Below are 113,109 nucleotides of genomic sequence, written 5' to 3'. Positions count from 1 at the left end.
CTGTCGGACGGCATCAATGGCGCCGCCGCGAGCGACCAGGTGCTGCACACGGCGCGCCTGGTGTTCGACGAGTTCAAGCCTGCCGACACGGCCAACCCGGAGCGCCTGGCCCAGCTGCTGCGCGACATCGTCGCCGAAACGCATACCGTGATCAAGATGAACGCCGTCACCACCGGCGAAGAATCGCATGCCAGCTTCGTCGGCCTGGTGCTGTCGCCGCATGGCGAAGCCGCGTGGGCGCACGTGGGCGACTCGCGCCTGTACCGTTTCGTCGATGGCCAGCCCGTCATGCGCACCGGCGACGAAGCGTATATCGAGCACCTGGTATCGCTCGACAAGCTGCCGCTCGACGCCGCGCGCAATCACCGGCGCTCGAAGCTTCTGATCAACGTATTGGGAAACAGCCGCAAGGAACCCTTCGTCACGGTCGGCTGCCAGACGGGATTGACGCCGGGCGACAGCTTCCTGCTCTGCTCGGACGGGCTCTGGCATTTCTTCACCGATGCCGAACTGGCCTCGGCGCTGGGCCGTTCGACCCCGCGCCAGGCCGCCGAAATGCTGATCGAGAAAGCCGCCGAACGCTCGCAGGGCAAAGGCGGCAATTGTTCGATGGCGATCGTGAAACTGTCCGCATCCTTGCAGGCCGGCGCCAGCTTCGCGTCCGCCACCCACCCGGCGGCTGCCGACTAGGCAGGCTTAACGGGCGTCCGCGGCCGCCTTTGCGGCGGCAGCCTTTTGCGCGGCGGCGCGCTCCTGTTTTTCCCGTTCGGTCTTGGCCGCTGCCGCGGCGCGCTTGGCTTCGCGCTCGGCCTTTCTTACGGCCACTTCGCGCTGCCGCTGTTCCGATTTGAGGCGCCGCTCTTCGAAAGCGGCGGCGCTTTCGGCGCGCTTGGCGGCATCGGCTGGCGCCGCGGCCGCCTCTTTCTGCAGGCGCGCATTGCGCTCGGCCAGGCGCTTGGCGGCCGCGCCCGGACGCGGCGGCGGCACCGGCGCGACCGTCTTGGGCGGCGCGGCCGGAGCGGCGCCTGCGGCCAGCTCTTCGGCCTTGAATTTGGCTTCGGCCTGCGCCATGGCGCGGTCGCGTTCCTCGACCTTGGTCTTGCGCTGGAAGTATTCCGCCTCGACCTCGACTGCGCGCTGCACGGCCAGGCTGCTGCGGCGGCGCTCCCTGGCTTCATCCAGGCAGTTATTTACGAAAAACTTCTCGTAGCACAGCGCTTCGCGCGCGGCATAACGGGTCTCGATCGCGGCGCGCTCGGCGGCCACGTTGGCCAGCCGTTCGGCGGCCTGGGCCTTGGAGGTGGTCGGCGCGACCGCGTCATTCGGGGGCGCCGCCCGATTCGAGGCGCACGCGGCCAGCAGGCCGCAAGCGACGAGCGTGAAAGCCTTGCGCAACATGCACTGTGCTCTTGTTGACATCTTCTTCCTTTGTCTCGTTACTGGTCAGGCAATCGCGGCGGCGGCGCCGCGGCGTTCGGCCAGCATGTACTCGCGCGATTGCATCTCAATGATACGCGAGACGGTACGGTGGAATTCGTTCGACAGCACGCCCTTGGTATACAGCGCTTCCGGTTCGACCGCTGCCGACATCAGGAGCTTGACCTTGTGGTCATAGAAGACGTCGATCAGCCAGGTGAAGCGGCGCGCTTCCGACGATTGTCCCGCCGACATCGCCGGGATGCCCGACAGGACCACCGTGTGGAAGCGCGTCGCCAGTTCCAGGTAATCGTTCTGCGAACGTGGGCCGCCGCAGAGGGTGGCGAAATCGAACCAGATCACGCCGCCGGCCCGGCGCAGCGCCCGGATTTCGCGGTTTTCGATGTGCACGATCGGGTTTTCGTCCGCGGTGTCGGCCACCTTGGCATAGGATTCGCGCAGGGCGTGGTCCGAGGCCGCGTTCAGTGGCGTGTAATACGCCTGCACCTGCTCCATGGCGCGCTTGCGGTAGTCGTTGCCGGCGTCGACGTTCAGGATATCGAGCTTGTCCTGCAACAGGGCGATCGTCGGCAGCATGCGGTCGCGGTGCAGGCCGTCCGGATACAGGGTCGACGGCTCGTAGTTCGAGGTCATGACGAAACTGACGCCGTTGTTGAACAGGGCGGTCAGCAGGTTGTACAGGATCATGGCGTCGGCGATGTCCGAGACGTGGAATTCGTCGAAGCAGATCAGACGGTATTTCCTGGCGATGCGCTTGGCCACCTCGTCGAGCGGGTCGGCGACGCCTTTCAGTTCGTCGAGCTGGCCGTGCACGGCGCGCATGAATTCGTGGAAGTGCAGGCGCGTCTTGCGCACCACCGGGACGACCGAGTAAAAACTGTCCATCAGGAAGGACTTGCCGCGCCCTACCCCGCCCCACATGTAGACGCCGCGCGGCACGTCGGGACGGTTGATGAGGCGCTTGAAAGCGGACGACCGCTGGGCCTTGTACTGGACCCAGTCGTCGTACGCCTGCTGGAGGCGGTCGACCGCCGCTTGCTGCGCAGGGTCGGAAGTGAAGCCGCGCTCGGTGAGGGCGTGCTGGTAGAACTCTTGGACGTTCATATGTGCTTGATTCGAACCGCAGATAAACGTAGGGTGGGCGGGTCCCCCGCTCACGCGTTCAACCAGCCGATGCAAGCCATGGAGCAGGCCTGCTAAAGTGGTTTGAACGCGTGAGCAGGAAACCTGCCCACCCTACCGTACGGAGAACGCTGGTTTAGAAATTCAGCGAACGCTTGTCGACCGCCAGCGCGGCTTCCTTCATCGCTTCCGACAGCGACGGGTGCGCGTGGCAGATGCGGGCGATGTCTTCCGACGAGGCCTTGAACTCCATCGCGACGACGGCTTCCGAAATCAGCTCGGAAGCAACCGGGCCGACGATGTGCACGCCGAGGATTTCATCGGTCGTGGCATCGGCCAGGAATTTCACCATGCCCGAGGTGTCGCCCAGTGCGCGCGCACGGCCGTTGGCCATGAACGGGAAGGTGCCGGCCTTGTAGGCGACGCCATCGGCTTTCAGCTGCTGCTCGGTCTTGCCGACCCAGGCGATTTCCGGCGAGGTGTAGATCACCCATGGAATCGTGTTGAAATTGACGTGACCGTGCTGGCCGGCGATACGCTCGGCCACGGCAACGCCCTCTTCCTCGGCCTTGTGCGCCAGCATCGGGCCACGGACCACGTCGCCGACCGCCCACACGCCCGGCAGGCTGGTACGGCATTCGTCGTCGACGACCACGAAGCCGCGCTCGTCGAGCTGCAGGCCGACCGTCTCGCCGCCCAGGCCGATCGTGTTCGGCACGCGGCCGATCGAGATGATCAGGCGGTCGAAGGTGGCGAGCTGCTCGCCGCCATTGCCGTCGACATAGGCGACGCTGACATTGTTCTCGCCCTTGGTGATGGCGCCGATCTTGCAGCCCAGGTTGATTTTCAGGCCCTGCTTGGTGAACAGCTTGTAGGCTTCCTTGGCGATCTGCTCGTCGACCGCGCCGAGGAAAGTCGGCAGGCCTTCGAGTACGGTCACGTCGGCGCCGACACGGCGCCAGACGCTGCCCATCTCCAGGCCGATGACGCCGGCGCCGATCACGCCGAGCTTGCCCGGCACCGCATCGATGGCCAGCGCGCCGGCGTTCGACAGGATCAGGCGCTCGTCGAATTCCGCGCCAGGCAGCTGGCGTGCATTCGAGCCGGTGGCCACGACCACGTTTTTCGCGCTAAGGGTGTCCGTCGTCGGGCCGGAGACGTTGATGGTGTAGCCACCTTCGGCGGCGCCGGCGAAGGAGCCGCGGCCGTGGAAGAAGGACACCTTGTTTTTCTTGAACAGGAACAGGATGCCGTCGTTGTTCTGCTTGACGATCACGTCCTTGCGCTTGAGCATTTGCGGCAGGTTCAGCTCCAGGCCCGACACATTGATGCCGTGCTCGGCGAATGCATGGCCGGCGTGCTCGAAGTGTTCCGACGACTGCAGCAGTGCTTTCGACGGGATGCAGCCGACGTTGGTGCAGGTGCCGCCAGGCGCAGGCTTGCCGGCGGCAGTGCTCCACTCGTCGATGCAGGCGACCTTGAAGCCCAGCTGGGCCGCGCGGATGGCCGCGATATAGCCGCCAGGGCCACCGCCGATGACGACGACGTCGAATTGTTTCTCGTTACTCATGAATTAATCCTTATTTATTCTTCTGGGACAAAAATCCACATCAGCAGATAGGCCAGCGCTCCGAAACCGGAGGTCAAGATGGTAAATACGGTGAAGATCAGGCGCCAGACCCAGGACTCGATGCCGTAGGTGCCGGCGAGCCCGCCGCACACCCCGCCCAGCCAGCGGTCGGCGCGCGAACGGCGCAAGCGTTTCATGTGGCTGTTCAGGTCCTCGCCGGCCGTGGTCCGGTAGGCGTGGCTGGTTGCGTTGCCATTCTTGTCCAGGTTGATACGCTCGGAAGCGCTCGCGCCGGCCAGGATTTTCGCCTTGGCCTGTTCGAACTCGACGTCGCTCAAGGCGCCCGCCTGGTGCAATTCGTGCAGGCGACGGATTTCATCGGAGATCATGGTATTCCTCCAAAAAGTTCACGAACAAGGCTTCCAGCACCGTATTTACTACCGTTTTCCCCGATTACAAGTCCAACAGCAGGCGCGACGGATCTTCCAGCGTTTCCTTCATGGCCACCAGGCCCAGCACGGCTTCGCGGCCGTCGATGATGCGGTGGTCATAGGACATGGCCAGGTAGTTCATCGGACGGATGACGATCTGGCCGTCTTCGACGACAGCGCGTTCCTTGGTGGCGTGGATGCCCAGGATCGCCGACTGCGGCGGGTTGATGATCGGGGTCGACAGCATCGAACCGAACACGCCGCCGTTCGAGATCGAGAAGGTACCGCCCGACAAGTCTTCCAGGGTCAGCTTGCCGTCCTTGGCTTTCTGGCCGAATTCGCCGATCTTCTTCTCGATCTCGGCAATCGACAGCTGGTCGGCATTGCGCAGGATCGGCACCACCAGGCCGCGCGGCGAACCGACCGCGATACCGATGTCGAAATAGCCGTGGTAGACGATGTCGTTGCCGTCGACCGAGGCGTTCAGGACCGGGTACTTTTTCAGGGCGGCGACGGCGGCCTTGACGAAGAAGGACATGAAGCCCAGCTTGACGCCGTGTTCCTTCTCGAAGCGGTCCTTGAACTTGTTACGCAGCTCCATGACCGGGGCCATGTTGACTTCGTTGAAGGTGGTCAGGATGGCGTTGGTCTGTTGCGACTGCAGCAGGCGCTCGGCGATACGGGCGCGCAGGCGGCTCATCGGCACGCGCTCTTCCGGACGGTCGCCCAGGTTGATGCTTGGCGCGGACACCTGCTGGAGTGCAGGCTTGGCAGCCGGCGCAGGCGCGGCGGCGGCTGGCGCAGCGGCAGGCTTGTTGGCGACAGCGGCCAGGGCGTCGCCCTTGGTCACGCGGCCGTCGCGGCCCGAGCCGTCCATGCCGGCGGCGCTCATGTCATTGTCGGCCAGGATCTTGGCCGCCGCAGGCATCGCCACGCCGGACATCGCGCCGCCGGCCGCTGGTGCGGCAGCAGCCTGGATCGGTGCGTTCGGGGCGGCCGAAGGAATCGCCTTGACTGCCAGCGGGCTGGTTTGGGCCGACGCTTCGGTATCGATGACGGCAATGACTTCACCGGCGACGACGGTGGCGCCGTCGGCCTTCAGCAGTTGCACGATCACGCCGGCGCTTGGCGCCGGCAGTTCAAGGACCACCTTGTCGGTTTCGATGTCGATCATGTTTTCGTCGCGCGAGACCGGCTCGCCGACTTTCTTGTGCCAGGACAGCAGGGTTGCTTCAGCAACCGATTCCGACAATTGGGGGACCTTGACTTCGATTTGTGCCATGTAAAACTCCGTAAAAATTTTTGTATTCTTGAAAAACGCCCGGCCGGCCTGGGAGGCTGGTCGGGCGCGGACGATAGTTCTTATTTAGTCAGGATGAAGCCCTTGAGCTTCGAGAACGCCGTATCGAGCAGTTCCTTCTGCTGCGCCACGTGCTTGTCGGAGTAACCGACAGCCGGCGCGGCCGATGCCGGGCGTCCGGCGTAAGCCAGGCGCTGACCTTCGTCCATGTTCTCAAAAATGTTGTGCTGGATCTGGAACCACGGACCCTGGTTTTGCGGCTCGTCCTGCGCCCACACGATCTCGGTGGCGTTGCTGAATTTCTTCAGCTCGGCCGAGAAGGACTTGTGCGGGAACGGGTACATCTGCTCGACGCGGATGATCGCCACGTCCGACACGCCGCGCGTCTTGCGGGCGCCGACCAGGTCGAAATAGACCTTGCCCGAGCAGGCGATGATGCGCTTGACCTTCGAGGCTTCGATTTTGTCGTCGCATTCGCCGATGACGGTCTGGAAGGCGCCCTTGGCCAGGTCGGTCAGCGGCGAACCGGCGTCCTTGTTACGCAGCAGCGACTTCGGCGTGAAGATCACCAGCGGCTTCCTGAACTGGCGCACCATCTGGCGGCGCAGCAGGTGGAAGATCTGGGCGGCCGTGGTCGGCTGCACCACTTGCATGTTGTTGTCCGCGCACAGCTGCAGGAAGCGCTCGATGCGGCCCGACGAGTGCTCCGGACCCTGGCCTTCGTAACCGTGCGGCAGCATCATGACCAGGCCCGAGGCGCGGCCCCATTTCACTTCGCCCGATGCGATGAACTGGTCGATCACGACCTGCGCGCCGTTGACGAAGTCGCCGAACTGGGCTTCCCAGATGGTCAGGGTATTCGGCTCCGCGGTCGAATAGCCGTACTCGAAACCGAGCACCGCTTCTTCCGACAGCACCGAGTCGATCACCGTGAACTGCGCCTGGGTTTCCGACACGTTGGCCAGCGGCAGGTAGATGCCCTGGTCCCAGCGCTCGCGGTTCTGGTCGTGCAGCACGGCGTGGCGGTGGACAAACGTGCCGCGGCCGGCGTCCTGGCCCGACAGGCGGATCGCATAGCCCGAGGCCAGCAGCGACGCGTAGGCCAGGTGCTCGCCCATGCCCCAGTCGAGGTTCATCTCGCCGCGGCCCATGGAAGCGCGGTCGTTCAGCACCTTGTCGACCAGCGAGTGCGGCTTGAAGTTTTCCGGCACCGAGGTGATGCGCTCGGCCAGGCGCTTGAGTTCCGTCAGCGGCACGGCGGTATCGCAGGCGTCGGTCCACTTCTTGTTCAGGAAGGGCGCCCAGTCGACGGCGTACTTGTTCTTGAAGTCGGTCAGCACCGGGTCGACCGTGTGCTTGCCGGCGTCCATCGCATCGCGATAGGCGGCGACCAGCTTGTCGCCTTCGTCGGCCGAAATGGTGCCCTGGGTGGCCAGCTTTTCCGCGTACAGCTTGCGCGTGCCCGGATGCTTGGCGATCTTCTTGTACATCAGCGGCTGGGTCAGCGCCGGCGTGTCCTGCTCGTTGTGGCCCAGTTTGCGGTAGCAGATGATGTCGACCACCACGTCCTTGTGGAACTCGGTGCGGTAGTCCATCGCGATCTGCGTCGCAAGCACGACCGCTTCCGGGTCGTCGGCGTTGACGTGGAAGACCGGTGCTTCGATCATTTTCACGACGTCCGAGCAGTACAGCGTCGAACGGGCGTCGCGCGGGTCGGAGGTGGTGAAGCCGATCTGGTTGTTGATGACGATGTGGACCGTGCCGCCGGTGCCGTAGCCGCGGGTCTGGGCCAGGTTCAGGGTTTCCATGACCACGCCCTGGCCGGCGAAGGCGGCGTCGCCGTGGACCAGGATCGGCAGCACTTCGCGGCCCTTGCGGTCGCCGCGGCGCTCCATGCGCGCCTTGACCGAACCCTCGACCACCGGATTGACGATCTCGAGGTGCGACGGGTTGAAGGCCAGCGACAGGTGGACCGCGCCGCCCGGGGTCGAGATATCGCTCGAGAAGCCCTGGTGGTATTTGACGTCGCCCGACGGCAGGTCGTCGGCATGCTTGCCTTCGAACTCTTCGAACAGTTCCGAAGGCGCCTTGCCGAGGGTGTTGACCAGCACGTTCAGGCGGCCGCGGTGGGCCATGCCGATGACGATTTCCTGCACGCCGTGCTCGCCGGCGCGCTGGATGGTTTCGTCCATCGAGGCGATGAAGGACTCGCCGCCTTCGAGCGAGAAGCGCTTGGCGCCGACATACTTGGTGTGCAGGTAGCGCTCCAGGCCTTCAGCCGCCGTCAGGCGCTCGAGGATGTGGCGCTTCTTCTCGGCCGAGAAGGTCGGGGTCGAACGGATCGACTCCAGGCGCTCCTGGATCCAGCGCTTTTCGGTCGGATCGCTGACGTACATGAATTCAGCGCCCAGCGAGCGGCAGTAGGTGTCGCGCAGCATCTGCAGCAGGTCGCGCAGCGAGGTGCTCTCGCCGCCGAAATACGTGTTCGAGATGTTGAATTTGGTGTCGAGATCGGCGTCGGTGAAGCCGTAGAAAGCCGGGTCCAGTTCCGGGATCGACGGGCGCTCCTGGCGCTGCAGCGGATCGAGGTTGGCCCAGCGCGAGCCGAGGTAACGGTAAGCGGCGACCAGCTGGGTCACGGCGACGCGCTTGCGGCCCATTTCCGGGTCGGCTTCCTGGGCGGCGCTGACGGTACGGATCGGGCCCTGCTTGGCGCGCTCGGCAAACGAGGCGATGACCGACGAGTGGATCACGTCAGGACGGGAGCTGCCGTCGACCGCAGGCACATGCTGCATGTTGTCGAAATAGGCGCGCCAGTTGTCCGGCACCGAGCCAGGATTGTTCAGGTAGGCTTCGTACAACTCTTCCACGTACGGCGCATTACCGCCGAACAGGTACGAGTTCGCGTTCTGTTGCTGCATCATCTTGCTCACCTTTCTTCGCGCTTCGCGAGTTTGGCGGGTTGGTTAACCTTCCGCGACACGGCCTGACCGGTTAGCGGATCGCACTACTTTTCAAGTTGTGGGGAAGGACTGTTATTACGAGTCAAGACTGTCCTGATTCTCCGCAATAGCGGCTGGTATTGTAACGCAACATACGGCAGGCATAAGCCGTGCCCTGAATTTTGTTGACCGGCTAAATGATAATCGTTATCATTTGGGTCGAATACTCAACAGGAAGCTTGCATGTCTGTCCAGAACCCGCCGGGTCCGTCAATTGCCTCCGCGAACACCAGCGCCACAGCCCTCCCCGGCGCGCGGCGTTCGCTATGGCTCAAGACCCTGCACCAGTGGCATTGGATCAGCTCGGCAATCTGCCTGATGGCGATGTTGCTTTTTAGCATCACCGGCTTCACGCTGAATCATGCGGCGCAGATCGAATCGACGCCGCAGGTCACGCGGCTCAAGGCGCAAGTACCGGCAAACCTGTTGCCGGCCTTGAAAACCTATGCCGAACAGCATGTCGATGGCGAAGCACCGGTCCCGCCGGCACTCAGCGCCTGGGCCGGCGCAGCCTTCCCGGTCGACCTGCGCGGGCGCAGCGCCGAGTGGAGCGAGGAAGACGCCTATATCGCCCTGCCCCGTCCCGGCGGCGACGCCTGGCTGCGGGTCGGCGTCGACGGCAAAGCCGAATACGAAGTCACCTCGCGCGGCGCCATTTCCTGGCTCAACGATCTGCACAAGGGCCGCAATACCGGTCCGGTCTGGAGCTGGTTCATCGACATCTTCGCGCTCGCCTCGCTGGTGTTCTGCATCACCGGTTTCCTCATCATGAAGATCCACGCGGCCAACCGGCCATCGACCTGGCCCGTCATCGGCTTCGGCATCGTGCTGCCGGCCGTCCTCGCGCTCTTGTTTGTTCACTAAACCATATATAGATAGGCATTGCATGAAATTGTCTTCCTCGCTCGCAGTGACCCTGCCCCTGGCCCTGCTGTCCACCGGCGCCGTGGCCGCCGAGCTGTCGGTGAAGTTTGAACTGCCGCAGCTGAACGTGGCCGAATACCACAAGCCTTACGTGGCGATGTGGATCGAAAAAGCCGACGGCGCCGTCGCCTCCACCTTGTCCGTGCTGTACGACGTCAAGAAGAAGGACAATGCCGGCGAAAAGTGGGTGAAGGACATGCGCACCTGGTGGAGAAAGGCCGGCCGCGAAGCCAAGCTGCCGATCGACGGCGTTTCCGGCGCCACCCGCGCCGCCGGCACCCATACGCTCTCCTTCGGCCCCGAGCGCAACGGCATCGACAAGCTGCCGGCCGGCGACTACAAGCTGGTCGTCGAGGCGGCGCGCGAAGCGGGTGGACGCGAACTGGTGCGGGTGCCGTTCACGCTGCCGGCCAAGGGAAAAGTCGCGGCGAAAGCGACCGGCAAGGAAGAACTGGGCGCCGTTTCCCTCCAAATTCAATAAGCGAAGGTGACATCAATGCATACGTCCTGTATCAAGCGTGACTTATTCAAGCATGGCGTCCTCGCCCTGCTCATCGCCAGCGCAGCCGGCGCCGCCAGCGCCCACCGTCCGTGGATCCTGCCGACGGCCACCATTATCGAGCACCAGGACGCCTGGGTCACGATCGACGGCGCCGTCTCGGAAGGCCTGTTCGACTTCGACCACATGCCCTTGCGGATGGATGGCTTGACCGTCACCGGCCCGGACGGCGTGGTGTCGGCGGGACCCGCCACCACCATGGCCAAGCGCCGCGCCAGCGTCGACCTGCCACTGCCGAAAGAAGGCACTTACCGCATCGCCCTGATCAGCAATAACGTGATGGGCAGCTACAAGGCCGGCAATGAGGTCAAACGCTTCCGCGGCAGCGAAGCCGATTTCGCCAGGCAGCTCCCGGCAAACGCCCAGGACGTGCGCAGGACCATCACCCACCAGCGCATCGAAACCTTCGTCACCGCCCACAAGACGAGCGAAGGCGCCTTGCAGCCGAGCGGCACCGGCCTGGAAATGGTGCCGCTGACGCACCCGAACGACCTGCGCGCCAACGAAACCGTGCGCGTGCGCTTCCTGCTCGACGGCAAACCGCTGGCCAAGCTGCCTTTCAGCCTGGTGCCAGGCGGCGTGCGCTACCGCGGCGTGGCCAACGAAATCCGTTTGACGACCGATGCCAAGGGCGAGGCCAGCTTCAAGCTGCCGGCTGCCAACATGTACTGGATGAACGCGGCCTATCCGCCGAACCCGGGCAAGGGCCCGGCGCCGGACGACGGTCCTGCCGAAGTGCGCCGCTACGCCTACACCGCCACGCTCGAAGCGCTGCCGGAATAAGGGTCCTCATTGCGCCAGGTCCTGGTCCCCGCCGCCATCGATCCCACGCTGCCGCCTCCGGGTAGCGTGCTGCTTGACGCGGCCGGGCCGACCATGGGCACGACCTGGTCGGCGCGCATGATGGTGCCGCCCGGGGTGCGCAGCAAGCTCGATGACCAGCTGCAGCGCGAGCTCGACGGCATCAATGCCGAAATGAGCCACTGGGATCCCGAGTCCAACCTCGGACGCTACAACCGGGCGCCGGCCGGAAGCTGGCATGCGCTGCCGCCGCGCTTCCTGGAAGTGCTGGCGTATGCGCTCGAGGTTCATGAACTCAGCGGCGGCGCCTACGATCCCTTTGCCGGCGCGCTGGTGAACCTGTGGGGCTTCGGCCCGAGCGGGCGCCACGATCAGGCCGGCTTTTCTGCACCGACTTCCGATGCGGTCGCGGCGACGCTGGCGCAGCGTGCCGCCGCGCAGCCCCGGCTCGACCCTGCCGGCGGGCGGCTGCTGCAGCCGGGCGGCGTCCAGCTCGACCTGTCGTCGGTGGCGAAAGGCTATGCGGTCGACCGCCTGGCCTGGTGCCTGGAGCAGCACGGCCTGCGCCATTACCTGGTCGAAGTCGGCGGCGAGCTGCGCGGCGCCGGCATGAAACCGGACGGCCAGCCCTGGTGGGTCGAGCTCGAAAGCGTGCCCGGCCTCGATTCCGCCGAGACCGTGGCCGCGCTGCACGGCCTGGCGATTGCCACTTCCGGCGACTACCTGCGTCGCTATGCGCTCGGCGAACAGCAGCTCTCGCACACGATCGATCCGCGCAGCGGCGCCCCGATCGCCAACGATGTCGCCTCGGTCACCGTCCTGCACCCGAGCGCCATGGCGGCCGACGCCTTCTCCACCGCCATTACCGTGCTGGGCGGCGAGGCGGGCCTCGCCTTTGCCGAAGAAAAGCAGCTGGCCGCGCGCCTGCTGCTGCGCCGCGCAGGCGGGCTCCAGGAAGTCACTACGGGCGCTTACCGCGCCCTGCTGCAATGATGAGCATCGACCCCGCGCGCTGGGCCGGCGCCTTCGTCCTCGTCCTCGCCTGGATCGGCCTGTGCGCGGCGTTCCTGCGCAAACCCAAAGCGGCGACCATCTCCGCCGAGGCCGACTGGCTGGTGGTCTACGCCAGCCAGACCGGCAATGCCGAATACCTGGCGCAGCAAACCGCCGCCACGCTCGGCACCGGCGGCCTGGCCGCGCGCGCGCTGTGCATCTCCGCCTTCGACGCCGCCGCGCTGGCCGGGGCGACGCGCGTCCTCTTCATCGCCAGCACCTATGGCGAGGGCGATTCGCCCGACACCGCGGCGCGCTTTGCCGGCGTCACCATGCCTGCAAACGCTGACCTGTCGTCGCTGCACTATGGCGTGCTGGCCCTCGGCGACAGCAGCTACAGGAATTACTGCGGCTTCGGCCGATCGCTCGACGCCTGGCTGCGCGCGCGTGGCGCCACGCCGCTCTTCGAACGCATCGACGTCGACCGTGGCGATCCAGGGGCCATCTCCGCCTGGCAGCACCAGCTGAGCCACCTGGCCGGCACCAGCGACGCGCCCGACTGGGAAGCGCCGGCCTACGACGACTGGCGCATCGTCGAGCGCACCCAGCTCAATCCCGGCAGCGCCGGCGGCCCGCTGTTCCGGGTCGTCCTGCAACCCGTCGACGCCGCCCTGCCCGACTGGGAGGCGGGCGACCTGGTGCAGGTGAGCGCGCCGCTGGATCCCGCCCTGCCGCGCGAGTATTCGATCGCCTCGGTGCCGGCCGAGGGCGGCATCGTGCTCTTTGTGCGCCTGCAGCGGCATGCCGACGGCAGCCTCGGGGCGGCGTCCGGCTGGCTGTGCGAGGGTGCGGGTGACAAGGATCCGGTTGCCCTGCGCGTGCGCCCCCATGCCCGCTTCCGCCTGGGAGAGAACGCCCGCCGCCCCCTGATCCTGATCGGCAACGGCAGCGGCCTGGCCGGCCTGCGCGCCCACCTGAAGGCACGCATCGACGCCGGCGTGCCGGACAACTGGCTGGTGTTCGGCGAACGCAATGCCAGCTGCGATTTCCTGTGCCGCGACGAGCTTCAGGCCTGGGTTGATGCCGGCAAGCTGGCGCGCCTGGACCTCGCCTTTTCGCGCGATGGCGGTGAGGTCCGCTATGTGCAGCATGTGCTGGCCCAGCAGGCCGCCGGGTTGCGCGCCTGGGTCGCGCGCGGCGCGGCGATTTATGTCTGCGGCAGCCTGCAAGGCATGGCCACGGGCGTGCACGGGGCGCTGGCGTCGGCGCTCGGCGCCGCGGGCCTCGACGAGCTCAGCGCGCAAGGACGCTACCGGCGCGACGTGTATTGATCCCGCTCAGCTCGTCTGTGGCTTACTTCCTGTCAAGCCTCTGGCCTCAACATCCCGCGTCTCAGGTGATGCCTGCAACAGCTTCCTTGCGGCGCCACACCACCTGCCCGCTGTCGTAAAAATAAGATGTCCTTTTTAAGAAAGGACATGCCATGCAGCTTGTCGCAAAAACCCTTGTCATCCTGCTCGGCCTGATCAGCCAAGCCGCTCTTGCTGCCAAAACCCAGGCGCCGCCCGCGTCCGGGCTCGCCGGACATTATTACCTGCAGGGCGAACGGGAGCTGGGCTCGAAAATGATGCTCAACAAGTCCGGCAATTTTCACTGGATGCTGTCCTATGGCGACGTCGACCTGGCCGCCCAGGGCACCTGGCAGCAGAAAGGCAAGCGCGTCGTGTTGAAACCCGCGCCGCGCCAGCCGGGCAAGTTCCGGCTGTTCGACGGCCCTGAACTGGGCCTGCGCAAAGCTCCCGTCCCCGGCACCTGGGTCGCCGTGGTCGGCAATCCGATGGAAGGACCGGCCGCCGACGTCGAGGTACGCTTCGAGAGCCGTGCCGGCAAGACGGCCACCGCGGTCAGCAAGGCCAATGGCGATGCGGTCGTTTCCATGCCCGCCGGCGAAGAATGGGTGCGCAGCGGACTGCGCCGCGCGGGAACCCGCGACAAGTGGGTCTGGATCGAGGTCCCGAACGAGCGCGCCAGGGCGCGCATCGCGGGCTTCGCGGTCACCAACCAGCGCGACATCCAGCCGCCGCCGTTCAAATCGCTCACCTTGATCCAGCAAAAAGGCAAGCTGGTCATCGACGACAAGTCCTTCGGCATTCGTGGAAGGTATGCAAAGCATTATTGAGAGAGCCCTGCAGAAAGCGCGGCAAGGCGTTGTACCACGCCGGTCTGTCGTTACCTGCGCCGGCCGACATGCGCGAGCGACCAGCTTGTGACTTGAACGTCGATATGCTGTTTATCGCCGTGCTCATCGAGAAACGGTTATCGGTCCAACCTCCGTCTCTTCGGGCTCGGGATGGCTCCCGTTGCTTCATGATGCGATGCTGAGGCAACCTTTACACCATGTCGACGATCCGGGTATCTGCAATCGAAACAGCAAACCCGGCGCCAAACACGGCTGCTGGTGTCTGGAATCCAGGCTTGAATTGCCCAGCCACCAGCAGACGAAGCGCTTCGGCCGCAGCGAGAGGCGTGTATGAATATCCGTTGACGGTATCAATGCGCGCACGCACGATGGTGCCATCGATGCCGGTTACTTCAGCCACGGCGCTGGCGCGATTGGCAATGCGCTCTTCGAGTGATGGACCTTCAGGCACGGCCGCGACACCATCCGGCAAGACGTTCTCCTTGATGTTGACGAACATGGCGATATTCGGAATTCCGGTCGACTTCCATGCAGTGATCAGGTCGCCGAATGACAGGGGCACACTGTCGACCGCGCCGTCGCCGAAGTCGAAGCACGCTGGTGCCGCATCGGGCTTGGCCACGATGGCGCCATCGGCCCGCACCAGCAATCCAACGCCCAGGATCTCGCCCACGCTGGAGGTCGATCCGCGCGACATTGAATTAGCGACCTGCAGCGCGATGCGCAGGCTCTGGGGGCGGTCGACTTTTGCGGCGACGTACATCGCCAGGCAATCGCTCGGTACCACGTCCCAGCCGACGCCCGGCAGCAGCATGATCCCGGCGGCGGCTGCGCGCCCTGACCATAATTCAGCCAGTGCATACACCTTGTATTCAGCGGTAATGTCGAGGTAGTGGACGCCGCACGCGATACAGGCCTCCATCAGCGGGCGCGCGGTGCTGGCAAACGGACCGGCGCAGTTCAGGACGGCCGTGACGCCAGCCAGGCTGGCCCGGATGACGGCTTGATCGTCGAGCGCAAAGACGCGGAACGGCACGCCGAGTTGGTCGGCCAGAGCGGCCACTTGCGCTGCGCTGCGCCCGCCGATTTCGAAGGCAAGTTGGGTGTCGCGTGCTCGCATGGCGACGAGTTTGCCGGTGTAACCGGTGGCGCCATAAATTAGGATGGTCGGGGTCATGGAGTAACTTTCTAAACGGATGCTGGCTGCGCGTGCTGCCAGCTTTTGTAGACGACTTCGATGCTGTAGCCATCCAGGTCAAAGATATTGGCCGCGTAGTAGCGCGGGTCATAGTGAAGACGGGCACCGGGCGCGCCGTTGTCGGCCGCGCCGGCCTGCAGGGCGGCGGCATAAAAGGCATCGACGGCGGCGGCGCTGTCTGCGACGAAGCCGATGTGGACAGCGCGCGCGTCGGCGGCGCCTGCACGCAGCCAGAAGTAGATGCGATTTTTGCTACCAAAGCCTTTCAGGTCGGGGTGGCCGGGTGGCCCATCGGCGCCGTTGTAGTCATGAACGTGAACGATACCGATGGGTGCCAGGGCGCGTTCGTAGAAGGCAATCGCGACCGGGACATCGGCAACGGAGAGAAACAAATGGTCCAGCATGGTGGCTCCTTGGCAGATGGTGGATAGTCCTGAGTCGCATCTTCTGGTAAAAATGGCCGGGCTTTGCCAGTGCGTTTAAGTCAACCCAAACAAAGGCATGTGTGTACTTTGTTTGGTTAAATGATGTAGCCGCCGCCGACTTCGACGGTTTGGGCGTTTACCCAACCAGTGTCCGGAGAGAGCAAGGTGGCGATGACACGTCCAACGTCTTCCGGTTCGCCGACGCGTCCGAGCGCTGTTTGCCCGGCCAGCATGGTTTCGAATTCATCGTTCAAGCCGCCTCCAAGTTCCGTGCGGATTGCGCCTGGCGAGACCGCGTTGACGCGGATGCCACGTGCACCGAACTCCTTTGCCATGTAGCGCGAGAGTACTTCCAGTCCGCCCTTGAAGGCAGCATATGGCGCCACACCGGCAGTGGCCACGCGGGTCGTCGCACTGGTCAGGTTGACGATGGCCGCGCCAGGTGCAAGCAGCGGCAGCAGTGCTTGGGTCAGAAAGAAAGGTCCCTTTAAATGCACGTTCATCAGGCCGTCGAACTGCGCTGCGGTCACGGTTTCGATCGGGTTGAACAGGCCATAGCCAGCGTTGTTGACGAGGCCGTGCAGGGTTGTTTTGTCCCAAGTGGTTTCCAGCGTGCGGATGACGGCTTCCTTGAAGGAGCCAAAGCTGTCAACGTTGCCCACATCAAGTGGCAGCGCCACGGCTTTGCCGCCAGTTGCGTCGATGGTCGCGACAACCCTGTCTGCTGCAGCGCCATTTGTGTTGTAAGTGAGGATGACGCCCATGCCGCGTTTGGCAATTTCGATGGCGGCCGCTGCGCCGATGCCACGGCTGCCGCCGGTGATGACGATGACATTCATATGAAACCCAGTGATTGAAAAGTAAGGAGTTCACTGTAACGGCGTCATGGTTTGTGGACACATCCGATCCTGCCTGAAACCTGCCTGATCCTGCTTTGACCTTGTGCGATGTGCAAGCTTAGGGTCCAATGCGTCATGGACAATCGAATCAATGAACAGATGGACCGTTTGCGCATACTCGCTGCGCAAGACAAGAGTGGGCGTCTGGAGACAGGCATTCCCCGTGTGGCGATGGTGCAGGGTGCCATTCCCGAGCATGAGCTGGCAACCGTATACGAGCCCATGATTAACCTGATCCTGCAGGGCAGCAAATCGATGACGGTTGGAGATCAGACCTTCGACTACGATCCGGCGACCTATTTCGTCATGTCGGTCGAACTGCCGGCGGTGGGCGTCATCAGGTCTGATGCAGTCGGCAAACCCTACATGGCAGTTGCCCTGACACTTGCGCCGTCCATCCTGGCCGAATTGATCGCGGACCTGCCGCCCGGCTGTGCCGAAAACGGAGGCAAGGCCTTTTCGGTCGCAGCCGTAACGCCAGAACTGCTCGATGCCTGGACGCGCATGCTGGGCTTGATAGCCCGTCCGGACGATATCGCCGCGCTGGCACCCGCCTACGAGCGCGAAATCCTGTACCGCGTGCTGCAAGGGCCGCATGGCGCCATGCTGCGTGCAATCGCGGCGCCGGACAGCGCCATGGTGCGCCTGGCAGCTGCAATCTCATGGATTCGGCGCGATTTCAATTTGCCCCTGCGCGTCGAGATGCTGGCGGGCAAGGCGGCGATGAGCGTCTCGGCGTTTCACCGCCACTTCAAGGCTGCGACGTCATTGAGTCCGGTGCAGTACCAGAAGCGCATCCGCCTGATGCACGCGCGCACGCTGATGGTGGCCAAGGGCAGCAGCGTCGCGGCGGCCGCGTACGATGTCGGCTATGAGAGCGCGACCCAGTTCAGCCGTGAATATTCACGCCTGTTCGGCATGGCGCCGCTACGCGACTCAGCGCGGCTGCTGGCGCACACGCGCAATGCCTGAGAGGCTGAGCGTTGACCTGGCGCGGCTGAGGGTCGACTTCACGGGCGATTTTGGACACGAAACCGGTTTGTTGGAAATGTTCAACGATGCAGCAGGTCTAGTCGTCCGCATCGACGCGAGTCTCGAGCAAGCGCGTGGCATTTGTTAGCAATGGATGGCGCGTAGTGGTACTGCGCGCGGACTTGAATCACGCTCGGGACGGCCTGCCCAGCATCGGCTTCGCTTCCAACCCTCGTGATCGGGAGACGGTACGAGGAATGTCCGGCGTTTTGAAACGAGCCACATCGCGGACCGGCGGCATGCCGAACATGCGCGCATATTCCCGGCTGAACTGTGACGCGCTTTCATACCCGACGGAGAAGGCGACCGAGGCGGCATCGTGCGGCTCGAACAGCAATTGCCGGCGTGCCTTCAGGAGGCGAAGCCGCTTTTGATACTGGATCGGCGTCATCGCCGTCACCGCGCGGAAGTGCCGGTAGAACGCCGCAACACTCATCCCCGCCATCGCCGCCAGCGGTTCAACACGGAATGGTTCCACGAAATGCAGGCGGATCCAGTCAATCGCGCGGCGCACCTGCGACAGCCTGCTGTCGGGCCGCGCAATCTGGCGAAGTATGTCGCCCTGCGGTCCCTGCAGGACACGGAATAAGATCTCCCGCTCGATCATCGGCGCCAGCAATGCCGCTTCTTGCGGCCGGTCGAGCAGCCGCATCATGCGCAGCCAGGCGTCGATCAGTTCAGGACTAGCCGCACTCACCGCGAACGCTTCGCCCTCGGCTTTACCATCTGCTTCGCACAGGTCGGCCAGCATTGCCGCGATAACTGCGGGGTCCAATGTCAGGCTGAGCGCAAGGTAGCTTTCGCCTGGCGTTTCACCGGATACCTGACCGAGCGCAGGCAGGTCAACCGGCACGACGAAATACGTGGCCGGGACGAACCGCAGGATCTGGTCGCCGATCGACAGACTTTTGGTCCCTTGCAGTACCAGGTGCAACATCGGTTCGTAGACTTGGTCCGAACACGCTTCAGACCGCACCATCGCCACGCGCGGCAAGGTAGTGGCGGTCCATTTATCGCCCGCACGCATCGCAATAGTGCGAAGCTCGTTCATTGAATTTTCCATACGGTCAATATAGCACCTAGTCTTGCGCCGGAATCGCCGTAGAGAAGAATAGGCAAACATGTGCGACTAACCGGCACCTAAGTTGGGGCTCATGCGCGTACGCTGAGGCCCTGTCAACGAGCCCATGCGGCCTCGGACATACATCGCCAAGCGAGGGGAAATACCATGACCATCCAATTGAAACTGCAAGGAAAAATTGCCATTGTCACAGGCGCGTCGAGCGGCATCGGCGCAGGAATTGCCAAAGCAATGGGCGCAGAGGGCGCGACCGTGATCGTCAACTATGCAAGCAGCCAAAGCGGTGCCGATGCGGTCGTCGCATCAATTGCTGCGGCAGGTGGGCGCGCCGTTGCGATCCAGGCCGACATGAGCAAAGCTGCCGACGTTGCGCGCATGTTCGACCAGGTCAAAGCTGACCACGGCAAGGTGGACGTGTTGGTCAACAATGCGGGAGTCGCCGTCTTCGAAATGATTGATGCCCTAACTGAAGATGCGTTCCACAAGCAATTTAATGTCAACGTGCTGGGCTACTTTCTTGCCATTCGCGAGGCCGTGAAACACTTTCCGGAAGCAGGCGGAAGCATCATCAACATCAGCTCCATCCTCAGTACCGATCCCTACTTGGCGTCGAGCGTCTATGCAGCCACTAAAGGCGCCGTCGACACGATGACCTTCGCTTTGGCGCGTGAACTGGGAGCACGAAAGATCCGCGTCAATTCAATTCTGCCGGGCCACACGAATACACCTGCTACCGATGGCAACTTTACCGGCGAACTAGGTCAAAAGCTCTTGGCCGGCACTCCATTGGGACGCTTCGGTGAACCCGAAGATATCGCACCAGTCGCCGTCTTCCTGGCTTCGGAAGACGCGCATTGGGTTACTGGCGAATCGCTACGCGCAGCCGGTGGCGTACGTGGCGTTGGCTATTAACTGTTTTAATACCTTCAACCTCGTCATTAGTCCACCTGACAATTGAAGAGCTGGATAATACAGTTTACAAGGCGTTGCACCGGGCAACCATGCCACACGAGCGAATAGCTTGCCACTCACGACTCCGCCAGTATTTAATAAATTAAGCAAAGGAAATAATATGAAAAAGCTTTCTATAATTTTTACAGCCCTATTGTTCACCAGCTCCGTACATGCGGCCGATAAATCAACCGAAAACGGGACACAATTGCTTGAATCAAAAGGGACTTCGGCTCAAGCAAATTATAAATCAACCCAAAGTCGAACCCAATACCTCGAGTCAAAAGGTAGAAAAATTGCGTATCGTTCGATCGGACAAGGGACACCTATCATTCTTGCGCTCAGATTCAGAGGAGTGCTTGATTCCTGGGACCCGGCATTTCTCGATGCGCTGTCAAAGAATTACCGGGTCATCACATTCGACTACAGCGGAATTGGAAACTCAACTGGCAAGCGAGCCACAACCATGCCACAAATGGTCGATGATATCCTTGACCTGGCGGATGGACTCAAGCTAGACGAATTTGTACTGGGAGGGTGGTCTATGGGGGGCTTCGCCACTCAACAAGCGCTGGTGCGGGCTCCCGGCAGAATTACTCACGCCCTGCTCATCGGTACAGCACCTGCAAAAAAGGAGTTCCTCAATCCTCCTAAAGCATTTCTTGAGGCTAGTGCAAAGCCAGTGATGAACTTAAGGGATGAAACTGTTCTACTGTTTGATCCATCGTCGCCAATCAGCATCCAAGCCGCTAAAGAGTCTTATTCAAGAATGAACTCGAGAAAAATTGACAGGAGTCCAGTTGCCTCTTCTGAGTTGTTTGACAATCATCGCCTGGCAGTTGGCGATTATATGGAGGATAAGATTGGATCAGTCAAAATGCTGACCACAACAAAAACACCGATATTATTCATTGCGGGAGATAAAGATCCAGGCTCGCCTCCAATCACTTGGTTCAATGAAAGTGGAAATCTTCCTACAACCCAGATAATTGTGCTGCCTCAAGCTGGTCACGGACCCCAGCAACAGTACCCGGAACTGAGCGCCTCATACGTTCATAGTTTCTTAAGTAAAAAATAATATGCCATGGAAGAGCCTCTGGTAGGGAGGTTCTTTTCGGCTATTGGCCGACTCCTCCACTTCCTTCGATACAATTCCAGTTTATTCAAGTCCATATCCGCAACTACGTTGCAACTTACGGATCAACCAGAAAATATTATGGCCATAAACCGGCGAAGAAAAGATGGCAATAAAGCCTCATCGTTCAGTTCAAGTAGCAATGATTTTAAATTTAATTCTGACACCATTGAACAAGTTGCCATGCAATTAGCGGAGATGGACAAGGCACATTCAATTCTGCTCTCGAAGGGTTACGGAAAGTCGTGGATGACAATCTATGAATTGGTAAATCTGGTCACGGATAAGACTAGCGGCACTGGCGGCGCTGTTCGAAATTAATGCGATCCAGGGTCATCCGGTGGACCGGCCTGCATGCTACGCCAGAGCTTCTTGATGACCTGCGTGTCCCATTCGCCTAGAATGATGTGCTTCCACTCCTTCCAGGCAAGCCTTGAAAATATCGATCGGCCTTCGCCTCTTCGCCTCCGTCCTGCTCGCCATCCTGGCAGTGACGGCGGGCGCGGTATTCCTGCTGCGCCAGAATGTGCTGGAAAGTTTCGGCGACTACGCGGTGGAAATCGAACTCGACCGGCTGGAAGAACTCAAGGCCGACCTGGCCCGGCGTCATGCCTTTCACGGTGGCTGGGGTTTCATTCCCGGCACGGATCGCCGCGCATGGCTTGCGGCGCAACTCGACAGGCTGCAGGGCGAACGCGAAGCGCGTGCATTGGCGCCACCACCACCGTCCGCCGTGCCGGAGCAGGTCCTTGCGCCAGCGCCGGTGGTGGTGCCTGCCCCGCCAATTGCCGCCCCGGCCCCGCCTGCGCCACCAGCCGTGGCAGCTCCGCCGGCACCGCCGGCGCCACCCCTGCCGCCCTTGCCGCCGCCTGCGATGGCGGCAGCCGGCCTCCTGCAGCAACGTGTCACCCTGTTCGATGCAGCCGGCGCCTGGCTTGCCGGCCCCCAGCCGGGTACCCTGCCGCTGGCCCGCCGCGCCATTGTGGCGAACGGCCGCACCGTCGGCTACCTGGCGGTGGCACGCACCGCGCGCCCGACCGATGCGCTGGCGTACGCCTTCCTCGAGCAACTGAAGGCAAGCCTGTGGCCGATCGCCGCCGCCGGCGTCCTGCTCAGCGCTCTTGCCGCGACCCTGCTCGCGGTGCACTTCCGGCGTCCGATCGGGCGCCTGGCCGAGGGCGCCCGCGCGCTGGCGGAAGGCCGTTTCGACACGCGCCTGCCTGAGAACCGCAGCGACGAGCTGGGCGAACTGGCGGGCCACTTCAACCTGCTGGCCGAGCGCCTCGCCAGTCTCGAATCGGCGCGGCGCCAGTGGGTGGCTGATACCTCGCACGAGCTGCGCACGCCGCTGGCGGTGCTGCGCGCCCAGCTGGAAGCGGTGCAGGATGGCGTGCGCAAGCCTGACACCGCCCATGTCGAAGCAATGCTGCGCCAGGTGCTGGCGCTGAACAAACTGATCGATGAACTGTATGCGCTGGCGCGCGCCGACATCGGCGCCCTCGACCTGCACCCCGAACCGGTCGATGCCTGGCTGCTCGCCACCCAGGAAGCGCAAGGCTTCGCCGAGCGCATGGCGGCGAGCGGGCTGGCGCTGGAACTTGCGCCGGGGCCGGCCAGCGCCACCGTCAGCGCCGACCCCGACCGCCTGCGCCAGGTGCTGCGCAACCTGATGGAAAACAGCCTGCGCTACACCGCTGCCGGGGGCCGGGTCCAGCTGTCGGCCCGCACGGAAGCAGGCTGGCTGCACTTGAGCATCGACGACAGCGCGCCCGGCGTGCCGCAAGACGCCCTGGCGCGCCTGGGCGAGCGCTTCTACCGGGTCGAGGCCTCGCGCAGCCGGGCCGGTGGCGGCGCCGGGCTGGGGCTGGCCCTGTGCCTGCGGCTGGTCGAGGCCCAGGGCGGGCAGTTGCGCTTCAGCGCCTCACAGCTGGGCGGCCTGCGCGCCACGGTCTCGTTTGCGCTGGAACAGCCATGAGCGGCGCCATCTTCATCGTCGAAGACGAGCCGGAACTGGCGGCGCTGGTGGCCGACTACGTCCGCGCCGCGGGTTTCGAGCCGACCGTCTTCGGCGACGGCGCGCAGGCGCTGGCCGCGATTCGCGCCGCCGTACCGGCGCTGGTCGTACTCGACCTGATGCTGCCGGGGCTCGACGGCCTGGCGCTGTGCCGCGCCGTGCGCGCTTTTTCCGAGGTGCCGATTGTGATGGTGACGGCCCGCGTCGAGGAAATCGACCGTCTGCTGGGCCTGGACACGGGCGCCGACGATTACCTGTGCAAGCCCTTCAGCCCGCGCGAACTGATGGCCCGCATCCGCGCCATCCTGCGCCGCACGGGCGCGACCGCATCGCCGGTCGCCATCGACGCCGCCGCGCGTCGCATCACCGTCCACGGGCACCCGCTCGACCTGACGGCCACCGAGTTCGACCTGTTCGCCGTGCTGGCGCGGCGGCCGGGCCAGGTGTTTTCGCGCGCCCAGCTGCTGGAACTGGCACTTCACGACAAGCTGGACGCGACCGACCGCGCCATCGACAGCCACATCAAGAACCTGCGCCGCAAGATCGGGGCCGCCGCGCCGGGGTTGGACCCGATCGGGTCGGTCTATGGCGTCGGCTATCGCTTCGAGCTCTGATCTCCATCTTTCCTCCACAGTTGGCGTGCACGATGGCTTTACTGGCGCCATCCCGAGCGCCGAACCAGACGGAGAACAAACATGCACCCACGATTCCTCATCCTCCTTGCCCTTGTCGTGGCCGCCAGCGCCGGGGCCGGCGAAACGGTCCGCATCGACTGCAAACCGGGCAGCAATGGAATTTGCCCGCCCCCACCGGCGCCACCGGCCCCGCCGCTGCCGCCAGTGCCTCCCGTGCCGGCAATCGCGGCTGCACCCGCACCACCCGCACCGCCTCCCCCGCCGCCGGCGCTGCCCGGCGTGCCGAGCGGGGCCCACGCCGCTTGCGCTTCCAAATCGCCGGGCAGCAAGCTCACCCTCAGGCTCGGCCCCAGCGAGACCATGGGTGGCATCTGCGAGCGCGTCGGCGGCAAGATGGTCTTCCATTTGCGCAGCTACCGGCTGAACGACTGAAGCGGGCGTCACCAAGTTGCCAACATGATTAGAATCAGCTCATCAGCTTGCAAGCGGGGTGGCGATGTTCGACATGGATATGGCGTGGTGGGAGTTCGTGGTGCGCGGCGCGGTGGTCTATCTGACCCTGCTGGTGATGGTGCGCCTGTCGGGCCGGCGCACCGTCGGCCAGTTCACGCCCTTCGACCTGCTGGTCGTCCTGCTGCTGTCCGAGGCGGTGTCGAATTCGCTGACCGGCGGCGACAATTCGCTGACCGGCGGCCTGATCATTGCAGTCACCCTGATCGCCCTGAACACCGTCGTCGCCTTGCTGTCCACCCATAGCAAGCGCATGTCGGTCCTCCTCGACGGCACGGCGGTGCTGATCGGGCGCAACGGCGAATTTTTCGACAAGGTCGTCAAACGCTGCCGCATCACCGAGTCCGACCTGGAGCAAGCCCTGCGCGCCGCCGACTGCAAGCGCGAAGACATGCAATGCGCTTTTCTGGAAGCGGACGGCGAAATCACGATCCAGCAAAAGAAGTAATTACCTGGCGTATCGATCTCGCAGGCTGATTCTCAGCGGCTCCTGCCCATCCGTATCGTGTGTAGAGCTGTCCCCTGATGTGCTAAGTTTTTCAGCAGCGTCACACCGTGGCGCGCTGGATTCTTTCCTAATCAGGAGGTATGCCATGAAACACAGCTTGTCCATCCTGGCGCTCGCAGCAAGCCTGGCGCTTGCCCCCGCCGCCGCCCAGGCCCAGGCCGGAGGCGATCAAAGTTTCGTGCGGGCCGTGGCCAGCGGCCAGCTTGAAGTTCCGCCGAATGCGTCTCCCGGCTCGAGCATTGCGACCTTCGAGTTCGACGGCAACATCATGCGCGCCGAAGTGCCCTTCCGCGACCTGCTTGCCGGCACCACCGTCGCACACATCCATTGCTGCACGAGCGCCGCGTTCGCGGGCGTGGCGCCGCCGGCGATCACCCTGGTCGACTTTCCCCTCGGCGTGCGTGGCGGCACCTACAGCCGCGCCTTCGACCTCTCCGATGCGTCCGTGTGGGAGCCCGCCTTCCTGGCCGCATTCGGCGGAACACCGGCCTCGGCCACCGCGGCAATGTTCGATGCAATCGATGACAACACCGCCTACCTGAACATCCACAGCACGCAATTCCCGGCCGGCGAAATCCGCGGCTTCCTGGTGGCGGCGCCGATTCCGGAACCGGCAACCTGGGGGATGCTGGGCTTTGGTTTGGCCGGCCTGGGCATGGCCGCACGCCGGCGTGCACGGATGGGGCCGGTGCGCGTGGCCGGTTCAGGGTCGAGCGGAGTTGCCGCCTAGCCCTGCGCGAGCGGTTCCCGCCTGGCCAGCATGGCCGCCCAGGCCGGAACCGCTGCTCCCCAAAATCCGGCGAGCGAATCGGGCTGTGCGAGCGGCAGGCCGAGAAAGCGCATGCTTGCCATCAAGGTGTCGATGGCCGCCGCCTCAATCCCCGGCAGCACGGCCGGCGCACCGGTCTGCTTCGAGAGCTTCTCGCCATTCGCATTGCGCACCACCGGCACGTGCAGGTAGCGCGGCGTCGGCGCGCCGAGCAGCGTTTGCAGGTAGATCTGGCGGGCCGTCGAATCGATGAGGTCGGCGCCGCGCACGATGTCGGTCACGCCCTGCTCGGCATCGTCGACGACGACGGCAAGCTGGTAGGCCCAGAACCCATCGGCGCGCTTCAGGACAAAGTCGCCCGAGTCCAGCGCGAGCCGCTGCGTCAGGGTACCGGCGAAGCGGTCGGTGAAGGTGATGGTGTCGAGCCCGCTGTCGGGCACGCGCAGGCGCAGGCTGCGCGTCGAACGCCCCGGCGCGAGGCCGGCGCGGCAGGTGCCGGGATAGATCGCCGAGCCATCGGGCGCAAAACCCAGGGTCGAGTCGGCAATCTCGCGCCGGTTGCAGCCGCAGGGATAGGTGTATCCGCCAAGACGCTCGGCGGCGGCCGCGTACAGGTGCTTGCGCCGGCTTTGCCAGACCACTTCGCGGTCGGAATCCATGCCCAGCGAGTGCAGCAGCGCCAGGATCGCATGGTCGGCGCCGGCAACGCTGCGGCCCTCGTCGATATCCTCGATGCGGACCAGCCATTCGCCCCGGTGCGCGCGTGCGTCAAGATAACTGGCGACGGCCGCGACCAGCGAACCGGCGTGCAGCGGTCCGGTGGGCGACGGTGCAAAGCGGCCAATATAGGAAGTGTGGCTCAAGTTCGATGCGGATGGCGTTGGACGGCAACACGATACCACACGGATTGAGCACCAGTTACCGCGGCCCGCCCTTCCAGCCAGCCTTCGCCTCGAAGCCACGAATCAGGCCCGTCACCTGGCTGCCAACCTCGTTCGGAATCGCCATCGACAGCTGGTAGTGCACGATCTCGAAACTGTTGCCCTTGCGCCGCATGACGCCGCTGGCCTGGCAAACGCCCATTTGCGTGTCGAGCAGCTCATCGAACCAGATGATCGACTTGTCTTTCGAAAAATTGATGTGGCGGCGCTTGGACTTGAAGGCCCAGGCCGACTTGCGCTTGAAATGGGGCCGCGCCCAGGCCTTGAACTCGTCGCGGCGCCAGCGCTCGGTCTTGTCGGTGCCGATGTACACCCCGTCCAACGCGATCTTGTCGAAAAAAGCCAGGCGCGAGTGCGCCGCATCCGAGTGCCAACGATCGACAAAGGCGTTCACCTGGCGCTTGAGCGCAGGGTCAGCCTGGGCGGCCAGTGAACACAGCAGCAGGCAACAGGCGAGGAGCAATTGTTTCATGGCATGGTGTCGGCTGAAAGAGCAAATTGTACACAGCATATGTAACTAAATGTAGATGACGACAAACATTGCCTCTTTTAGTGTACATTCGGCAACAACTCTCTGTTGCTTGATTTTATTGCCGGATTTCATTGCCGATTATGCGCCTACTTCTTGCCTCCATGCTCTGCCTTACAGCTTCGGCCCGGGCCGAACCGCCGCCCGCCCTGGCGGCGCCAGCGGCGCCGAAGGAAGCGCCAGCGCCTGAAAAAGCGCCACCACGCAGCGAGCTGCCGCTGCGCGCACGGCTCGACCGGGACGCAATCCGCGCCGCCATCCTGGCCCTGCCCGAGGAGCAGGCCTCAAAGCCATGGCGGCACGAGGCGGACACGCTCAGCGCCACACCCCTGCAAGAGTTTTCCAGGGACTTCGCCAAGGCGCGGCTGCCGGTCTGCCTGCACTCCGAAGGCCTGCGCAACCAGCCGACCTTCTTCCTCAGCGGCTGGATCGCCCTGCCCTTCGTGGCGGTGGCGAAGCTGCGCGGCGTCTGCCGCTGAAGCAGGCGTAAAAAAAGCGGGCCACAGCCCGCTTTGTTGTCACGACGAAACCAAATTAACGCTGCTCGAGCGGCTTGACGTCACGCACCGGCGAACCGACGAACAGCTGGCGTGGACGGCCGATCTTCTGCTCCGGATCGGCGATCATTTCGTTCCACTGGGCGATCCAGCCGATGGTGCGGGCCATGGCGAAGATACCGGTGAACAGCGACACTGGAATGCCCAGGGCCGATTGCACGATGCCCGAGTAGAAGTCGACGTTCGGGTAGAGCTTGCGCGATACGAAGTATTCGTCTTCCAGCGCAATGCGCTCCAGTTCCATCGCCAGCTTGAACAGCGGGTCTTCCTGCAGGCCCAGCTCTTCCAGCACTTCGTGGCAGGTTTCGCGCATCAGCTTGGCGCGCGGGTCGAAGTTCTTGTAGACGCGGTGACCGAAGCCCATCAGCTTGACGCCGGAGTTCTTGTCCTTGACCTTCTCGATGAAGGCCGGGATGTTGTCGACGGTGCCGATTTCCTTGAGCATGTTCAGCGCGGCTTCGTTGGCGCCGCCGTGGGCAGGGCCCCACAGGCAGGCGATGCCGGCGGCGATGCAGGCGAACGGGTTCGCGCCCGACGAGCCGGCCAGGCGGACGGTCGAGGTCGAGGCGTTCTGCTCGTGGTCCGCGTGCAGGATCAGGATGCGGTCGAGAGCGCGCACCAGCACGTCGTTGACCTTGTACTCTTCGCACGGGTTGGCGAACATCATGTGCATGAAGTTGGCGCTGTACGACAGGTCGTTGCGCGGGTACATGAAGGGCTGGCCGACGGTGTACTTGTACGCCATCGCGACCAGGGTCGGCAGCTTGGCGATCAGGCGGATCGCGGAGATTTCGCGCTGCTTCGGATCGTTGATGTCGAGCGAGTCGTGGTAGAACGAGGCCAGGGCGCCGACGGTGCCGACCAGTACCGACATCGGGTGCGCGTCGCGGCGGAAGCCGCGGAAGAAGAATTGCATCTGTTCGTGGACCATCGTGTGCTTGGTCACGGTGTCGCTGAAGACGGCTTTCTGCTCGGCGTTCGGCAGTTCGCCGTTCAGCAGCAGGAAGCAGGTTTCGAGGAAGTCGCAGTTCTCGGCCAGCTGCTCGATCGGGTAACCGCGGTACAGCAGCTCGCCCTTGTCGCCGTCGATATAGGTGATGCTCGAGTTACATGCCGCGGTCGACATGAAGCCCGGGTCGTAGGTGAACTTGCCGGTCTGGGCATACAGCTTGCGGATGTCGACGACGTCCGGGCCGATCGTGCCCTTGTAAATTGGCATGTCGACCGATGGGCTGCCGTCCGAGAACGACAGCGTTGCTTTGGTATCAGAGATGTTCATGGCACTTCCTTCTTGGGAGTGGATCTACAAAATATAAAACGAAACCGTGCAGGCTCAAGCCTGGCGCAGGCGTTCCAGCAGGCTGCGCACATGCGGCAAGTCGATGTCGCCATCGGGCTCGGCCCGGCCGAGAATCAGGTCCAGCAGCGGATTGTCCGCCAGGTCCAGCAGGCGCGTCAGCGCATCGACTTCGTCGTCAGTCAGCTCTGCTTCATGCGCATCGAGGAAGCGCGTGAGGATCAGGTCATTTTCAAGCAGGCCCCTGCGGGCACGCCAACGCAGGCGGGCGCGGTTGGCGGGATCGGATTGATGCGTCACAGGAGAGTCCGTTGTCAGGTCAACACTATACTCCGGCTGCCGGGAATTGGCAGTACGGTACTTCTACTGTATTGATGGGCTTGCGTCGGACGGCGTGGGCCCTCGAGCCCACGCAATTTACAGCTGAAACATCAACTGGCTTAAATCGCCCGGCGAACCAGCAATTCCTTGATCTTGCCGATCGCCTTGTTCGGATTCAGGCCCTTCGGGCAGACGTCCGTGCAATTCATGATCGAGTGGCAGCGGAACAGGCGGTACGGGTCTTCCAGGTTGTCCAGGCGCTCGGCGGTGGCTTCGTCGCGCGAGTCGGCGATGAAGCGGTAGGCTTGCAGCAGGCCGGCCGGGCCGACGAACTTGTCCGGGTTCCACCAGAACGACGGGCAGGAAGTCGAGCAGCAGGCGCACAGGATGCACTCGTACAGGCCGTCGAGTTCTTCGCGCTCTTCAGGACTCTGCAGGCGCTCTTTCTCGGGGCGGATCGACTCGTTGATCAGGTAAGGCTTGACCGAGTTGTACTGCTTGAAGAACTGGGTCATGTCGACGATCAGGTCGCGCACGACCGGCAGGCCCGGCAGAGGACGCAGCACGATCGGCTGGGTCACTTCGTTCAGGTTGGTCGTGCAGGCCAGGCCGTTCTTGCCGTTGATGTTCATCGCGTCCGAACCGCAGACGCCTTCGCGGCACGAGCGGCGCAGGCTCAGCGTATCGTCGACGTCCGACTTGATGCGCTGCAGCGCGTCGAGCAGCATCTTGTCGGTGTCTTCGAGTTCGACGGTGACGTCTTGCATGTAAGGCTTCGTATCCTTGTCCGGATCGTAGCGGTAGATCTTCAGGTGGACTGTGCGTGCCATTTTTTACCTATCTCATGACGGCCAGTGCAGCTGCCCTGGCCACAAACAACATTCTTAGAAAGTACGGGCCTTCGGCTTGAAGGTCTCGACGGTCAGCGGCTTCTGGTTCACGGCCTTGTACTCGAGGCGGTTGTTCTCCGAGTAGAACAGGGTGTGCTTCATCCAGTTCGCGTCGTCGCGCGCTTCGAAGTCGCTGTGGGCGTGGGCGCCGCGCGATTCCTTGCGTGCCTGGGCCGAGACGATGGTCGCTTTCGCGGTCTCGATCAGGTTGTCCAGTTCGAGCGCTTCGACGCGCGCGGTATTGAACACCTTCGACTTGTCCTTGAACGACACGTGCTTGCGGCGCTCGTCGAGCACCATGATTTCCTTGACGCCCTGGGTCAGCAGCGCATCGGTACGGAACACGCCGCAGTATTTCTGCATCGTGGCGCGGATGTCGTTGGCGACGCCCTGCACTTTTTCCGAGCCGGTCGAGGTTTCGAGGCGGTTCAGGCGGTCCATCGCGAAGTCCGACGCATCCTTCGGCAGCGGCTTGTTTTCCTTCTGCTTCAGGTTCGAGGCCACCACGTGGTTGCCGGCGGCGCGGCCGAAGACCAGCAGGTCGAGCAGCGAATTGGTGCCGAGGCGGTTGGCGCCGTGCACCGAGACGCAGGCGCATTCGCCGATCGCGTACAGGCCGTTGACGACTTTCTGGCCGCCGCCGGCGAGGTCAGGCGTGACGACCTGGCCATGGATGTTGGTCGGAATGCCGCCCATCTGGTAGTGGATGGTCGGCACGACAGGAATCGGTTCCTTGGTGGCGTCGACGTTGGCGAACTTGTGGCCGATTTCCAGGATCGACGGCAGGCGCTTCTTGATCGTGTCGGCGCCGATGTGGCGCAGGTCGAGCAGCACGTGGTCCTTGTTCGGACCGCAGCCGCGGCCTTCCTTGATTTCCTGGTCCATCGAACGCGACACGAAGTCGCGCGGCGCCAGGTCTTTCAGGGTCGGCGCATAGCGCTCCATGAAGCGTTCGCCGTTCGAGTTGATCAGGATGCCGCCCTCGCCACGCACGCCTTCGGTGATCAGGACGCCCGCGCCGGACACGCCGGTCGGGTGGAACTGCCAGAACTCCATGTCCTGCAGCGGCAGGCCGGCGCGCGCGGCCATGCCCATGCCGTCGCCGGTGTTGATGAAGGCATTGGTCGAGGCGGCGAAAATACGGCCGGCGCCGCCGGTGGCGAAGATGGTGGTCTTCGCTTCCAGGACCATGGTGTCGCCGGTTTCCATTTCCAGGGCCACCACGCCGACGACGTCGCCGTCGGCATCGCGCACCAGGTCGAGCGCCATCCACTCGACGAAGAAGTGGGTACGGGCGCGGACATTGCGCTGGTACAGCGTGTGCAGCAGTGCGTGGCCGGTACGGTCGGCCGCGGCGCAGGCGCGCTGCACCGGCTTTTCGCCGAAGTTGGCGGTGTGGCCGCCGAACGGGCGCTGGTAAATCGTGCCGTCCGGGTTACGGTCGAAAGGCATGCCGAAGTGTTCGAGTTCGTAGACCACTTTCGGTGCTTCGCGGCACATGAATTCGATCGCATCCTGGTCGCCCAGGTAGTCGCCGCCCTTGACGGTGTCGAACATGTGCCAGTACCAGTCGTCTTCGCTCATGTTGCCCAGCGAAGCACCGATACCGCCCTGCGCCGCCACCGTGTGCGAGCGCGTCGGGAAGACTTTCGACAGCACGGCCACGTTCAGGCCGGCTTCAGCCAGCTGCAAGGAGGCGCGCATGCCGGAACCGCCGGCGCCGATGATGACCGCGTCGAAGCGGCGGCTAGGAATTGCAGTTTTAATGGCTGCCACGATTACACACTCCAGAGAATTTGCACAGTCCAGGCGGCGCAGGCGAGCAGCCAGAGCACGGTAGCGAACTGCAAGGCCAGCTTGATGCCGGCGTTTTTGACGTAGTCCATCCAGATGTCACGGATGCCGACCCAGACGTGGTAGTACAGGCCGAGGAAGGTCACGAGGGAAAACAGCTTGAACCACTGTTTCGCAAACAGCGAGGCCCAGCCTTCATAGGTGAAATTCTGTGCAGTCAGGAAGGTCGCCAGCAGGACCAGGGTGTAGACCACCATCACGATCGCGGTGACGCGCTGCGCCAGCCAGTCCTTGACGCCGTAGTGCGCGCCGACGACGAGGCGGCGCTGGCCGATATTATTCTTGCTTGCCATTTTTAGAATACTCCAAACAGTTTCAGTCCGATGACGGCGGTCAGCAGCAGCGCGGCGACCAGCACCCAGCGCGCGGTCGACTGGGCGGCGTCCTTGTCCAGGGCCATGTGGTTGTCCATGAACAGGTGGCGCACGCCGGCGATGAAGTGGTGCGCATAGGCCCACGCCAGGCCCAGCAGGATGATCTTGGTGAAGACGTTGTCGACGATGCCGGCAAAGTGCAGGTACGAGTATTCCGACAGCAGGCTTTGCTGCAGCAGATACAGCAGGAAAGGCAGCATCAGGAACAATGCGAAACCGCTGACGCGGTGCAGGATCGAGACGATTGCCGACGGCGGCATCTTGTACTTCGTAGTGATATCCGTAATGTGGATATTACGGAACTCCGGCCGTCCTTTTTTTGTGGCCTCTCTCACGGCTTCGGACATACAACACCTCCCTTAACTGACAAAATGTGATTAACCCTTAATTTTCGCTGATTTTTTGCGCTGCACCAAGACCCCTGAGCGGAATATTGGTGGGACAAACGCTGAACAGGGTTTTGTTCGGCGCTTTCTCTAAATCAACATATTTTATATGCATAGCATCGATCGCGCTTGAACAAGCTGTTGTTGATGCGCATGCGCATCAGGACAAGCTCATCAGGACAGCTCGTTCTGGTAATGGTGCTGTGCGGTCGAGTACAGGCCGCGCCGCAGTTCGACCGGACGGTCGCCGTAGGTGAACGAGACCCGGTCCGCACACAACAAGGGCGTCCCTTCCGGTACGCCCAGGTATTGCGCCGTGACGGCATCGGCGCCGACCGCGCGGATCTTTTCCAGCGCGCGGATCATCCGCGTGCCGAACTCGGACTCGAACAGGCCGTACATTGGACCCTTGTACTCGACCAGTCGTTCGGCCGTCAGCCCCTTGAAGATCTGGCCGGGCAGCCAGAGCTCTTCGAGGATGGTCGGCGCGCCATCGAAGGACTGGATCCGTTTGATATATACGACCGGATCGCCGGCTTTCAACTCGAGGAGACGCACTACTTCGGCCGGCGCGCGCATGCGCTTGACTTCGATGATGCGGTTGTCGGGGTGGTGGGGCACGCCCTCGTCGGGCATCAGGCGCAGGAAACGGAAGTGGGCGCGCTCTTCGTGGTGGGTGGCCACGAAAGTGCCCTTGCCCTGGCGGCGCACCACGAGGTTCTCGGCCGCGAGCTCGTCGATGGCCTTGCGCACCGTGCCCTGGCTGACCTTGAAGCGCGCGGCCAGTTCGACTTCGCTCGGCATCAGCTCGCCCGGCTTCCACTCGCCCGACTGCAGGCTCCGGGTGATGAGCGCCTTGATCTGCTGGTACAGGGGCCGGAAGGATGGCGCGGCGTTGCTGCCTGCGCCCTCGCCTGGCGGGGTGGTCGGGACGGAATTCATAGACCCCGATTTCACCACAAAAGCCACCCCCCGTCCAGTGATCACCTGGCCAGAGATCTGTCTTATATAAGACATATGATATGGATTGACAGGGCGGACGGCCGAGGTCTACACTCGCGGTCGATCAGTAGCGTCACGGGTGCTTCCCTCTTAAAGGAACGCGTGCTCGTTTTGGTATCATTGCGATTTTCCTAAACAAGCGTATCCTCGGCTTCGACCGTTTTCATTCCCACTTTTGGAGATTCATCATGGCTAAAACCCCAATGCGTGTTGCCGTTACCGGCGCCGCCGGCCAGATCGGCTACTCGCTGCTGTTCCGCATCGCCAACGGCGACATGCTGGGCAAAGACCAGCCGGTCATCCTGCAGCTGCTCGAAATCGACAACGAAAAAGCACAGAAGGCCCTGAAGGGCGTCATGATGGAAATCGATGACTGCGCGTTCCCGCTGCTGGCCGGCATGACCGCCCACTCGGACCCGATGACCGCCTTCAAGGATGTCGACGTCGCCCTGCTGGTCGGCGCCCGTCCGCGCGGCCCCGGCATGGAACGCAAGGACCTGCTGGAAGCGAATGCCCAGATCTTCACCGTGCAGGGCAAGGCGCTCGACGCCGTCGCTTCGCGCGACGTCAAGGTGCTGGTGGTCGGCAACCCGGCCAACACCAATGCCTACATCGCCATGAAGTCGGCGCCTAACCTCCCAAGCAAAAACTTCACCGCCATGCTGCGCCTGGACCACAACCGCGCCCTGTCGCAGGTCGCGAGCAAGCTGGGCAAGCCGGTCGGCTCGATCGAAAAGATGGCCGTCTGGGGCAACCACTCGCCGACCATGTACGCGGACTACCGTTTCGCCACCGTCGACGGCCAGTCGGTCAAGCAGGCCATCAACGACGACGTCTGGAACCGCGACACCTTCCTGCCGACCGTCGGCAAGCGCGGCGCCGCCATCATCGAAGCACGCGGCGCCTCGTCGGCGGCATCGGCTGCCAACGCGGCGATCGACCACGTGCGCGACTGGGTGCTGGGCACGAATGGCAAGTGGACCACGATGGGTATCCCGTCGGACGGTTCGTACGGCATTCCGGAAGGCGTGATGTTCGGCTTCCCGGTCACGACCGCCAACGGCGAATACACGATCGTCCAGGGCCTGGAGATCGACGAGTTCTCGCGAGAGCGCATCAACCTGACGCTCAAGGAACTGACTGAAGAGCGCGAAGGCGTGGCGCACCTGCTGGCCTGATTGAACTGAAGTAGACAGGCCGTGCCGCAATTGCGGCACGGCTTTTTCGCTTCTGAATACATTAGTGTGACAACTGAATCGACCATGCATCCATCCGAGGTTTTATTCCAGGGCAAACGCCAGCCGCTCCTGCTTCCCGCCTGCGATCACTACGCCGGCTCGGAGAAGCTGATGCGCAAGTCGATGGCCCTGCAACAAGAGCTTGGTCCCCTGTTCGACATTACCTTCGACTGCGAAGACGGCGCCGCCGCCGGCAACGAAGCGGCGCATGCGCAACTGGTCGCCATGCTCCTCAATAGCGACGACAACCGCTTCGGGCGCATCGGCGTGCGCCTGCACGACATCGACAGCCCGCATTTCGTCCAGGACGTCGTCGCCATCGTCGGCGCCGCGGCGAGCCGCCTGGCCTATGTGGTGCTGCCCAAGCCGAACGGCATCGAGGACGTGCGGCGCGCGCTGGACATCATCAACCGCGTGGCGGTGCCGAACGGCCGCCCTGCCCTGCCGCTGCACGTGCTGGTGGAAACCCACGGCGCCCTGCGCGATGCCTGGGAGATCGCCGCCCTGCCGCAAGTCGAGTGCCTGTCCTTCGGCATCATGGATTTCGTGTCGGCGCACTACGGCGCGGTGCCGGCCAGCGCGATGCGCACGCCGGGACAGTTTTCCCATCCACTGGTTGTCCGCGCCAAGCTGGAGATGGTTGCGGCATGTCATGCGCACGGCAAGGTGGCTTCGCATAATGTCACGACCGAGATCAAGGACAGTGCGGTTGTGGCAAACGATGCACAACGCGCCGGCGCCGAATTCGGTTTTACGCGCATGTGGAGCATCCACCCCGACCAGGTCAAACCGATCGTCAAGGCGTTTACGCCCCGTCTGTCGGAAGTGAACGACGCCACCAACATCCTGCAGGAAGCGATGGCGGCAAACTGGGGACCGATTGCCCAGCATGGGCGCTTGCATGACCGCGCCAGCTACCGATATTATTGGACAGTATTGCAGCGCGCGAAGCTGGCCGGCCTGGCGCTGCCCGAGTCCGCGGCGGCAATCGTCAACTCACCGGAATCGAATTAATGGCCACCTCCCCCAAACACCTGTTCGCCGCCGGCGCTTTCGCGCTCGCGGCCCTCGGCCTGTGCAACGCTCCAGCGTTTGCGGCCCCTGAAACCAATCACCCGAAAGCCGCCGACGTCCTGAAGGCGAAGAAAGCGAAAGCGCCGAAAGCGTCGAAAGCGAAGAAAGCCGTGGCCGCCCCCGCCGAAGACGACTGGGCTCCCGCGGAGGAAGCGGAACCGGACATCACCGACACCAAGGTGACCGAGTACAAGTGCGAGCTCAACAACAAGGTCACGATCTACTCCAACGAGGGCGACGATACCCATATCGCCCTGCGCTGGAAAAAGCGCGTTCACCGCCTCGAGCGGGTCGGCACCACCACCGGCGCCCAGCGTTTCGAGAACACGAATTTCCGCCTGATCTGGATCGGCATCCCGGCGAAGGGCATCCTGCTCGACTCGCGCCTGAACCGCCAGCTGGCGAACGAATGCAAGAGCGCCGAGCAAGACATGCCTGTCGAGGTCAAGCCCGTCGAGGTCAAGCCCGTCGAGGTCAAGCCCGTCGAGGCCACCCCCGTGGTCGCTGCCGGTACCGAAGAAAACAAGATTTAACAAGAAACCCCACTGAAGGAGAGCATATGTCTCGCAACACCCTGAACACGCTGAAGGATTTCCCGCTTGCCGCGGGTCAGTCCGGCCAGTTGTACTCGCTGCCGGCACTGGGCGAAAGCCTGGGCGTGAACCTGTCGCGCCTGCCGGTGTCGATCCGTATCGTCCTCGAGTCCGTTCTGCGTAACTGCGACGGCAAGAAGGTCACCGAAGAGCACGTGCGCCAACTGGCGAGCTGGAACGCGACCGCCGAGCGCACCGACGAGATTCCTTTCGTCGTCGCCCGCGTGGTGCTGCAAGACTTCACCGGCGTGCCGCTGCTGGCCGACCTGGCCGCCATGCGCAACGTCGCCAACAAGATGGGTATCGATGCCAAGAAGATCGAGCCGCTGGTGCCGGTCGACCTGGTCGTCGACCACTCGGTCACGATCGACCACTTCCGCGTGCCGGGCGCGCTCGACCTGAACATGAAACTGGAATTCCAGCGCAATAACGAGCGTTACCAGTTCATGAAATGGGGCATGCAGGCCTTCGACACCTTCGGCGTCGTGCCTCCGGGCTTCGGCATCGTCCACCAGGTCAACCTCGAGTACCTGGCGCGCGGCGTGATGCGCCAGGGCGACACCTTCTACCCGGATACCCTGGTCGGCACCGACTCGCACACCACCATGATCAACGGCGTCGGCGTCGTCGGCTGGGGCGTGGGCGGCATCGAAGCCGAAGCCGGCATGCTCGGCCAGCCGGTCTATTTCCTGACCCCGGACGTCATCGGCGTGAACCTCACCGGTTCGCTGCGCGAAGGCTGCACCGCGACCGACCTGGTGCTGACCATCACCGAACTGCTGCGCAAAGAAAAAGTCGTCGGCAAGTTCGTCGAGTTCTTCGGCGAAGGCACGGCCTCGCTGTCGACCACCGACCGCGCCACCATCGCCAACATGGCCCCGGAATACGGCGCCACCATGGGCTTCTTCCCGGTCGACGATGCCACCGTCGACTACTTCCGCGGCACCGGCCGCACCGAAGAAGAAATCACCGCCTTCCAGAACTACTTCCAGGCCCAGGGCCTGTACGGCATTCCAAAGGCCGGCGACATCGACTACACCCGCGTGGTGGAACTGAACCTGTCGACGGTGACGCCATCGCTGGCCGGCCCGAAGCGTCCGCAGGACCGTATCGAACTGGGCAACGTGAAGAACAACTTCACCGAACTGTTCAGCAAGCCGACCACCGAAAACGGCTTCAACAAGGCGCCTGAAGACCTGAGCAAGGTCTACGAGACGACCGACGGCGTGCGCGTGAAGAACGGCGACATCCTGATCGCCGCCATCACCTCGTGCACCAACACCTCGAACCCGAGCGTGCTGCTGGCCGCCGGCCTGCTGGCCAAGAAAGCCGTCGAGCGCGGCCTGACCGTCGCCCCGCACATCAAGTCCTCGCTGGCGCCCGGCTCGCGCGTCGTCACCGAATACCTGACCGCCGCCGGCCTGCTGCCTTACCTGGACAAGCTCGGCTTCGGCGTCACCGCCTACGGCTGCACCACCTGCATCGGCAACGCCGGCGACCTGACCCCGGAACTGAACGCGGCCATCGTCCAGAACGACATCGTCGCCTCGGCTGTCCTGTCGGGCAACCGCAACTTCGAAGCACGCATCCACCCGAACATCCGTTCGAACTTTCTGGCTTCGCCGCCGCTGGTCGTCGCCTACGCGATCGCCGGCAACATGACGCGCGACCTGATGACCGAACCGCTCGGCAAGGACACCAACGGCGTCGACGTCTACCTGGGCGATGTCTGGCCGACCTCGCAGGAAATCGGCGCGCTGATGAAGTTCGCGATGAACTCGGAAGTGTTCAAGAAGAACTACGCGGACGTCAAGGGCAACCCGGGCGAACTGTGGGAGCGCGTCTCCACCACCGAAGGACAAGTCTACAACTGGCCCGAGTCGACCTACATCGCCGAGCCGCCGTTCTTTGCCGACTTCGAAATGACCCCGAAAGCGGCCGCGACCGGCATCTCGAATGCGCGCGCGCTCGGCGTGTTCGGTGACTCGATCACCACCGACCACATCTCGCCAGCCGGTTCCATCAAGGAAGACGGTCCGGCGGGCAAGTGGCTGAAGGATCACGGCGTGCTGAAGGCCGACTTCAATTCCTACGGCTCGCGTCGCGGCAACCACGAAATCATGATGCGCGGCACCTTTGCCAATGTGCGCATCAAGAACCGCATGATCCCGGCGAAAGCCGACGGTTCCGCGGTCGAGGGCGGCATCACGATCCACCAGCCGACCGGCGAACAGATGTCGATCTACGACGCGGCCATGAAGTATGTGGCCGAAGGCACCCCGACCATGGTGTTCGGCGGCGAAGAATACGGCACCGGCTCGTCGCGCGACTGGGCGGCCAAGGGCACCCAGCTGCTGGGTGTGAAGGCCGTGGTCGTGCGTTCGTATGAGCGCATCCACCGCTCGAACCTGGTCGGCATGGGCGTGCTGCCGCTGCAGTTCATCGGCACCGACAGCGTCGACACCCTGGGCATCACCGGCCGCGAAACCTTCGACTTGAAGGGCCTGGAAGGCGAGATCAAGCCGCAACAGCTGGCGACCCTCGTGATCCACCGCGAAAACGGCGACACCCAGGAAGTCATGGTCCTGCTGCGTATCGACACCCCGATCGAAGTCGACTACTACAAGCATGGCGGCATCCTGCCGTTCGTGCTCCGCCAACTGCTGGCTGCGTAAGCAAGAAGGACGCAAGACAAAGGGCGGGAACCTTCACGGGTTCCCGCCCTTTTTTCATACCTCGGCCCACATCCGCAACAGGTTGTGATAATGCCCGGTCAGCCCGACCGTCGCTTCCGACTCGCCGTGCGCGGCGCGCAGCTTCTGGATGTTGGTGTCCAGCTCGAACAGCAGCGCACGCTTCGCGTCGTCGCGGATCATGCTCTGGGCCCACAGGAAGGAAGCGATGCGCTCGCCGCTGATCACCGGCAGCACCTCGTGCACGCTCCCGGCCGGGTACACGATGGCGTCGCCGGCCGGCAGTTTGACTTCATGCGTGCCATAGGCGTCGGCCACGACCAGCTCGCCGCCTTCGTACTCGTCGGGCTCGCTCAGGAAGAGCGTGACCGACACGTCGGCCCGCAGCGGCGGCAGGCCGCCCCTTTGGGTGCGAATCGCGCCGTCCACGTGCAGGCCGTAGTGCTCGCCGCCGCCATAGCTGTTGAAATACGGGGCCAGGATGCGCAGCGGCAGCACGCTGGAAAAGAACAGGGGGTGCGCCATCAGGGCCGCGCTGACCTGCTGGCCGAGTTCCGCGGCAAGCGGCGAGCTTTCCGCCAACTGGCGGTTGCGTTTGACCTGGGCGCCTTGCGTGCCGACGCTGGCGCGGCCGTCGATCCAGTCGGTGTCGCGCAGGCGCGTGCGCATGTGTTGTACCTGCTCCTGGCTCAGCACAGCGGGGATATGCAGCATCATGTTCTTGCTCCGTTTACAAAAAAGGACGGCCCTCCCCGCATCAAGCAAGGAGGGCCGCCCAAAAGATTCGCACCTGACAAATCCCCCATGGCTGCGTTGCATTCGTCTCGCCGTACTAACGTACTGTCTTCGACGATGCGCCTTGCCCTGAGGGATTTCTCAGGCGCTCATATGGAAGTTCAGAACTTCAGGTTGGCAGTCAGGGTTGCCGAACGGCCCGGGCCGACGCCGGCATAGTGCGGCGACGAGAGGCGGTCGAAGTAGAGCTTGTCGCCGATGTTCTGGATGTTCAGCTGGAAGGACACGTTCTTGTTGAGCGTGTAGCTGGCCATGGCGTCGAAGCGGGTATAGCTCGGGGCATACTTGTTGTTGTTGACGTTGGCGTAGACGCGGTCGACATAGTTCATGCCGATGCCGGCGCTGAAGTTCTTGTTGAACGCGTAAGACGTCCAGAGCGAGGCGCTGTGCTCGGGCGTGGTCGGGAAGACATTGCCGTTGTAGGGCGAGACCGCGTACACGGGCGCGGCCGTGGTGCCGACGTTCAGGTAACCATTGTCTTCCAGCACCGCGTCAAGCCAGGTGTAGCCGCCGAATACCTGCCAGGCGTTCGTCAGTTTGCCCGAGAAGCCCAGTTCGATGCCTTTCAGGTCTTTCTTGCCGACGTTCTGGCTGGTCCCGTCCGGGGCGATGACACGGGCATTCTCCATCTTGCTCTGGAACAGGGCCGCATTCAGCGACAGGCGCCCGCGCAGTACTTCCCATTTGGTGCCGAGCTCGAAATTCTTGCTCTCTTGCGGCTGCAGGTTCTGTACCGCAACCGTCAGGGCGTCGAGGCCGTCGCCGCCGTCGTTGCCGGGTGGCGTGGCCGAGGTGGCGTAGGAGACATAGATGCTGCCGTTGGCGGACGGCTTGTACACCAGGCCAGCCTGGTAGGTGTCGAAGCCGGTGTCGACGCGGGCACGGGTGGCGGCCGTGGTGGGGCCTGCCTTGGTGTCGAGCGCGGTCCTGAATTCGTCCCAGCGCGCGCCGATGTTCAGCAGCCACTGCGGATTGAATTCGATGGTGTCGAAGGCGTAGATGGCGCGGGTATTGGTCTTGACGTTGGTGGCGGCCGGCGACACGCTGCGGGTGGTCAGCCACGGATCATAGGGATTCGGGTTGTTCACGGGTGCGCAGTTGTACAGCGTGGCCCCGCCCGAGGTCGGGCAGGTGAAGGTGCCCGTCAGCGGGTTGTTGGTGCCCGGTGCAAACAGATAGGAGCTGCGATCGGTGGTCTCGCGCGAAAATTCGACGCCGGCGTAGTAGCTGTGCTTGATGCCGGCCGTCGTCAGCTTGCCGCTCAGGCTGGTGACGTTGGCGAGGGTGTCGGTCTCGGTGACGCGGGTGTTGGCGCGGCGCCAGACGGTGCCGTACAGGGCCACGTTGCCCTTCGAATCGTCGGGCTGGGTCCAGACGAAGTCGTTCTTGCTCTTGCCGTAGCGCGTCACGTTGCGCAGCACCAGGTTGTTGCCGAAATCATGGCGCAGGTCGACCGTGCCGATGTCGGATGCGGTGTCGCGGAAGTCGCGGTTCACCAGGCCATAGAAAGTATTGCGGTCGACATTGAGCGGCGTGCCGTTGCCGTTGCGGCTGACGTTCGGGCCGCTGGCGAAGGGATTGTTGAACGGGATGCCGGTGTCCGGGATCTCGCTCGAGCTCAGGTGGTAATAGCTCAGGGTCGCCCTGGTCGGGCCGGTGAGGCCGAAAGTGAGCGTCGGCGCGATGCCCCAGCGGTCGCCTCCCACGATGTCGCGGCCGGCCACGTTCGCCTCATGCGCCATCACGTTCAGGCGGAAGGCGCTGTTGTTGCCCAACGCGCGGTTCAGGTCGCCGGTCACGCGGCGGTACTTGTCGGTGCCGAGACCGACGCTGGCGTTGCTGAAGTTCTCCAGCTGGGCCGACTTGCTGATCAGGTTGATGCCGCCGCCGGCCGAGGAACGCCCGCCGTAAGCCGAGTTCGGGCCTTTCACGACTTCGACCTGCTCGAGGTTGAAGACTTCGCGCGACTGCGAGCCGGCGTCGCGGATGCCGTCGACATAGGTATCGGTCTGGGCGTTGTAGCCGCGAATGAAGACGTTGTCGCCGACCGGGTTACCGCCCTCGGCGGCGCCGATGGTGATGCCCGGGACCGAGCGCAGTGCGTCGGCCAGGGACACGGCTGCGGTTTGGGAAATCACTTCCTGGCCAATGACCGTGACCGATTTCGGCGTGTCCAGCAGTGGCGCCGTGAACTTGTCCGAGCCCGACTTGACCGGCGCCTGGACGTCGCGCCGCGCGCTGCCCTGCACTTCGACGACCGGCAGGGTCGGGTCGATGTCCTTGTTGCCGCCGTCGGCCAGCGCCAGCGGCGAAGCCAGCGTGGCAAGCATCGTCAGCGCGGAACCCGCCAGCGCCGAACCGCTCAGCCCGGGCGCACCGACGCGCGCATGCTTGCGGCTGCGGATGAAGGAAGTGGCGCTTTGGACTGCCGGGCTTGCTGTCTTGGTCATGGTCATCGCTATATATAAATGAGAACGATTCGCATTATGATTTGTATTACCGGGTTTGGCAAGTATTGTTCAGCGTCCGGCAACTGCCCTCGACTTCATGGCATGTGGCCGAATCAACTACAATACCGGGGATAAGGGTTTATCATGACCCCTTGCATCTCGAGCCCTGGCTTACGATCCCCCACCCCGATCTTTATTCATTTACACGAGACTTTTTCAGCGCCATGCGTCGTCCCTCCAAAGATTCATCCAACAAACTATCCGCAGAAAGCCAGCGCCTCTCCAGCATCGCCCAGGCCATTGTGCAGTCTGCCAGCCGCGTTGAAGAGCGAACCTGGGAACGCCAACTGGATGCGCAGCTGCAGAAACTGCTCAAGACCAACCACCAGGACAGCATCGACCTGGCCCTGAATGCCCTGTTCAAGGATGACCTGGGCGCTTACGACGTGCTGATGGATGGCGTCGAAGCGGTCAGCGAATCGTCGACGATGGTCGAGCCAGGCAAGGATGGCGGCGAAGTTACCTGGCAGGCCCTGCTGGTTGCCGCGCCGATCCTGGCCTGGACCCGTTTTTCGATCGGCTCCGGCCCGATTCCGGCGGAACTGCTGACCACGCTGTCCGCGCATTTCTCGGCACATTTGCTCGCCGAAGGCGTGCAGATGTCGATGGCGCCGACGCTGTACGCGATCGACCAGTTGCCGCGCACCCATGCCGACACCTATGCGCTGACCCACAAGCTGGCGCAGGCCGCGCACAAGGGCGCTGCGATCAAGCCGTCGACGCGCATCCCGGAAACGGCCCCCTTCCTGGCCGACACCCGCTACCTGCTGGTGGCGCTGGTGGCCCCGGTGGGCGCGCCCCTGTTTCGCTGGCAGGAGCCGGCGCACCAGCTGCATTTCTCGACCGTGCGCACGAGCGCCCTCGAGGCCTGGCGCGAGCAGGCCACGGCCAACGTCGCGCGCCTGCTGCCTGGCTGCGGCGTCGAGTTGCTGCTGCCGGAAGCGTATTACGTCGCCTGCCGCGAAGCCGACAAGCTGATCCGTCCGGTATCGATCCGCGCCGCCGTGCATTACCTGACCAACACGCTCGACCTCGAATCGTCCGACCTGCGCGCCGTGATCGCCGGCTTCGGCGAGGAAGCGACCGACGGCCAGATCGACGAATACCGCGTCGGCTTCACGCTGCGCCAGAGCCCCGAAGTGGTCTACGGCATCGTCTGGCCGCTGTACGGCCAGGAAGACGAGGAAGGCACGCCGATCGAAGGCAGCGGCGGAGAGAGCCTGCTGCCCGCGCCACTGACGCCAATCAACGAAATCATCGCGCACCTGAACGAAGCCGGCGTCACCCACATCAAACGCATCAACGAGCGTTATGTCGCCGAATATTGCGACGACTGCGGCGCGCCCCTGTTCGCCGACCCGACCGGCGACCTGGTCCATGCCGAAATGCCGGAAGACGCGCCTGCGGGGACCGAGCACTTTCACTGATCGTTCCGAGCCGTAAAAAAATGGCGTCCTCAGGGACGCCATGTTTGTTTCCAGGATTGTCTTGTCAGCGGATCGCCGCAATCACCCGCTTCGCGAACTCGGCCGAATTGCCGCCATGCCAGCGCCAGACGATCACCAGGTCGTGGTCGGGCGACACCACGATCGTGTTGCTGCCGGCTCCCAGCGCCGCATAGGCATTGGCGGGCAGGCCGGGCAAGGTCTTGCCCTTGGTATTGAGCCACCACAGGTAGCCGTAATCCGGGCCGTGCGCGCTCGGGGTCAGCGCTTCCTTCACGAACCCGGGCGGCACCACCTGCTTGCCATTCCAGGCGCCGCCGCGCAGCCACAGGTAGCCGAAGCGCGCCATGTCCCAGGAATTGATCCACATGCCGCCGCCCCAGCGCGTGCCGCCGCTGACGGACGGCGCCTGCTTGCCGTTCAGTTCGACATAACTGTTGGTGTAGGGCACCCATTTCCAGCTGTTCGAAGCGCCGATGACGTCCATCACCTGCTCCTGGAACACGTCGGGCACCGGCTTGTCGAAGACGCGCAGCAGCGACAGTGCAAAGCGGTTGATGCGCACGTCGTTGTATTCGTAGTAGCCCCCGGGCGCGGCGAGCGCGCGCGGTTTGCGCTCGCCGGCGCCGAATTCGGCCTTGCCGATGAAGTCGGCGTTCTTGCCCCACATGCTGCCTTCCCACTCGCTTTCCTGCTGCAGATGCTGCTTCCAGGTGACCTGGGCATTGCGCGGCGAAGCATAACCGCCGTCTTTGACGCGTTGCCCCACAGGCTCGTCGACCTGCTTGACGCGCCCGTCGCGCACGGCAATGCCGGCGACGGTGGCCAGCATGCTTTTCGCAACCGAATAGGTCGGATCCACAAAAGCCGTGTCGCCGAACTCGGCCACCACGTAGCCCTTGTAGATGACGACGCCGTTGGTCCGGGCGCGGCCCGTCGGCATCGATCCCAAACGCGTGCCAAAGGTCGCTTCCTGGTCGGAGAAATCGAGCGCGCGTTCGGTCTCGTGGCCTTGCGCATACTGCACGGCGGCGGCCAGCGCCTTCGGATCCATGCCCAGCGCGGCGGGCTGCTTGCGCGCCCACTCGCCGGCCGGCGGGAAATATGGCGCCGTGGCAGCGGCGGGGGCCGCCATGGCGTTCGCCAGCGGGAACAGAGTAGCGATACTCAAAGCAAGCGCAGCGCGCCGGCTGAGCGAGGTGAGCGAGGTGAGCGAGGTGAGCGAACTCATGCAGGGTCCTTCCATGCGGAATACGGGTGGCGAATCAGGTTCGAATTGAAATAGCGCTTGTCGTCGGTCACTTCGCGGCCGATCCACTCGGGCTTGGCGAAGCCCTCCTCTTCCGAGACGAGTTCGATTTCGGCCACGACCAGCCCGGCGTTTGCGCCGAGGAACTCGTCAACCTCCCAGGTGTGGGCACCGGCCTGGACGCGATGGCGGATTTTTTCGATCAGGGGCTGCTGACACAGATGGTCGAGCAGTTCGGCGGCCTCCGCCACGGGAATCGGGTATTCCCACTCGCCGCGCGTGGCCCCGCGGCTCTTGCCCTTGATGGTCAGCGTCGCGCTGTCGCCTTCGATGCGCACGCGCACGGTGCGCTCGGGTTCGACGCTGAGGTAGCCCTGGCGCAACAGCGTCGGCGTGCCCAGCGCGCGCCAGGCCTCGCCCAGCACCAGGAACTTGCGCTCGATCTCCAGGCCCATGCGCGGCGCCCCGGTCAGTCGAGCGAGCGCAGGATCGGCTGCAGGATGGCCGCGCCGAGGGCCGCGCTGCGCGCGCCGTTCCAGCCGGTATGGCTGTTCGGCAGGTCGGCGTTGTCCTTGAACGGCATTTCCAGCGTCAGCGACAGGCATTTGAAAGTGTGGCCCACGTATTTCGAGGCCAGCGTCAAGAGCTCTTCGTTGTACTTGCTGGCGGCATAGCCATAGACGTTCTGGAAGTCCGGGCTGGCTGCCATGTAATGCTCGACAAAGGCCTTCTGCCTGGCTTCGCGCTTGGGCGTGAAATCGGCCAGCATTTCGTTACCGGCCACGAAGTTGTATGGCAATGCTTCGTCGCCATGGATGTCGAAAAACATGTCGACGCCGGTTTCATGGATCTTGTCCTTCACGCACAGCACTTCCGGGCTGCGCTCGAGCGATGGCGTCATCCACTCGCGGTTCAGGTTGGCGCCGGCCGCGTTGGTGCGCAGGTTGCCGCGCACCGAGCCGTCCGGATTCATGTTCGGCACGATGTAGAACACGGCGCGCTGGAGCAGCTTGCAGGCGATCGGGTTGGCGTCGTCCAGCAGTGCATCCATCATGCCTTCGACGAACCATTCGGCCATCGTTTCGCCCGGGTGCTGGCGTGCGATGACCCAGATCTTTTTCTCGGCTGCCGGGTTGCCGATCACGACCAGGTTCATGTCGCGCCCGTCGACCGTGGTGCCGATGTCATGCACACGCGCGATCGGGTTCTCGGCCACTTCACCGAGCAGGCGCAGGTGGCGCTCCCAGGTATACGGCTCGAAATAGGCGTAATAGATGCTGTCGAGCTCGGGAGTGTGGTTGACCGTCATGGTCTGGCCGTCGAAGCTGGTCGGCACGCGAAACCAGTTTTCGGTGTCGTAGCTCGCCGCCACCTGGTAGTCCTCGAAACCCTTCGGATAGGTTGCCTGGCCGGCATTCAGGAAACGGATGGTGCAGGCCTGGCCGCGCGCGCCCTGCAGCCGGAAGTGGAACCACTGATGGATCTCCGCGTTGTTGTCGCGGCGCAGGTTCAGATCGATGGCTTTCGGGTTGGAGGCTTGCACCACCTCGATGGCGCCCGAATCGAAATGCTGGCTGATTTTGATTGGCATGGCTGGTCCTCTATTGGCCTGTTCAGGAAGATGGGCGGGCAGTCGGCATGAAGCACAGCAATGATACTACGCGCCCGCAGCACCAATTCAAGCGTCGAGATCGATCAGTTCGCGGCTGTACAGCGCCAGGATCTGGCGCATCAGTTCAACGTTCGCGCGGTCGAGGACGAGGACCAGGTTCGGCTCGCGGTCGAGATTGAAGGCCATGCGCAGTTTGCCGGGCAGTTCGCGGCAGTTCAGGGTCAGCGCGCGGGGAATGTTCGGATTGTTCCAGTCCTGCTGGGTGACCTCGGGCGGGGTCGGCGGCGCCTGCAGCGTCGGATCCTGGTTCACCGGCAGGTGCTTGAGCAGCCAGAAGACGATGGTGGCCGGGATATGCAGGCCGACGTCGGTCGCGCCCTGGGTGGAAAATTTTGCGAGCAGTGAATTGCCGACGCGATCGCACGACATGGACATGCTCTTGACTTGACGAATGACCGCTTCTTTCACGACGAGGTTCCTCAGGAGTTAGTTAAAAAGGCGCAGCGATTCTACCCCATCCCATCCATCATTTGTGTGCCTTCGGAAAGAAAACGGGGAGCAGTGCTCCCCGTTGGTCCAGTGTTTGACGGCAGCGTTTCAATGCCTACTCTTTCGAGCCGCCGCGGCTGCCGCCTTTCGACGAGCTGCGCGAGCTGCTGCCCGAGCCGGCGCTGGCCGACTGGCGGTTGCCGTGGCTCATCGAGCCGGCGCGGCGTGCCTCCTCGGAAGTGAATTCGTGCGCAGTCCCTTTCTGATGGGCTGCCTTGCCGCCCTGGCTGGCGATTTCGCGCTGGCGCTGCGGATCCATCGATGCGAAGCCGCGGTTGCGGGTACCGCCGCCGGCACTCTGGCTGTTGGATTGGTTACCGCCCTGCTTGTTACCTTGATTGCTCGAAGCCATGATGGTGTTCTCCCTGTTCACTTATAAACCGCCGCGTCGTGCGGCAGGCTGTAACCCCACCCATCAGCAAACGCAGATGAGCGGCCGGTTGAATTCATCTTAGGCATGCACACCCGATGAGGGTATAGGACGTTTTCAGATGACTTTGTAGGACTACAGGCGACAGAAAATGTAGATAGGAAATATCCAGCGTTTTGGCAGAAATCCCATCAGTTGTTGTCCTACACACTACCGCTGCGTCTTCCTATACTGAAGCCATGGAAAGCCGCGCATGATGGTGGGATCAGGCGGCAATGGCGGCGTCTTTCGGACCACGCTCTCCGCACCATCGAATTTTGGAAAGGAAAGAACATGGACGCGAATCAACGCAGCGAAATGAACAATCAGACCAATAACGGCGCCAACGAAAAGTGGAACGAGAACGCCAAGGGCAAGACCGCGCCCGACGCACCGCTCGACCATACTTATCCGCAGGGCGCCTCGCAGCAGCAGGGCAACCAGGGCATCGACCAGATGGGCACCCAGCAAAGCGGCATGGGACCGGGGCCGTGGCTGAACGAGGGCGAGGTCTGGCAAGTGCCGGGCGGTTCGATGCAGTCCCAGCAGAATGGCGGCAGCGGCCCCACGCAAGGCATTACCGACAGCCACCAGCGCCAGATGGAGCAGCGTTCGAGCGCCTACGGCCAGCTCGAGCAGCCGGTCGGCGACCGTGCGCGCGACAGCGGTACCGACCTGCTGCGGCACGAAGGCATGCATGCGGGGAATACCCAGGCGGCCCAACGGATGAATCCGCAAGACCCGCGCCAGCCGGAGCTCCAGGGCGGCTCGCTCGGCCACCACCACGGCGCCGGCCAGTCGATGCAGTCGGGCCAGCAGGGCGGCAAGCAAGGGACCGGCCAGGGTGACGCGCAGCAAAGCACCGACCGCGCAGGCTCGCAAACCGGCCAGGGCGGCCGCGAAATCGGCAACCTGACCGACGCCGGCGTGCACCAGTCGAACGACCTGGCCGGCGGCCTGCCGCGCAGCCCGGGCAATGCCGAGCCGCGCACCGAGAATCCCGGCATTCTGCCGGGCGCCGGCGGCCAGCAGGACTTGCCCGGCGTGCACGAGTCGAACGATGCTGCCGGCGGTTATCCGGCCAGCCCGGCAGGCGCGAACAAGCTTGCCGGCGACCGCAAGATGGACGACGACACGGGTTTCTCGCGCCAATAAGCGCCCGCGGCTGATTTCGCCGCGGGATTTCCCGAGACCCCGACCGCGTTAGCGCGCAGTCGGGGTTTCGCCACGTCCAGCCTTTTTGTCGTTTTCGGCCTTCTCGCGACATGTTCTGCGTAGGACTGGTCCCACGATAGCTGGGCAATATTTTTGCCTTTACAAAGGGGCGCCGGTGCCTTCCACCGGCAGACAGGCAAGCATCGCCCCCTTTTCCCTTTTCCCCGGAAATACCTGAGCAGCACGTCAATGTGGCCACCCCGGTCGGATACCAATCCTCTTTTTCGACCTGGCGACGTCAGCCCTTGATGCAAATTCAGGGCACGCGATCAAGCAGGAACTCGACAGTATGTCGCGCACTCGAACCAATCTCGTCATCGCTGAGGCTTCCATGCGCCGACTCAAGGTCCTGACCTGGCATACCCACGGCAGCTATCTGTATTACCTGTCGCAGGCGCCGCACGAATTCTTCGTCCTGTCGACACCCGGGCGCCCGCCCGGCTATGGCGGACGCTGCGGCCATTTTCCCTGGGGCGACAATGTGCACGAGCTGCCCGCCGAACGCGCGTGCGAGCAGCAGTTCGACTGCATCCTGTTCCAGAACCAGCACCAATGGGAACACGACCAGTACGCCTTCCTGACGCCGGCGCAGCGGACGCTTCCGCGCATCTACCTCGAACACGACCCGCCGCACGAGCACCCCACCGACACGCCCCATCCCGTCGACGATCTGAACGTGCTGCTGGTGCACGTCACTCCTTTCAACGACCTGATGTGGGACAACCGGCGTACGCCGACGCGCGTCATCGAGCACGGCGTGCTGATCCCCGACGGCGTGCGCTATCTCGGCACGCTCGACCGCGGGCTGGTGATCAGCAACAAGCTGGGCCGGCGCGGACGGCGCATGGGTTCCGACCTTTTCCAGTGCGCGCGCGAAGAACTGCCGCTCGACCTGGTTGGCGTGGGCGCCGAAGAATTGGGCGGCATCGGCGCCGTGCAGCATGCGCAGCTGCCCGCTTTCACCGCGCGCTACCGTTTCCTGTTCAGCCCGATCCGCTATGCCAGCCTCGGCCTGGCCGTCATCGCAGCGATGATGGTCGGTTTGCCCGTCGTCGCCCTGGCCACCGCCGAAATGGCGACCGTGATCGACGACGGCGCCAACGGCTACATCGACACCCGCATCGAACGCCTGCACGACTGCATGCGCGAGCTGCTGCGCAGCCCCTCGCTGGCGCGCGACCTGGGCCAGGCGGCGCGGCGCCAGGCCCAGGAGCGCTTTTCGATCGAGCGCTTCACCGCCGACTGGGACGCCGCGCTGCGCCATGTCACCGGTCACGGCGGCAACCTGGGGCGCAGGCTGGCCAAGAGGGACGCATGCGCATGAAAGCCATCTTTCTCGACAAGGACGGTACGCTCGTCGAAGACCTGCCGTACAACGTGGAGCCGCGCCGCATGCGCCTGGCCAGCGGCGCAGGCCCTGCCCTGCGCCTGCTGGCCCGGCTCGACTACCGTTTTTTTGTGGTCAGCAACCAGTCCGGGGTGGCCGAAGGGCGCTTCGCCGAAGAAGCGCTGCATGTCGTCAGCGACCGCCTGGCCGACCTGCTGTTTCGCGAAAACCTCACGCTCGACGGTTTCTATTACTGTCCGCACCATCCCGGCGGCACGGTGGCGCCCTACGCGATCGAATGCGAATGCCGCAAACCGATGCCCGGGCTGCTCTTGCGGGCCGCCGCCGAGCATGGCATCGATCTGCGCGCCTCCTGGATGATCGGCGACATCCTCCACGACGTCGAGGCCGGCAACCGGGCCGGCTGCCGCACGGTGCTGCTCGACAACGGCAACGAAACCGAGTGGCGGCTCGGACCGCGCCGCGTTCCCACCCGCATGGCGCCGGACCTGTACGCCGCGGCCGTCCTGATTGCCGGCCATCCTGAACAATGAGCCATGTCCAGTCATCCACCGGAAATGATCCCAACCCCATGAGCCACGACTGGAACAATGCCGGCCACCTGCTGTGCGTGCGGCTCGGTTCGCCCGGCGACGTGCTGATGTGTACGCCTGCCATGCGGGCCCTGCGCGCCCAGCATCCGCAGCGCCGGCTGACTCTCCTGACCTCGCCCGCGGGGGCCGCCCTGGCGCCCCACCTGCCCGATATCGACGCGGTGCTGGCCTATGATGCGCCCTGGATGAAGAGCAGCGCCGCCGACCCGCCCGCGCGCCACATCGAGCAGATCGCGGCGCTCGGCCGGCAAGGCTTCGATGGCGCCGTCATCTTTAGCTGCTACAGCGAGAGCGCCCTGCCCGCGGCCTTGCTGTGCCAGCTCGCCGGCATCCCGCTGCGCGCCGCCTACTGCCGCGAAAAGCCCTGCCAGCTGCTGACCGACTGGATTGCCGACCCCGAGCCGGGCGCCATGATCCGCCACGAAGTGCAGCGCCAGCTCGACCTGGTGCGCCACCTTGGCGCGGAAGTGATGGACGAGCGCCTGTCCTTCCTGCCGCTGCCCGCCGACCTGGCGGCGGTGCGCAGGCGCTTGCTCCAGGCAGGCATCGACCCGGCGCGACGCTGGCTGGTGCTGCATCCCGGCGCCGGGGCGCCGGCGCGGCGCTATGCGCAGCGCCACTGGACGAACCTGATCCGCGCGCTCCACGAACGCCTGGCCTGCCCACTGGTGCTGTCCGGCGGCGCCCACGACATGGCGCTGATCGACGGCATCGAGATCCCGGACGAGGTACGCGTCCTTTCGCTGGCGGGACAATTGTCGCTCGGCGAACTCGGCGCGCTGCTGGCGCAGGCCTCGCTCGTCGTCAGCAACAACACCGGCCCGGCCCAGCTGGCAGCCGCGGTCGGCACGCCGGTCGTCGACCTGAGCGCCTTGACCAATTCCTGGAACATGCCATGGCGGGTGCCGAGCCGTGCCCTGGGCCAGGATGCCGGCTGCCGCTACTGCCACCGCAACGTCTGCCCGGAGGGTCACCACGCTTGCATGGAAAAACGGATGCCAGACCAGGTCGTCCAGGCGGTAGGCAGCCTGTTGAAGCAAACCGAGGCGTACCGGACCAGAGAAACTGCGGGCTGATCCGGTACAACGCGCACCCGCCTACCTGGCCTGCCGCTTGACCGCCTTCAAGGCCGCCGCGCCGCTGCCGCGGAACAGCTCGAGCGGTACGGCATTCGCCATCGCCTGCATGCCGAGGTCGTTCGGATGCAGGTGATCGCCACTGTCGTAGGCGGGCAGCATGCGGGTCGGACGTGCCGGATCGCGCACGGCGCGGTCGAAATCGATGACAGCGTCGAATTCGTCGCTGGTGCGGATCCAGTTATTCACCGCCTGGCGCACGGCTTCTTTCTCGGGCGTGAAATAGCCGGGGAAGATCGTGCCTTCGAAAGGGGTGAGCGTGCCGCCATACACCGGGATGCCCTTGGCGTGCGCACGCGCGATCAGCTGGCGGTAGCCCGCGATCATGTCTTGCACCGTCACCGCTTGCGATGCGGGGATCGTGCCGGTGCCCGGATGCCCGATGTCATTGATGCCGATCAGGACAATCAGGTGGCGCACGCCCGCCGTGGCCAGGACGTCGCGGTCGAAGCGGGCCAGCGCCGAAATGCCGAACAGCGGCTGCTCGCCCGGGTCGCGCAGCAGGCGGTTGCCGCCGATGCCGCGGTTGACGATGCCGAGACCGCTGTTGACCGTGCGGTCGCGGGTCGTCTGCAGGCGCAGCGCCAGCAGGTCGGGCCAGCGGCGGTTGGCGTCGCGGGTCGTCACGGCGCCGTCGGTGATCGAATTGCCGAGTGCAACGATCGCTCCTGCGCCCGGCGCGCTGACGTCGACCTCGGTCAGGAAGGGCCACGACGTGATGGTGCGCTCGGTCGGCAAGGTGGCGGCGCCCGTGAAGTTACCGGGCAGCGACACGTAGTTGGTCTGGAAGGCCGAACCGTGGATGGTGGTGGCCTGGACCTGACCCGGCAGGTAGAGGCTGACCGCGAGGTCCGACACCGCCGGCACATCGAGGTCGACCGGATCCGACAGTACCGGGGCGCCGGCCGGAATCGTGATCGACGGCGAACCGCTGAAGGTCAGCACGCGGTCGGTGCCGCTCATGATCTCGGCGCCCGCACCGCGCCGGGCGACGTGCGCCGCGCCGATGCGCAGGGGCGTGGCGCCGTGTTCGTTCGAAACACGGATGCGCACCTGGCTGCCGCCGATGCTGGTGTGCACGATCAGGCGCAGGGTCTGGTCATTGAAGGTTTGCGTCTGCGCTGCCAGCGGCGGGCCGGCGGGCGCGGTGCCCCAGGTGCCCACCCACTGATGACGCGGATCGCGCGGGTCGGGTTGCGCGTGCACCGCGCCGAACGGCAGGCTCAGGCTGGACAGGGCCAGCGCGGCAGCCGCCAGCCAGGCGCGGCGCGACCGGCGCGGCGTCGCATGATCGGTCAACCGGGTGCGAACCAGATCGGACAAGGACAGCAAGGTCGTCTTCATCGTCGTGCTCCTCGAAATGAAAGATGCCGCCAGTGCCGCGGACGCGGCCATCGACGACACGCTTCAATCTAAGCGAGCAGGACATTATCAAACAAGCCGGGTTCAGTGCGAACTCTTGCGGTGTGTCGAACTAAAAGCAGACAACCGATGAGTACAAGGAACTTTATTTAGCTACCGCAATAAACAATTCAATATTGATCGGCCGAAATGCCAGAGGTCTGCCGCTCAGTCCGTGCAATGAGAAAAAGCGCAGCATGTTCGATGGCGCCGTCGTCGTACTTCAGCCTATTCGACCAAATGGTTGCGACCAAAATACAGGTTGATGTTCCTGCAGAGAATGTCATTGCCTCTTAGCAATCCATACTTTAGCTTGGAAGACAGTGCCGGCAGGTCTTAGCAGGCGCACCTTGACCAAATCATTCAACCAGGAACCCACATGAAAAAACACATTCGTATGTGCGTCGCGGCGATGGTCGCTCTTGCGCTGACCGGTTGCGCCAGCGTCGGCAGCGAGTCCTTGCGTCGCGAAACCGAAGGATCGGTCGCAGAGAAAATTGTGCAGGGCAAGACAACCAAATCCCAGGTTCGTTCCTTGTTCGGTTCGCCGACCAAAACGATGTTTACCGACGGCGGACTGGAAATCTGGAGCTACGACTTTTCGAACGTGTCGGCCGATGCCGTCAGCTATATCCCTGTGGTGAGCATGTTTGGCGCCACTGCCAGCGGCAAGAAAAAGGAACTCGTCGTCATGTACGACACCGGCGACGTGGTCAAACGATTCTCGATGAGCGAAGCGGACGTCAAGCACAAGACGGGATTGTTCAACCAGTAAGGCTGGCCAGATAATCCAGCGGTCGCTGAAAATGAAAAGGGCCGGGAAGATGATCTTCCCGGCCCTTTTCATTTCTTGCAGTAATTCTTTGGTCGGGGCGAGAGGATTCGAACCTCCGACCCCGTGCACCCCATGACGTTAAAAGCAAGATTTTCCTGGACGGCACTGGACAGCGTCGGACAAACACTTCTTTTAAAATCATAGACTTATATCAATTCAATTGTCCAGTTAAGTCCGTGGACGTCTGGCAGCAGCCATGTTATGGTGTACCCATTGGTGTACCCATTGGAGCTCATCATGACGCGCTATCCCCGTCAAGGCCGAGGCCGCCGTTGGACGGTCAAGGAGCTCGAGGCCGTCCGTCCAGAATGGAAGGGTGACATGCTGAGCGATGGGGACGGGCTCGTTGGCGAGGTACGGCTAACGGCGGATGGCATTGTCTTTTTACCTTTCCGTTATGGTTTCAAATGGGAAGGCAAGAAGGCATGGCATTACTGTGGAGCGTGGCCGTCTGTGAGCCTCGAAACTATCCGGGCCGAGCGCGAACGGGCACGGGCCATGATCAAGAAAGGGATCAATCCGACCGATGCCAAGCGTGCGGCCAGAATCGACGCGCAGGCGGAAGTGCAAGCTAAGATTGCTGAGGCCGCCCGCATCGAATCTGAGAACCTGCCCATCCGCGCGATGTACGAAGCCTGGATTCAGGACGGCGTGTCGCGCGCGGATGGCAATGCGGTACTGCGCCGCTACTTCGAGAAGGATGTGCTGCCGTTGATTGGAGAAAAGGCCGTCCGCCTTACGACCGAAGGAGACTTGCGGGCCTTGCTGCGGGCCATCATTAAACGGGACGCCTGTCGAATGGCGTCCATTGTCCATAGTAGCCTCATCCAGATGTTCAAATGGGCGGAAAAGCGTAAGCCGTGGCGCGCCCTTATGGCGGACGGCAATCCTGCGGACCTCGTCGAATTCAAGAAGTTGTTACCGCCAGGAGTAGAGCCCGATGCCGAACGAGAACGCGTGCTGTCGGGCGAAGAATTGCGCGAGCTACGTCTCAAGCTTGACGACATGGAAAACGTCTACGCGGCGGCGTCATCCGGCACAAAATACAGTGTTGACCGGCCGCTTAAAAAGGAAACCCAGCTGGCGCTCTGGATTTGCCTCGGCACGATGTGCAGGATCGGGGAACTGCTGAAAGCTCGCTGGGAGCACGTTGACCTGGCAACAGGCGAATGGTTTGTACCGCGCGAGGACACGAAGACCAAGGTCGCATGGAAAGTGTACCTGTCGCCGTTCGCGCTCCGCCAGTTCAAGGCCTTGTACGCTCTCACGGGAGAGACGCAGTTTTGCTTTCCTTCCAATGCAACGACCGGCGAAGAGCCAGCACGGCACGTGTGCGTCAAGAGCGTGTCAAAGCAGATTGGCGACCGGCAGGTACGCTTTAAGAAGCGTGAGCCACTCAAGAACCGCAGGCACGACGATTCGCTGGTGCTGGCAGATGGGAAAAATGGCGAATGGACGCCGCATGATCTCCGGCGGACGGGGGCGACAATGATGCAACAGCTTGGCGTTTCGCCTGATGTGATTGACCGCTGCCAGAACCACATGCTGGCCGGGAGCCGCATACGCCGGGCGTATCTGCATTACGATTATGCGCACGAAAAGCGGGAGGCATGGAAGCGGCTGGGCGAGCGAATTGACGCACTGCTTGATAATGCAAACGTTATCGCCCTCAACCGTTTTTCAGCACCCTCCACAGGACAGCACTAAATTCTGTCGGGTCCTAATCCTAGTTCGATAGCAGCAGCGTCAGCAATAGTTTGTCAATAGTAAGGATGCGGGATCAAACTTTGTGCACGCGTCCGCTATCGCCCCATTGCGGACCTGCGCGTTAACGCTGCGTTGCTGCCTTTTCAATGATCGCAGGGGGCTTGGCAGAGAACAGGTCTAGCTCCGAAATCCATCCACGCGTACGCCGATTTTCCGGGCTCACATATTCCCCCTTGACCCAGCCGTCGCGTACCTCAAACACTCTCAGTGCGTTTCCGGTCACGGCATAAGCTCTGCGTGCCTTCGGACTTGAAGGATCGTCATAAAAATATGCCTTCTTGGACGAGATAATTCTGATCGACTCCCAACGACCTTGCTCTGTAAGCACAAATGCAGACGGACCCGATGCAAACGTCTGGACGTTCCAGCATCCGCCATGTTCCTCGTCGAGCGTTAGGCGGACGGCCGGCTTTCTATTTGAAGACACGTGTTCGAGAACACCGTGAATGACTTCCTTGGGGGCGCGATCGCCTGGGAACCATGTCTGAACACGATTAGAGGAGGGGCCCGTGACTTTGCCGCTAACGAAGAAGATGCAACTGAACTTCCCGGCCCCCGTAGAACTCTCGAAGTAGCCGGTCAAGATGCCGCTTTGGTCAACTCCAACTAGGAAGCCGTCGTAGTCTCCTGATGCCATCGGCGCCGCGATACAGGGCAAGGCAACTAACGCGATAAGCCAACCCAGAATTTTTTTCAACGTGTATGTCCCCTTTGTATCTGTGCGGCTGCTCGGCGGTCGACCACTTCGAAGACCATTGCATGTCTGCTTTTGGCCGGTCTCAGACCTACCCTGAACGTCCGCAACCGACCCAATCCGGACGTTCGGCACGACTACATTACTTACGGAATTGACCTTCTTTTGGGCGGCGCACAATGTCGCCCTCCCAACCACAAGCGGCACCGCTATGCATCGAGCAAAAGGCGCTCTCTACCTTGGCGGTGTTCTTCTGCTTATCGAAAGTCACGGTAATGACACAAGGATCGTCCTTATCAACCTTTGTATAAGGCGAGAACGTCAGGACGTTCTTTACGACCTTACCCACGCCGGCCACCGAGCCTGAGCAACTCCCTTGTACTACGGTCGTTGTTGCTGCGATTACCCCTGACTCTGAGTCAAGCGCAATTAGATCAAGAGAGGTTGCTTGCGAACGGAATCGCCCTTCGACGTTAGCGTATTGGGCGTTTGTAGCGGCACTCGCCAGCAAAAGGAAACTCAGAAGCGTATGTTTAATCATCGTTAAGATAAAATTTGGTTGCTAACAGCTGCTCGGTCCATAGGGAAAATTGAGGTCTGCTCTTGGCCGTTTGCGAACCTATTGTAGCGTCCGCTCCCGACCCGAAGCGGTCGGTCGGCAAGTGATCTCACCATTTCCAAGTCCCTTTTTCTTCCAGCAGAACCTTTTCCCCTTGCATCACCAACAAGATCCCATCTTCCAGCACCCGATAATAAGCTGTGCCGTTCTTGAATTCATAGCCTTGAAACCTGCAGGGAGTTAAACCATCCGCACACATGCTGTGTTTGGTCTTGCCCCGCAACATCATACTTTTCCCTGTTTTTTTGTTAGTGCCAATGTAAATCACGTTTTCACAGGTGACGTTGCCTTCTGCACAATTTACCTTGATCTGGATGAGGAACGAAGGTGTCGTAAGCGTGCTCGCAAATACTTGAGCGGCGAAGAGAAACAGGACGAAAAATGGGAGTAGTCGAGTCATTCTGTTAGCGCTAAAACATTGAAATGGAACGGCTGCTCCTGGCCGATTGCAGACCTATTGTAAGGTCCGCAACCGAAGCAGAGCAGACGTAGCTACGCGGCGTATTTCAGATGCCAGAGAGGAACCTTACTGCAGTTCCAAACTTGTGTACCTCCCATTACTGGCGTTGAACATGCTCGTTCGAAGTTCATCTGTTCGCCGGTCGGTGCGGTCGATCACGCAATCCAACGGCGACAGAGGACTTGCCCATTTACAATCAGCGTCTCGCAGAGAAATCCAGATGCGTTGCGCGTTCCTCAACTTCTCCCGGTCTTTTGAGTCAAGCTGATTGATCAAGCTTTTGTAGACCTTATTCAGGCTTTCATTTGCACTTGCGAGCTCAGCTGGACGATTGTCCCCGTTTACGGCGGCTGCGGGGTGAAGAAGTAGCTGGCTGCTGATGAAAAGCAAAATTAGAAGTCCGCGCTTGAACATAGATGCTCCGATTTAGAAATTCATTGGTAATCGCGGTCTTCTTCGGCGTAGGCGACATAGACGGCCACAATTGGCCGATTGTAGAGCTTAAGCGACGTCGGCTTGAGACTTATAGCAGATATCAGCCGTTAGATGTTTAGCTCGTAAGCCGTTTCGCTAAAGTAGAAAACGCATAAAAATACGAAGCGCTTTAACATTCTCGTCATATCGGTCCTGAAGACGAGAATCTAAGGCCTGTTTTTAGCAGCTGCGGCCCATTCGTCTATGCTTAACGTTTCAAACTGCGATGAGTCGCTCATCGTTGGACACATGCCCCTTGAGCACGAAATTGCTCAATTACCGCCGGTTTGGATTCCTTGATAAGGTCGCACATGATTTCTCGACCATAACCACTCTGTATGCTAGTAGCCGCATCTGAATTCACTAATGCCAAAACCTTTTGACCGAGCGCCGACGCGGTAAAGGCGAGAATTTTCTGGAATAGATCAGGATTAACCTGGCGTTCGATAATTTTTCGCTCTTTGTGATCTGATTCGCGGAGCAGCTTATACATGGCACGCCCTGCAGGCGACCGAACGAACCCGAGGACCGATAATATTTCATTTTCGGACAACCGACCCGCTAGTACCGCCGCCGTACGCCTAGCCGCCTCATTTCCATCAAAATGTGACGGGATTCGCGATAATTCAACTACAAGATCTAGCCGCTGGGCAGTCAAGGCAGGAAGGTTTGATTCCATTTCCAGACGAAGTCGCTCTACAGGGATAAAAAATAAGACAATCTCTTGTTCGTCACTGGTCTTCGTTGAGGCCCAGCTCATGAAAGGAAACTGCAGGATCAAGAACAATATGAAGATGGGCATAATAAGTCACAACTAAATATAAAAGATTTTTTTGACAGGCTCCCAGAATGGCAACTCAAACCGGTGCAATGGCTTTCACTCTAAGTGCTGCCCCATATTCGAGCAATGCCTGCTTTTGAAAGCTCTTTGTCTCAAACTATTGATTAAAATCCCGAGCCGGAAGCTCAGTTTCCGCAACGCCCGTTGCTCCACTCACTTGCTTACCAATATCGATCTCCGCCAAACCGATCTCGCGCACCTGTGATTAATCAGTATAGTCTACCGAGTCTGTTGCCGGGAAATTTTCGTTTGCTTGGCCGAGGCTAGCTGACGTCCGCTGGCGACCGACCCGAAGCGCATAATGCCGATCTGTTCTCTAAGACGTGGCTAGCCTCTGCAACAGGAGGATCTACATGCCTTGTATGGTTCGGTTAAGTCAGCTCAGACGTTCGGGAAACCATTGAGATGCTGCCCGGAGCGATCCTTTGTCATTCTCGTTTTGCATTCGTTAAGCGCCATCGTGTATGCGGGTTTACTCTCTTCTATCTCGAACGCGAAAACTGCGCAGTTTGCATCACGGAACTTAATCCATGCAGTCTGAGCCGACTTCAACTTCGAAAGCAGTTCAGCACGTATCCCAGGTGCTGCCTTATACGAGCTTATGACGCGGCTAAAGGTTTGGCGATATACGACATTCAATTCGCGATCTGCCTTTTTGAAATTTTCAGCAACGCAAGACTCGATGCTAGCACTTGAACTCAAAGCGCATTGCGTGTCGGCACGGGCTGTTCCGGCTAGGCAGAGAACAAAAAGACTTACGGAAAACCACATCAAATCCTTCATATCGATCCTGTGGGAAAAATGGCCATTTCTGGCCGGTAGCGGCACTGCCGGGAACTCGGCTTACGATCAAAAGCTACCTTCACGGATCGTCCGGAGTCCACTGCTCAAGTTCAACTGTTCGCTCGATACGCGCTTTAACCCCACACCCGACAGAAAGCATAACGGCCGACGTCCCACCGTTAGGGTCATGATAGAAGTCGCAATTTGCTTCTGTGTACTTTCCCCATAGGCGCTGGGCTTCTAGCAACTGCTTCTTCCGCTCGCCCTTTAGGGAACTCATGAGTTTTCGATAGGCTGCGTTTAGTCGTTTATCTTGACGCGTGTACTCATCTACTAAACATTCTAGAACCATTGGCTCGACAACTCCTGCCTTTACGATGCACTGATCGTAAGCCTTTGTTCGCGGAAGGGACTCGTCGGCACAGGCCAACGAGCTGACGAACAGAAGCATGGCCGCGAGTGGATTTATTTTCATGTGATCGTCTATTGTGAAGGGCGAACGTTGCCTACGCCGGGAGCGTCCGCTTTTGGCCTATTGCGGTGAAAAAGTCGGACGGCAACAGTTTCGGTACGTCCCAAAGGTCCAATCTCACCGACATCGTTCAATACGGGCCGTTCTGACAAGTCGAGCCTGGCAGGGCTTTTATCCAAAGTTAAACTTTCCCGAGTTTTTCACCACAATAGGCCGACAGCAGACCTGAGTCTGATTGCACTTATTGTTACAACAGCCTTATTTCATCAAAATCACACCTGCCGCGTCGTTACGACGTGCGCCATTTTTCGCCCTGCATCGTCGTAGACAGGTAGCGCACTTCCTTCGACCAGCACTTCCGCGCCGCCGTTGCGCCTGATTCTCCATCGTGCGCCTTGAACATGCTCGTTCAAAAGAACGGCCCAGGCCAATGGCAGTCGGTGAGCTGGATATGGGCAACCGTGCTCCGCCAACAACGAATACCTCTTCGCATAATCGTCGACCTCTACGCCTAGCACGGCTACACCATGCAGGTGTAAGACAGCATCGTTGAAAAAACTAATGCGTCCTGCCCCATGTGCCACGATGACGCCTTCAGTGAGTTGACGCAATGTCGGTCGCGCTTGGCGGCAAATTGCTTGAGCATACGTTGCTCTCGTGGACGTGAAGTAACATCTAAATTATATGGACGATTCCGTCCACATTACCCGCTGTGTCGAATGTTGGTTGGTAGATGAGATCGAAAAAATACTCTTGGGGTATATCTCCTCCCGTTACCAGTAGGTTAATCGTGCCCTACATTCATGCAAGGCACACGACCGCATCAAGATAAATCTAAATGGGCTGGGTCAGGCCCAATACAGGACTCAGCCGTTGGCCGTTCATTAGATCTCACCGTCCAACTTTACGAGCTCAGTTCAAAACCTTCCGATATTTTTCGTCACTCAGAGTCGCGGTATTCCAGTTGAATCCTGGCCTCATTGCTCCAGCTATCGTCCGCAATCGGCGCATTATAGCTGACGCCATTCCTGCCGAGACGAAGTGCCAACTGGCGATCGCCTTCTTTTAATGTCGCGGAGCGGAGCAATCGGGTGGTCTGAGTGTACACGCTGACTTGCGACGATCTACAGGGGCCACCGAGAGCGCTGACGGCCATACGTTTAACCAGCGCGACTTCGTCTTTTAGAATAGCCCAGTTCACCTCGCAGGCCAGACGCAGGTCGCCAAGGCGTGGCTGCTTGTCATCAGTTCCAGGGGTTTGAATATTAGTTCGCCAACGTATATCCGTCTTTTTCTTGTTTAGCTTGAGCTCGGCATTTTCGGCGGCCGCTGTGTCATTGCGAGGAAGCGCGAACGATCCGTCTGAATCGACCGAAAGCGGCACGTTCACGGTGCTGCCAGTAATCGACATCTGTGCGTCGGCAAGCGATACGGAAGAAGAAGACGGAACAAGCTTGAAACGCAAAGGTGCCTGCGGCGCGAGCGCTCGATGTTTCTCAAACGCTTCCAGTCCCCGAAGCATGTAGCGGTAGGGTTTAATTGCAGGGTCCTTGACACCAGTAACCACAACTTGTTGCGGTACCTCGTCAGCATCGGAAGCGGAGAAGTTTTGCGCCCTAGTTGCGCAATGAACACTGAAAATCAAACAGAGAATAATAGTATGAAACCTCATAATGTCCTTGTAGAAGCATATTAATTGGAAAAGGCCTGCTTATTGTCATACTGCTGCTAGCGTACCTTACGCAATACTTTCGGTTCACAGACAGCATCGTTCCGCCCATTGAGCAAGCTGACTAGACGTCGGCACAAAGCCGTGTTCGCATGCAACCGCTTTTAGCAAGGTCCCATACTGAACATTCTCATAGAGAATCTTGATGGCTATTCGTAATTCGCCGGTGAATCGATCCGATAGCGAAGGCAGAGGTCCGAGCAATTTGCACACTACCTCAGACTGTCTCCCATCTCGTTGTGTACGTCTCCTATAACCTGAAGCATAAGGAAATCAGCGATAAGTCTAGGCGCTTTGTATTATTCGGTTGGGCCAGCTTATATCTTCGGAAACCCTCAAAATAGTTGCCATGCGCAAATTAAGGTCTGGCCTGCGCAGGCAGATTTAAAACTCGGATGGCCTGAGCTGCGCGTTCATCATTCGATAATACGGGTCACTGTTTAGGTGCATGGAATTTGTTTCGCCGTTGGCAAGGTAATCAAGGGCGTGAAGCCTGCAGCTGCTGCTGCTTGGGCCTGGCTAGGCGAAATCTCGAATATACCGATTCTTCCGTCAGGACTACCGCACACTGTCGGGGCCGCCATGCCATTAGTGCCGCACGCTGCAGAGCGGACTTGGACATTGGCCGCTGTCAACTCTGCTTCCAATGCCGCTAGCGACACGCCACCGCCGCTGCATTGCAGCGAGCCCATCGATTTAAAGAATCTGCTACTCGATTCTTGGGCGTCGCCACCGCCGCAAGCATTCAGTAGTGTCAACACTGCCAATTTCAGAATAACGACACGCATCTAAGCATTCCTTGGATTGTTACAATTGTGTGTGACTGCGCTATTGACGTCGTGAATCGAAGCATGGACTAGCTGGAACCTGTTATCAAGGCCTAAATTGCGAGAAACCATTACGCGTCGAGATTTTTTATGCCAACGAATTCGAAGCCTGTACCACACGTTTTCTCACCATATTGTCGCTGCTAGGCCTTTTTCAATCGGATCGCGTAGATGCCAAGAAGAACACTCCCGATAAGGCTGAATATCGTGATCGATACCCAGAAATATAGGTTCTGGAGGGCACGTTCGCCAAGATAAACACTGTTTTCCTGAGGTATGCCCATTGCAGCGTATAGCCCAATTATCCATAGGGCTGCAGCTGACCACCAGCAACAGACTTGTTTTATCTTCGTATCCATCGATAGTATGTACATAAATTAAGGGATGTATTTGAATGCTTTGCCGCGCTATTAAGCTATAAGCTCATGGTTTCTTTGAGTTCCGCCCCGCTTCGGCGCGATATCTCCAACGTTTTGCCATTGTCGAGCACGACGAGGTAACCGCCGCTCGCGGCCTCCTCGAGGGATGCGATGAAATTGAAATTCACGATGTGCTGGCGGCTGGCGCGGAAAAACAGGTGGTCTGGCAGGCGTGCGGCCACTTCCGCCAGCGGCTTTTTGATGTAAGCATGCGTGTCATGAAAGTACACTTGGACGTAGTTCTTGCAGCTTTCAATACAGCGGATCGAGGCCAGGCTCACCAAGTGACAGCGTGCGCCATCCTTGATGAAAATCTTGCTGCGCTCGTCCAGGGGAGGCTTGCCAAGCATCGCTTCGTCCGACTCTTTACTGCCCGCAGAGCGCCGGACCAGACGCCCGACCGCCTGCGCGAGCCGCTCTTTGCTGATGGGCTTGAGCAGATAGTCGACCGGTTCGTAGTCAAAGGAGCGAACGGCATACTCGGCGTAAGCAGTGGTAAACACAATCCGAGGACAGTCGTCCAGCCGGGACAGCAAGTCAAACGCATCCGCTCCCGCCATTTGAATGTCTAGGAAGAGAACGTCAGGGCGGAGGGTCTCGATCAAGGGCAGCGCTGTATCGGGATGGTCGGCCTCGCCTACTACGTCGATAGCCGGGAAGCGCGCCAGCATGCTGACGAGGCCGGCGCGCGCCAGCCGGGAATCGTCAACGATCACGGCCCTCATGCTGTCTCTTTCGGTATGTCGAGCGTTACCTCATGCTGTCGTCCTGTCGAAGAACTGGCGTGCCGAGCGGCGCCACCGTACAACAGGTCCAGACGCTGCTCGATATTGGGAATAGCCAGCCCCAGTCCCGCGCCGCTGGCGCCAGATGCGCCAAGTGCAGGAGGCTTGTCGTTGACGACCGTCAGACGCAAATTCGAGCCTCTCTCGCTGATCGATACATGAACAGCACCGCCTTGCCGCATTGATGCTGCACCGTGCTTGATCGCGTTCTCAATCAGCATCTGCAACATGAGAGGGGGCACGAGGCAGGATCGCAGGTGGAGTGGTGCGTCCATGGAAAAGCGCAGGCGCGACTCCAGCTGCACACTAACGATGTCAATGTAGCGCTCAATCACGGCCAGCTCTTCGGACAGCGTGACTTTTTCGCGCATTCCGCTCTGGAGCGAATACCGAAGGATATCGGAAAGACCGACCAACATGGAGTCAGCCTGCACTGCGTTCTCGTACATCATGAACCGTATATCGTTGAGGGAATTAAAGAGGAAATGCGGATTGAGCTGGTTCGCAAGACTGCGTAGTTGAGCGTCCTTGAGAGATGCCTGTAGGCGGGCATTGGCCACCTCGCGGTCACGCGCGTCGCGCTGCCCTGTGATGCTAATGTAGATGAAGATCCACGCGCATAAAAATACCTGGGCTTGTAAACTGGCGCTCGCAACGGATCGCAGCAGATAGTCCGTCGCCACCAGCGGCATATTGCGCGCAGCGTAGAACACCTGTAAGTCATTCCAAAAAATCGGCAGCGTCATTGCAGTCACACACATTGTCACGAAGACGGCAGCGACACTCGCATAGCTGACCGCGCCGACGATCAGGCGGCCCGTGCTCCAGCGCTGCCATGCGTAACGCCTGTACATCCGGCGAAAGCACAGCATGGCCAAGGTGAATGGTAGCCCCCACGCCAAAGCCGCTGCACTGTCTTGGCCGCGCAAGGGACTCCACAAGATCACGGTCAGCAGCGTGACGCTTGTTGTGAATGCGGTGGCGCCCAGATGCAGCAGCCAGAACTGGCGATCGCGCGGCAAGAAATGGAAGCCCATCATGAGGTAGTGTCGAGGTAACTAAGTGAATCCAACGCGGCAGTATAGCGGTTCACCACCCCTTGATCCGGTCCGCCGGGGCGACATACATACCGTCGCCCGGCTTGGTCAGAAACGCAGCATGAAAGCCGTCCACGTGACGCGCCGGACCATTGGTTCGAAACTGTGCCGGCGCATGAGGGGCACTGGAGAGCAGCTGCCGCTGGCGCTCCTCACGTCGTTTGACGGCGAACTGGCGTGCATAAGCGCGGAAGAAGCGCTGGTCGCCGCCTGCCTTCAGGCCGATATCCGACGCATTGGCGCGATAGGCGCGGTAGGCCAGTTGTAGCCCCATGATATCGGCAATGTTTTCCGAAAGCGTCAGCTTGCCGTTAACACGCTGGCCAGGCAGCACTTCGTATTCATTGAACTGTTGCACAATGCTTTCACTGAAGCGCGTAAATGCTTGCCGATCCTCATCCGTCCACCAATTGCGCTGAATGCCACGGCTGTCGAACTGCGAACCGGTAGTGTCGAAAGCATGGCTGATTTCATGCGCAACCAAGGCCCCAATGCCACCGTAATTGTCGGCATCGCTGGCGGTGTAGTCGAAAAATGGCGCTTGCAAGATGCCTGCAGGAATATTGATTTCGTTTTGAACGGGGTCATAGTAGGCGTTCGGCTCCAGTGGACTCATGAGCCACATGGCACGATCTACCCGCGTTCCTGACTGCGCTGCCAAGCGTTCCCACTCAAAGCGGCGTGCCCGCATCCAGTTGCCGGCAGCGTCACCTCGCTTGACAAGAAGCTTACCGTAGTCGCGCCAGACAGCTGGATATCCTACTCGGGCCTTGCAGTTGGCCATCTTGGCAACTGCCTCGGCACGCGTCGCGTCTCCCATCCAGGCAATGGAAGCGACAGACTTTTTCGCCTCTGCCAGGATGGCATTGACGAGATTCTCAGCCCGAACTTTGTGCGCGGCCGTGAAGTAGCGCGTCATGTACAGCTGTGCCAACCCGTCACCAAGAGCCTGCGTCACCACATCAATTGCTCGGTCGCCACGCGGCGATGCATCAAGCTGTCCGGCAAGTACCTTGCCATGAAACGCGAAATGCGCTTCGCGAAAAGCTGATGGTAGTACCGTAGCAGCACTATCCAGGCTACGCAGCTTAAGGTAATGCTTCCAGTGCTCAATCGGTGTCTCCGCATGAATGCGCGCAATGGCAACGGCCGCATCGATCTGCATCACATTGACTGCTTCGATCGAGGGAAGCTTGGCGGCAGCGACGAATGCAGGCCAATCGAAGCCTGGAGCGCGACTTGCCAGTTCAGACGCAGTGAGTGCCACGACCCTGGCCGGGTCCATGGCCTGATCGGCAGGTAAATGCGCTCGTGCGAGCCGTGTTTCAAGAGCCATGACATGCGCCGCTACAGTATCCGGTTCCCGCAAGCCGGCAAGAGCCGCGAGGCGCGTTAAATAGGCGAGATAAGCAAGCCTTGTTTTTTCCAAAAGCGGGTCGTGAAGCTTGAGATAGTAGTCGCGGCCGGGCATGCCAAGGCCACCTTGCATGGCAAGTGGACGGTAGGTTGCAGGATCCTTGAAGTCGGCAAAACCGCCCCACATCCATACGGGTGTCTTCCATATGCCTTGGACACTGCCCTGCCATTGCGCCAGTTGCGTCGGCGTAACAATAGCATCAATGCTGGCCAGCATCGCGCTCACGGGCGTCATGCCGGCGCGCTCGATAGCGGCCGTGTCCATGTAACTGGCGTAGTAGTCAGCTATCTTCCTCGCGACGCTACTTGCCGGTTGGCGTACCGCGACTACCGATTTGACCAAGGAATGCAAGCGCGCGCTCATAGCTGCCGGCAGGTCGGCGGCATACACCTCCGAACGCTCAGGGGGTATATCCGTCGCGGCAAGCCAAGCACCGTTGGTGGCGTGGTACAGGTCGGTTTGTGGACCGACCAGATGCGTGCCTTCCCCTGCAATGGCAAGGCTCCAGCTGAATTGAAGTGACAGGAAAAGGGCTGATTGCAGATGTTTCATCGGGTCCTTGACAGAGATGTGACTAATGTATCAATTGTCGCGGCTTACCTACCCCTCTGGTAAAAATAGTGCCGAACGGTTGCGGGCGGTGATAAGCGGCCCAAAAGAGCGGCATGACTGCTTTGGCAGCTTGCAGACGTGCCGGCAAGGCTACGGTAACGGTGCGCTGCGGCTATGCGCGAGCACTGCGTCGACCATTGCCTCAGGTTTGAACAAGTCGTCTGCGATCACTAAGTCAGGGGTAAACAGCAACGGCCAGCGCAGCCCCGAAGGGCGATCGAGTAGGAAGCGGGGACTGCTGACCACCAGCCCTGTCCGCGGCAACACAAGCCGTAGGGTTCCGCCGGATTGACGTGCCCGCGCCGCACTGCCGGGCCCAGCCACGGTGCCAAAACCGAAATCTTGTACGGTATTGGCGAAGAGTATCGCGGACGAATAAGTGGCATCACCGGTCAGAACGTACACGCGCCCGCCGAAATGAAGCGGCTCGGAGAGTGCCGGTTCAACCCATCGATTGACCTCTCCAGCGACGCTGTCCCCCGTGCGCTGCCCCGGGTCTACACGCCCTTCCAACACCCGCTTGAGATAGGTCGATCCCCAGCGAAAGCGCTTGGTCGCCACGTAGCGCAGCACTCCGTCGATCCAGTAGTCGTCATTGCCACATCCGTTGAGCCGCACATCGATGATGAGGGTGCTCACGCTTTCATCCTTGATTCGGGCGAACGCCTCGCGGGTGAACGCCATGAAGCGTTCCTTGTCAGGCCAGGCGAACGACCCGAGCACTAGCACCGCAGCCTTGGGTGGTAGCAGGCGGAAGTGGAACTGGCGTTCGAAGCTGGCGTCGTCTTGCAGAACCACGGCTTCGCTGCGGGCTTGAGCCAGGCGCAGACCAGACTGGGACTCGAGTTCTACTGTATAACTGGGCGGCGCGCCGTACATTTTCCACAGCAGAAACCAGAACCGCTGTCTGAGCAGCCTCGCGCGAAATTGCGGTGTGTCGCCATGCACCCGTTCCATCATGTCGGCCACCACGGCTTTCGCATCGCGGCCGTTGATGCGCGCGATACGCGAGCCCGCAAGCAATGATTTCTGCCCGCCTAGCCAGGCAAGGATGCGCACGGCACCATCGGTGTGGATCGCCACTTCAAATGGAAAGAAACCACCGCCGGATCGCAGATGTGCACGTGCATCGCCACGCCAGTCCTCATAACCGATCATGACATGGCCGTCGGCGAAAGCCGGATTGAGGCGCGCCATGACCGACCACGCCTGGTCGCGCGTGAGGGATCTGGAAAGCGCGTTGGTAACTGGCCCAATTGCCGCGTCCAACGTAATGTCGAGGGCGGGATGCGTACGTTCGATGAATGCCCGCGCGGCACGCAAATCGGCGTGCAAATCCTCAGGCGCGATGAGTGCCCGATCGGCAGCGTGACACACGGTAGAAAAACAAATGAACACCCCGATAGTACAACCGATACGTCCTGGTTTCCGCCGCCATTCCGGAAGACATTGCCCATTTAATTGCAGCTAGTCAGCAGGTTACGACCAACGTAGACACACCGTCGAGCACACGCGCTGTCGGCATGAAAATCCGACATGTCGTTTCGGTATAAACGATGCGTCTCCTTGATCCAGTCGCGAATTAGTCGAATACCCGATGGGTATCCTACCTTGGCGTAATCGACTCGCAGAGTCGGGCAGGATAGGTGAAGTAGGCCCACCCGCGCAGCGTGTGTTCCTTCATCACCTCCCCTTATTCGCACTTCGTGCTCAACGGGATCCTGCTCTGCGAGGCCAGTCGGCTGCCGCGGGCAACTGCCAGGATGGACGACTAGCCGGAAGTGCACACGCCAGAACAGGTTGCCGGTCGAGCTGTGCTGTTCGGGAGCGAGCGATTTTAGCTGCGAAAGCGGGAGCGTATGACATGATCGCAAAGCACATCGCGATGAACGCCGCGGGGAGAAGCAGCTTCCCCAGGCTGGTTCGCTACCTGACGGATACACAAGGTAAGGACGTGCGAACCGGCGCAGTCCGGATCACCAACTGCATCAGCGATTCAGCAGAAGTCGTGGCGCTGGAAGTCCTCAACACTCAGTTGATGAACACGAGGGCCACGGCTGACAAGACGTATCATCTGATCATCAGTTTTCGCAGTGACGAACACCCGGACACTAGGACCCTGACGACAATCGAGAACCGCCTGTGCGACGGGCTCGGGTTCATCGGACACCAGCGGCTCAGCGTGGTGCACGACGACACCGACAATCTGCACCTGCACATCGCCATCAACAAGATCCACCCGACGCGCTACACGATCCACGAGCCATTCCACGCTTACCGAAACCTGGCGAAGCTGTGCGACCAGCTCGAGGACGAGTACAGCCTGCAGAAGGACAACCACGTGCCACAGCAAGTGGGTGCCGAGAACCGGGCTTCGGACATGGAACACCACGCGGGTATGGAAAGCCTGCTTGGCTGGGTCAAGCGCGAGTGCAAGGAACTGATGCTGGGCGCGCAGTCGTGGGAACAGCTGCATGCGGTGCTGGCGGAAAACGGACTGCGCATGCACCCGCGCGCAAACGGGTTAGTGATCACCGCCGGCGACGGGACCACGGTCAAGGCGAGCTCGGTGGGACGCGAATTTTCCAAACCTAAACTGGAGCTGCGCTTCGGGTCCTTCCTGGCCGCGCCCGAGCAGCAGGTTCCACGCAAGCCGGCGCGCCGATACCAGAAGCAGCCGCTCGCATCAGGTGTGGACACCACGAAGCTGTATGCAAGGTTTCAAGCGACGCAGGCCGAAGCGCTTGACGGCCGCGCACGAGAACGCGAGCAGGCACGCGCGCGCAAGGAGCGGCGTATCGAGGCGGCCAAGCGCAGCGTGCAGCGGAAACGCGCGGCCCTCAAGCTTGCCTGGATGCCGCGACCGGCGAAGAAACTGATGTACAACGCCCTCACCCATGCGCTGGGCGAAGAGATCGCGGCGATCAAGGGCCTGTATCTTGGCGAACGCTTGGCCATCGATCGCCAGCACCGGCGATCTCAGTGGACGGACTGGCTGCGGCGCGAGGCGGCGATGGGCGACCTCCAGGCCATGGCTGCACTGCGCGGACACAGTCGCCGAGGCGGCCTGACGGGCAATACCGTCACTGCAAACGCCCCTCCACAATGTTCGGCCCGGCCTATTGGGCACGACAGCATCACCAGGAAGGGCACGATCATCTACCGCGCCGGCAACGGCACGATCCGGGATGACGGCGTCAGGCTCAAGGTCTCACTTGGCGCGGACCAGGCCGCGCTGCAGTGCGCGTTGCGGATGGCAGTCGCGCGGTATGGAGAGCGGATCGACGTCAACGGATCGGACGCATTCAGGGAACAGGTTCTCATGGCGGCAGTCGCCGGGAACCTGCATGTCACTTTCGCCAATCCCAAATTAGAGGTGCGCCGCCTGCAGTTGGCTCGTGCATCGAAGGCAGAGACCGAGACGAACGCGATGCGCGCCCGCAAACGCACAGGCCGCAAAGTCCTTCAGGAACCGAGCAGTGCTTACACTGCCGGAACAGCAAATGGGGCGGCCAAGTGGCACCCGAGGCTCCTGTCGCCGGGCACGCGGGTAGACGTGAGCGTCCAAGGTGTCATCAAGTCAAAAGGACGCAGTAGATAAGGCCTTTCAACGAGGACGTCGGCCCACAGGTGCGCGGCGCATCCGGCCACTCAGCAGCCGGTGTACCCATTGGTGTACCCATTGGAGTCAGCAGCCAAAAATGAAAAAGGGTTAGCTTTCGCTAACCCTTTGAATTCATTGGTCGGGGCGAGAGGATTCGAACCTCCGACCCCGTGCACCCCATGCACGTACGCTACCAGGCTGCGCTACGCCCCGACTAGCCAACAATTATACCCGAGCCAGAAATTTTTTCTTGGGTTTTTGTCATACCCGGCAAGCCCGCCAGCTCATCACTTCCAATCACCCCTCAAGCCCTTCACCTGCTCCTGCAGGTACTCCGGTGTCGCCTGCTGCGGCGCCACCGGCACGCCCACCGCCAGCGCCAGCTTCGAGCGCCAGCCGCGTGCGAACGAGCGCTCGAACAGGTTGCCGGGGTCGCGCGTGAAGACGCTGCCCCACAGGCCGCGCAGGGCCATCGGGATCACCGGCACGCTGCTGCGCTCGACGATCTTGGCGATGCCGCCGCGGAACTCGTTGATCTCGCCGGTCGAGGTGAGTTTCCCCTCCGGGAAGATGCAAACCAGGTCACCCTGGTGCAGGGCCTCGGCGATGTCGATGAAGGCGCGCTCCATCATGAACGGGTCTTCCTTGGCCGGTGCGATCGGGATTGCCTTGGCGGTACGGAAAATCCAGCCCAGGAAAGGCGTCTTGAAGATGCGGTGATCCATCACGAAGCGGATCGGGCGCGGGCTGGCGGCGCCGATCACGATGGCGTCGACATAGCTGACGTGATTGCAGACCAGTACCGCCGGCCCTTCGTCCGGAATGCGCTCGACATCCACCGTGTGCACGCGGTGGATCGTATGGATCAGCAGCCAGGCCAGGAAGCGCATCAGGAACTCGGGCACCAGCGAGAAAATGTAGACCGCCACGGCCGCGTTCAGCAGGGCCGTCACCAGGAACATTTCCGGGATCGAGAAGCCCTGCCCTAGCAGCACGATCGCCAGGCCCGCCGCCGCTACCATGAACAGGGCGTTCAAGATGTTCATGCCGGCGATCGTGCGCGAGACGTGCTTGGGGTCGCAGCGGGTCTGGATCAGTGCGAACAGCGGCACGATGAACAGGCCGCCGAACACCCCGATCAGGACCAGGTCGGCCAGGATGCGCAGGCTGCCGGGCTGCGCCAGCAGGCCAAAGGCGTCGACCGCCAGGGTGCTGGTGTAGGCCAGGCTGGCGAAATACAGGTCGATGCCGAAGACCGACAGGCCGATCGCGCCGAAAGGCACCAGGCCGATCTCGACCTTGCGGCCCGAGAGTTTTTCGCACAGCAGCGAGCCGAGTCCGATGCCCAGCGAAAATACGGTCAGCAAGAGCACGAAGACACTGTGGTCGCCGTGCAGGTAATCCTTGGCATAGACCGGGAATTGGGACAGCACCAGTGCGCCGTAGAACCAGAACCACGAGTTGCCCAGCATCGACAGAAACACCGTGCGGTTTTGGGCCGAGAAGCGCAGGTTGCGCACCGACTCGGCCAGAAAATTGCGCTTGATGCGCAGTTCGGGCGCCGGCGCCGGCGAGGGCGGGATGCGCCAGCTCGCCGCCAGGCCGATCAGCGCCATGAGGATGCTGGCGCCGGCCACCAGTTCGATGCCGAAGGGTTTGTGGGCGACCAGCAAGGCGCCCGCGACTTCGCCCAGCAGGATGCCGACGAAGGTGCCCATCTCGACGACGCCGTTGCCGCCGACCAGTTCTTCCGGTTTCAGGTGCTGCGGCAGGTAGGCATATTTCATCGGGCCGAACAGGGTCGAGTGAATGCCCATGCCGACCACCGCCGCGATCAGCAGCCACAGCGTATGGGTCATCCAGCCGACCGCGGCCATCAGCATGATCGCCACTTCCAGCAGCTTCACGAAACGCGCCAGCCTGCCCTTCTCGACCTTGTCGGCGATCTGGCCGGCCGTAGCCGAGAAGACGACATAGGGCAGGATGAACAGGCCCGGAATCAGGTTGTTGAGCAGCTTGGGGTCGAGCGTGGTCCAGGACAGCGCGTCATAGGTCAGCGCAACGAGCAGCGCCGTCTTGAACAGGTTGTCGTTGAAGGCGCCGAGGAACTGGGTCCAGAAGAAAGGCGCGAAGCGGCGCTGCGACAGCAGGGAAAACTGGCTCGTCTGGCTCATGCGGGATAGCGAAAAAGGAAAGGTGCGGGGAGAGATACACAATCTACAAGGATATCAAGCGGGAAACAATCTTTTCTTGCTCTAGATCATTTTCGAGATGCCGGCGTAGCGCGATTTGCTACCGGGAGGCGCGCTTGCCGATACCTTCAGCGTCGCCATTGACAATTGTATCTTTCTTCAGAGCGGTAGCTACCATGGCCCCAGGAAAGTTGTTTGATCGTCCACAAGAAACCGGCAGGCACGACTTGTTGTGCAACGCAGCGTGAGTAGAATGCACGCATGAATTCGCCCAAGCTCCAACCCATCCAGCGCAGCGCGCACGACGCGTTGTTTGACGACATCGAGCACGAGTTGCTCGCCCTTACCACGGCTTCGCTCGACAACGATGACGGCGCGCTCCCCGCCCCGCCCGTCGACGAGTTCGCGACCGACTTCCTGGTCGAACTGAGCCGTCCGCCGTGTTGGGGCCGGCCCTCATCGGCTTGAGCGCCGCCTGGCGCACCCTGGCCGGGTCAGCTCAGGGTCTCGAGCCTGATCCGGATGACCTTGCCGACGACCGAATCCAGGGCTTCGATGGCGGCAATGGCCGCGTCGACTTTCTTTTCCTGGGTCTGGTGCGTGATCATGATGATGTCGGTGCAGGCGTCGCCCCGGGTTTCCTTTTGCAGCACGGCATCGATCGAGATGCCGGCGTCGGCCAGGATGCGGGTCAGGTCGGCCATCACGCCAAGCCGGTTGTTGACATACACGCGCAGGTAATAGCTGGTCGTGATTTCCGACATCGGCAGGATCGCCACATCGGTCATCTCGTTCGGCTGGAAGGCCAGGTGCGGCACCCGGCAATACGGATCGACCGTGGCCAGGCGCGTCACGTCCACCAGGTCGGCGATCACGCTCGAGGCGGTCGGCTCGGAACCGGCGCCCTTGCCGTAATACAGGGTGGAACCAACGGCGTCGGCCTCGACCAGCACCGCGTTCATTGCGCCCTCGACGTTGGCGATCAGGCGCTGGGTGGGAATCAGGGTCGGGTGGACGCGCAGTTCGATGCCCTCGACGCCGTCGACGATCGACCTGCGCGTGATGCCGAGCAGCTTGATCCGGTAGCCAAGCTGCTCGGCGTAGCGGATGTCGTCCGCCTGCAGCGCGCTGATGCCTTCCACGTGGGCGTGCTCGAACTGCACCGGGATGCCGAAGGCAATCGCCGACATGATGGTGAGCTTGTGCGCCGCGTCCACGCCTTCGATGTCGAAGGTCGGGTCCGCTTCGGCATAGCCGAGTTCCTGGGCCTGTTTCAGCACGACATCGAAGTCGAGGCCCTTGGTGCGCATTTCCGACAGGATGAAATTGGTGGTGCCGTTGATGATGCCGGCCACCGATTCGATCCGGTTCGCGGTCAAGCCTTCGCGCAGCGCCTTGATGATCGGCACCCCGCCGGCCACGGCCGCCTCGAAGGCGACCATGACGCCCTTTTCCTGGGCCGCGGCAAAAATCTCGTTGCCGTGCAGGGCCAGTAGCGCCTTGTTCGCCGTCACCACGTGCTTGCCGTTGCTGATCGCCCGCAGCACCAGTTCGCGCGCCAGCGTGCAGCCGCCGATCAGCTCGACGACGATCTGGATGTCGGGACTGTCGACCACCAGGAAGGGATCGTCGACGATCTGGCAGGCGGCGCCGCCGGCCTTCTCGGTGATGCGTGCGGCGCGCTCGGTATTGCGGGCCGCGACCATGGTGATGTCGATCCCGCGGCCGGCGCGGCGGCGGATGTCTTCCTGGTTGCGCCGCAGGACATTGAAGGTGCCCGTACCGACGGTGCCGATGCCGAGGAGGCCAACTTTGATGGGTTTCATGGTCGGTTTCATAGAGGTTGTCAGCGTCCTTGGTCGGCGCAGATGTTAAACAGCCTTGCGGCGCCGGTAGCCGTCGAGGAAGCGTGCGATGCGTCCGCAGGCATCGGTCAGGTCGTCGGAATTGGGCAGGAAGACGAGGCGGAAATGATCGGGCGCGATCCAGTTGAAACCGGTGCCCTGCACCAGCAGGACTTTTTCCTCGCCCAGCAGCTCGCAAATGAATTGCTGGTCGTCGGCAATCGGGTACATCACCGGGTCCAGGCGCGGAAACATGTACAGCGCCGCTTTTGGCTTGACGCAGGTGACGCCCGGAATATCGGTCAGCAGCTTGTGCGCCAGGTCGCGCTGCTTGAGCAGGCGCCCGCCTGGGCCGACCAGGTCGTCAATGCTCTGGTAGCCGCCGAGCGCGGTCTGGATCGCGAACTGGCCCGGCGCATTCGCGCACAGGCGCATCGAGGCCAGCATATTCAGGCCATCGATATAGTCCCTGGCGTGGCGTTTTTCGCCGGAGACCACCATCCAGCCGGCACGGTAGCCGCAGGAACGGTAATTCTTCGACAGACCGTTCAGGGTCACGAACAGGACGTCGTCGGCCAGGGAGGCGATCGAGTCGTGCTTGTGGCCGTCGTACAGCACCTTGTCGTAGATTTCGTCGGCGTAGATGATCAGGCCATGCTGGCGCGCCAGCTCGACGATCTCGAGCAGCAGCGCACGCGGATACAGGGCGCCGGTCGGGTTGTTCGGGTTGATGACGACGATGGCGCGGGTGTTGGGCGTGATCTTGCGCCGCATGTCGGCAATGTCGGGCATCCAGTCGGCCTGCTCGTCGCACACGTAGTGCACCGGCGCGCCGCCGGCCAGGCTGACGGCCGCCGTCCACAGCGGATAATCCGGGGCCGGCACCAGGACTTCGTCGCCATTGTTCAGCAGGCCCTGCATCGCCATCACGATCAGTTCCGAGGCGCCATTGCCCAGATAGATATCGTCGATGCCGACACCCGCGATCTTCTTTTGCTGGGTGTAATGCATGACCGCCTTGCGCGGGGCAAACAAGCCCTTCGAGTCGGTATAGCCGGCCGCGCCATGCATGTTGTGGATCATGTCCTGCACGATCTCGTGGGGCGGATCGAAGCCGAACACGGCCAGGTTGCCGATGTTGAGCTTGATGATCTTGTGGCCGTCGTCTTCCATCTGGCGCGCCTGCTCCAGGGCCGGGCCACGGATCTCGTAGCACACGTCGTCGAGCTTGGTCGATTTCAGGATCGGTCGCACAGTGTCACCCCAGGTTGCCTGCATTGTTGCAGTGCGAAAAATACCATTCTGCCGAAAGCGCTCCAATTAAGCAACCTCGGGTCCGCCAGGCTGCGGCGCTACTGTCATGCCGGCAAAACGCTTACAATGGCAGCCTATTGTGCCAACGGCGATGACTCCAATGAAGCTCCACTCCGACAACAACCAACAATACCAGACCGTCACCGGCTACGACGCCAGTGGCGTGGAAATCAATGCCCAGCGCTTCGACTACAGCCTGATCGTGATGCCCGAAACCCCGCCCCGCGCCTGGGAAGTGCGCCGTTTCGAGGAACTCGAAGCCCGCCATTTCGAGCAAATTGCTGCGGATGCACCTGACGTGGTCATCCTCGGCACCGGCGAGCGCCAGCGTTTCGTGCATCCGCGCCTGGTCGCCAGCCTGTCGGGGCGCCACGTCGGCGTCGAGTCGATGGACAGCCAGGCCGCCTGCCGTACCTACAATGTGCTGATGGGCGAAGGCCGCAAGGTCACGCTGGCGCTGATCCTGGAAACGACGGGCCAGGCTTGACCGCTACATTCCCGGGACAGGACGTTCTTTCCTCCTTGAAATATGGCGTCGCGTCCGCATATCGAGACGGCTATTGACGAGTTGACATGCTAGACTGGCAGCGATCTCAATGGCCGATTATGATGTGAGGACGTTCGTCCTTGCCTCACCACCCCGTTCAGGAGAACCCCGTGGCCGACAGCCCCAGCGCAGCAACCGTCAACGATTTTTCCGCCGCCATGACCGGCGGCCAGACCTTCCAGCTCGGCGGGCGCCCGGCAAAATACACGGTGCTGTATTTCTACCCGAAGGACAATACACCGGGCTGCACCACCGAAAGCCTGGCCTTCCGCGACCGTCACGAGGACTTCCTGGCTGCCGGCACCGAAATCTACGGCATCAGCCGCGATTCGATGCGTTCGCACGAAGGCTTCAAATCCAAGCTCGGCCTGCCCTTCGAACTGATTTCCGACCCGGAAGAACTGGTGTGCAACCAATTCGGGGTCATGAAGAATAAAATGATGTACGGCAAGCAGGTGCGCGGGGTCGAGCGCAGTACGTTTGTCGTTGACGCTCACGGCCGATTGGTGAAAGAATGGCGTAGCGTGAAGGTTCCTGACCACGTCGATGAAGTACTCGAATTTGTGAAGAGCCAGCCCTGAAGGTGGTTTGAGCCATTAAAATTTTTTGGGTAAACCCCCATATTTTGAGTCAACCCGTTTTTACACCAACTTCTTTTCAAGCTGGCGCCCTGCCAGTCCCGCCTCGGCCTCGTCCCTCGGACCTGGCCCGCGCCTTCAAGACCGTATCCAGTTGCATCGAACTCTGCCTGCCGGCGCCTTGCGCGTCCCTGCAGGCGTCCTCCCCTTTTTTAGATTGAGAACCTGATGCCACTACCAAAAATGCCCACCAAGCCGGCGACATTGCTGCCGGTGAATGAATACCCGAAAGCCGAAGCCGGCAAGTCACCTGTGCGCGCGCTTGCCGCTGCGCCGGTGGCAGCCGATCCCGTCGAAGACCTCATCAGCGGTAAAGCCGTGCCTGCCGCTAAGTCGAACCGCGCCCGCAAGGAAAAAAGCACGCCACTGGCGGCCGTGCCGTCCAGCCAGGGCGACTCTGCCAGCTGGCCGCTGCGTGCCGAGACCGGCACCATCGCCAAGCTCAAGGAAACGGACCAGGACGCCCCCCATCCGGCCAAGCACAAGCCGGTCGAAGTCAACGTCAAGTCCTCGACCAGCCGCAAGGCCGACCGCTCGGGCAAGACCAAGGTGTTCGTGCTCGATACGAACGTGCTGATGCACGATCCAAGCAGCCTGTTCCGTTTCGAGGAACACGACGTCTACCTGCCGATGATGACGCTCGAAGAACTCGACGACCACAAGAAAGGCATGTCGGAGGTGGCGCGCAACGCACGCCAGGTCTCGCGCACGCTCGACGCCCTGATCGCCGACATCGACGACGACGGCATCGAAGCGGGCATCCCGCTGTCCAAACTGGGCAACAAGGATGCCAAGGGCCGCCTGTTCTTCCAGACCCGGCTCCACAGCGGTCCCCTGCTGCCCGAAGGCCTGCCGGTCGGCAAGGCCGACAACCAGATCCTCGGCGTCGTCAAGGCGCTGGCCGCCGAGCAGGAAGACCGCGCGATCGTGCTGGTGTCGAAAGACATCAACATGCGCATCAAGGCGCGCGCACTGGGCCTACCGGCCGAGGATTATTTCAACGACCACGTGCTGGAAGACACCGACCTGCTGTATTCGGGCATCGTCCAGTTACCGAGCAATTTCTGGGATACCCACAGCAAGAACGTGGAATCCTGGCAAGAGAACAAGAACGGCAACTCGACCACCTTCTACCGCGTCAACGGCCCCGTGATCCCGACGCTGCTGGTGAACCAGTTCGTGTATTTCGAGCCGTCCGGTCCCGGCGAAAGCCCGTTCTACGCCCAGGTGCGCGAACTGAACGGCAAAACCGCCGTGCTGCAAGTGCTGCGCGACTACAGCCACAACAAGAACAGCGTCTGGGGCATCACTGCCCGCAACCGCGAGCAGAACTTCGCGCTGAACCTGTTGATGAACCCGGAATGCGATTTCGTCACCCTGCTCGGCCAGGCCGGCACCGGCAAGACCCTGCTGGCCCTGGCCGCAGGCCTGGCGCAAGTGCTCGAGACCAAGCTCTACAACGAGATCATCGTCACCCGCGTGACGGTGCCGGTGGGCGAGGACATCGGCTTCCTGCCGGGTACCGAGGAAGAAAAGATGTCGCCATGGATGGGCGCCTTCGATGACAACCTGGAAGTGCTCAACAAGTCCGACACCGACGCCGGCGACTGGGGCCGCGCAGCGACGCAAGACCTGATCCGCTCGCGCATCAAGATCAAGTCGCTCAACTTCATGCGCGGCCGCACCTTCGTGAACAAGTTCCTGATCATCGACGAGGCGCAGAACCTGACGCCGAAGCAGGTCAAGACCCTGGTCACGCGCGCCGGCCCCGGCACCAAGATCCTGTGCCTGGGTAATATCGCCCAGATCGACACGCCTTACCTCACCGAAGGTTCGAGCGGCCTGACCTATGTGGTCGACCGTTTCAAGGGCTGGTCGCACAGCGGCCACGTGACGCTGGCGCGCGGCGAGCGTTCGCGCCTGGCCGATCACGCGAGCGACGTGTTGTAAGACATCAGCGCTTCACCGAAACCTGCGCGCCGCAAGGCCCGCAGGTTTTTTTACGTACACGCTTTTGGTGCGATGGCCGGCTGGGCAATGCGGGCGCCCTGTGGCTGCTGCTCTCCCGGCATGACCGGGCGGGAAAAGAAATAGCCCTGCCCTTCGTCGCAGCCCAGCGACTTCAAGAGCATCATCTGCTTGCGGCTTTCCACGCCTTCGGCCACCACCGTCATGCCCAGTGCGTGCGCCATCGCGATCATCGAGGCGATCAGCGTGTCGCCATCGGGCTGTTCGATCCGCAGCACGAAGGCACGGTCGATCTTGAGCACATCGAAATGGAGTTTTTGCAACTGGGACAGCGACGAGTAGCCGGTGCCGAAGTCGTCGATGCACAATTTGATCCCGAGCTGGCGCAGCTGGCGGAACACGGCCGATTCCCCGATTCCTTCCTGCATCATCGACGATTCGGTCACTTCGATTTCCAGCAAGGCGGGATCGATCCCATAGCGCCCGGTCATGCTGCGAAACAGCCCCAGGATGTCGGACTGGCTGAACTGGCGTGGCGACACATTGATCGACACCGGCGCCAGGGGAGCGCCGTCGCGTCCCCAGTGCACGAGCTGGCGGCAGACGCTGTCGAGCACCTGCTCGCCCAGCCGCACGATCAGGCCGGTTTCCTCGAGCAGCGGGATGAAACGGTCGGGCCCGACCAGGCCCACGCCCGAGCGCTCCCAGCGCACCAGCGCCTCCAGGCTCGAGGTCTTGCCGGTGGCCAGATCCACACGCGGCTGGTAGTGCACCACGAACTGCTGCTGGTCGAGGGCGCGCCGCAGTTCGATTTCCGTTTCCAGCCGGGTGCGGATCGCCTCGAAAAAGCTCGACTGGAAGAAGCGGTAACTGCCCTTGCCTTCGGTCTTGACCGAATACATCGCGATGTCCGCGTTTTTCAGCAGGGTCTGGGCATCGTCGCCATGCTCAGGGAACAGGCTGATCCCGATCGAAGCGCCCAGCACGTGGGTCGAATGCTGCAGATGGAAGCCGTCGCGGAAGGCGCCCAGCACGCGGCCGGCGACGTGTTCGACGTCTTCCGCGCCACCGACGTCTTCCAGCACGACGACGAACTCGTCGCCGCCGAGGCGCACCACGTGGTCGCGCGGGCGCACCGCCAGCGCCAGGCGCTTGCCGACCGTGCGCAGCAGCTCGTCGCCCGCCGCATGCCCGAGCGCGTCGTTGACGGTCTTGAAGCCGTCGAGGTCGATGAACAGCACGGCCAGGCCGCGGCCGGCGGCGCGCGCCGCGTCGATGGCCTGCGGCAGGTAGTGCTGGATCCAGTGGCGGTTCGGCAGGCCGGTCAGCTCGTCGGAGTTGCCCCTGCGCTCGAGCTCGGACAAATGCGCCTTGGCTTCGCTGATGTCGCGGATGGTCACGGCGAGGTCGTCGCCGGCGCGCACTGCCTTGTAGCGGATCCACTTTGCCTTGAGCCACTGGTCGGACCTGGGCCTGACTTCGATTTCGCTGTCGTGCAGGCCGGTGTCGAGCGCCTCGCACAGGCGGGCGCAGGCCGCCTGGAACAATTTGCCATGATAGAACTCGGACAGGCGATGCCCGATCAGCTGGCGTGGTTGCTTGCCGAACATGTCGGCGCCGTGCTGGTTGGCGTCGACGATCTCGAAATCGATTACCGTGCCGTGCAGGTCGCGCAGCGGCCGGTTGATGAAAAAGCCTTCGCCCGCGTCCTCGGTCGCCAGCCGGTAGGTCGAACGGATCGCTTCGACCTGGTGCTGGCGCCACTTTGCATGCACATAGAAACTGGTGGCGAGCAAGGCGGCCAGCGCGAGCCAGGCGCTGTTCCACCAGGCGTCGTTCAGGGCCGCCAGCCGGTCGCGATGGTAGCTTTCCATCGCGGAAATCTCGTCGACCCCGACCACGCCCACCAGCCCCAGGTCCGGCAGCCGCCGCCAGCCGAGCACGCGCGTGCGCCCGTCCGCGAACCAGCGCCGGCCGTCGAGGCGGACCACGCCGTCCGGTTTGTCGGCGGGCAATGTCCGGAGCAGGAAAGGCGTGCGCAGCGTATGCACATTGTTGCCCTGGCGGCTGGCGCGCACCACGCCATCGTCCCCGATCAGGCCGACAAAGCCGTGCTCGCGCAGGATCGGCTCGGCATAGTGCTGGGTAAAGAAGGACGGCAATACGGAAATCAGGGCGACCCCGCCGAACCGGCCTTCCGGGGCGTGCAGCTTGCGCGAGAAAGCGATCACTTCGCGGTGCGACAGGGGGCCGTCCAGCGGCCCGCTCAGGTACAGGCGGTCGCCCGCAGTGCGCTGCTGTTCGGTGAAATACGCCTGGTCGCCGAAATAGCTGCCGACCGCGGCCGGGTGGGTGCTGGTCAGCGCGATCCCCTTGCTGTCGAGCAGGCCCACGGCGCCGATATACTGCGGCGAAAAGATCCCGGCCTCGATGGTGCCGGCCAGGTCCAGGCGCCCGCCCGATACGGTCCAGTTGTGGCGCAGCAGCAGCAACAGCCGGTCGGCGTCGCTGATCGAGCGGCGGGTGCGGATCGCGAAACTGCGCGTATAGGCGTCGACCTGCTGCACCAGTTCGGCCTGGCGGTCGCGCCGCTCGTCCTGGAGCCTGCCCAGCACGCCCGCCCAGAGCCCGGCGCCTGCCAGCACCGCGATTGCCGGCCACACCAGCAAGAGCGAGCGATGCAGGCGCAGGAAGGATAGAAAGGGACGCAGCCTGTGCAGCGCGGCAAGGCCGAGCGCGGTTTTGGGCAAGGCCTTGTCGAGATGTGCTTGCATCGGGGTCCCCGCGGCGTGGATGGCCGCACACAGGGTGACAGGGTAGCAGACTCCGGCACCCGGTCGCGCCCCGCCTTATTCGCCGTGCATAAAAAAGCCCGGCACAGGCCGGGCTCCTCATGGATGACGACAATTACATGATCTTGGTGCCGATCCACCAGGCCACCGCCGCCATGAAGGCGGAGGCCGGGATGGTGAACACCCAGGCCCACACGATGCTGCCCGCCACGCCCCAGCGCACGGCCGAGGCTTTCTGGGAGGCGCCGACACCGACGATGGCGCCGGTGATGGTGTGGGTGGTCGAAACAGGAATGCCGAAGAAGCTGGCCATCAGCAGGGTCATCGCGCCACCAGTTTCGGCGCAGAAACCGCCGACCGGTTTGAGCTTGGTGATTTTCTGGCCCATGGTCTTGACGATGCGCCAGCCACCGAACAGCGTGCCGAAGGCGATCGCCGCATAGCAGGAAATGATCACCCAGGCCGGCGGAAATTCGTCGGTCGGGCTGGTCACGCCGGCGGCGATCAGCAGCATCCAGATAATGCCCATGGTCTTTTGGGCGTCGTTACCGCCGTGGCCCAGCGAGTAGCCGGCGGCCGAGACCAGCTGCAGGCGGCGGAACCAGACATCGACCTTGCGCGGCGTCGATTTCACGAAGATCCACGCAACCAGCAGCATGATCGTCGAGCCCAGCACAAAGCCCATCAATGGCGCAATCACGATGAACATCACGGTTTTCAGCAGGCCCGCGGAAATGAGCGCGCCAGTGCCCGACTTGGCCACCGCGGCGCCGACCAGGCCGCCGATCAGGGCGTGCGAGGACGAGGACGGAATGCCGTAGTACCAGGTGATGATGTTCCAGGTGATGGCCCCGACGAGGGCGCCGAAGATCACGTAATGGTCGACCACTCCGGGGTCGATCGTGCCCTTGCCGATCGTCTGCGCGACCTTCATGCTGACCACGAAGATGGCGATGAAGTTGAAGAAGGCGGCCATTGCCACGGCGGTCTGCGGCTTGAGCACGCCGGTCGACACGACAGTGGCGATCGAGTTCGCCGAGTCGTGGAAGCCGTTCATGAAGTCGAAAATCAGTGCGAGCAGCACGAGTCCGCCCAGCACCCAGATGCTGATGTTTAAAGTTTCCATGTTTATTCTTGTTCTGCGCGCGCGTTACGCGTTCTCGACGATGATGCCTTCGATGATGTTGGCGACATCTTCGCAGCGGTCGGTGACGGTCTCGAGGATCTCGTAGATCGCCTTCATCTTGATCAGGTTGCGCACGTCCGGCTCGTCGCGGAACAGTTTGCTCATGGCGGCGCGCATCACGTGGTCGGCATCCGATTCGAGGCGGTCGATCTCTTCGCAAATGGCGACGATCTCCTGGGCGTTGCCCATGTCGTGCAGCAGGCCGACGGCCGCCTGCACGCGTTCGCAGCAGGCCAGGCACAATTCGGCCAGGCGGCTCGCTTCGGGCGTCACGGAATGCAGGTCGTACAGGAGGATGGTCTGGGCCGCGTCTTCCATCATGTCGAGGATGTCATCCATGCGCGTGATCAGCTTGTGGATGTCGTCGCGGTCGATCGGAGTAATGAAGGTCTTGTGCAGCATTTCCACGCAAGCGTAGGTCACCTTGTCGGCCTGCTTTTCGATGCTTTCCACGGCATGCGTGCGCATTTCCAGGTCGTCGAAGTTGGTCATCAGGCCGACCAGTTCGTGCGCACCTTTCACGCACAGCGCCGCGTGCTGGTTGAACAGGTCAAAAAATTTGCCCTCGGTGGGCATGAGGCGTCCAAACATGAATGATTCTCCGTTGTAAAACTCTTGGGATTGCGAAGCTGCGCGGCCGGCGGATAGGCCGGCGACGGTATCTCAGCGTAAGTGCGCGGCTTAATCGCCCTGATAGACGGCGAGGTTACCGCTGTAGTTGCCGAACTTGGTGTATTGGCCGATCCAGGTCAGGCGGATCGCGCCGATCGGACCATTACGCTGCTTGCCGATGATGATTTCGGCGGTGCCTTTATCGGGCGAGTCGGGGTTGTAGACCTCGTCGCGATACAGGAAGATGATGACGTCGGCATCCTGCTCGATTGCACCTGATTCGCGCAAGTCGGACATGACGGGACGCTTGTTGGGGCGCTGCTCGAGCGCGCGGTTCAGCTGCGACAGGGCAATGACGGGGCAATGCAATTCCTTCGCCAGGCCTTTCAGCGAACGTGAAATCTCGGAAATTTCGGCGGTACGGTTGTCGCCCTGCTGGCTACCCTGCATCAGCTGCAGGTAGTCGACGATGATCAGGCCGAGCTTGCCGCACTGGCGGGCCAGGCGGCGCGCGCGTGCGCGCATCTCGATCGGGTTCAGCGCCGGCGTCTCGTCGATGTACAGCTGGGCATCGTTCATTTTCTGGATCGCGTGCGTCAGGCGCGGCCAGTCCTCGTCGTTCAGGCGGCCGGTACGCAGGCGGTGCTGGTCGAGCTGGCCGACCGAGCCGAGCATACGCATGGCCAGCTGGGTGCCGCCCATCTCCATCGAGAAAATAGCCACGGGCAGGCCCGCTTCGATGGCGACGTTCTCGCCGATGTTCACCGAAAACGCCGTCTTGCCCATCGACGGACGGCCGGCGACGATCACCAGGTCGCCCGGCTGCAGGCCCGAGGTCATGCGGTCGAGGTCGATGAAGCCGGTCGGCACGCCGGTGATTTCGCCCTGGTTTTCGCGCGAATACAGTTCGTCGATGCGCTCGACCACTTGCGTGAGCAGCGGCTGGATCGCATTCCAGCCCTGGGCGCCGCGCGAGCCGGATTCGGCGATGGCGAAGATCTTGGATTCGGCTTCGTCAAGCATCTGCTTGACTTCCTTGCCTTGCGGATTGAACGCGTTGCCCGAGATTTCATCGGCGACGGTGATCAGCTTGCGCAGGATGCCGCGGTCGCGCACGATTTCGGCGTAACGGCGGATGTTGGCGGCGGACGGCGTGTTCTGCGCCATCGCGTTGAGGTATTGCAGGCCGCCCACGTCCTCGGCCTTGCCCAGCGAAACCATGGCTTCGTAGACGGTAATCACGTCGGCCGGCTTGCCGCTGTTGATCAGCCGGACCATCTGTTCGAAGATGATGCGGTGGTCGTAGCGGTAGAAATCGTCCGCATGCATGAAGTCGGCAATGCGGTCCCAGGCCGCGTTATCGCGCAGCAGGCCGCCGATGACGGACTGCTCGGCCTCGATGGAATGCGGGGGAATGCGCAGCGATTCGAGCTGCGGATCTGCAGGGGTATTCATGACGGGCATTATAACGCCTCCCGTCATGCGGCTGAAATAATTGGGAAGTTTCCAGGCGCAAAAAAGCCGGGCGAACCCGGCTTTTTCTTATTAACAACAGTGCATCAGAATCGATGCGCGCCGTTGTTACTCAGGCAGCTTCGCCCACGACAGCGACGGTGATTTCCACCACGACGTCGGTGTGCAGCGCGACGGCGACAGCGTGCTCGCCGGTCGTCTTCAGGGGACCGGTCGGCAGGCGCACTTGCGCCTTTTCGACTGCAAAACCCTGCTTCGTCAGCGCTTCAGCGATGTCGAAGTTGGTGACCGAACCGAACAGGCGACCGTCGACGCCGGCCTTCTGGCCGATGGTGATGGTCATGCCGCTCAGCTTGTCGCCCTGGGCTTGCGAAGCCGCCAGCTTTTCGCCAGCTGCTTTTTCCAGCTCGGCGCGCTTGACTTCGAACTCGGCGACTGCCGACGAAGTTGCACGGCGGGCCATCTTTTGCGGGATCAGGAAGTTACGTGCGTAACCGTCCTTGACCTTGACCACGTCGCCCAGGTTGCCGACGTTAACAACTTTTTCCAAAAGGATCACTTGCATATTTTTCTCCAGAAAATTCTGACTGTACGGCGCTTGAATTAAGCGTTGTGCAGGTCGGTGTACGGCAGCAGCGCGAGGTAGCGTGCGCGCTTGATCGCGGTGTCAACCTGGCGCTGGTAGTGCGCCTTGGTGCCGGTCAGGCGTGCAGGCATGATCTTGCCGTTTTCCTGGACGAAGTCCTTCAGGGTGTCGACGTCTTTGTAGTCGACCTGCTCGACGTTTGCGGCGGTGAAGCGGCAGAACTTCTTGCGCTTGAACAGCGGATTTTGCTGTTTGCGCTTGAGTTTTTCTTTGGCCTTGTTTTTGTCGAACTTTTTACCGAATGCCATTTGAGGCTCCTGTATCTAAAAGGTGGGCCGCTATTGTTTTAAGCGGCGGCACTAAAATCAATGATGTGAAACACCAGGGCTTTGCTGCTGCGGTTCTTCCTGGCCAAAAATCCCGTGAACTGGTGCGCGGCGCCCAACTCGGCGCTGGCGAAGCGGCCCGAAATTTCTCCCGCGGCGAACGCGGCAATTTCGAACTCCACCAGTCTTGCCACACCTGCCTCGACCTGCTGCGAACTGTGCATCAGGATTGCCGAAACGACCGGCACGCCGGCGGGGGTGTAGCGCAGTACGTCGCGTTCAGCGATGGTTGCGACGACGTGTAACTGGTTCACTTCAAGTGTTCAGGGTTCCTGGCGAAAGAATGTTTAAGCAGCAGCAGGGGCCGGGGCAGCAGCAGCAGGGGCCGGAGCCTGGGCTGGCGCTTCCGAGCGGTGGCTCTTGGCTGCGTCTTCGCGCTGGACCGACTTCATCATTGGCGATGGGGTCGTTTCAGCTTTCTTCATCTTCACGGTCAGGTGACGCAGCACGGCATCATTGAACTTGAATGCGGTTTCCAGCTCGACCAGGGTCTCGTTGTCGCACTCGATGTTCATGCAGATATAGTGCGCTTTAGGCAGCTTCTGGATCGAGTAAGCCATCTGGCGACGGCCCCAGTCTTCGACGCGATGAATGTTACCGCCGCGTGCGCTGACGCTGGCCTTGTAACGTTCGATCATCGCCGGGACTTGCTCGCTCTGGTCCGGGTGGACGATAAAAACGATTTCATAATGACGCATGCAGTACTCCTTGAGGACGTTTAAACAAATGCCCACCTCGGCGTCAAGACGAGTGTGGGAAGGGAAAGCCGGCAATTATAGCGCGGATGGCGCGACAACACAATGGGACGGGAAATGTGACAATTTCAGCGATTTCCCTTGCATTCGCCGAAATACTGTACAAAAATACAGTCTGAATCATCAACCATGGCAGATCCATGCTCAAGCTCACCGCAAGGCAACAACAGATCCTTGACCTGATCAAGGAAGCGATCGACAACACCGGCTTCCCGCCCACGCGCGCCGAGATCGCGAAGGAACTGGGCTTCAAGTCGGCCAACGCCGCCGAAGAACACCTGCAGGCGCTGGCCCGCAAAGGCGCGATCGAAATCGTGTCGGGCACCTCGCGCGGCATCCGCCTGATCGGCTCCTCGGTGCATGCGCCGGCATCGGTCCCGCACATTCCGGCGGCGCTCCTGATGTCGCTGCCGCTGGTAGGCCGCGTGGCCGCCGGTTCGCCCATCCTGGCCCAGGAACACGTCGAAGCCACCTACAACGTCGACCCGGCCATGTTCGGCGCCCGTCCCGATTTCCTGCTCAAGGTGCGCGGCTGGTCGATGCGCGACGCCGGCATCATGGACGGCGACTTCCTCGCCGTCAAAAAGATCGACAACGCCAAGAATGGCCAGATCGTGGTCGCCCGCATCGGCGACGACGTGACCGTCAAGCGCTACCGCAAGACGGGCGAACTGATCGAGCTGCTGCCGGAAAATCCGGACTTCAAGGTCATTCGCGTCGAACCGGGCGACGAGTTTGCGCTCGAGGGCCTGGCAGTCGGACTGATGCGCAGCTGGCATTGAGCATCGCTTGAGCGCTTCCTGAATGCAAAAAGCCGCTCGACGCGGCTTTTTTATTTGGCTGACTAGGGAGTCTGTCGCGGCGCGGCGCCCATCGGCTTGTCGAAGTCGTACAGTTTCACCGACGGGCTCTTCGCCACGATGTCATTGTGCTCCTTGACATAGGCTTCGGTCGCGCTGCGCCATGCGGCCAGGTCGGCCAGGACCATCTTCGAGCTGACGCGCGCTTCCTCGGCCAGGTTTTCCTGCACCAGCGCCAGGCGCTCGCCCGCACGCCTGGTTTCGGCTTCGTTCATCAGCTTGGCGATATCGGGCGGAATCAGTTTCACCAGAGGCGAGGCGGCGTTCAGGTTCTTGACGTAATCGTTGTAGCAGGTCTGCCACTTGGTCACGCTGGCCGACACGCGCTCGATGTCCACGCTCTGCTTCGAGATCGCGGGGATGCGCGGAACCGGGCAGTTGAAGGCGCCGGACTTCAGGTCTTCACCCTGGTATTGCTCGACCCAGCGCGTGATCTCGGCACGGCGCAGCGTGCGCTGCTTCATGACTTCAAGCGAACTGATCGCAACTGGATTGCCTTTTGCCGCCGCCTTGCGGAACCAGCTTTCCGCTTTGGCATCGTCGGTGGCGCCAGCTTCGCCGTACCAGTACATCTGGCCCAGGCGCTGCTGCGCTTCGACATTGCCGGCGTTGGCCAGCTTGGTGTAGAGCCGCAGCGCCTCCGGATAGGATTTTTTGGCAAACAAGGCGTTCGCGTCGGCCAGCTCGTCGGCATAGGCGGGGATGCACAGGCTCAGTGCGAGGCATAGCAACAGTTTTTTCATGGGGGCGTTGGATCCGGGTAAAGACCTATCATAGCCTGCACCCCGGCCCGACTCAAGCGCCGAGGGCGACGCGGAAGTCGTCGATCAGGTCTTCGGTATCCTCGATCCCCACCGACACCCGGATCAGCGACTCGGCGATGCCCATGCCGGCGCGGCGCTCGGCCCCCATCTCGAAGAAGATCGTGTGCGCGACCGGAATGACGAGCGTCCGGGTGTCGCCCAGGTTGCTGGCAGGGATGGCCAGCTGCAGGCGGTTCAGGTAGTCGAAGGGGTCGATGTCGTCCCGCAGCTCGAAGCTGAGCAGCGAGCCGCCCGACTTGAACAGCGCGCGCACGATGGCATGCTGCGGATGCGATTCCAGGCCAGGGTAATACACCGCCGTCACCCGCTCATCACCTTCCAGCATGCGCGCCAGCGCCAGCGCGTTGGCGCAGGTGCGCTCCATGCGCAGCGCCAGCGTTTCGGCGCCAACGGCAATGTGGTGCGCCGCTTCCGGGCCGAGCGCCGCACCGAAGTCGCGCAGGGCCTTGGCGCGCAGCTGCGCCATGCCCTGGGCCTGCGGCGGCTGCTTGCGGAAGTTGTCGGCGATGTTGGGGAAGGCGCTCCAGTCGAACACGCCCGTATCCGTCAGTGCGCCGCCCAGTGCGATGCCATGTCCGCCGATCGATTTGGTCAGCGAATTGACCACCAGGCCGGCCCCGACCGCTTTTGGGCGGAACAGGTAAGGCGTGGTCATCGTGTTGTCGACCACGTACAGGATGCCGCGCTCGCGGCACAGCGCGCCGATGCGCGCCAGGTCGGCGACCTGGGTGCGCGGATTGGCGATCGTCTCCACGAAAACGATGCGGGTGTCAGGGCGCAGGCTTGCCGCGACCTCATCGAAGTCGGTGGCGTCGACGAAATCGACAGCAACGCCCTGCCCCGCCACCGTCTGCCACAGGCTGTTGGTATTGCCGAACAGGAAGCGCGACGAGACGACATGGTCGCCCGCCCGCAGCAGCGCCTGGAACAGCGCGCCGATGGCCGCCATCCCGGTGCCGAAGCACAGGCTGGCCACGCCCTCTTCCATCTGCGTGATCTTGTCTTCCAGCGCCGCGACCGTCGGGTTGCCCTGGCGGCCGTAGCGAAAACCCGGCTCCTTGCCCTGGAAGACCGAGGCAAGCTGGCGCGCGTCGCCGTAGCCGAAGGCCACCGAGGTGTGGATCGGCTTGTGCAGCGAACCGTGCTCGATGGACTTCTTCCTGTCCTTGTGCAGGATGGTGGTGGTGAAACCGTAGCGCTTGTCGTTCATGGTCGCCGCTCGACGCTTATTCGGCGGCAAGCGCCGGGTTCAGGTTCAGCTGGGTGCGCACGTCGTCCTCGTGCGGGGCAGCCTTGCCGCCGTTGTGGCGCGCCGTCTCCAGCCCGTCGAGGTAGGCCGGGGTCACGTCGCCGGTCACGTAGATGCCGTCGAAGCAGGAGGCCTCGAAATTGGTCAGGGCCGGGTTCACGTCCGAAATCGAGCGCTTGAGCGCGTCGATGTCCTGGTAGACCAGGCGGTCGGCCGTGATTTCCGCGCAGACTTCTTCCACGGTGCGGCCATAGGCGATCAGTTCCTCGCGGGTCGGCATGTCGATGCCGTACACGTTCGGGAACAGCACCGGCGGCGCGGCCGAGGCGAAGAACACTTTACGGGCCCCGGCCTCGCGCGCCATCTGCACGATTTCGCGGCTGGTGGTGCCGCGCACGATCGAATCGTCGACCAGCAGCACGTTCTTGCCCTTGAACTCGGAACCGATGGCGTTCAGTTTCTGGCGCACCGATTTCTTGCGCATGGCCTTGCCCGGCATGATGAAGGTGCGGCCGATGTAGCGGTTCTTGATGAAGCCTTCGCGGTACTCGACGCCAAGCTTCAGGGCCAGCTGGATCGCTGCCGGACGCGAGGAATCGGGAATCGGCATGACGACATCGATGTCCTCGATCGGGATTTCCTTGCGGATCTTGTCGGCGAGGTATTCGCCCATCTTCAGGCGCGTCGCGTAGACCGAGGCGCCGTCGAGCACCGAGTCGGGGCGCGCCAGGTAGACGAATTCGAAGGCGCAAGGGTTGAGCGACGGATTCTCGGCGCACTGGCGCTCGTGCAGACGGCTTTCGGTATCGATGAAGATGGCTTCGCCCGGCGCAATGTCACGCACGAAGCGAAAACCCATGCCCTCGAGCGCCACCGATTCGCTGGCGACGACGTATTCCGGGCCGGCTTCGGTGTCGTTCATGCCCAGGCAGAGCGGACGGATGCCGTAGGGATCGCGGAAGGCCAGCATGCCGTGGCCGGCAATCTGCGCCACCACGGCGTAGGCGCCGCGCACCCGCTTGTGGACGATGCCGACTGCCTTGAAGACGGCCTCCGGGTCGAGCGAGAAGCCGTCGGCCGCTTCCTGGATCTCGTGTGCCAGCACGTTGAGCAGCACTTCCGAATCGGAATTGGTATTGATGTGGCGGCGGTCGTTGCGGAACAGCGCCTCTTTCAACTCGGCCTGGTTGGTCAGGTTGCCGTTGTGCGCGAGGGTAATGCCGAAAGGCGCATTCACGTAGAAGGGCTGCGCTTCTTCCTCGCTCGACGAGCCGGCGGTCGGATAGCGGCAGTGGCCGATACCTGTATTGCCCTGGAGCGAACGCATATTACGGGTGCGGAAGACATCGCGCACGAGGCCGTTGGCCTTGTACATCGAAAACATGCTGCTGTGATTGGTTGCAATGCCCGCCGCGTCCTGGCCGCGATGCTGCAGGAGCAGCAAGGCGTCATACAGAAGCTGGTTGACGGGGGTTTGCGAGACGACGCCGACGATGCCACACATGGTGCGCTCCTAAAACAGATGCAGTTACAGAAAACCTACAACTTTACGTGCTGCGCGAACGCAGCGGGAAGAAAAGGCTTGACGGTGCGCGCTCCGGCCTCGGCCAGGGGGGACAACAGCGCGTCTTTCCAGAACGGTTGTTGGGGGATGGAAGTCATTGAACACAACAGGACCGCGGCGAGGACGATGACCGCGCCGCGCGCCAGGCCAAACAGGCCGCCCAGGCCGCGGTCGGCCAGCGACAGGCCGCTTGCCTCGACCAGTGCGCCGATCGCCAGCGAAAGCAGGCCCATCAGGATACGCACGCCAAGGAACAGGGCAATGAAAGCGACGATCAAGCGTACTGTCTCGCCAGGTATCACTTCAGGCAACATTGGCCCGAGCCGCGCGCCGTACATGTTCGCCACCACGAAGGCGACGATCCAGCCCAGCAGCGACAGGATTTCCTTGACCAGGCCGCGCAGGGTGCTGATTACCACCGAAGAAGCCAGCACGAACAATACCAGATAATCGAAAATCGTCACGTTGGTTCAAAAAGCGCTGCGAGCACGCCCTTCACTCCGCCACCAGGTTGCCGCCGAACCTGGCGCGCGTCTTTTCCGCTTCCTCGCGGCTGGCGAAAGGACCGACGCGCACGCGGATCAGGGCGCCCGATTTCTGCGTGTACGAGCTCACCCCCGCGGCGCGCAGGCGCGACTGCAGTTCGGCAACCTTTTCCTGGGTCGCGAGCGCGGCCACCTGCACCACGTAACGCTGGCCGGCTTCAGGCTTCTTGTCGGCCGGCTCGGCCTTCTCGACCGGCTTGGCGGCGGCCTTGCCTTCGAGCAGTGCCTGGGCGCGGGCTACGTCGGATGCCTTCGGATGCGTTGTGTCGGGCTTGGCTTCCGGTTTCTTCACCACCGGCTTCTCGACCGGCTTATCTACCGGTTTCTCGGCGAGCTTGCGTTCAGGCTTCGGTTCGGCCTTCGGTTCGGGTTTGCGCTCGACCGCTTTCGGCTGCGGCGCCGGTTCCGGCTCCGTGACGGCGCGCGGCGCGACGTCGTCGGTGATCACGGTGGCCGGTACGGGAATGGCGGCAGGAGCCTCCAGCGGCGGTGCGGCGATGACTTCCTCGTCCTCGTCGACGCTGTCGGCCGCCGGCACCGGGTTGGACGGCATCGGCAGCGCCGCGGCTTTTTCTTTCGACGGGATCTGGATGGCGATGTCGCCGGCCAGCGGACGCGGCTCGGAGTCGAGCAGCATCGGCAGACCGACGGCGGCGGCGAGCGCCAGCGCGATGGCGCCTACCAGCCGGCGGCGCGCACGTTTCTTCTCGGGCAGCATCGGATCGCCGCCGCTGCGGCTGCGGCGCGACGCGCCCTGCCCGCTTTCGTTCGCGTGGCTGGCGCGCTTGGCGCGCGCCTGTTGCCCATAGTCGTCGTCGCGGGAAAATCGGCCACTGTCCTGGGTGCTGTCCTGCTTGTTTTTACTGAAAATCGAGAACAAGCCCATGCGTCTAATGTCAGTGAAGTGAGTTTTTTCGGGCGGCCATCACGCCGGCGACGGTGTAGAACGAACCAAAGACCACAATTCTATCATTCTCCTCGGCACGGCTGACCGCATTTGCGAACGCGGCGGCCGGATCGGGAAAAGCGGCGACCGAAAAATCGGCCTCTTTCGCCCCGGCGGGCCGCAATGCCGCCACCTGAGCGGCCAGGTCCGCACTCTTGGCCGAGCGCGACGAATCGAGGTCGGCCAGGCACCAGTGGTCGACCAGGCCAGCCATGGGTTTGAGTACGCCCTCGATGTCCTTGTCGGCCATGATGCCGAAGACGGCATAGGTGTAGCGGTGAAAGCCCATGTTGCCGAGGTTTTGCGCCAGCGTGGCCGAGGCATGCGGGTTGTGGGCGACATCGAAGACCGTCGTCGGGCGCCCTGCCAGTACCTGGAAACGGCCCGGCAATTCGACCAGGGCCAACCCGGTGCGTACTTCCTGGGCGCCGGCCGGCAACTGCATGCGCAAGGCTTCCAGCGCTGCCAGCGCGGCCGAGGCATTCAATAACTGGTTCGCGCCGCGCAGGGCCGGATAGGCGAGCGAATTGCGGCGCTGGGTGCGGCCGCCATAGCTCCACTGCTGCTGGTCGCCCTGGAAATTGAAGTCGCGCCCGATCAGCCACAGGTCTGCGCCGATCGTGGCGGCGTGTTCGATGAGCGACTGTGGCGCCAGCGGGTCGCTGCAGATTGCCGTCTTGCCTGGCCGGAAGATACCGGCCTTTTCGAAACCGATCGCTTCGCGCGTGTCGCCCAGATAGTCGCTGTGATCGATGTCGATGCTGGTGACGATGGACACGTCGGCGTCGACCACGTTCACCGCGTCGAGCCGCCCGCCCAGGCCCACCTCGAGGATCGCGACGTCGACGCCGGCCTTCGAGATCAGGTGCATGATGGCCAGGGTCGTGAACTCGAAATAGGTCAGCGCCACCTCTCCCCGCCGCGCTTCCACGAAGTCGAAGGCCTCGACCAGCATGGCGTCGCTGGCCATGTCGCCGTTGATGCGGGCGCGCTCGTTGAAGTCGAGGAAATGCGGCTTGATGTAGAGGCCGACACGGTAGCCGGCATGCAGCAGGATCGACTCGAGCATGGCGCAGGTCGAACCCTTGCCGTTGGTGCCGGCCACCATGATGACGGGGCACTCGAAATTCAGACCCATGCGTTGCTTGACTTCGCGTACGCGGTCCAGGCCCATGTCGATATGGGTTTCGGCATGGCGCGACTCGATCAGCGCCAGCCAGTCGGGCAAGGTAGTGGGGAGATTGGACATGTGTTTTCAGGCTCGGGAAAAATAAAGGCCGGCAACCCGCAGTGCGGACGGCCGGCCGTCACATGGAGCGACCGCGAATCAGGCGATGACTTCGGCGGGCTGATTCTGCAGCAGCGCCAGCAGGCGGGCAATTTCTTCACGCATCTTGCGGCGGTCGACGATCATGTCCACGGCGCCTTTTTGCACCAGGAACTCGGCGCGCTGGAAGCCTTCCGGCAGCTTTTCGCGCACGGTGTTCTCGATCACGCGCGGGCCGGCAAAGCCGATCAGCGCCTTTGGTTCGGCGATCACGACGTCGCCCATGAAGGCGAAGGACGCGGACACGCCGCCCATGGTCGGGTCGGTCAGGACGCTGATGAAGGGCAAGCGCTTTTCCGACAGCTTGGTCAGCATGGCGGTGGTCTTGGCCATCTGCAGCAGCGACAGCAAACCTTCCTGCATGCGGGCGCCGCCGGTGGCGGTGATGCAGATGAACGGCACTTTCTGTTCCAGCGCGATCTGGGCGCCGCGCACGAAGCGTTCGCCAACGACCGAGCCCATCGACCCGCCCATGAATTCGAATTCGAAGCAGGCCACCACGACCGGCAGGCTCATGATCGAGCCACCCTGGACGATCAGCGCGTCGGTCTCGCCGGTGGCTTCCATCGCCGCCTTCAGACGGTCCGGATATTTCTTGCTGTCCTTGAACTTCAGGGTATCGACCGGCAGCGCTTCCTGGCCGATTTCATAGCGGCCGCCTTCGTCGAGCAGGCCGTCGAGGCGTGAACGTGCGCGGATGCGCATGTGATGGTCGCATTTCGGGCAGACATGCAGGTTCGACTCGAGGTCGGCGCGATACAGCACGGCTTCGCAGGACGGGCACTTGACCCACAGGCCCTCGGGCATGGTCTTGCGGTTGGCAACATCGGAGCGCTGGATTCGGGGGGGCAGCAATTTTTCCAACCAACTCATGTTCTCTCCTTTGCGGCATTCTTGAATGGGGCGTAGTGTAGCCGCTGGCGCCCGGCTTGTCACCGCTTGTATGTCTGGCAACGGATGCGTGCTGCGATCCTGTTATACACCCTGGCGTCAAACAGGGTGAGCACGTATCCGAAGGCCAACGACTGCTCAGCTGTCGAGCGCGGTCCGGATGCCGGCCACGAAGGACTCGACCGCCGCCAGTGCGCCGTCGGGTCCCACGTTTTCGATTTCCTGGATGATGCGGCTGCCGATCACGACCGCGTCCGCCACCGCTGCCACGGCTTTCGCCGTTGCGCCGTCGCGGATGCCGAAGCCGACGCCGATCGGCAGGCTGACGTGTTCGCGGATGGCGGCGACGCGAAGCGCCACCTCTTCCGTGTCGATGCTGCCGGCGCCGGTCACGCCTTTCAAGGACACGTAATAGCTGAAACCGCTGCCATGGCGCGCCACCTGGCGGATGCGTTCGGTCGTGGAGGTCGGCGCCAGCAGGAAGATCAGGTCGAGGCCGTTCTCGCGCATGGCGTCGGCAAAGGCTTCGCACTCTTCCGGCGGATAGTCGACGACGATGGCGCCGTCGGCGCCGGCCTCTTTCGCGCGCGCGATGAAGCTGTCCGGCCCCATGCGTTCGATCGGATTGGCATAGCCCATCAGGACCACCGGCGTCGCGGCGTTTGTCTTGCGGAACTCGCGCACGTGGTTGAAGACGTCGCCCATGCCGATACCGAATTTCAGCGCGCGCTCGCAGGCGCGCTGGATGACCGGGCCTTCGGCCATCGGATCGGAAAACGGCACGCCCAGTTCCAGCACGTCGGCGCCGCCGGCAACCAGGGCGTGCATCAGCGGCACTGTCAGTTCGGGATTCGGGTCGCCGGCCGTGATGAAGGTGACCAGGCCGGTCTTGTTTTGCGCGCGCAGGGCGGCAAAGGTTTCTGCGATTCGGGACATATTTTAATTAGAATAATGTTGGGCTAAAAGAAGGGAATGCCGCTCACGCGTCAGCTGAAATCCAGCCCCATCCTCTGCGCCACCGTATGCATGTCCTTGTCGCCGCGTCCCGACAGGTTGACCAGGATCAGCTTGTCCTTGGGCAAGGTCGCCGCCAGTTTCACCGCGTAGGCGATCGCGTGCGAGGATTCGAGCGCCGGGATGATGCCTTCGATGCGGCAGCAGTCGTGGAAAGTCTGCAGCGCTTCGTCGTCGGTGATCGAGACGTATTCGGCGCGCGCCGAATCTTTCAGCCAGGAATGCTCGGGGCCGACACCGGGGTAATCCAGGCCGGCAGATACCGAATGGGTCTCGATGATTTGCCCGTTCGCATCCTGCAGCAGATAAGTCCGGTTACCGTGCAGGACGCCAGGGAAGCCGGCCGACAGCGCGGCCGCATGCTTGCCCGACTCGATGCCCTCGCCCGCCGCCTCGACGCCAATCAGTTTCACGCCCTGCTCGTCGATGTAGGGGTAGAAAATACCCATCGCATTCGAGCCGCCGCCGATGCAGGCCAGCACGTAATCGGGCTGGCGCCCGGTCATCTGCGGCATCTGCACCAGGCACTCCTCGCCGATCACCGACTGGAAGTCGCGCACCATCATCGGATACGGGTGCGGGCCGGCGACGGTGCCGATGATGTAGAAGGTGTTTTCGATGTTGGTGACCCAGTCGCGCATCGCTTCGTTGAGCGCGTCCTTCAGGGTCTTGCTGCCCGATTCGACCGGTACCACGGTGGCGCCCAGCAGCTTCATGCGGTACACGTTCTGGGCCTGGCGCTTGACGTCTTCGCTGCCCATGTAAACCACGCACTCGAGGCCGAAGCGGGCGCAGATGGTGGCGGTGGCCACGCCGTGCTGGCCGGCCCCGGTTTCGGCGATGATGCGCGGCTTGCCCATGCGCCGCGCCAGCAGCGCCTGGCCGATGACGTTGTTAATCTTGTGGGCGCCGGTATGGTTCAGGTCTTCGCGCTTGAAGAAGATCTGGGCGCCGCCGGCCAGCTCGGACCAGCGCTTGGCATGGTAGACCGGCGAGGGGCGGCCGACGAAGTGGGCCAGCTCGTAGCGAAATTCTTCGAGGAATTCGGGATCGGCGGAATAACGGGCGTAGGCCTCGTTCAGTTCGGCCAGCGCGTGGGTCAGCGTCTCGGCGACGAAGGCGCCGCCGTAGGGGCCGAAGTGGCCCTTGGCATCGGGGAACTGGTAATCGACGGCCTGGAACAAGGCGGAGGGGTCGCGCTCAGCGTTGACTTCCTGAATCGGTTTCATGGTATGGGCTCTCAATGGTGGCATCGGCGGTGGTATCGGCCACCCGCACCGCCGCAATGAAAGCGGCGATCTTGCGGGCGTCCTTGATCCCCCTGGCGGCCTCGACACCACTACTGATGTCGACGGCCCAGGGGCGTACGCGTGCTACCGCCTCAATGGCGTTTTGCGCGTCCAAGCCACCACTCAAAACGACCCGAGGCGCGAGCTCTTTTGGAATAATTGACCAATCGAAGACCTTTCCGGCGCCGCCGTAGGCATCCACATGCGTGTCGAGCAGGAGGCTCGAGAACCAGGGGCTGGCGGCGCGGTATGCGAGCTCGCATTCTAGCAGTTCGAAAGAGCTCGTGTCCGGCTTGACCCGGAAGGCGCGCGCGAAGGGCCGTTTCACCGCCGCCGCGATCTCGGCGCAGGTATCTGGCGTCTCGTCGCCGTGGAACTGCAGCAGCGCGACCGGCGCGGCGTTCACGACCTCGAGCACTTCTTCAAGCGTCGCATTCACGAACAGGGCCACAGAACTCACGAACGGCGGCACCAGCGTGCCGAGCGCGGCAAACGCGCGCGGCGTGAGGTAACGCGGGCTCTTCGGGTAGAACACGAAGCCGAGCGCGTCGGCGCCGAGCGCGCAGGCATCGCGCAAGTCTTGCTCGCGGGTGATGCCGCAGATTTTGATACGGGTACGGTGCATGGGAGAACCTTAGAACCAGGACAGGGGCGAGACCGCCTCCTGCGGCAGTCCCCAGCGTGGATCGTAATCGATTTTGGCCAGGTACAGGCCGTCCGGCATGAAGGTGGGCGCCGCGGCGTCGCGGTCGCGCGCCAGCAGCACCTCGGCCATCCACTGCGGCTCGTGGCGGCCCATGCCGACATATACCAGCGCGCCGACCAGGTTGCGCACCATGTGGTGCAAAAAAGCGCTGGCGCGTACGGTAAACACGATGATGTCGCCGCGCCGCTCGATGCTCAGCTCCTGCAAGTCCTTGATCGGGGTTTTTGCCTGGCAGCTGGCCGCCCGGAACGAGGAAAAGTCGTGCAGCCCGATCAGGTGATTGGCGGCGGCGCGCATGCGCTCGACGTCGAGCGGGCGGAACACCCAGCCGGCGCGTCCGGCCAGCAGCGCCGACGGCTGGGCATTGTTGTACAGGACGTAGTGATAGGTGCGCGCCCTGGCCGAGAAGCGGGCGTGGAAATCCTGGCCGTCGAGCCCTGCGGCGACTTCATGGGCCCAGCGCACGGTGATCGAATCGGGCAGGAAGGCGTTGGTGCCGCGCACCCAGCTTTGCACCGGGCGGCTCAAGTCGGTATCGAAATGCACCACCTGCTCGACCGCATGCACGCCGGCGTCGGTGCGGCCGGCGCAGGTCGTGGCAAGCGGGGTGCAGGCAAAGGTTTCGAGCGCGCTTTCGAGCGTGTCCTGGACGGTGTCGCGCGAAGGCTGTTTCTGGTAACCGCTCCAGCCGGTGCCGATGTACTGGAGCCCGAGCGCGATCCGTGTCACGCCAACTGCGCGCGCATGGCGCTGGCCCGGCTCGACTGTTCGATATTGCCGCCCTTGATGACTTCGTCGAGCAGCTCGCGCGCACCTTCCTTGTCGCCGATTTCCTGATAAGCCAGCGCCAGGTCGAGCTTGGTTTCCATCTCCATCTGCGCAGGGCTCAGCTCGGCGCCGGCGGCGCTCTCCGGCTCGCCGCCCGCAGCGTCGGCCACGTTCGACGAAGCGGCGGTGGATTCGGACAGCGGCTGGGCCGTCATGTCGAACTCGTGCGCTGGCAGGTCGAGGTCGAGGCCGGACATGTCGAACTGCGGCGCCGGGGTGTTTGGCGTTGGCGTTGCCGGGCGCACCGACTGGCCGAAGTCCATCATGTCGAGGTCGAACAGCGGGTCCTTGTCGGCGCTGGCTTGCGCCATGTCGCCGGAAGACTGCTCCGCGGCCGCCATCGGCGCGGACAGGTCGAGGTCGGTCGAGCCGAAATCGAAGACCGGCTCTGCGGGCGCGGCTGCAGGGGCCGGCGGTGTCGGGTCCGTCATGCCGAAGTCCATCGCATCGAGGTCGAACAGCGGGTCGCGCAGGTCGCCGCCCGCCTGGGCCGAGGACACCTCCGGCAGCGGCGGCAGTTCGAATTCACGGGCCAGCTGGGCCATGTCGATATCGCTGTTCGGATTGTTCTTCGACAGGTCGAGGACGAAAGCGTCGTCTTCCGCAAACGGGTCGTCCGAGGTGGCCGCGGGCGCCGCATCGTGCGCGGAATCTGCCGCACCAAAATTCATGTCGAAGGCGAGGTCGTCCAGGCTGTCGCTCGTGGCCGGCTCGCTCGCCAGCGGCGTGCCGGACGCCGGGTCGAGCGGCGCGAACGGCGCCATGTCGAACTGCAGGTCGGGCACGGCCGTTGCATCCGATCCGGCGCCGAAGGTCGGCTCGATGGCGGACACCGGCTCGAAGCTCAAGCCGCCGAGGTCGAAATCGAGCAGGTTGTCGTCCGCCTTGGCGTCGGCCTTGGCGTCCAGGGCGGCGGGCATGTCGAAGGCCTGCAGATTGTTGTCGTGCAGCTGAGGCAAGGCGGTGGCGTCGTTGCCCAGCCCGAGGCTGTCGAGGTCGAAACTGGTGTCGAGCGGGATGCCGGTCTCGGCATCCACGGTCGCGGCCGGCTCGATGATGTCGGTCGTCTCGCGGCTGCGGAAGGCCTGCTCGAGCTGCTGCGAGAGCATGGTCTGCGGGCCGCCCTCGTGCGTCAGCGCCGTCGCGGCGCTGCCGGCTGCGATTCCGGCGGCGCCGGCGGCAAGGACCGCGCCGCCGCTGAAGCTGGCACCGGCGCCGGCTGCCTGGGCATACATCGGATTGGCCGGGTCGAGCGTGTGGCCGAGCGCGGCGGCTTGCGCCCACTCGTCGCCCTTGCCGGCGGTCAAGCTGTAGAGTTCCGTCGCCTGGGTTTCGAAGGCGCGCACGTCCTTGCGGGCGGCATAGATTTCGAGCAGTTTCAGGCGCACCGGATGGCGCAGCGGATCGTTGCGCAGTGCTTCCTTCAGGATGTCTTCGGCCTGGGTGTCGAAGTTATAGGCCAGGTAGAGCTCGGCCTCGGCCAGCGGGTCGACTTCGTTCGTATCGAGCTGGCTGGCCGATGGCGCGAAGCTGGAATTGAAGACGCTGTCGTGGGTATCGACGTTCTGCCCGCCGGTTTCGGCGAACAGCGACTGCGCCGGCTGGGCGGCGCTGCCGAGGATGGTCGGCGCGGCCGGGGCCGACTTCGGCGCCACCGGTTTCTTGCGGCGGCGCGACAGGCCGAGCGCGGCGAGCAGCAGCACGGCGGCGCCGGCGCCGAGGAGGGTGATGTTGTCCATCACCGTATCGGCAAAGCTGGTTTCCTCAGCCGCTGCGGCGGCCGGCTTCGGTGCGGTCGTGATCTTCGGGGCCGCTTTTGCAGGGTCCTTGGCGACGACAGTCGCCGCTGCCGGCGCCGCGGGAGCCGCCGCTGCGGGGGCCTGGGTGGCGGCGGCGCCGGTCTGGCTCTTGACCGTGATCAGGCCTTCGAGCTCGCTGACGTTCTTTTCGAGTTCCTTGACGCGCTGCTGGGCGTCGGCCAGTTCCTTTTCCCTGGCGACCAGGTCTTCGGCGGCGCCGGCGCCTGCGGCCTTGGCCGGCAGGGCCTTGGACAGGCGCAGCTGGTCGGCCGATTCGTTGGCGGCGGTCGGGCGCTCCTCGACCTTGGCCGTGATGCGGCCGGTCGCGCTCTGCCCTGCCTGCTGTTCGCGGGCCGGGGTGCTGGTGGCCACCTGCCCTGCCAGCTTGGCGCGGTAGGCATTGAAGTCGGCGGCATGCGCGACGACCGTGCCATGCGCCTCGCCGGCCTCGAGGCCGCGCAGCGATTCGGCGTTCGGCACCGACAGGATCTGGCCCGACTTCAGGCGGTTCATGTTGTTGCCGATGAAGGCGTCCGGGTTGGCGCGGTACAGGGCGACGAGCATCATGTCGAGCGAGACGTCGACCGGCTTGATGCGCCCGGCGATGCGGCTGAGCGTGTCGCCGCTGCGCACGCGGTACTTGGCGCCGGCGCCAGGCGCGCCTGCGCCCGCCGCCTGTTCGGCGCGGGCGCCGCGCTGGGTCTGGGCCGGCGCTTCGTTTGCCGGCGCCTGCGCAGGCGCGGGCGAAGCGGTCGAGGCCGAACCGGCCGCGGCGCCGCGCGCGCTACGGGCGCCGGCGGCGTTGGCAGCCACCTGCGCCGACTGGGTCGAACGCAGTTCGGCCGGATCGAGCAGGAAGGTGTATTCGCGTACCAGGCGCCCGTTGTTCCAGGACAGTTCGAGCAGCAGGTCGACGAAGGGCTCGTTCAGCGGCTGCGGCGAGGTAATGCGCACGAACTGGCGCCCTCCCCGCTGCTCGACCGCGAAGCGCAACGACTGCAGGGCCGGATTGAATTCGATGTTGGCGGCGCGGTAGGCGTCCGGGCTGGCGAGTTTCGCGACCAGGCCGGCGGCTTCGTCGGCGGACACCGAAGTGAGTTCGATTTCGGCGCGCAGCGGCTGGCCGAGGGAGGACAGCACGGTCAGCTTGCCCAGTCCCGCCGCTGTAGCCGCCGAAGCCAGCAGCACTGCACTAGCGACCGCTGCGGTAAGCGTTTTCAACGCGGACGACATGATCTGAGGGCGGCGGGTCAGTGGCATAGTTGGGAAGGAGAAGGTTAGCTGGGGGAAAGGACGGTTTCCCGGAGGTCTCAACATATCATCATGCTCTGGAGCATGCAAGCCTTGCGGGGCGTAGCCAGGTCAAACTGTGGGCTGGATGAGCGATCGATAACGTTTCGATATCAACCTTGTACAAGAGGAATTAATGCGGTGTTAACAGGTATGGTTGAAACGCCAAGAAGCCCATGCATGCCGGGTTTTTCGGGAGCACGCCGCGGCCTGGCCGCGGTGCGGCTTCCTTACTGTTCCAGCACGATGCGCAGCATGCGGCGCAGCGGCTCGGCGGCGCCCCACAGCAGCTGGTCGCCGACGGTGAAGGCAGACAGGTAGTCCGGTCCCATCGACATCTTGCGCAGGCGGCCGACGGGGATCGTCAGGCTGCCGGTGACTGCGGCCGGCGACAGTTCGCGCATCGAGGCTTCGCGCGTGTTCGGCACCAGCTTCACCCATGCGTTGTGCGAGGCGATGATGTCGTTGATCTCGTCGAGCGGCACGTCTTTGGTGAGCTTGATCGTCAGCGCCTGCGAGTGGCAGCGCATGGCGCCGATGCGCACGCACAAGCCGTCGACCGGGATCGCGGCGGCACTGAAACCTTGGCCGCGGCCGAGGATCTTGTTGGTCTCGGCGCCGGCCTTCCACTCTTCTTTCGACTGGCCGTTGCCCAGGTCCTTGTCGATCCACGGAATCAGGTTGCCGGCCAGCGGCACGCCGAACTGCTTCGTTTCCTCAGGCGAGAGGCCATGCTGGGTCGCCAGCACTGCGCGGTCGATCTCGAGGATGGCCGAGGCCGGATCGTCCAGCAGCGGCCTGACTGCGCCATTGATGGTGCCGAACTGCGTGAGCAGCTCGCGCATGTGCTGGGCGCCGCCGCCGGACGCGGCCTGGTAGGTCATCGAGCTCATCCACTCGACCAGACCCTGCTCGAACAGGCCGCCCAGGCCCATCAGCATGCACGACACGGTGCAGTTGCCGCCGACGTAGTTGCGCACGCCGCGCGACATGGCGTTCTTGATGACCTCGAGGTTGACCGGGTCGAGCACGATGACGGCGTCGTCGTTCATGCGCAGGGTCGAGGCGGCATCGATCCAGTAGCCCTTCCAGCCGCTCGCCCTCAGCTGCGGGAAGACCTCGGCGGTATAGTCGCCGCCCTGGCAGGAGATGACGATCTCGCACTTGGCCAGTTCGCCGATGTCGTGCGCGCTCTTCAGGGTGGTTTCGTTCTTCGCCATCTTCGGCGCGGCGCCGCCCGGGTTCGAGGTGGTGAAGAACACCGGCTCGATGTGGTCGAAATCGCCCTCGTCCTGCATGCGCTGCATCAGGACCGAACCCACCATGCCGCGCCAACCTACCAGGCCAACTAACTTCATTTTCTCTTCCCTATAACAATCATTATTGTTCCGCGTGGGCACGGGTGCCCACCCTACGCGAGCGCCTTCACCACCGCGTCGCCCATCTGCTCGGTACTCACGCGCTGCGTGCCGTCCTCGAATATATCCGCTGTGCGCAATCCTTGCTGGAGGACCTGCTTGACGGCCGCTTCGATGCGGTCGGCGTGGGCCGGCAGTCCGAGCGAGTAGCGCAGCATCATGGCGGCGGACAGGATGGTCGCCAGCGGATTGGCGATGCCCTGCCCGGCGATGTCGGGCGCCGAGCCGTGCGAGGGTTCGTACAGGCCCTTGTTGTTGGCGTCGAGCGAGGCCGAGGGCAGCATGCCGATCGAACCGGTCAGCATCGCAGCCGCATCCGACAGGATGTCGCCGAACATGTTGCCGGTGACGATGACGTCGAATTTTTTGGGCCCGCGCACCAGTTGCATCGCCGCGTTATCGACATACATGTGTTCGAGCGCGACGTCCGGATAGTCCTTGTGGACCTCGGTGACGATGTCGCGCCAGAACTGGAAGGTTTCCAGCACGTTGGCCTTGTCGACGCTGGTCACGCGCCGGCCACGCTTTTGCGCCGCCTGGAAGGCCACGTGGGCGATGCGCCGGATCTCGCCTTCGGCATAGCGCATCGTGTCGAAGCCTTCGCGCTGGCCCTTGAATGGGCCGTCGGGGCATTCGCGCACGCCGCGCGGCTTGCCGAAATAGATATCGCCGGTCAGTTCGCGGATGATCAGGATGTCCAGGCCCGCCACGATCTCGGGCTTCAGGCTCGAGGCGCCAGCCAGCTCCGGATACAGGATCGCCGGGCGCAGGTTGGCGAACAGGCCGAGTTCGCGGCGCAGTCCCAGGATCGCCTGCTCCGGGCGTAGCGCGCGCTCGAGCGTATCGTAGCGGTAGTCGCCGACCGCGCCGAACAGCACGGCGTCCGCACTCCTAGCCAGGGCCAGCGTGCCCGGCGGCAGCGGGTGGCCGTGGGCCGCATAGCCGGCGCCGCCCACATGGGCGCTTTCCATCTCGAAGCGCTCGCCGAGGGCGCCCAGCACGCGCACGGCCTGGGTCATGATTTCGGGGCCGATGCCGTCGCCCGGCAGGATGGCAATCTTCATGCGCGTCCTTTTATATTATTCAGATAACCGTGGCCAGCCAGGGCTGGCGTGCGAGGTGGCTTTGCTCGAAGGCGCGGATCTCGTCGGCGTGACGCAGGGTCAGGCCGATGTCGTCCAGGCCGTTCAACAGGCAGTACTTGCGGAAGTCGTCGATGGCGAAGGCAAAGGCGAGCCGCCCGTCAGGCGTACGCAGCAGCCCGTTCTCGAGGTCGACCACCAGTTGGAAGCCGGGATTCGCCTTGACCTCGTCGAACAGCTGGTCGACCTGCGCCTCTTCCAGCACGATCGGCAGCAAGCCGGTCTTGTAGCAGTTATTGAAGAAGATGTCGGCAAAGCTCGGCGCGACGATGGCCCGGAAGCCGTACTGCTGCAGCGCCCACGGCGCATGTTCGCGCGAAGAGCCGCAGCCGAAGTTCTTCCGGGTCAGCAGGATCGAAGCACCGGCATAGCGCGGCTGGTTCAGTACGAAGTCCGGATTGAGCGGCCGGACGCTGCAATCCTGGCCCGGCTCGCCGTGGTCGAGGTAGCGCCACTCGTCGAACAGGTTCTGGCCGAAGCCGGTGCGCCGGATCGATTTCAGGAACTGCTTCGGGATGATTGCATCGGTATCGACATTGGCGCGGTCGAGCGGCGCAACCAGGCCTTCGTGTATCGTGAATTTGTCCATGGATTTTCTGCTCACCGCGCCCGTTGATGATTACTTGCCGCCGGCGCCGGTCACGACCTGGCCGACCTTCTGCACGTCGCGGCCGACGCCGGAAATGGTGTTGCAGCCAGTGAGGACGATGGCGACGAGGGCGAGGGCGAATACTTTTTTCATGATGTTCCTATGCTTCGGTGGTTAAAAAAAAATCGGTGTTTGTTCAAAATCCGCGGACGTCGACAAAATGGCCGGCGATCCCCGCGGCGGCGGCCATGGCCGGCGACACCAGATGGGTGCGCCCGCCCGGTCCCTGGCGGCCTTCGAAATTGCGGTTCGAGGTCGAGGCGCAGCGCTCGCCCGGTTCCAGGCGGTCGGCATTCATCGCCAGGCACATCGAGCAGCCCGGCTCGCGCCATTCGAAGCCGGCGGCAGTGAAAATCTTGTCGAGCCCTTCGCGCTCGGCCTGTTCTTTCACCAGGCCCGAGCCCGGGACGACCAGGGCCAGCTTGACGCTGGCGGCGCGCTGGCGTCCGCGCACCACCTCGGCGGCGGCGCGCAAGTCTTCGATGCGCGAATTCGTGCACGAGCCGATAAACACCTTGTCGATGCGGATGTCCCCGATCGGGGTGTTCGGCGCCAGCGCCATGTAGGCCAGCGCCTTTTCGATGGCGTCGCGGCGTACGGCGTCGCTTTCCTGCCCGGGATCGGGCACGCGGCCGTCGATCGAGGTCACCATTTCGGGCGAGGTGCCCCAGGTGACCTGGGGGCGGATCTGCGCCGCATCCAGGGTTACCACCAGATCGTAGTGCGCGCCCGGGTCGCTGCGCAACATGCGCCAGTAGGCCACGGCCTGCTCCCACAGCGCGTCCCGCGGCGAATACGGGCGGCCCTGCACGTAGTCGATCGTGGTCTGGTCCACCGCGACCATGCCAGCGCGCGCGCCCGCTTCGATCGCCATGTTACAGACCGTCATGCGCCCTTCCATCGACAGCGCGCGGATGGTACTGCCGCCGAATTCGATGGCATGGCCGTTGCCGCCGGCGGTGCCGATGCGCCCGATCACGGCCAGCACGATGTCCTTGGCGGTGACTCCTGGCGGCAAATCGCCGTCGACCTGCACCAGCATCGCTTTCGATTTCTTGGCCAGCAGCGTCTGGGTAGCCAGTACGTGCTCGACTTCCGAGGTGCCGATGCCATGCGCCAGGCAGCCGAATGCGCCGTGGGTGGACGTGTGCGAGTCGCCGCAGACGACCGTCATGCCCGGCAGGGTCGCGCCCTGCTCTGGCCCGATCACGTGGACGATGCCCTGGCGCCGGTCGTTCATGTTGAAATAGGTGAGCCCGAAACTCTTCGCGTTCGCGTCGAGGGTCTCGACCTGCAGGCGCGACGTCGGGTCGAGGATGCCTTCGCTGCGGTCGGTGGTGGGCACGTTATGGTCCGCCACGGCCAGGTTGGCGGAGGTGCGCCAGAGCGGACGGCCGGCCTCGCGCAAGCCCTCGAAAGCCTGCGGGCTGGTCACTTCATGGACCAGGTGGCGGTCGATGTAGAGCACCGTGGTGCCATCGGCATCGGCGCGCACGACGTGCGCATCCCAGAGTTTGTCGTACAGCGTCTTGAACATTGGCTAATCCAGGTAAACGTCTGCTTGAAAGGGGCGCTTCAAGAAGGTGCCCCAAGGGGACATTTTCGATTATGCCATAATTGTGCACTGCGGCAGAGGGAGGTGCATTTTGCACAGTCCTGCCAATGACAGCACTCGTCTGCAAATTAAATTTGCCTGTGATACGCCATACTCGAATAAAAAAAGCCTGCGCATCCGATGCGCAGGCTTTTATTGTCAGGGCCTGTCCAGCCCTTTTTCTTCGGTAAAAGACGTTCAGGCGGCGGCGACACGCGCCGTGCTGCGGCAGCCATCCATGAGGAAGGACAGGCCTACCACCAGCACCAGTTCGCCCTCGGCCGAGCGCGCGGTGCCGGTCACGCCTTCGACGGTCAGCGCCGTCATCGGCTTGATCACCAGGTCGGCCGTGCCGTCGACCGCTTCCACCGCCAGGATATACGGCTGCGGCGCGTTGATGACGATGCCGACGCGTTCCGGCGCTTCCTCGTAACCGAGGGCGCCGGCCAGGGAGCGCACCGGCAGCGGACGGCCCTGGTCTTTCAGCACCGGAGCGCCGCCGACCTGCGAGAAGGTTTCCGGCAGCTCGACCACGCGCTCGACGACCGCCATCGGCAGCGCCAGCGACGCGCCCGAGGTGGACACGAGCATCGTCGGCACGATCGACAGTTCGATCGGCAGGCGGATCGCGAACTTGGTGCCGTGGCCGAGCGAGGAATCGATGCGGATCGCGCCGCGGTTCTTTTCCACCGCCGTTTTCACCACGTCCATGCCGACGCCGCGCCCCGAGACCGAAGACGCCACTTCCTTGGTCGAGAAGCCCGGCAGGAACACCAGCTGATAGGCATCCTCGTCGCTCTGGGCGCCGTTCTCGCCGATCAGGCCCTTCTCGATGGCTTTCTTGCGCAGCTTGCCCGGGTCCATGCCCTTGCCGTCGTCCTGCAGCACGATCATGACGCTGTTGGCTTCCTGCCAGGCTTTGAGCAGGATGAAGGCCTTGGCCGGCTTGCCGTTGGCGACGCGGTCCTGCGGCGACTCGACACCATGGTCGAGCGCGTTGCGCAGCATGTGCACCAGCGGATCGTAGAGGCTGTCGACGACGACGCGGTCGACTTCGGTCTCGGCGCCTTCGATGGTCAGCTCGACGTCCTTGCCGAGGTCTTTCGCCAGTTCGCGCACCAGGCGCGGGAATTTCTGGAACAGGCGTCCCACCGGCTGCATGCGCGTGGCCAGCGTGGCGCGCTGCAGTTCGGCCGAATAGCGCGAGGCGCGCTCGAGCGTTTCGGTGAGGGTTGCCATCAGGGTGGCGGCCTGGCCTTCGAACTTGAACTGCGCCAGGCGTTCCAGCAGCACGGCAGCCTGGTTGGCAGCCTGCACCGATTCGCCCGCCACTTCCAGCAGCGCGTCGAGCTTGACGGCGTCGATACGGATGCTTTCGTCCTTGGCCGGCGCGGCGGCGACCGGCTTGTTCTCGTTACGGCGGTCGACGCCGTCCCAGCCTGCTTTGGCTGCCGGCGGGCCGCTTGGCGCGGCGCCGGCTTCCGCGACGGCCGCGGCCGGCGCAGCCGAAGCGGTCATGTCCCCGGCGATTGCGGCGCTGGCGGGAACGACGGCGTTGTACATTGCCGTCCAGTCGAGGCCATCGTCGCCCATTGCTGCTGCGACCGGGGCCACGACTGCGGCGGCGACAGGCGCTACGGCGGCCGGCGCCGGCGGGGCCGCCGGCACAGGTGCGGGCGCAGCCTCGGCCTTGCCTTCGATCGCGTCCATCAGGATGCGTTCGAGGTCCTGCGGCATCGGCGCCAGCTGTTCCGGCGTGGTGCCGTTGTTCAGATCGTTGAGCTGGTCGGCCACGAAGCCCGACGCCTGCAGCGCCGCTTCGATCGACAGCGGGGTGACGGGCGCGGCACCCGTGCGCAGTGCGTCGAACAGGTTTTCGGTCAGGTGGCAGGCCGCCACCAGCGCCGGCAGGCCCATGAAGCCGGCGCCGCCCTTGATCGTGTGGAACGAGCGAAACACCGCGTTCAGCGTTTCCTTGTTCTGCGGATCGCGTTCGAGGCGCAGCAGGTGCTCTTCAACATTGACTGCCAGATCCAACGCCTCGACGACGAAGTCCTTGAGCATATCGTCCATTAGAATCCCAGATCGGCAAGAAGGTCGTCGACATTGTCCTGGTCCAGGGCCGCGGACGGCATGGACGGGCCCGACATCAGCTGCACGGGCGCAGCTTCTTTTTCGGCCAGCTTGGCGCGCGTCTCGGGCGGCGCGTTGTCGCGCAGCAGCTGGGCCAGCTCGTTTTCCACGGTCTTGGTGATCGCGACCACTTTCTTGATCAGCTGGCCGGTAATGTCCTGGAAGTCCTGGGCCATCATGATTTCCAGCAGGCGCGCTTTTTCCGCTTCGGTTGCGTCCGAGACAGCCTGCGCGAACTGGCGCGAGTCGCCGGCCAGGGCCTTGAATTCGTCCAGGCTGAGCTTGCCGGAGAACAGCGCATCCCAGCGGCCCGACATGTCCTGCGCCTGCTTCGACAGCCTGTCCTGCGCCGGCATGCCTTCGTCGAGCGTGTTGAGCACCTTGTTGGCGGCCTGTTCGGTCAGGGTGGCGACGTACTCGAGGCGGTCCTGGGCATCGGTGATCTGGGACGAGGCTTCCGACAGTGCGCGGTCGTAGCCGAGTTCGCGCAGCGAGTCGTGCAGCAGGCGCACGATGCCGCCGAGGCGTTCGTACATGTTCTTGTCGCCTTCCACGCCTTCAGCGCCTTCAGCGCCTTCCGCATCCGGCACGGGAGTGATCGACAAGGTGCTGCCGGCGCCGGCGGCCGGCTGGCTCGACGCCACCTGGTCGAACAGGGCTTCCAGGTCATCTTCCTCTACAACTGCGGCCGGGGCAGCCGGGCTGGCCGGGGCCGACGCACTGGCGCGCTGGGCTGCCACTTCGTCGAATAAGGCGTCGAAATCGTCGGCGGCGTCGGTCATAATCCCTGCTTCTCCATATTAAAAATATCGCGGCTGTTGCGCGTTTCGGTGCGGTGGATGCAGGCTTGCGCACGTTGTCGCACGTCGTCGCCAGCCCAAAAATCATTCAGCGAGTGTAGCAGCGTAGTTGCCCTAGGTAAATGTCGGAAAAGAGGCCAGGTTGAAATGGACAAGGAATCTTAATTCCGCGACAATAAAACGGTGCGGTTCCTGATCGTTTACACAAGCGAGGTGTTGTTTTACAGTCGTACCGATCGTGTAGCGTTTTTACCCCTAAGGGGACAGTTCGGGTGTCCTGATCGCTTGGAAGCGAGCTCATGTTTGAGAAAAGTCAACAGCTTGCGCTACGACAAGCCCCGGCCGCCTGACAGGACCCACAATAGCGTGGCGTTTCGGAGAAATCATCATGTACCGGAAAATCCTGATCACCACCGACGGCTCGACCGTGTCCCAGCACACGGCCTGCGCCGGCGTCAAGTTTGCCCAGCAAATGGGAGCCGAGGTGCTGGCCCTGTTTGTCGCGCCCGAGTACCAGTACCCGGTGTATGTCGAAATCATTCCGCCCTCGTATCCGAGCGAAGAGGAATACATCGAGCAGATGAAGCGCACCGGCGAAGACCACATGAGCCGCATCATGCGCTCCTGCGAACAAGCCGGCCTCCCGCACGACTGCATGACCGCGTTTTCCGACGCCACCGCCCTGAAAATCGTTGATGTCGCCGAACAGCAACATTGCGACCTGATCTTCATGGGCTCGCACGGGCGCAGCGGCTGGGGCCAGATCCTGCTGGGCAGCGTCACGAATAAAGTGTTGTCGCATACGAGCAGGCCGGTGCTGGTGCACCGCCTGATCAATGAGCCGGTCGAGTCCTAGTTCCGGCACCGGCACGCCGCTTGCGGCGTGCACTATATAGAAGACGCTGCGGCGGGCCGCGGCGCTGGGGAGTAACGCATCTATGATAAGAATCGTCATTGCAGATGACCACACGATCATGCGCGAGGGCCTCAAGCGCATCCTGGACGGCGCCGTCGATGTCGAAATCGTCGGCGAAGCGACCAACGGCTTCGAAGTGCTGTCCCTGGTGCGCCAGGGCGGTTTCGACCTGTTGCTGCTCGACTTGTCGATGCCCGGGCGCAGCGGGGTCGACCTGATCCGCCAGGTGCGCAGCGAGGCGCCCAAGCTGGCAGTGCTGATTCTCACGATGCACGAAGAGGAGCAGTACGCCGTACGTGCGATCCGCGCCGGCGCCCAGGGCTATCTGACCAAGGAAAGCGCGGGTACGCAACTGGTGGGCGCGATCCGCAAGGTGGCCTCGGGCCGTCCCTACATCAGCACCGAGGTGGCCGAACAGCTGGCGCTCAATATCATGGCGCCCAACGAACAGTTGCTCCACAAGCAGTTGTCGGACCGCGAATTCGAAGTGTTTTCGCTGCTGGTAGGCGGCAAGTCGATTACGGAAATCGCCAACAACCTGCACCTGTCCGTGAAAACGGTCAGTACCCACAAGACCCGGATCATGCAAAAGATGGGCATGACCTCATTGTCGGAAATGGTCCAGTACGCCGTGGCGCACCGCCTGCTGGCGCCGCTGAAGGCCTGAGCGAAGGACCGCGCCATGGAGTTCCTGCGCTTCAGCCCGGCGTATCGGGAAGAAGCGTAGTTCGGTTTTTCACCAAGGCCGAAAAAATGTTTGACATTGCGATTGCATAGTTTGTGCCATGCCCGCCACGCGTCATCCTCTGCCCTGGTCTCTCCTGTTGGCAATGTGTTCTTTCCCGTCCCATTCGGTGACGCCCCGTTGCAGTAAGATTATTCCTACATCGTTAGCAGCAGTCCTACCTACACATTCAGCCATTCCTGATATTAATGCCGGACTCGTGTTGGCATACTGAATTCCAGCGTATCGACTTGCTTGCGATCTAATTTCTCTCCGTAAGCTAAGCCTGCCGCTTGATGAATCCTATTGAAGCACCCGGTAGCGGCTCCACCCACCGAAGCCGTACCAGACAGATTTCTTCACTGGAGAATAAGCATGCAGTCCCAGCCAGAACAACGTAACGCAAGCTCGACCATGCATTCCACCCCGATGGAAGCAGGCCGCCAACGCCAGGGCCGCCTGTGGTCCAACCTGAAAGAAGTCTGCGACCTGCTTCACATCCCGGCCGCCGTCTCGGTGAATTCGGAAGAGTTGCTTTTCCAACATGTCCAGTTCAAGACCGGCCAGCGCGTCCACACCATCGGCCAGGCCTTCGACACCCTGTACATCGTCAATTCGGGTTTCCTGAAAACGGTGTTGATCGACGAGTTCGGCAACGAGCAGGTGCTGAGCTTCCCGATGAAGGGCGACATGCTCGGCGTCGACGGAATCCACACCCGCCACTACGCCTCGGAAGCCGTTGCCCTGTCCGACTGCGACCTGATCCTGCTGCCGTTCAAGAAGCTGACGGCCCTGGGCCGCGTGCACCTCGAACTGGAAAACCTGATGTACGGCGTCATGAGCCGTGAGCTGGTGCGCGAACAGGCCATGATCGGCATGCTCGGCGCCCTCTCGGCCGAGGCCAGGGTCGCACGCTTCCTGGTGTCGCTGGCCGACCGTTTTGCCGCGATGGGCTACTCGAGCAAGCTGTTCAACCTGCGCATGACGCGCCACGAGATCGGCAGCTACCTGGGCCTGACGCTCGAAACCGTCAGCCGCACGCTGTCGGCCTTTAACGAAATCGGGCTGATCACGGTCGACCAGCGCACCATCGGCATCAAGGACGCCGAAGCGCTCAAGACCCTGCGCCGCCTGCCACCCTCGCGCTCGCGCACCAAAGGCGCCGCCGCCGCCAAACTGAAGGCCGAAACCGACGCCGCCGGCGGCGACGAGGTACTAGCAACCACCGCCTGACTTCAATCGCTCAATCGTAGATACCGTCTTCATCGTCAAGCCCTACATCGCAAATTTTGGATCGTAGGGCTTGCCCGTGTGGAGGACACCAAAGCACAGGTGCGCCAGCTTGCGCATCGCTGCACCGATAGCG

The 113,109-nt window shown here is 62.6% G+C and carries 107 protein-coding genes and 1 tRNA gene (1 of these 108 only partly in view); 37 read left to right on the top strand and 71 right to left on the bottom strand.

Annotation, left to right across the window (positions count from 1 at the left end; genetic code table 11):
• Positions 1-690: the 3' portion of a PP2C family protein-serine/threonine phosphatase gene (locus AC56KZ_RS16370; RefSeq protein ID WP_497163249.1), read on the top strand. It extends 117 nt beyond the left edge of the window; only the last 690 of its 807 coding nucleotides appear in the window; the start codon falls outside the window, past its left edge; it ends in the stop codon at positions 688-690.
• Positions 691-696: 6 nt separating this feature from the next.
• On the opposite strand, the gene AC56KZ_RS16365 is transcribed toward AC56KZ_RS16370, so the two are convergent.
• From AC56KZ_RS16365 to AC56KZ_RS16340, 6 genes are all read right to left on the bottom strand, one after another.
• Positions 697-1,398 (bottom strand): hypothetical protein, encoded by a 702-nt coding sequence (locus AC56KZ_RS16365; protein ID WP_497163248.1) that lies wholly within the window; start codon positions 1,396-1,398, stop codon positions 697-699.
• 45 nt (positions 1,399-1,443) lie between these two features.
• The gene (gene zapE / locus AC56KZ_RS16360) at positions 1,444-2,541 is read right to left on the bottom strand and encodes a cell division protein ZapE (RefSeq protein WP_497163247.1); all 1,098 of its coding nucleotides are present in this window, start codon (positions 2,539-2,541) and stop codon (positions 1,444-1,446) included.
• A 154-nt stretch (positions 2,542-2,695) separates the two neighbouring features.
• Positions 2,696-4,129, bottom strand: a complete 1,434-nt coding sequence (gene lpdA, locus AC56KZ_RS16355; RefSeq protein WP_497163246.1) for a dihydrolipoyl dehydrogenase — start codon at positions 4,127-4,129, stop codon at positions 2,696-2,698.
• Positions 4,130-4,143: 14 nt separating this feature from the next.
• Positions 4,144-4,518, bottom strand: a complete 375-nt coding sequence (locus AC56KZ_RS16350) for a PspC domain-containing protein (protein WP_497163245.1) — start codon at positions 4,516-4,518, stop codon at positions 4,144-4,146.
• A 64-nt stretch (positions 4,519-4,582) separates the two neighbouring features.
• Positions 4,583-5,842, bottom strand: coding sequence for a 2-oxoglutarate dehydrogenase complex dihydrolipoyllysine-residue succinyltransferase (gene odhB, locus AC56KZ_RS16345; RefSeq protein WP_497163244.1), 1,260 nt, complete (start codon positions 5,840-5,842; stop codon positions 4,583-4,585).
• 80 nt (positions 5,843-5,922) lie between these two features.
• Complete coding sequence (locus AC56KZ_RS16340) at positions 5,923-8,784, bottom strand: 2-oxoglutarate dehydrogenase E1 component (protein WP_497163243.1); 2,862 nt, start codon at positions 8,782-8,784, stop codon at positions 5,923-5,925.
• A gap of 261 nt (positions 8,785-9,045) precedes the next feature.
• Between AC56KZ_RS16340 and AC56KZ_RS16335 the strand changes: the two genes are divergently transcribed.
• The 6 genes from AC56KZ_RS16335 to AC56KZ_RS16310 all read left to right on the top strand — a co-directional run bounded on the left by AC56KZ_RS16335 (position 9,046) and on the right by AC56KZ_RS16310 (position 14,318).
• The gene (locus AC56KZ_RS16335; RefSeq protein WP_497163242.1) at positions 9,046-9,726 is read left to right on the top strand and encodes a PepSY-associated TM helix domain-containing protein; all 681 of its coding nucleotides are present in this window, start codon (positions 9,046-9,048) and stop codon (positions 9,724-9,726) included.
• 22 nt (positions 9,727-9,748) lie between these two features.
• Positions 9,749-10,267: a DUF2271 domain-containing protein gene (locus tag AC56KZ_RS16330; protein ID WP_497163241.1), complete on the top strand. Its 519-nt coding sequence runs from the start codon at positions 9,749-9,751 to the stop codon at positions 10,265-10,267.
• 15 nt (positions 10,268-10,282) lie between these two features.
• Entirely contained in the window at positions 10,283-11,128 is an 846-nt protein-coding gene (locus tag AC56KZ_RS16325) for a DUF4198 domain-containing protein (protein WP_497163240.1), read from the top strand.
• Positions 11,129-11,137: 9 nt separating this feature from the next.
• On the top strand, positions 11,138-12,139 hold the full coding sequence (locus tag AC56KZ_RS16320) for an FAD:protein FMN transferase (RefSeq protein WP_497163239.1): 1,002 nt from the start codon (positions 11,138-11,140) through the stop codon (positions 12,137-12,139).
• Positions 12,139-13,470, top strand: coding sequence for a sulfite reductase subunit alpha (locus AC56KZ_RS16315; protein ID WP_497163238.1), 1,332 nt, complete (start codon positions 12,139-12,141; stop codon positions 13,468-13,470). The genes AC56KZ_RS16320 and AC56KZ_RS16315 overlap by 1 nt, the downstream gene beginning before the upstream one ends.
• Positions 13,471-13,622: 152 nt before the next feature.
• The gene (locus tag AC56KZ_RS16310) at positions 13,623-14,318 is read left to right on the top strand and encodes a hypothetical protein (protein ID WP_497163237.1); all 696 of its coding nucleotides are present in this window, start codon (positions 13,623-13,625) and stop codon (positions 14,316-14,318) included.
• A 211-nt stretch (positions 14,319-14,529) separates the two neighbouring features.
• Here the strand turns inward: AC56KZ_RS16310 and AC56KZ_RS16305 are convergent, their stop codons facing one another.
• The 3 genes from AC56KZ_RS16305 to AC56KZ_RS16295 all read right to left on the bottom strand — a co-directional run bounded on the left by AC56KZ_RS16305 (position 14,530) and on the right by AC56KZ_RS16295 (position 16,801).
• Positions 14,530-15,516, bottom strand: coding sequence for a saccharopine dehydrogenase family protein (locus AC56KZ_RS16305; protein WP_497163236.1), 987 nt, complete (start codon positions 15,514-15,516; stop codon positions 14,530-14,532).
• A gap of 11 nt (positions 15,517-15,527) precedes the next feature.
• On the bottom strand, positions 15,528-15,941 hold the full coding sequence (locus AC56KZ_RS16300) for a VOC family protein (protein ID WP_497163235.1): 414 nt from the start codon (positions 15,939-15,941) through the stop codon (positions 15,528-15,530).
• A gap of 116 nt (positions 15,942-16,057) precedes the next feature.
• Positions 16,058-16,801, bottom strand: coding sequence for an SDR family NAD(P)-dependent oxidoreductase (locus AC56KZ_RS16295; protein ID WP_497163234.1), 744 nt, complete (start codon positions 16,799-16,801; stop codon positions 16,058-16,060).
• 135 nt (positions 16,802-16,936) lie between these two features.
• Between AC56KZ_RS16295 and AC56KZ_RS16290 the strand changes: the two genes are divergently transcribed.
• Positions 16,937-17,833, top strand: a complete 897-nt coding sequence (locus AC56KZ_RS16290; protein ID WP_497163233.1) for an AraC family transcriptional regulator — start codon at positions 16,937-16,939, stop codon at positions 17,831-17,833.
• Between the two features lie 187 nt (positions 17,834-18,020).
• On the opposite strand, the gene AC56KZ_RS16285 is transcribed toward AC56KZ_RS16290, so the two are convergent.
• Positions 18,021-18,944, bottom strand: coding sequence for an AraC family transcriptional regulator (locus AC56KZ_RS16285; protein ID WP_497163232.1), 924 nt, complete (start codon positions 18,942-18,944; stop codon positions 18,021-18,023).
• Between the two features lie 177 nt (positions 18,945-19,121).
• On the opposite strand from AC56KZ_RS16285, the gene AC56KZ_RS16280 reads away from it, so the two are divergent.
• From AC56KZ_RS16280 to AC56KZ_RS16245, 8 genes are all read left to right on the top strand, one after another.
• Positions 19,122-19,886: an SDR family NAD(P)-dependent oxidoreductase gene (locus tag AC56KZ_RS16280; protein WP_497163231.1), complete on the top strand. Its 765-nt coding sequence runs from the start codon at positions 19,122-19,124 to the stop codon at positions 19,884-19,886.
• A gap of 160 nt (positions 19,887-20,046) precedes the next feature.
• Positions 20,047-21,003 carry an alpha/beta fold hydrolase gene (locus AC56KZ_RS16275; RefSeq protein WP_497163230.1) on the top strand — a complete coding sequence of 319 codons (957 nt, stop codon included), beginning with the start codon at positions 20,047-20,049 and terminating at the stop codon, positions 21,001-21,003.
• A 6-nt stretch (positions 21,004-21,009) separates the two neighbouring features.
• On the top strand, positions 21,010-21,381 hold the full coding sequence (locus AC56KZ_RS16270) for a hypothetical protein (RefSeq protein ID WP_497163229.1): 372 nt from the start codon (positions 21,010-21,012) through the stop codon (positions 21,379-21,381).
• A 112-nt stretch (positions 21,382-21,493) separates the two neighbouring features.
• Complete coding sequence (locus AC56KZ_RS16265) at positions 21,494-23,035, top strand: ATP-binding protein (protein ID WP_497163228.1); 1,542 nt, start codon at positions 21,494-21,496, stop codon at positions 23,033-23,035.
• Positions 23,032-23,688 (top strand): response regulator, encoded by a 657-nt coding sequence (locus AC56KZ_RS16260; protein WP_497163227.1) that lies wholly within the window; start codon positions 23,032-23,034, stop codon positions 23,686-23,688. The genes AC56KZ_RS16265 and AC56KZ_RS16260 overlap by 4 nt, the downstream gene beginning before the upstream one ends.
• A gap of 81 nt (positions 23,689-23,769) precedes the next feature.
• Positions 23,770-24,141, top strand: a complete 372-nt coding sequence (locus tag AC56KZ_RS16255; protein ID WP_497163226.1) for a hypothetical protein — start codon at positions 23,770-23,772, stop codon at positions 24,139-24,141.
• Between the two features lie 64 nt (positions 24,142-24,205).
• Complete coding sequence (locus AC56KZ_RS16250; protein ID WP_497163225.1) at positions 24,206-24,667, top strand: DUF421 domain-containing protein; 462 nt, start codon at positions 24,206-24,208, stop codon at positions 24,665-24,667.
• 145 nt (positions 24,668-24,812) lie between these two features.
• Complete coding sequence (locus tag AC56KZ_RS16245; RefSeq protein ID WP_497163224.1) at positions 24,813-25,457, top strand: CHRD domain-containing protein; 645 nt, start codon at positions 24,813-24,815, stop codon at positions 25,455-25,457.
• Here the strand turns inward: AC56KZ_RS16245 and gluQRS are convergent.
• Both gluQRS and AC56KZ_RS16235 read right to left on the bottom strand, forming a co-directional pair.
• Positions 25,454-26,359 carry a tRNA glutamyl-Q(34) synthetase GluQRS gene (gene gluQRS, locus AC56KZ_RS16240; protein WP_497163223.1) on the bottom strand — a complete coding sequence of 302 codons (906 nt, stop codon included), beginning with the start codon at positions 26,357-26,359 and terminating at the stop codon, positions 25,454-25,456. The two genes, AC56KZ_RS16245 and gluQRS, sit on opposite strands and share 4 nt — an antisense overlap.
• Before the next feature lie 55 nt (positions 26,360-26,414).
• Positions 26,415-26,909, bottom strand: coding sequence for a nuclear transport factor 2 family protein (locus AC56KZ_RS16235; RefSeq protein WP_497163222.1), 495 nt, complete (start codon positions 26,907-26,909; stop codon positions 26,415-26,417).
• A 161-nt stretch (positions 26,910-27,070) separates the two neighbouring features.
• Here AC56KZ_RS16235 and AC56KZ_RS16230 point away from each other — a divergent pair, with 161 nt between their 5' ends.
• Positions 27,071-27,445: a hypothetical protein gene (locus tag AC56KZ_RS16230; protein WP_497163221.1), complete on the top strand. Its 375-nt coding sequence runs from the start codon at positions 27,071-27,073 to the stop codon at positions 27,443-27,445.
• A 55-nt stretch (positions 27,446-27,500) separates the two neighbouring features.
• On the opposite strand, the gene gltA is transcribed toward AC56KZ_RS16230, so the two are convergent.
• The 7 genes from gltA to AC56KZ_RS16195 form a co-directional block, all read right to left on the bottom strand.
• Positions 27,501-28,802, bottom strand: coding sequence for a citrate synthase (gene gltA, locus AC56KZ_RS16225; protein ID WP_497163220.1), 1,302 nt, complete (start codon positions 28,800-28,802; stop codon positions 27,501-27,503).
• Between the two features lie 54 nt (positions 28,803-28,856).
• Positions 28,857-29,120 (bottom strand): FAD assembly factor SdhE, encoded by a 264-nt coding sequence (locus AC56KZ_RS16220; protein WP_497163219.1) that lies wholly within the window; start codon positions 29,118-29,120, stop codon positions 28,857-28,859.
• 140 nt (positions 29,121-29,260) lie between these two features.
• Positions 29,261-29,971 (bottom strand): succinate dehydrogenase iron-sulfur subunit, encoded by a 711-nt coding sequence (locus tag AC56KZ_RS16215; protein ID WP_497163218.1) that lies wholly within the window; start codon positions 29,969-29,971, stop codon positions 29,261-29,263.
• Between the two features lie 54 nt (positions 29,972-30,025).
• Complete coding sequence (gene sdhA / locus AC56KZ_RS16210; RefSeq protein ID WP_497163217.1) at positions 30,026-31,807, bottom strand: succinate dehydrogenase flavoprotein subunit; 1,782 nt, start codon at positions 31,805-31,807, stop codon at positions 30,026-30,028.
• A 2-nt stretch (positions 31,808-31,809) separates the two neighbouring features.
• A complete protein-coding gene (gene sdhD, locus AC56KZ_RS16205) occupies positions 31,810-32,178 on the bottom strand; it encodes a succinate dehydrogenase, hydrophobic membrane anchor protein (protein ID WP_497163216.1) in 369 nt (122 codons plus the stop codon).
• A 2-nt stretch (positions 32,179-32,180) separates the two neighbouring features.
• Complete coding sequence (sdhC, locus tag AC56KZ_RS16200) at positions 32,181-32,606, bottom strand: succinate dehydrogenase, cytochrome b556 subunit (RefSeq protein WP_497163215.1); 426 nt, start codon at positions 32,604-32,606, stop codon at positions 32,181-32,183.
• A gap of 213 nt (positions 32,607-32,819) precedes the next feature.
• Positions 32,820-33,587 carry a GntR family transcriptional regulator gene (locus AC56KZ_RS16195; RefSeq protein ID WP_497163214.1) on the bottom strand — a complete coding sequence of 256 codons (768 nt, stop codon included), beginning with the start codon at positions 33,585-33,587 and terminating at the stop codon, positions 32,820-32,822.
• 248 nt (positions 33,588-33,835) lie between these two features.
• Between AC56KZ_RS16195 and AC56KZ_RS16190 the strand changes: the two genes are divergently transcribed.
• From AC56KZ_RS16190 to acnA, 4 genes are all read left to right on the top strand, one after another.
• Positions 33,836-34,825, top strand: a complete 990-nt coding sequence (locus AC56KZ_RS16190; RefSeq protein WP_497163213.1) for a malate dehydrogenase — start codon at positions 33,836-33,838, stop codon at positions 34,823-34,825.
• An 84-nt stretch (positions 34,826-34,909) separates the two neighbouring features.
• Complete coding sequence (locus AC56KZ_RS16185; RefSeq protein WP_497163212.1) at positions 34,910-35,899, top strand: HpcH/HpaI aldolase/citrate lyase family protein; 990 nt, start codon at positions 34,910-34,912, stop codon at positions 35,897-35,899.
• Positions 35,899-36,492 (top strand): hypothetical protein, encoded by a 594-nt coding sequence (locus tag AC56KZ_RS16180; RefSeq protein ID WP_497163211.1) that lies wholly within the window; start codon positions 35,899-35,901, stop codon positions 36,490-36,492. The genes AC56KZ_RS16185 and AC56KZ_RS16180 overlap by 1 nt, the downstream gene beginning before the upstream one ends.
• 26 nt (positions 36,493-36,518) lie before the next feature.
• Positions 36,519-39,227, top strand: a complete 2,709-nt coding sequence (gene acnA / locus AC56KZ_RS16175; RefSeq protein WP_497163210.1) for an aconitate hydratase AcnA — start codon at positions 36,519-36,521, stop codon at positions 39,225-39,227.
• Between the two features lie 54 nt (positions 39,228-39,281).
• Here the strand turns inward: acnA and AC56KZ_RS16170 are convergent, their stop codons facing one another.
• Positions 39,282-39,962 carry a Fe2+-dependent dioxygenase gene (locus tag AC56KZ_RS16170; RefSeq protein ID WP_497163209.1) on the bottom strand — a complete coding sequence of 227 codons (681 nt, stop codon included), beginning with the start codon at positions 39,960-39,962 and terminating at the stop codon, positions 39,282-39,284.
• Positions 39,963-40,141: 179 nt separating this feature from the next.
• Positions 40,142-42,490: a TonB-dependent receptor gene (locus AC56KZ_RS16165; RefSeq protein WP_497163208.1), complete on the bottom strand. Its 2,349-nt coding sequence runs from the start codon at positions 42,488-42,490 to the stop codon at positions 40,142-40,144.
• A 224-nt stretch (positions 42,491-42,714) separates the two neighbouring features.
• Between AC56KZ_RS16165 and AC56KZ_RS16160 the strand changes: the two genes are divergently transcribed.
• Positions 42,715-43,977 carry a DUF2863 family protein gene (locus AC56KZ_RS16160; protein ID WP_497163207.1) on the top strand — a complete coding sequence of 421 codons (1,263 nt, stop codon included), beginning with the start codon at positions 42,715-42,717 and terminating at the stop codon, positions 43,975-43,977.
• 64 nt (positions 43,978-44,041) lie between these two features.
• Here the strand turns inward: AC56KZ_RS16160 and AC56KZ_RS16155 are convergent, their stop codons facing one another.
• The 5 genes from AC56KZ_RS16155 to AC56KZ_RS16135 all read right to left on the bottom strand — a co-directional run bounded on the left by AC56KZ_RS16155 (position 44,042) and on the right by AC56KZ_RS16135 (position 47,757).
• Positions 44,042-45,226 (bottom strand): serine hydrolase domain-containing protein, encoded by a 1,185-nt coding sequence (locus AC56KZ_RS16155; protein ID WP_497163206.1) that lies wholly within the window; start codon positions 45,224-45,226, stop codon positions 44,042-44,044.
• Positions 45,223-45,699 (bottom strand): CYTH domain-containing protein, encoded by a 477-nt coding sequence (locus AC56KZ_RS16150; protein WP_497163205.1) that lies wholly within the window; start codon positions 45,697-45,699, stop codon positions 45,223-45,225. The genes AC56KZ_RS16155 and AC56KZ_RS16150 overlap by 4 nt, the downstream gene beginning before the upstream one ends.
• 14 nt (positions 45,700-45,713) lie before the next feature.
• Positions 45,714-46,835 (bottom strand): M14 family metallopeptidase, encoded by a 1,122-nt coding sequence (locus tag AC56KZ_RS16145; protein WP_497163204.1) that lies wholly within the window; start codon positions 46,833-46,835, stop codon positions 45,714-45,716.
• 87 nt (positions 46,836-46,922) lie between these two features.
• Positions 46,923-47,285 carry a hypothetical protein gene (locus AC56KZ_RS16140; RefSeq protein WP_497163203.1) on the bottom strand — a complete coding sequence of 121 codons (363 nt, stop codon included), beginning with the start codon at positions 47,283-47,285 and terminating at the stop codon, positions 46,923-46,925.
• 175 nt (positions 47,286-47,460) lie between these two features.
• Positions 47,461-47,757: a KGG domain-containing protein gene (locus AC56KZ_RS16135; protein WP_379785383.1), complete on the bottom strand. Its 297-nt coding sequence runs from the start codon at positions 47,755-47,757 to the stop codon at positions 47,461-47,463.
• A 351-nt stretch (positions 47,758-48,108) separates the two neighbouring features.
• Here AC56KZ_RS16135 and AC56KZ_RS16130 point away from each other — a divergent pair, with 351 nt between their 5' ends.
• The 4 genes from AC56KZ_RS16130 (at position 48,109) to AC56KZ_RS16115 (ending at position 52,046) form a co-directional block, all read left to right on the top strand.
• Positions 48,109-48,969 carry a hypothetical protein gene (locus AC56KZ_RS16130; protein ID WP_497163202.1) on the top strand — a complete coding sequence of 287 codons (861 nt, stop codon included), beginning with the start codon at positions 48,109-48,111 and terminating at the stop codon, positions 48,967-48,969.
• A gap of 391 nt (positions 48,970-49,360) precedes the next feature.
• Positions 49,361-50,353 (top strand): glycosyltransferase family 4 protein, encoded by a 993-nt coding sequence (locus AC56KZ_RS16125; protein WP_497163201.1) that lies wholly within the window; start codon positions 49,361-49,363, stop codon positions 50,351-50,353.
• Complete coding sequence (locus tag AC56KZ_RS16120; protein WP_497163200.1) at positions 50,344-50,910, top strand: D-glycero-alpha-D-manno-heptose-1,7-bisphosphate 7-phosphatase; 567 nt, start codon at positions 50,344-50,346, stop codon at positions 50,908-50,910. The genes AC56KZ_RS16125 and AC56KZ_RS16120 overlap by 10 nt, the downstream gene beginning before the upstream one ends.
• A 38-nt stretch (positions 50,911-50,948) precedes the next feature.
• A complete protein-coding gene (locus AC56KZ_RS16115; protein ID WP_497163199.1) occupies positions 50,949-52,046 on the top strand; it encodes a glycosyltransferase family 9 protein in 1,098 nt (365 codons plus the stop codon).
• 21 nt (positions 52,047-52,067) lie between these two features.
• On the opposite strand, the gene AC56KZ_RS16110 is transcribed toward AC56KZ_RS16115, so the two are convergent.
• Entirely contained in the window at positions 52,068-53,450 is a 1,383-nt protein-coding gene (locus AC56KZ_RS16110; RefSeq protein WP_497163198.1) for an SGNH/GDSL hydrolase family protein, read from the bottom strand.
• 436 nt (positions 53,451-53,886) lie between these two features.
• On the opposite strand from AC56KZ_RS16110, the gene AC56KZ_RS16105 reads away from it, so the two are divergent.
• Positions 53,887-54,282: a hypothetical protein gene (locus AC56KZ_RS16105; protein ID WP_497163197.1), complete on the top strand. Its 396-nt coding sequence runs from the start codon at positions 53,887-53,889 to the stop codon at positions 54,280-54,282.
• A gap of 297 nt (positions 54,283-54,579) precedes the next feature.
• Positions 54,580-56,049: a tyrosine-type recombinase/integrase gene (locus AC56KZ_RS16100; RefSeq protein WP_497163196.1), complete on the top strand. Its 1,470-nt coding sequence runs from the start codon at positions 54,580-54,582 to the stop codon at positions 56,047-56,049.
• 121 nt (positions 56,050-56,170) lie between these two features.
• Here AC56KZ_RS16100 and AC56KZ_RS16095 read toward each other — a convergent pair whose 3' ends face one another.
• The 13 genes from AC56KZ_RS16095 to AC56KZ_RS16035 all read right to left on the bottom strand — a co-directional run bounded on the left by AC56KZ_RS16095 (position 56,171) and on the right by AC56KZ_RS16035 (position 68,673).
• Positions 56,171-56,806, bottom strand: coding sequence for a hypothetical protein (locus AC56KZ_RS16095; RefSeq protein WP_497163195.1), 636 nt, complete (start codon positions 56,804-56,806; stop codon positions 56,171-56,173).
• Positions 56,807-56,945: 139 nt separating this feature from the next.
• Entirely contained in the window at positions 56,946-57,344 is a 399-nt protein-coding gene (locus AC56KZ_RS16090; protein ID WP_497163194.1) for a hypothetical protein, read from the bottom strand.
• A 127-nt stretch (positions 57,345-57,471) separates the two neighbouring features.
• The gene (locus tag AC56KZ_RS16085; protein WP_497163193.1) at positions 57,472-57,822 is read right to left on the bottom strand and encodes a hypothetical protein; all 351 of its coding nucleotides are present in this window, start codon (positions 57,820-57,822) and stop codon (positions 57,472-57,474) included.
• Between the two features lie 126 nt (positions 57,823-57,948).
• Positions 57,949-58,296 (bottom strand): lysozyme inhibitor LprI family protein, encoded by a 348-nt coding sequence (locus AC56KZ_RS16080; RefSeq protein ID WP_497163192.1) that lies wholly within the window; start codon positions 58,294-58,296, stop codon positions 57,949-57,951.
• A 295-nt stretch (positions 58,297-58,591) separates the two neighbouring features.
• The gene (locus AC56KZ_RS16075) at positions 58,592-59,116 is read right to left on the bottom strand and encodes a hypothetical protein (protein WP_497163191.1); all 525 of its coding nucleotides are present in this window, start codon (positions 59,114-59,116) and stop codon (positions 58,592-58,594) included.
• A gap of 462 nt (positions 59,117-59,578) precedes the next feature.
• Entirely contained in the window at positions 59,579-59,980 is a 402-nt protein-coding gene (locus AC56KZ_RS16070; protein ID WP_497163190.1) for a lysozyme inhibitor LprI family protein, read from the bottom strand.
• A 79-nt stretch (positions 59,981-60,059) separates the two neighbouring features.
• On the bottom strand, positions 60,060-60,332 hold the full coding sequence (locus tag AC56KZ_RS16065; RefSeq protein ID WP_497163411.1) for a lysozyme inhibitor LprI family protein: 273 nt from the start codon (positions 60,330-60,332) through the stop codon (positions 60,060-60,062).
• A 1,060-nt stretch (positions 60,333-61,392) separates the two neighbouring features.
• Positions 61,393-62,124 carry a hypothetical protein gene (locus AC56KZ_RS16060; protein ID WP_497163189.1) on the bottom strand — a complete coding sequence of 244 codons (732 nt, stop codon included), beginning with the start codon at positions 62,122-62,124 and terminating at the stop codon, positions 61,393-61,395.
• 497 nt (positions 62,125-62,621) lie between these two features.
• On the bottom strand, positions 62,622-62,969 hold the full coding sequence (locus AC56KZ_RS16055) for a hypothetical protein (RefSeq protein WP_497163188.1): 348 nt from the start codon (positions 62,967-62,969) through the stop codon (positions 62,622-62,624).
• Positions 62,970-63,423: 454 nt separating this feature from the next.
• Positions 63,424-64,152: a LytR/AlgR family response regulator transcription factor gene (locus AC56KZ_RS16050; RefSeq protein ID WP_497163187.1), complete on the bottom strand. Its 729-nt coding sequence runs from the start codon at positions 64,150-64,152 to the stop codon at positions 63,424-63,426.
• Positions 64,149-65,252 (bottom strand): sensor histidine kinase, encoded by a 1,104-nt coding sequence (locus AC56KZ_RS16045; RefSeq protein ID WP_497163186.1) that lies wholly within the window; start codon positions 65,250-65,252, stop codon positions 64,149-64,151. Before AC56KZ_RS16045 ends, AC56KZ_RS16050 begins: the two co-directional genes overlap by 4 nt.
• 49 nt (positions 65,253-65,301) lie before the next feature.
• Positions 65,302-67,278 (bottom strand): M13 family metallopeptidase, encoded by a 1,977-nt coding sequence (locus AC56KZ_RS16040; protein WP_497163185.1) that lies wholly within the window; start codon positions 67,276-67,278, stop codon positions 65,302-65,304.
• Positions 67,279-67,428: 150 nt separating this feature from the next.
• Entirely contained in the window at positions 67,429-68,673 is a 1,245-nt protein-coding gene (locus AC56KZ_RS16035) for a S41 family peptidase (RefSeq protein ID WP_497163184.1), read from the bottom strand.
• A 529-nt stretch (positions 68,674-69,202) separates the two neighbouring features.
• On the opposite strand from AC56KZ_RS16035, the gene traI reads away from it, so the two are divergent.
• The gene (traI, locus tag AC56KZ_RS16030; protein ID WP_497163183.1) at positions 69,203-70,939 is read left to right on the top strand and encodes a TraI/MobA(P) family conjugative relaxase; all 1,737 of its coding nucleotides are present in this window, start codon (positions 69,203-69,205) and stop codon (positions 70,937-70,939) included.
• A gap of 139 nt (positions 70,940-71,078) precedes the next feature.
• Here the strand turns inward: traI and AC56KZ_RS16025 are convergent.
• Both AC56KZ_RS16025 and AC56KZ_RS16020 read right to left on the bottom strand, forming a co-directional pair.
• Positions 71,079-71,155 (bottom strand) — tRNA-Pro (locus AC56KZ_RS16025).
• 74 nt (positions 71,156-71,229) lie between these two features.
• The gene (locus tag AC56KZ_RS16020; protein WP_497163182.1) at positions 71,230-73,116 is read right to left on the bottom strand and encodes an MFS transporter; all 1,887 of its coding nucleotides are present in this window, start codon (positions 73,114-73,116) and stop codon (positions 71,230-71,232) included.
• A 279-nt stretch (positions 73,117-73,395) separates the two neighbouring features.
• Between AC56KZ_RS16020 and AC56KZ_RS16015 the strand changes: the two genes are divergently transcribed.
• Entirely contained in the window at positions 73,396-73,602 is a 207-nt protein-coding gene (locus AC56KZ_RS16015; protein WP_497163181.1) for a hypothetical protein, read from the top strand.
• A gap of 26 nt (positions 73,603-73,628) precedes the next feature.
• On the opposite strand, the gene AC56KZ_RS16010 is transcribed toward AC56KZ_RS16015, so the two are convergent.
• Both AC56KZ_RS16010 and AC56KZ_RS16005 read right to left on the bottom strand, forming a co-directional pair.
• Positions 73,629-74,960: a homoserine dehydrogenase gene (locus tag AC56KZ_RS16010; RefSeq protein ID WP_497163180.1), complete on the bottom strand. Its 1,332-nt coding sequence runs from the start codon at positions 74,958-74,960 to the stop codon at positions 73,629-73,631.
• 45 nt (positions 74,961-75,005) lie between these two features.
• Entirely contained in the window at positions 75,006-76,232 is a 1,227-nt protein-coding gene (locus AC56KZ_RS16005) for a pyridoxal phosphate-dependent aminotransferase (protein WP_497163179.1), read from the bottom strand.
• Between the two features lie 160 nt (positions 76,233-76,392).
• Between AC56KZ_RS16005 and AC56KZ_RS16000 the strand changes: the two genes are divergently transcribed.
• From AC56KZ_RS16000 to AC56KZ_RS15990, 3 genes are all read left to right on the top strand, one after another.
• Entirely contained in the window at positions 76,393-76,779 is a 387-nt protein-coding gene (locus tag AC56KZ_RS16000; RefSeq protein WP_497163178.1) for an Mth938-like domain-containing protein, read from the top strand.
• Between the two features lie 170 nt (positions 76,780-76,949).
• Positions 76,950-77,420, top strand: a complete 471-nt coding sequence (locus AC56KZ_RS15995; RefSeq protein ID WP_497163177.1) for a peroxiredoxin — start codon at positions 76,950-76,952, stop codon at positions 77,418-77,420.
• 225 nt (positions 77,421-77,645) lie between these two features.
• Positions 77,646-79,427, top strand: coding sequence for a PhoH family protein (locus AC56KZ_RS15990; RefSeq protein ID WP_497163176.1), 1,782 nt, complete (start codon positions 77,646-77,648; stop codon positions 79,425-79,427).
• Between the two features lie 50 nt (positions 79,428-79,477).
• On the opposite strand, the gene AC56KZ_RS15985 is transcribed toward AC56KZ_RS15990, so the two are convergent.
• From AC56KZ_RS15985 to rpsF, 8 genes are all read right to left on the bottom strand, one after another.
• Entirely contained in the window at positions 79,478-82,219 is a 2,742-nt protein-coding gene (locus tag AC56KZ_RS15985) for a bifunctional diguanylate cyclase/phosphodiesterase (RefSeq protein WP_497163175.1), read from the bottom strand.
• A 133-nt stretch (positions 82,220-82,352) separates the two neighbouring features.
• Positions 82,353-83,363, bottom strand: coding sequence for an inorganic phosphate transporter (locus AC56KZ_RS15980; protein WP_497163174.1), 1,011 nt, complete (start codon positions 83,361-83,363; stop codon positions 82,353-82,355).
• Between the two features lie 24 nt (positions 83,364-83,387).
• Positions 83,388-84,014 (bottom strand): DUF47 domain-containing protein, encoded by a 627-nt coding sequence (locus AC56KZ_RS15975; protein ID WP_497163173.1) that lies wholly within the window; start codon positions 84,012-84,014, stop codon positions 83,388-83,390.
• Positions 84,015-84,104: 90 nt separating this feature from the next.
• A complete protein-coding gene (locus tag AC56KZ_RS15970) occupies positions 84,105-85,490 on the bottom strand; it encodes a replicative DNA helicase (protein ID WP_497163172.1) in 1,386 nt (461 codons plus the stop codon).
• A 130-nt stretch (positions 85,491-85,620) separates the two neighbouring features.
• Complete coding sequence (gene rplI / locus AC56KZ_RS15965) at positions 85,621-86,073, bottom strand: 50S ribosomal protein L9 (RefSeq protein ID WP_497163171.1); 453 nt, start codon at positions 86,071-86,073, stop codon at positions 85,621-85,623.
• A gap of 38 nt (positions 86,074-86,111) precedes the next feature.
• On the bottom strand, positions 86,112-86,402 hold the full coding sequence (gene rpsR / locus AC56KZ_RS15960; protein WP_056332995.1) for a 30S ribosomal protein S18: 291 nt from the start codon (positions 86,400-86,402) through the stop codon (positions 86,112-86,114).
• A 38-nt stretch (positions 86,403-86,440) separates the two neighbouring features.
• Entirely contained in the window at positions 86,441-86,734 is a 294-nt protein-coding gene (priB, locus tag AC56KZ_RS15955; protein ID WP_497163170.1) for a primosomal replication protein N, read from the bottom strand.
• Between the two features lie 33 nt (positions 86,735-86,767).
• Positions 86,768-87,178 carry a 30S ribosomal protein S6 gene (rpsF, locus tag AC56KZ_RS15950; protein ID WP_497163169.1) on the bottom strand — a complete coding sequence of 137 codons (411 nt, stop codon included), beginning with the start codon at positions 87,176-87,178 and terminating at the stop codon, positions 86,768-86,770.
• A 197-nt stretch (positions 87,179-87,375) separates the two neighbouring features.
• Between rpsF and lexA the strand changes: the two genes are divergently transcribed.
• The gene (gene lexA, locus AC56KZ_RS15945) at positions 87,376-88,017 is read left to right on the top strand and encodes a transcriptional repressor LexA (RefSeq protein ID WP_497163168.1); all 642 of its coding nucleotides are present in this window, start codon (positions 87,376-87,378) and stop codon (positions 88,015-88,017) included.
• Positions 88,018-88,079: 62 nt separating this feature from the next.
• Here lexA and AC56KZ_RS15940 read toward each other — a convergent pair whose 3' ends face one another.
• From AC56KZ_RS15940 to AC56KZ_RS15850, 19 genes are all read right to left on the bottom strand, one after another.
• Complete coding sequence (locus AC56KZ_RS15940) at positions 88,080-88,838, bottom strand: tetratricopeptide repeat protein (RefSeq protein ID WP_497163167.1); 759 nt, start codon at positions 88,836-88,838, stop codon at positions 88,080-88,082.
• Positions 88,839-88,890: 52 nt separating this feature from the next.
• A complete protein-coding gene (locus AC56KZ_RS15935; protein ID WP_497163166.1) occupies positions 88,891-90,129 on the bottom strand; it encodes a cystathionine gamma-synthase family protein in 1,239 nt (412 codons plus the stop codon).
• Positions 90,130-90,145: 16 nt separating this feature from the next.
• Complete coding sequence (purF, locus tag AC56KZ_RS15930; RefSeq protein WP_497163165.1) at positions 90,146-91,672, bottom strand: amidophosphoribosyltransferase; 1,527 nt, start codon at positions 91,670-91,672, stop codon at positions 90,146-90,148.
• A gap of 35 nt (positions 91,673-91,707) precedes the next feature.
• On the bottom strand, positions 91,708-92,196 hold the full coding sequence (locus AC56KZ_RS15925; RefSeq protein WP_497163164.1) for a CvpA family protein: 489 nt from the start codon (positions 92,194-92,196) through the stop codon (positions 91,708-91,710).
• 31 nt (positions 92,197-92,227) lie between these two features.
• A complete protein-coding gene (locus AC56KZ_RS15920; RefSeq protein ID WP_497163163.1) occupies positions 92,228-93,163 on the bottom strand; it encodes an SPOR domain-containing protein in 936 nt (311 codons plus the stop codon).
• A gap of 10 nt (positions 93,164-93,173) precedes the next feature.
• On the bottom strand, positions 93,174-94,472 hold the full coding sequence (folC, locus tag AC56KZ_RS15915) for a bifunctional tetrahydrofolate synthase/dihydrofolate synthase (RefSeq protein ID WP_497163162.1): 1,299 nt from the start codon (positions 94,470-94,472) through the stop codon (positions 93,174-93,176).
• Between the two features lie 78 nt (positions 94,473-94,550).
• The gene (accD, locus tag AC56KZ_RS15910; RefSeq protein WP_497163161.1) at positions 94,551-95,423 is read right to left on the bottom strand and encodes an acetyl-CoA carboxylase, carboxyltransferase subunit beta; all 873 of its coding nucleotides are present in this window, start codon (positions 95,421-95,423) and stop codon (positions 94,551-94,553) included.
• Between the two features lie 156 nt (positions 95,424-95,579).
• A complete protein-coding gene (gene trpA / locus AC56KZ_RS15905) occupies positions 95,580-96,377 on the bottom strand; it encodes a tryptophan synthase subunit alpha (RefSeq protein ID WP_497163160.1) in 798 nt (265 codons plus the stop codon).
• Between the two features lie 50 nt (positions 96,378-96,427).
• Entirely contained in the window at positions 96,428-97,684 is a 1,257-nt protein-coding gene (gene trpB / locus AC56KZ_RS15900) for a tryptophan synthase subunit beta (RefSeq protein ID WP_497163159.1), read from the bottom strand.
• Entirely contained in the window at positions 97,656-98,369 is a 714-nt protein-coding gene (locus AC56KZ_RS15895) for a phosphoribosylanthranilate isomerase (protein ID WP_497163158.1), read from the bottom strand. The genes trpB and AC56KZ_RS15895 overlap by 29 nt, the downstream gene beginning before the upstream one ends.
• Positions 98,370-98,378: 9 nt before the next feature.
• Positions 98,379-99,179 (bottom strand): tRNA pseudouridine(38-40) synthase TruA, encoded by an 801-nt coding sequence (gene truA / locus AC56KZ_RS15890; protein ID WP_497163157.1) that lies wholly within the window; start codon positions 99,177-99,179, stop codon positions 98,379-98,381.
• Positions 99,176-102,337 carry a motility hub landmark protein FimV gene (locus AC56KZ_RS15885; protein ID WP_497163156.1) on the bottom strand — a complete coding sequence of 1,054 codons (3,162 nt, stop codon included), beginning with the start codon at positions 102,335-102,337 and terminating at the stop codon, positions 99,176-99,178. The genes truA and AC56KZ_RS15885 overlap by 4 nt, the downstream gene beginning before the upstream one ends.
• Positions 102,338-102,597: 260 nt before the next feature.
• On the bottom strand, positions 102,598-103,725 hold the full coding sequence (asd, locus tag AC56KZ_RS15880) for an aspartate-semialdehyde dehydrogenase (RefSeq protein WP_497163155.1): 1,128 nt from the start codon (positions 103,723-103,725) through the stop codon (positions 102,598-102,600).
• A gap of 53 nt (positions 103,726-103,778) precedes the next feature.
• Positions 103,779-104,849 carry a 3-isopropylmalate dehydrogenase gene (gene leuB, locus AC56KZ_RS15875; protein ID WP_497163154.1) on the bottom strand — a complete coding sequence of 357 codons (1,071 nt, stop codon included), beginning with the start codon at positions 104,847-104,849 and terminating at the stop codon, positions 103,779-103,781.
• Between the two features lie 19 nt (positions 104,850-104,868).
• The gene (gene leuD, locus AC56KZ_RS15870) at positions 104,869-105,516 is read right to left on the bottom strand and encodes a 3-isopropylmalate dehydratase small subunit (RefSeq protein ID WP_497163153.1); all 648 of its coding nucleotides are present in this window, start codon (positions 105,514-105,516) and stop codon (positions 104,869-104,871) included.
• Positions 105,517-105,546: 30 nt separating this feature from the next.
• Positions 105,547-105,669, bottom strand: a complete 123-nt coding sequence (locus tag AC56KZ_RS15865) for a lipoprotein (protein WP_497163152.1) — start codon at positions 105,667-105,669, stop codon at positions 105,547-105,549.
• A 43-nt stretch (positions 105,670-105,712) separates the two neighbouring features.
• Positions 105,713-107,113 (bottom strand): 3-isopropylmalate dehydratase large subunit, encoded by a 1,401-nt coding sequence (leuC, locus tag AC56KZ_RS15860; protein ID WP_497163151.1) that lies wholly within the window; start codon positions 107,111-107,113, stop codon positions 105,713-105,715.
• Between the two features lie 255 nt (positions 107,114-107,368).
• Positions 107,369-109,243, bottom strand: coding sequence for a chemotaxis protein CheA (locus AC56KZ_RS15855; RefSeq protein WP_497163150.1), 1,875 nt, complete (start codon positions 109,241-109,243; stop codon positions 107,369-107,371).
• Positions 109,243-110,085 carry a protein phosphatase CheZ gene (locus tag AC56KZ_RS15850; protein WP_497163149.1) on the bottom strand — a complete coding sequence of 281 codons (843 nt, stop codon included), beginning with the start codon at positions 110,083-110,085 and terminating at the stop codon, positions 109,243-109,245. Before AC56KZ_RS15850 ends, AC56KZ_RS15855 begins: the two co-directional genes overlap by 1 nt.
• A gap of 406 nt (positions 110,086-110,491) precedes the next feature.
• Between AC56KZ_RS15850 and AC56KZ_RS15845 the strand changes: the two genes are divergently transcribed.
• The 3 genes from AC56KZ_RS15845 (at position 110,492) to AC56KZ_RS15835 (ending at position 112,976) form a co-directional block, all read left to right on the top strand.
• Positions 110,492-110,959 (top strand): universal stress protein, encoded by a 468-nt coding sequence (locus AC56KZ_RS15845; RefSeq protein WP_497163148.1) that lies wholly within the window; start codon positions 110,492-110,494, stop codon positions 110,957-110,959.
• 82 nt (positions 110,960-111,041) lie between these two features.
• Positions 111,042-111,686 carry a response regulator gene (locus AC56KZ_RS15840; protein WP_497163147.1) on the top strand — a complete coding sequence of 215 codons (645 nt, stop codon included), beginning with the start codon at positions 111,042-111,044 and terminating at the stop codon, positions 111,684-111,686.
• A 486-nt stretch (positions 111,687-112,172) separates the two neighbouring features.
• Positions 112,173-112,976 carry a Crp/Fnr family transcriptional regulator gene (locus AC56KZ_RS15835; RefSeq protein WP_497163410.1) on the top strand — a complete coding sequence of 268 codons (804 nt, stop codon included), beginning with the start codon at positions 112,173-112,175 and terminating at the stop codon, positions 112,974-112,976.
• The last annotated feature ends 133 nt before the right edge of the window (positions 112,977-113,109 follow it).

The organism is Telluria sp. LT2P34 (assembly GCF_059685915.1).
Note: the sequence above shows the minus strand (reverse complement) of the source record. Positions and strands in the feature narration are given on the sequence as shown.

Excerpts from the sequence above, each read along its gene's own strand:
- accD (WP_497163161.1), bottom strand. The coding sequence starts at position 95,423 with ATGAGTTGGTTGGAAAAATTGCTGCCCCCCCGAATCCAGCGCTCCGAT.
- AC56KZ_RS16045 (WP_497163186.1), bottom strand. The coding sequence starts at position 65,252 with ATGATGGGCTTCCATTTCTTGCCGCGCGATCGCCAGTTCTGGCTGCTG.
- AC56KZ_RS16065 (WP_497163411.1), bottom strand. The coding sequence starts at position 60,332 with ATGGTTCTAGAATGTTTAGTAGATGAGTACACGCGTCAAGATAAACGA.
- AC56KZ_RS15985 (WP_497163175.1), bottom strand. The coding sequence starts at position 82,219 with ATGCAAGCACATCTCGACAAGGCCTTGCCCAAAACCGCGCTCGGCCTT.
- AC56KZ_RS16335 (WP_497163242.1), top strand. The coding sequence starts at position 9,046 with ATGTCTGTCCAGAACCCGCCGGGTCCGTCAATTGCCTCCGCGAACACC.
- AC56KZ_RS16305 (WP_497163236.1), bottom strand. The coding sequence starts at position 15,516 with ATGACCCCGACCATCCTAATTTATGGCGCCACCGGTTACACCGGCAAA.
- AC56KZ_RS16270 (WP_497163229.1), top strand. The coding sequence starts at position 21,010 with ATGGAAGAGCCTCTGGTAGGGAGGTTCTTTTCGGCTATTGGCCGACTC.
- AC56KZ_RS16295 (WP_497163234.1), bottom strand. The coding sequence starts at position 16,801 with ATGAATGTCATCGTCATCACCGGCGGCAGCCGTGGCATCGGCGCAGCG.
- AC56KZ_RS15855 (WP_497163150.1), bottom strand. The coding sequence starts at position 109,243 with ATGGACGATATGCTCAAGGACTTCGTCGTCGAGGCGTTGGATCTGGCA.
- AC56KZ_RS15835 (WP_497163410.1), top strand. The coding sequence starts at position 112,173 with ATGGAAGCAGGCCGCCAACGCCAGGGCCGCCTGTGGTCCAACCTGAAA.
- AC56KZ_RS16155 (WP_497163206.1), bottom strand. The coding sequence starts at position 45,226 with ATGAGTTCGCTCACCTCGCTCACCTCGCTCACCTCGCTCAGCCGGCGC.
- AC56KZ_RS16300 (WP_497163235.1), bottom strand. The coding sequence starts at position 15,941 with ATGCTGGACCATTTGTTTCTCTCCGTTGCCGATGTCCCGGTCGCGATT.
- AC56KZ_RS16150 (WP_497163205.1), bottom strand. The coding sequence starts at position 45,699 with ATGGGCCTGGAGATCGAGCGCAAGTTCCTGGTGCTGGGCGAGGCCTGG.
- traI (WP_497163183.1), top strand. The coding sequence starts at position 69,203 with ATGATCGCAAAGCACATCGCGATGAACGCCGCGGGGAGAAGCAGCTTC.
- sdhC (WP_497163215.1), bottom strand. The coding sequence starts at position 32,606 with ATGTCCGAAGCCGTGAGAGAGGCCACAAAAAAAGGACGGCCGGAGTTC.
- AC56KZ_RS16145 (WP_497163204.1), bottom strand. The coding sequence starts at position 46,835 with ATGCCAATCAAAATCAGCCAGCATTTCGATTCGGGCGCCATCGAGGTG.
- AC56KZ_RS16100 (WP_497163196.1), top strand. The coding sequence starts at position 54,580 with ATGACGCGCTATCCCCGTCAAGGCCGAGGCCGCCGTTGGACGGTCAAG.
- lexA (WP_497163168.1), top strand. The coding sequence starts at position 87,376 with ATGCTCAAGCTCACCGCAAGGCAACAACAGATCCTTGACCTGATCAAG.
- AC56KZ_RS16040 (WP_497163185.1), bottom strand. The coding sequence starts at position 67,278 with ATGAAACATCTGCAATCAGCCCTTTTCCTGTCACTTCAATTCAGCTGG.
- AC56KZ_RS16135 (WP_379785383.1), bottom strand. The coding sequence starts at position 47,757 with ATGGCTTCGAGCAATCAAGGTAACAAGCAGGGCGGTAACCAATCCAAC.
- AC56KZ_RS16235 (WP_497163222.1), bottom strand. The coding sequence starts at position 26,909 with ATGAAACAATTGCTCCTCGCCTGTTGCCTGCTGCTGTGTTCACTGGCC.
- AC56KZ_RS16230 (WP_497163221.1), top strand. The coding sequence starts at position 27,071 with ATGCTCTGCCTTACAGCTTCGGCCCGGGCCGAACCGCCGCCCGCCCTG.
- AC56KZ_RS15895 (WP_497163158.1), bottom strand. The coding sequence starts at position 98,369 with ATGCACCGTACCCGTATCAAAATCTGCGGCATCACCCGCGAGCAAGAC.
- AC56KZ_RS16000 (WP_497163178.1), top strand. The coding sequence starts at position 76,393 with ATGAAGCTCCACTCCGACAACAACCAACAATACCAGACCGTCACCGGC.
- AC56KZ_RS16020 (WP_497163182.1), bottom strand. The coding sequence starts at position 73,116 with ATGAGCCAGACGAGCCAGTTTTCCCTGCTGTCGCAGCGCCGCTTCGCG.
- rpsR (WP_056332995.1), bottom strand. The coding sequence starts at position 86,402 with ATGGCATTCGGTAAAAAGTTCGACAAAAACAAGGCCAAAGAAAAACTC.
- AC56KZ_RS16125 (WP_497163201.1), top strand. The coding sequence starts at position 49,361 with ATGCGCCGACTCAAGGTCCTGACCTGGCATACCCACGGCAGCTATCTG.
- AC56KZ_RS15980 (WP_497163174.1), bottom strand. The coding sequence starts at position 83,363 with ATGGAAACTTTAAACATCAGCATCTGGGTGCTGGGCGGACTCGTGCTG.
- AC56KZ_RS15865 (WP_497163152.1), bottom strand. The coding sequence starts at position 105,669 with ATGAAAAAAGTATTCGCCCTCGCCCTCGTCGCCATCGTCCTCACTGGC.
- AC56KZ_RS15920 (WP_497163163.1), bottom strand. The coding sequence starts at position 93,163 with ATGGGCTTGTTCTCGATTTTCAGTAAAAACAAGCAGGACAGCACCCAG.
- AC56KZ_RS15840 (WP_497163147.1), top strand. The coding sequence starts at position 111,042 with ATGATAAGAATCGTCATTGCAGATGACCACACGATCATGCGCGAGGGC.
- AC56KZ_RS16185 (WP_497163212.1), top strand. The coding sequence starts at position 34,910 with ATGCATCCATCCGAGGTTTTATTCCAGGGCAAACGCCAGCCGCTCCTG.
- AC56KZ_RS16340 (WP_497163243.1), bottom strand. The coding sequence starts at position 8,784 with ATGATGCAGCAACAGAACGCGAACTCGTACCTGTTCGGCGGTAATGCG.
- AC56KZ_RS16170 (WP_497163209.1), bottom strand. The coding sequence starts at position 39,962 with ATGATGCTGCATATCCCCGCTGTGCTGAGCCAGGAGCAGGTACAACAC.
- AC56KZ_RS16115 (WP_497163199.1), top strand. The coding sequence starts at position 50,949 with ATGAGCCACGACTGGAACAATGCCGGCCACCTGCTGTGCGTGCGGCTC.
- AC56KZ_RS16290 (WP_497163233.1), top strand. The coding sequence starts at position 16,937 with ATGGACAATCGAATCAATGAACAGATGGACCGTTTGCGCATACTCGCT.
- leuC (WP_497163151.1), bottom strand. The coding sequence starts at position 107,113 with ATGTTCAAGACGCTGTACGACAAACTCTGGGATGCGCACGTCGTGCGC.
- AC56KZ_RS16160 (WP_497163207.1), top strand. The coding sequence starts at position 42,715 with ATGCGTCGTCCCTCCAAAGATTCATCCAACAAACTATCCGCAGAAAGC.
- lpdA (WP_497163246.1), bottom strand. The coding sequence starts at position 4,129 with ATGAGTAACGAGAAACAATTCGACGTCGTCGTCATCGGCGGTGGCCCT.
- AC56KZ_RS15845 (WP_497163148.1), top strand. The coding sequence starts at position 110,492 with ATGTACCGGAAAATCCTGATCACCACCGACGGCTCGACCGTGTCCCAG.
- AC56KZ_RS16130 (WP_497163202.1), top strand. The coding sequence starts at position 48,109 with ATGGACGCGAATCAACGCAGCGAAATGAACAATCAGACCAATAACGGC.
- AC56KZ_RS16245 (WP_497163224.1), top strand. The coding sequence starts at position 24,813 with ATGAAACACAGCTTGTCCATCCTGGCGCTCGCAGCAAGCCTGGCGCTT.
- AC56KZ_RS15940 (WP_497163167.1), bottom strand. The coding sequence starts at position 88,838 with ATGAAAAAACTGTTGCTATGCCTCGCACTGAGCCTGTGCATCCCCGCC.
- AC56KZ_RS16120 (WP_497163200.1), top strand. The coding sequence starts at position 50,344 with ATGCGCATGAAAGCCATCTTTCTCGACAAGGACGGTACGCTCGTCGAA.
- zapE (WP_497163247.1), bottom strand. The coding sequence starts at position 2,541 with ATGAACGTCCAAGAGTTCTACCAGCACGCCCTCACCGAGCGCGGCTTC.
- AC56KZ_RS16140 (WP_497163203.1), bottom strand. The coding sequence starts at position 47,285 with ATGTCGTGCGATCGCGTCGGCAATTCACTGCTCGCAAAATTTTCCACC.
- AC56KZ_RS16055 (WP_497163188.1), bottom strand. The coding sequence starts at position 62,969 with ATGCGTGTCGTTATTCTGAAATTGGCAGTGTTGACACTACTGAATGCT.
- AC56KZ_RS15970 (WP_497163172.1), bottom strand. The coding sequence starts at position 85,490 with ATGAATACCCCTGCAGATCCGCAGCTCGAATCGCTGCGCATTCCCCCG.
- AC56KZ_RS16280 (WP_497163231.1), top strand. The coding sequence starts at position 19,122 with ATGACCATCCAATTGAAACTGCAAGGAAAAATTGCCATTGTCACAGGC.
- AC56KZ_RS16195 (WP_497163214.1), bottom strand. The coding sequence starts at position 33,587 with ATGAATTCCGTCCCGACCACCCCGCCAGGCGAGGGCGCAGGCAGCAAC.
- AC56KZ_RS16190 (WP_497163213.1), top strand. The coding sequence starts at position 33,836 with ATGGCTAAAACCCCAATGCGTGTTGCCGTTACCGGCGCCGCCGGCCAG.
- AC56KZ_RS16180 (WP_497163211.1), top strand. The coding sequence starts at position 35,899 with ATGGCCACCTCCCCCAAACACCTGTTCGCCGCCGGCGCTTTCGCGCTC.
- AC56KZ_RS15885 (WP_497163156.1), bottom strand. The coding sequence starts at position 102,337 with ATGCCACTGACCCGCCGCCCTCAGATCATGTCGTCCGCGTTGAAAACG.
- AC56KZ_RS16260 (WP_497163227.1), top strand. The coding sequence starts at position 23,032 with ATGAGCGGCGCCATCTTCATCGTCGAAGACGAGCCGGAACTGGCGGCG.
- leuD (WP_497163153.1), bottom strand. The coding sequence starts at position 105,516 with ATGGACAAATTCACGATACACGAAGGCCTGGTTGCGCCGCTCGACCGC.
- sdhD (WP_497163216.1), bottom strand. The coding sequence starts at position 32,178 with ATGGCAAGCAAGAATAATATCGGCCAGCGCCGCCTCGTCGTCGGCGCG.
- AC56KZ_RS15975 (WP_497163173.1), bottom strand. The coding sequence starts at position 84,014 with ATGTTTGGACGCCTCATGCCCACCGAGGGCAAATTTTTTGACCTGTTC.
- AC56KZ_RS16255 (WP_497163226.1), top strand. The coding sequence starts at position 23,770 with ATGCACCCACGATTCCTCATCCTCCTTGCCCTTGTCGTGGCCGCCAGC.
- AC56KZ_RS16310 (WP_497163237.1), top strand. The coding sequence starts at position 13,623 with ATGCAGCTTGTCGCAAAAACCCTTGTCATCCTGCTCGGCCTGATCAGC.
- AC56KZ_RS16015 (WP_497163181.1), top strand. The coding sequence starts at position 73,396 with ATGAATTCGCCCAAGCTCCAACCCATCCAGCGCAGCGCGCACGACGCG.
- AC56KZ_RS16250 (WP_497163225.1), top strand. The coding sequence starts at position 24,206 with ATGTTCGACATGGATATGGCGTGGTGGGAGTTCGTGGTGCGCGGCGCG.
- AC56KZ_RS15990 (WP_497163176.1), top strand. The coding sequence starts at position 77,646 with ATGCCACTACCAAAAATGCCCACCAAGCCGGCGACATTGCTGCCGGTG.
- AC56KZ_RS16215 (WP_497163218.1), bottom strand. The coding sequence starts at position 29,971 with ATGGCACGCACAGTCCACCTGAAGATCTACCGCTACGATCCGGACAAG.
- AC56KZ_RS16050 (WP_497163187.1), bottom strand. The coding sequence starts at position 64,152 with ATGAGGGCCGTGATCGTTGACGATTCCCGGCTGGCGCGCGCCGGCCTC.
- AC56KZ_RS16365 (WP_497163248.1), bottom strand. The coding sequence starts at position 1,398 with ATGTTGCGCAAGGCTTTCACGCTCGTCGCTTGCGGCCTGCTGGCCGCG.
- folC (WP_497163162.1), bottom strand. The coding sequence starts at position 94,472 with ATGTCCAATCTCCCCACTACCTTGCCCGACTGGCTGGCGCTGATCGAG.
- AC56KZ_RS16085 (WP_497163193.1), bottom strand. The coding sequence starts at position 57,822 with ATGACTCGACTACTCCCATTTTTCGTCCTGTTTCTCTTCGCCGCTCAA.
- AC56KZ_RS16165 (WP_497163208.1), bottom strand. The coding sequence starts at position 42,490 with ATGACCAAGACAGCAAGCCCGGCAGTCCAAAGCGCCACTTCCTTCATC.
- AC56KZ_RS16110 (WP_497163198.1), bottom strand. The coding sequence starts at position 53,450 with ATGAAGACGACCTTGCTGTCCTTGTCCGATCTGGTTCGCACCCGGTTG.
- AC56KZ_RS16315 (WP_497163238.1), top strand. The coding sequence starts at position 12,139 with ATGAGCATCGACCCCGCGCGCTGGGCCGGCGCCTTCGTCCTCGTCCTC.
- AC56KZ_RS15935 (WP_497163166.1), bottom strand. The coding sequence starts at position 90,129 with ATGAACGACAAGCGCTACGGTTTCACCACCACCATCCTGCACAAGGAC.
- AC56KZ_RS16330 (WP_497163241.1), top strand. The coding sequence starts at position 9,749 with ATGAAATTGTCTTCCTCGCTCGCAGTGACCCTGCCCCTGGCCCTGCTG.
- rpsF (WP_497163169.1), bottom strand. The coding sequence starts at position 87,178 with ATGCGTCATTATGAAATCGTTTTTATCGTCCACCCGGACCAGAGCGAG.
- AC56KZ_RS16275 (WP_497163230.1), top strand. The coding sequence starts at position 20,047 with ATGAAAAAGCTTTCTATAATTTTTACAGCCCTATTGTTCACCAGCTCC.
- acnA (WP_497163210.1), top strand. The coding sequence starts at position 36,519 with ATGTCTCGCAACACCCTGAACACGCTGAAGGATTTCCCGCTTGCCGCG.
- AC56KZ_RS15850 (WP_497163149.1), bottom strand. The coding sequence starts at position 110,085 with ATGACCGACGCCGCCGACGATTTCGACGCCTTATTCGACGAAGTGGCA.
- AC56KZ_RS16285 (WP_497163232.1), bottom strand. The coding sequence starts at position 18,944 with ATGAACGAGCTTCGCACTATTGCGATGCGTGCGGGCGATAAATGGACC.
- AC56KZ_RS16075 (WP_497163191.1), bottom strand. The coding sequence starts at position 59,116 with ATGAGCTGGGCCTCAACGAAGACCAGTGACGAACAAGAGATTGTCTTA.
- AC56KZ_RS16090 (WP_497163194.1), bottom strand. The coding sequence starts at position 57,344 with ATGATTAAACATACGCTTCTGAGTTTCCTTTTGCTGGCGAGTGCCGCT.
- rplI (WP_497163171.1), bottom strand. The coding sequence starts at position 86,073 with ATGCAAGTGATCCTTTTGGAAAAAGTTGTTAACGTCGGCAACCTGGGC.
- AC56KZ_RS16325 (WP_497163240.1), top strand. The coding sequence starts at position 10,283 with ATGCATACGTCCTGTATCAAGCGTGACTTATTCAAGCATGGCGTCCTC.
- leuB (WP_497163154.1), bottom strand. The coding sequence starts at position 104,849 with ATGAAGATTGCCATCCTGCCGGGCGACGGCATCGGCCCCGAAATCATG.
- purF (WP_497163165.1), bottom strand. The coding sequence starts at position 91,672 with ATGTGTGGCATCGTCGGCGTCGTCTCGCAAACCCCCGTCAACCAGCTT.
- trpB (WP_497163159.1), bottom strand. The coding sequence starts at position 97,684 with ATGAAACCGATTCAGGAAGTCAACGCTGAGCGCGACCCCTCCGCCTTG.
- AC56KZ_RS16070 (WP_497163190.1), bottom strand. The coding sequence starts at position 59,980 with ATGAAGGATTTGATGTGGTTTTCCGTAAGTCTTTTTGTTCTCTGCCTA.
- AC56KZ_RS16105 (WP_497163197.1), top strand. The coding sequence starts at position 53,887 with ATGAAAAAACACATTCGTATGTGCGTCGCGGCGATGGTCGCTCTTGCG.
- AC56KZ_RS16060 (WP_497163189.1), bottom strand. The coding sequence starts at position 62,124 with ATGAGGTTTCATACTATTATTCTCTGTTTGATTTTCAGTGTTCATTGC.
- trpA (WP_497163160.1), bottom strand. The coding sequence starts at position 96,377 with ATGTCCCGAATCGCAGAAACCTTTGCCGCCCTGCGCGCGCAAAACAAG.
- AC56KZ_RS16080 (WP_497163192.1), bottom strand. The coding sequence starts at position 58,296 with ATGTTCAAGCGCGGACTTCTAATTTTGCTTTTCATCAGCAGCCAGCTA.
- odhB (WP_497163244.1), bottom strand. The coding sequence starts at position 5,842 with ATGGCACAAATCGAAGTCAAGGTCCCCCAATTGTCGGAATCGGTTGCT.
- AC56KZ_RS16010 (WP_497163180.1), bottom strand. The coding sequence starts at position 74,960 with ATGAAACCCATCAAAGTTGGCCTCCTCGGCATCGGCACCGTCGGTACG.
- asd (WP_497163155.1), bottom strand. The coding sequence starts at position 103,725 with ATGAAGTTAGTTGGCCTGGTAGGTTGGCGCGGCATGGTGGGTTCGGTC.
- gltA (WP_497163220.1), bottom strand. The coding sequence starts at position 28,802 with ATGAACATCTCTGATACCAAAGCAACGCTGTCGTTCTCGGACGGCAGC.
- AC56KZ_RS16350 (WP_497163245.1), bottom strand. The coding sequence starts at position 4,518 with ATGATCTCCGATGAAATCCGTCGCCTGCACGAATTGCACCAGGCGGGC.